Source organism: Gimesia fumaroli (assembly GCF_007754425.1).
Classification (GTDB): Bacteria; Planctomycetota; Planctomycetia; order Planctomycetales; family Planctomycetaceae; genus Gimesia; species Gimesia fumaroli.
In genome coordinates this window covers 2,216,912-2,332,254 of record NZ_CP037452.1, presented here as the reverse complement: position 1 = coordinate 2,332,254, position 115,343 = coordinate 2,216,912, and the positions used below count along the sequence as shown (strand labels likewise).

At 49.0% G+C, this 115,343-nt stretch carries 80 protein-coding genes (1 of these 80 cut by a window edge); 40 read left to right on the top strand and 40 right to left on the bottom strand.

Going from position 1 to position 115,343, the window contains the following annotated elements; translation table 11 throughout:
* Window positions 1–449 precede the first annotated feature (449 nt).
* Window positions 450–1,700: an RNA polymerase sigma factor gene (locus tag Enr17x_RS08925; RefSeq protein WP_145307936.1), complete on the bottom strand. Its 1,251-nt coding sequence runs from the start codon at window positions 1,698–1,700 to the stop codon at window positions 450–452.
* Window positions 1,697–2,056, bottom strand: coding sequence for a YciI family protein (locus tag Enr17x_RS08920; protein ID WP_198001048.1), 360 nt, complete (start codon window positions 2,054–2,056; stop codon window positions 1,697–1,699). The genes Enr17x_RS08925 and Enr17x_RS08920 overlap by 4 nt, the downstream gene beginning before the upstream one ends.
* Before the next feature lie 547 nt (window positions 2,057–2,603).
* On the opposite strand from Enr17x_RS08920, the gene Enr17x_RS08915 reads away from it, so the two are divergent.
* Window positions 2,604–3,809 carry an acyl-CoA dehydrogenase family protein gene (locus Enr17x_RS08915; RefSeq protein ID WP_198001047.1) on the top strand — a complete coding sequence of 402 codons (1,206 nt, stop codon included), beginning with the start codon at window positions 2,604–2,606 and terminating at the stop codon, window positions 3,807–3,809.
* A 790-nt stretch (window positions 3,810–4,599) separates the two neighbouring features.
* Here Enr17x_RS08915 and Enr17x_RS08910 read toward each other — a convergent pair.
* The gene (locus Enr17x_RS08910) at window positions 4,600–5,781 is read right to left on the bottom strand and encodes a hypothetical protein (protein WP_145307932.1); all 1,182 of its coding nucleotides are present in this window, start codon (window positions 5,779–5,781) and stop codon (window positions 4,600–4,602) included.
* Entirely contained in the window at window positions 5,774–6,361 is a 588-nt protein-coding gene (locus Enr17x_RS08905) for a sigma-70 family RNA polymerase sigma factor (RefSeq protein WP_145307930.1), read from the bottom strand. The genes Enr17x_RS08910 and Enr17x_RS08905 overlap by 8 nt, the downstream gene beginning before the upstream one ends.
* Before the next feature lie 338 nt (window positions 6,362–6,699).
* On the opposite strand from Enr17x_RS08905, the gene Enr17x_RS08900 reads away from it, so the two are divergent.
* The 3 genes from Enr17x_RS08900 (at window position 6,700) to Enr17x_RS08890 (ending at window position 9,221) form a co-directional block, all read left to right on the top strand.
* Window positions 6,700–7,671 (top strand): DUF1559 domain-containing protein, encoded by a 972-nt coding sequence (locus tag Enr17x_RS08900; RefSeq protein WP_145307928.1) that lies wholly within the window; start codon window positions 6,700–6,702, stop codon window positions 7,669–7,671.
* A gap of 137 nt (window positions 7,672–7,808) precedes the next feature.
* The gene (locus tag Enr17x_RS08895) at window positions 7,809–8,264 is read left to right on the top strand and encodes a carboxypeptidase-like regulatory domain-containing protein (RefSeq protein ID WP_145307926.1); all 456 of its coding nucleotides are present in this window, start codon (window positions 7,809–7,811) and stop codon (window positions 8,262–8,264) included.
* 198 nt (window positions 8,265–8,462) lie between these two features.
* Window positions 8,463–9,221 (top strand): endonuclease/exonuclease/phosphatase family protein, encoded by a 759-nt coding sequence (locus tag Enr17x_RS08890; protein WP_198001046.1) that lies wholly within the window; start codon window positions 8,463–8,465, stop codon window positions 9,219–9,221.
* Between the two features lie 330 nt (window positions 9,222–9,551).
* Here Enr17x_RS08890 and Enr17x_RS08885 read toward each other — a convergent pair whose 3' ends face one another.
* Entirely contained in the window at window positions 9,552–10,451 is a 900-nt protein-coding gene (locus Enr17x_RS08885; RefSeq protein ID WP_198001045.1) for an integrase core domain-containing protein, read from the bottom strand.
* An 860-nt stretch (window positions 10,452–11,311) separates the two neighbouring features.
* On the opposite strand from Enr17x_RS08885, the gene Enr17x_RS08880 reads away from it, so the two are divergent.
* Window positions 11,312–12,253, top strand: a complete 942-nt coding sequence (locus Enr17x_RS08880; RefSeq protein ID WP_198001044.1) for an SEC-C metal-binding domain-containing protein — start codon at window positions 11,312–11,314, stop codon at window positions 12,251–12,253.
* A 248-nt stretch (window positions 12,254–12,501) separates the two neighbouring features.
* Window positions 12,502–13,212, top strand: a complete 711-nt coding sequence (locus tag Enr17x_RS08875; protein ID WP_145307918.1) for a transposase — start codon at window positions 12,502–12,504, stop codon at window positions 13,210–13,212.
* Between the two features lie 189 nt (window positions 13,213–13,401).
* On the opposite strand, the gene Enr17x_RS08870 is transcribed toward Enr17x_RS08875, so the two are convergent.
* Window positions 13,402–13,758 (bottom strand): twin-arginine translocation signal domain-containing protein, encoded by a 357-nt coding sequence (locus Enr17x_RS08870; protein WP_145307916.1) that lies wholly within the window; start codon window positions 13,756–13,758, stop codon window positions 13,402–13,404.
* Window positions 13,759–14,656: 898 nt separating this feature from the next.
* On the opposite strand from Enr17x_RS08870, the gene Enr17x_RS08865 reads away from it, so the two are divergent.
* The 4 genes from Enr17x_RS08865 (at window position 14,657) to Enr17x_RS08850 (ending at window position 18,582) form a co-directional block, all read left to right on the top strand.
* Window positions 14,657–15,631 (top strand): DUF1559 domain-containing protein, encoded by a 975-nt coding sequence (locus Enr17x_RS08865; RefSeq protein ID WP_145307914.1) that lies wholly within the window; start codon window positions 14,657–14,659, stop codon window positions 15,629–15,631.
* Window positions 15,632–15,809: 178 nt separating this feature from the next.
* The gene (locus tag Enr17x_RS08860; RefSeq protein WP_145307912.1) at window positions 15,810–16,301 is read left to right on the top strand and encodes a DUF4198 domain-containing protein; all 492 of its coding nucleotides are present in this window, start codon (window positions 15,810–15,812) and stop codon (window positions 16,299–16,301) included.
* Between the two features lie 119 nt (window positions 16,302–16,420).
* On the top strand, window positions 16,421–17,728 hold the full coding sequence (locus Enr17x_RS08855; protein ID WP_145307910.1) for a C45 family peptidase: 1,308 nt from the start codon (window positions 16,421–16,423) through the stop codon (window positions 17,726–17,728).
* Window positions 17,729–17,796: 68 nt separating this feature from the next.
* A complete protein-coding gene (locus Enr17x_RS08850) occupies window positions 17,797–18,582 on the top strand; it encodes a BPL-N domain-containing protein (RefSeq protein WP_145307908.1) in 786 nt (261 codons plus the stop codon).
* Window positions 18,583–18,814: 232 nt separating this feature from the next.
* On the opposite strand, the gene Enr17x_RS08845 is transcribed toward Enr17x_RS08850, so the two are convergent.
* Window positions 18,815–19,879, bottom strand: a complete 1,065-nt coding sequence (locus tag Enr17x_RS08845) for a DDE-type integrase/transposase/recombinase (protein ID WP_145307906.1) — start codon at window positions 19,877–19,879, stop codon at window positions 18,815–18,817.
* Window positions 19,880–20,503: 624 nt separating this feature from the next.
* Between Enr17x_RS08845 and Enr17x_RS08840 the strand changes: the two genes are divergently transcribed.
* The 8 genes from Enr17x_RS08840 to Enr17x_RS08805 all read left to right on the top strand — a co-directional run bounded on the left by Enr17x_RS08840 (window position 20,504) and on the right by Enr17x_RS08805 (window position 32,664).
* Window positions 20,504–21,532: an AAA family ATPase gene (locus tag Enr17x_RS08840; protein ID WP_145307904.1), complete on the top strand. Its 1,029-nt coding sequence runs from the start codon at window positions 20,504–20,506 to the stop codon at window positions 21,530–21,532.
* A gap of 99 nt (window positions 21,533–21,631) precedes the next feature.
* A complete protein-coding gene (locus tag Enr17x_RS08835) occupies window positions 21,632–22,507 on the top strand; it encodes a DUF58 domain-containing protein (protein ID WP_145307902.1) in 876 nt (291 codons plus the stop codon).
* Entirely contained in the window at window positions 22,504–23,556 is a 1,053-nt protein-coding gene (locus Enr17x_RS08830) for a hypothetical protein (RefSeq protein ID WP_145307900.1), read from the top strand. Before Enr17x_RS08835 ends, Enr17x_RS08830 begins: the two co-directional genes overlap by 4 nt.
* Window positions 23,556–24,626 (top strand): vWA domain-containing protein, encoded by a 1,071-nt coding sequence (locus Enr17x_RS08825; RefSeq protein ID WP_145307898.1) that lies wholly within the window; start codon window positions 23,556–23,558, stop codon window positions 24,624–24,626. The genes Enr17x_RS08830 and Enr17x_RS08825 overlap by 1 nt, the downstream gene beginning before the upstream one ends.
* 34 nt (window positions 24,627–24,660) lie before the next feature.
* On the top strand, window positions 24,661–26,922 hold the full coding sequence (locus Enr17x_RS08820; protein WP_145307896.1) for a VWA domain-containing protein: 2,262 nt from the start codon (window positions 24,661–24,663) through the stop codon (window positions 26,920–26,922).
* A gap of 26 nt (window positions 26,923–26,948) precedes the next feature.
* Window positions 26,949–29,747 (top strand): BatD family protein, encoded by a 2,799-nt coding sequence (locus Enr17x_RS08815; RefSeq protein ID WP_145307894.1) that lies wholly within the window; start codon window positions 26,949–26,951, stop codon window positions 29,745–29,747.
* A gap of 71 nt (window positions 29,748–29,818) precedes the next feature.
* Window positions 29,819–31,294, top strand: a complete 1,476-nt coding sequence (locus tag Enr17x_RS08810; protein ID WP_145307892.1) for a sensor histidine kinase — start codon at window positions 29,819–29,821, stop codon at window positions 31,292–31,294.
* Window positions 31,291–32,664 (top strand): sigma-54-dependent transcriptional regulator, encoded by a 1,374-nt coding sequence (locus Enr17x_RS08805; RefSeq protein ID WP_145307890.1) that lies wholly within the window; start codon window positions 31,291–31,293, stop codon window positions 32,662–32,664. The genes Enr17x_RS08810 and Enr17x_RS08805 overlap by 4 nt, the downstream gene beginning before the upstream one ends.
* 924 nt (window positions 32,665–33,588) lie before the next feature.
* Here the strand turns inward: Enr17x_RS08805 and Enr17x_RS08800 are convergent.
* From Enr17x_RS08800 to Enr17x_RS08775, 6 genes are all read right to left on the bottom strand, one after another.
* Entirely contained in the window at window positions 33,589–35,067 is a 1,479-nt protein-coding gene (locus Enr17x_RS08800) for an IS4 family transposase (protein WP_145307888.1), read from the bottom strand.
* A gap of 198 nt (window positions 35,068–35,265) precedes the next feature.
* Window positions 35,266–35,613: a DUF3147 family protein gene (locus Enr17x_RS08795; protein ID WP_145307886.1), complete on the bottom strand. Its 348-nt coding sequence runs from the start codon at window positions 35,611–35,613 to the stop codon at window positions 35,266–35,268.
* 128 nt (window positions 35,614–35,741) lie between these two features.
* Complete coding sequence (locus tag Enr17x_RS08790; protein WP_232100992.1) at window positions 35,742–36,239, bottom strand: hypothetical protein; 498 nt, start codon at window positions 36,237–36,239, stop codon at window positions 35,742–35,744.
* Window positions 36,240–36,268: 29 nt separating this feature from the next.
* Window positions 36,269–39,709: an efflux RND transporter permease subunit gene (locus tag Enr17x_RS08785; RefSeq protein WP_145307884.1), complete on the bottom strand. Its 3,441-nt coding sequence runs from the start codon at window positions 39,707–39,709 to the stop codon at window positions 36,269–36,271.
* A 9-nt stretch (window positions 39,710–39,718) separates the two neighbouring features.
* Entirely contained in the window at window positions 39,719–41,158 is a 1,440-nt protein-coding gene (locus Enr17x_RS08780) for an efflux RND transporter periplasmic adaptor subunit (RefSeq protein WP_232100991.1), read from the bottom strand.
* A 231-nt stretch (window positions 41,159–41,389) separates the two neighbouring features.
* A complete protein-coding gene (locus Enr17x_RS08775) occupies window positions 41,390–41,860 on the bottom strand; it encodes a hypothetical protein (RefSeq protein ID WP_145307882.1) in 471 nt (156 codons plus the stop codon).
* Between the two features lie 582 nt (window positions 41,861–42,442).
* On the opposite strand from Enr17x_RS08775, the gene Enr17x_RS08770 reads away from it, so the two are divergent.
* On the top strand, window positions 42,443–43,780 hold the full coding sequence (locus Enr17x_RS08770) for a DUF1501 domain-containing protein (protein ID WP_145307880.1): 1,338 nt from the start codon (window positions 42,443–42,445) through the stop codon (window positions 43,778–43,780).
* A 116-nt stretch (window positions 43,781–43,896) separates the two neighbouring features.
* Here Enr17x_RS08770 and Enr17x_RS08765 read toward each other — a convergent pair whose 3' ends face one another.
* The 4 genes from Enr17x_RS08765 to Enr17x_RS08750 form a co-directional block, all read right to left on the bottom strand.
* Window positions 43,897–48,681, bottom strand: coding sequence for a glycosyl hydrolase family 8 (locus Enr17x_RS08765; RefSeq protein WP_145307879.1), 4,785 nt, complete (start codon window positions 48,679–48,681; stop codon window positions 43,897–43,899).
* A 702-nt stretch (window positions 48,682–49,383) separates the two neighbouring features.
* Window positions 49,384–50,745: a DUF1501 domain-containing protein gene (locus tag Enr17x_RS08760; protein WP_145307876.1), complete on the bottom strand. Its 1,362-nt coding sequence runs from the start codon at window positions 50,743–50,745 to the stop codon at window positions 49,384–49,386.
* 173 nt (window positions 50,746–50,918) lie between these two features.
* Window positions 50,919–52,385, bottom strand: coding sequence for a DUF1501 domain-containing protein (locus Enr17x_RS08755; protein ID WP_145307874.1), 1,467 nt, complete (start codon window positions 52,383–52,385; stop codon window positions 50,919–50,921).
* Between the two features lie 6 nt (window positions 52,386–52,391).
* The gene (locus tag Enr17x_RS08750) at window positions 52,392–55,568 is read right to left on the bottom strand and encodes a DUF1553 domain-containing protein (protein WP_232100990.1); all 3,177 of its coding nucleotides are present in this window, start codon (window positions 55,566–55,568) and stop codon (window positions 52,392–52,394) included.
* 342 nt (window positions 55,569–55,910) lie between these two features.
* Between Enr17x_RS08750 and Enr17x_RS08745 the strand changes: the two genes are divergently transcribed.
* Both Enr17x_RS08745 and Enr17x_RS08740 read left to right on the top strand, forming a co-directional pair.
* Window positions 55,911–58,973, top strand: a complete 3,063-nt coding sequence (locus tag Enr17x_RS08745) for a PSD1 and planctomycete cytochrome C domain-containing protein (protein WP_145307870.1) — start codon at window positions 55,911–55,913, stop codon at window positions 58,971–58,973.
* A gap of 4 nt (window positions 58,974–58,977) precedes the next feature.
* Window positions 58,978–60,438, top strand: coding sequence for a DUF1501 domain-containing protein (locus Enr17x_RS08740; RefSeq protein WP_145307868.1), 1,461 nt, complete (start codon window positions 58,978–58,980; stop codon window positions 60,436–60,438).
* 70 nt (window positions 60,439–60,508) lie between these two features.
* On the opposite strand, the gene Enr17x_RS08735 is transcribed toward Enr17x_RS08740, so the two are convergent.
* The 4 genes from Enr17x_RS08735 to Enr17x_RS08720 all read right to left on the bottom strand — a co-directional run bounded on the left by Enr17x_RS08735 (window position 60,509) and on the right by Enr17x_RS08720 (window position 68,241).
* The gene (locus Enr17x_RS08735; protein WP_145307866.1) at window positions 60,509–61,957 is read right to left on the bottom strand and encodes a DUF1501 domain-containing protein; all 1,449 of its coding nucleotides are present in this window, start codon (window positions 61,955–61,957) and stop codon (window positions 60,509–60,511) included.
* A gap of 65 nt (window positions 61,958–62,022) precedes the next feature.
* A complete protein-coding gene (locus Enr17x_RS08730; protein WP_145307864.1) occupies window positions 62,023–65,220 on the bottom strand; it encodes a DUF1553 domain-containing protein in 3,198 nt (1,065 codons plus the stop codon).
* Window positions 65,221–65,524: 304 nt separating this feature from the next.
* Window positions 65,525–66,886, bottom strand: coding sequence for a sigma-54-dependent transcriptional regulator (locus Enr17x_RS08725; protein WP_145307862.1), 1,362 nt, complete (start codon window positions 66,884–66,886; stop codon window positions 65,525–65,527).
* Between the two features lie 2 nt (window positions 66,887–66,888).
* A complete protein-coding gene (locus Enr17x_RS08720; RefSeq protein WP_145307860.1) occupies window positions 66,889–68,241 on the bottom strand; it encodes a two-component system sensor histidine kinase NtrB in 1,353 nt (450 codons plus the stop codon).
* A gap of 453 nt (window positions 68,242–68,694) precedes the next feature.
* Between Enr17x_RS08720 and Enr17x_RS08715 the strand changes: the two genes are divergently transcribed.
* Together Enr17x_RS08715 and Enr17x_RS08710 are read left to right on the top strand one after the other, a co-directional pair.
* Window positions 68,695–70,203 (top strand): OprO/OprP family phosphate-selective porin, encoded by a 1,509-nt coding sequence (locus Enr17x_RS08715; RefSeq protein WP_145307858.1) that lies wholly within the window; start codon window positions 68,695–68,697, stop codon window positions 70,201–70,203.
* Window positions 70,204–70,333: 130 nt separating this feature from the next.
* Window positions 70,334–70,864 carry a cyclic nucleotide-binding domain-containing protein gene (locus tag Enr17x_RS08710; RefSeq protein WP_145307856.1) on the top strand — a complete coding sequence of 177 codons (531 nt, stop codon included), beginning with the start codon at window positions 70,334–70,336 and terminating at the stop codon, window positions 70,862–70,864.
* Between the two features lie 472 nt (window positions 70,865–71,336).
* On the opposite strand, the gene Enr17x_RS08705 is transcribed toward Enr17x_RS08710, so the two are convergent.
* The 8 genes from Enr17x_RS08705 to Enr17x_RS08670 form a co-directional block, all read right to left on the bottom strand.
* Window positions 71,337–71,648: a P-II family nitrogen regulator gene (locus Enr17x_RS08705; RefSeq protein ID WP_145213748.1), complete on the bottom strand. Its 312-nt coding sequence runs from the start codon at window positions 71,646–71,648 to the stop codon at window positions 71,337–71,339.
* Window positions 71,649–71,871: 223 nt separating this feature from the next.
* Complete coding sequence (locus Enr17x_RS08700) at window positions 71,872–73,170, bottom strand: sodium-dependent bicarbonate transport family permease (protein ID WP_145307854.1); 1,299 nt, start codon at window positions 73,168–73,170, stop codon at window positions 71,872–71,874.
* 340 nt (window positions 73,171–73,510) lie between these two features.
* Complete coding sequence (locus Enr17x_RS08695) at window positions 73,511–74,692, bottom strand: phosphatase PAP2 family protein (RefSeq protein ID WP_145307852.1); 1,182 nt, start codon at window positions 74,690–74,692, stop codon at window positions 73,511–73,513.
* Between the two features lie 230 nt (window positions 74,693–74,922).
* The gene (locus Enr17x_RS08690; RefSeq protein WP_145307850.1) at window positions 74,923–77,019 is read right to left on the bottom strand and encodes an LTA synthase family protein; all 2,097 of its coding nucleotides are present in this window, start codon (window positions 77,017–77,019) and stop codon (window positions 74,923–74,925) included.
* A 195-nt stretch (window positions 77,020–77,214) separates the two neighbouring features.
* Window positions 77,215–78,369: a M56 family metallopeptidase gene (locus tag Enr17x_RS08685; protein WP_145307848.1), complete on the bottom strand. Its 1,155-nt coding sequence runs from the start codon at window positions 78,367–78,369 to the stop codon at window positions 77,215–77,217.
* The gene (locus Enr17x_RS08680) at window positions 78,366–78,740 is read right to left on the bottom strand and encodes a BlaI/MecI/CopY family transcriptional regulator (protein WP_145307846.1); all 375 of its coding nucleotides are present in this window, start codon (window positions 78,738–78,740) and stop codon (window positions 78,366–78,368) included. Before Enr17x_RS08680 ends, Enr17x_RS08685 begins: the two co-directional genes overlap by 4 nt.
* A 98-nt stretch (window positions 78,741–78,838) precedes the next feature.
* Window positions 78,839–79,729 carry a DUF1559 domain-containing protein gene (locus Enr17x_RS08675; RefSeq protein WP_145307844.1) on the bottom strand — a complete coding sequence of 297 codons (891 nt, stop codon included), beginning with the start codon at window positions 79,727–79,729 and terminating at the stop codon, window positions 78,839–78,841.
* Window positions 79,730–79,903: 174 nt separating this feature from the next.
* Window positions 79,904–82,579, bottom strand: coding sequence for a cation-translocating P-type ATPase (locus Enr17x_RS08670; RefSeq protein ID WP_145307841.1), 2,676 nt, complete (start codon window positions 82,577–82,579; stop codon window positions 79,904–79,906).
* A 404-nt stretch (window positions 82,580–82,983) separates the two neighbouring features.
* On the opposite strand from Enr17x_RS08670, the gene Enr17x_RS08665 reads away from it, so the two are divergent.
* The 10 genes from Enr17x_RS08665 (at window position 82,984) to Enr17x_RS08620 (ending at window position 92,588) form a co-directional block, all read left to right on the top strand.
* Window positions 82,984–84,351, top strand: coding sequence for a DUF1501 domain-containing protein (locus Enr17x_RS08665; protein WP_145307839.1), 1,368 nt, complete (start codon window positions 82,984–82,986; stop codon window positions 84,349–84,351).
* Window positions 84,352–84,730: 379 nt separating this feature from the next.
* Complete coding sequence (locus Enr17x_RS08660) at window positions 84,731–85,003, top strand: EsaB/YukD family protein (protein ID WP_145307837.1); 273 nt, start codon at window positions 84,731–84,733, stop codon at window positions 85,001–85,003.
* Window positions 85,004–85,027: 24 nt separating this feature from the next.
* Window positions 85,028–86,221 carry a HesA/MoeB/ThiF family protein gene (locus Enr17x_RS08655; protein WP_145307835.1) on the top strand — a complete coding sequence of 398 codons (1,194 nt, stop codon included), beginning with the start codon at window positions 85,028–85,030 and terminating at the stop codon, window positions 86,219–86,221.
* A complete protein-coding gene (locus Enr17x_RS08650; protein ID WP_145307833.1) occupies window positions 86,221–87,396 on the top strand; it encodes a Mov34/MPN/PAD-1 family protein in 1,176 nt (391 codons plus the stop codon). Before Enr17x_RS08655 ends, Enr17x_RS08650 begins: the two co-directional genes overlap by 1 nt.
* Before the next feature lie 99 nt (window positions 87,397–87,495).
* The gene (locus Enr17x_RS08645) at window positions 87,496–88,548 is read left to right on the top strand and encodes an FHA domain-containing protein (RefSeq protein ID WP_232100989.1); all 1,053 of its coding nucleotides are present in this window, start codon (window positions 87,496–87,498) and stop codon (window positions 88,546–88,548) included.
* 64 nt (window positions 88,549–88,612) lie between these two features.
* The gene (locus Enr17x_RS08640) at window positions 88,613–89,161 is read left to right on the top strand and encodes a hypothetical protein (RefSeq protein WP_145307830.1); all 549 of its coding nucleotides are present in this window, start codon (window positions 88,613–88,615) and stop codon (window positions 89,159–89,161) included.
* A gap of 98 nt (window positions 89,162–89,259) precedes the next feature.
* Complete coding sequence (locus Enr17x_RS08635; protein WP_198001042.1) at window positions 89,260–89,964, top strand: RING finger protein; 705 nt, start codon at window positions 89,260–89,262, stop codon at window positions 89,962–89,964.
* Between the two features lie 77 nt (window positions 89,965–90,041).
* Window positions 90,042–91,352: a trypsin-like peptidase domain-containing protein gene (locus Enr17x_RS08630; protein WP_145307826.1), complete on the top strand. Its 1,311-nt coding sequence runs from the start codon at window positions 90,042–90,044 to the stop codon at window positions 91,350–91,352.
* Window positions 91,353–91,377: 25 nt separating this feature from the next.
* A complete protein-coding gene (locus Enr17x_RS08625) occupies window positions 91,378–92,016 on the top strand; it encodes a ubiquitin-conjugating enzyme E2 (RefSeq protein WP_145307824.1) in 639 nt (212 codons plus the stop codon).
* A gap of 83 nt (window positions 92,017–92,099) precedes the next feature.
* Window positions 92,100–92,588, top strand: coding sequence for a DUF2752 domain-containing protein (locus Enr17x_RS08620; RefSeq protein ID WP_198001041.1), 489 nt, complete (start codon window positions 92,100–92,102; stop codon window positions 92,586–92,588).
* A 41-nt stretch (window positions 92,589–92,629) separates the two neighbouring features.
* On the opposite strand, the gene Enr17x_RS08615 is transcribed toward Enr17x_RS08620, so the two are convergent.
* On the bottom strand, window positions 92,630–94,057 hold the full coding sequence (locus Enr17x_RS08615) for a DUF1501 domain-containing protein (RefSeq protein WP_145307820.1): 1,428 nt from the start codon (window positions 94,055–94,057) through the stop codon (window positions 92,630–92,632).
* A 253-nt stretch (window positions 94,058–94,310) separates the two neighbouring features.
* On the opposite strand from Enr17x_RS08615, the gene Enr17x_RS08610 reads away from it, so the two are divergent.
* Together Enr17x_RS08610 and Enr17x_RS08605 are read left to right on the top strand one after the other, a co-directional pair.
* Window positions 94,311–96,821, top strand: a complete 2,511-nt coding sequence (locus Enr17x_RS08610) for a DUF1549 domain-containing protein (RefSeq protein ID WP_145307818.1) — start codon at window positions 94,311–94,313, stop codon at window positions 96,819–96,821.
* Window positions 96,822–96,841: 20 nt separating this feature from the next.
* The gene (locus Enr17x_RS08605; RefSeq protein ID WP_145307816.1) at window positions 96,842–99,256 is read left to right on the top strand and encodes a hypothetical protein; all 2,415 of its coding nucleotides are present in this window, start codon (window positions 96,842–96,844) and stop codon (window positions 99,254–99,256) included.
* A gap of 56 nt (window positions 99,257–99,312) precedes the next feature.
* Here Enr17x_RS08605 and Enr17x_RS08600 read toward each other — a convergent pair whose 3' ends face one another.
* The 8 genes from Enr17x_RS08600 to Enr17x_RS08565 form a co-directional block, all read right to left on the bottom strand.
* Complete coding sequence (locus tag Enr17x_RS08600; RefSeq protein ID WP_145307814.1) at window positions 99,313–100,728, bottom strand: sulfatase family protein; 1,416 nt, start codon at window positions 100,726–100,728, stop codon at window positions 99,313–99,315.
* A gap of 132 nt (window positions 100,729–100,860) precedes the next feature.
* Window positions 100,861–102,900, bottom strand: coding sequence for an outer membrane protein assembly factor BamB family protein (locus Enr17x_RS08595; RefSeq protein ID WP_145307812.1), 2,040 nt, complete (start codon window positions 102,898–102,900; stop codon window positions 100,861–100,863).
* Between the two features lie 239 nt (window positions 102,901–103,139).
* A complete protein-coding gene (locus Enr17x_RS08590; RefSeq protein WP_145307810.1) occupies window positions 103,140–103,898 on the bottom strand; it encodes a TrkA C-terminal domain-containing protein in 759 nt (252 codons plus the stop codon).
* 50 nt (window positions 103,899–103,948) lie between these two features.
* Window positions 103,949–104,155, bottom strand: coding sequence for a YqaE/Pmp3 family membrane protein (locus Enr17x_RS08585; protein WP_145307808.1), 207 nt, complete (start codon window positions 104,153–104,155; stop codon window positions 103,949–103,951).
* A gap of 311 nt (window positions 104,156–104,466) precedes the next feature.
* Complete coding sequence (locus tag Enr17x_RS08580) at window positions 104,467–107,850, bottom strand: PAS domain S-box protein (RefSeq protein ID WP_145307806.1); 3,384 nt, start codon at window positions 107,848–107,850, stop codon at window positions 104,467–104,469.
* A 255-nt stretch (window positions 107,851–108,105) separates the two neighbouring features.
* Window positions 108,106–108,369 (bottom strand): hypothetical protein, encoded by a 264-nt coding sequence (locus Enr17x_RS08575; protein WP_145307804.1) that lies wholly within the window; start codon window positions 108,367–108,369, stop codon window positions 108,106–108,108.
* A 130-nt stretch (window positions 108,370–108,499) separates the two neighbouring features.
* Window positions 108,500–108,667 (bottom strand): DUF1328 domain-containing protein, encoded by a 168-nt coding sequence (locus Enr17x_RS08570; protein ID WP_145307802.1) that lies wholly within the window; start codon window positions 108,665–108,667, stop codon window positions 108,500–108,502.
* 500 nt (window positions 108,668–109,167) lie between these two features.
* On the bottom strand, window positions 109,168–110,649 hold the full coding sequence (locus tag Enr17x_RS08565) for a sigma-54-dependent transcriptional regulator (protein WP_145307800.1): 1,482 nt from the start codon (window positions 110,647–110,649) through the stop codon (window positions 109,168–109,170).
* Between the two features lie 545 nt (window positions 110,650–111,194).
* Here Enr17x_RS08565 and Enr17x_RS29515 point away from each other — a divergent pair.
* From Enr17x_RS29515 to Enr17x_RS08550, 4 genes are all read left to right on the top strand, one after another.
* On the top strand, window positions 111,195–111,365 hold the full coding sequence (locus tag Enr17x_RS29515; RefSeq protein WP_198001040.1) for a hypothetical protein: 171 nt from the start codon (window positions 111,195–111,197) through the stop codon (window positions 111,363–111,365).
* A gap of 216 nt (window positions 111,366–111,581) precedes the next feature.
* Window positions 111,582–112,025, top strand: a complete 444-nt coding sequence (locus Enr17x_RS08560; protein WP_145307798.1) for a PRC-barrel domain-containing protein — start codon at window positions 111,582–111,584, stop codon at window positions 112,023–112,025.
* A gap of 126 nt (window positions 112,026–112,151) precedes the next feature.
* Window positions 112,152–112,340 carry a hypothetical protein gene (locus tag Enr17x_RS08555; RefSeq protein ID WP_145307796.1) on the top strand — a complete coding sequence of 63 codons (189 nt, stop codon included), beginning with the start codon at window positions 112,152–112,154 and terminating at the stop codon, window positions 112,338–112,340.
* Window positions 112,341–112,447: 107 nt separating this feature from the next.
* Window positions 112,448–112,651, top strand: coding sequence for a CsbD family protein (locus Enr17x_RS08550; RefSeq protein ID WP_145307794.1), 204 nt, complete (start codon window positions 112,448–112,450; stop codon window positions 112,649–112,651).
* A gap of 155 nt (window positions 112,652–112,806) precedes the next feature.
* Here Enr17x_RS08550 and Enr17x_RS08545 read toward each other — a convergent pair whose 3' ends face one another.
* Entirely contained in the window at window positions 112,807–113,403 is a 597-nt protein-coding gene (locus Enr17x_RS08545) for an ANTAR domain-containing response regulator (protein ID WP_198001039.1), read from the bottom strand.
* Window positions 113,404–113,733: 330 nt separating this feature from the next.
* Between Enr17x_RS08545 and Enr17x_RS08540 the strand changes: the two genes are divergently transcribed.
* Window positions 113,734–115,290 (top strand): alkaline phosphatase family protein, encoded by a 1,557-nt coding sequence (locus Enr17x_RS08540; RefSeq protein ID WP_145307790.1) that lies wholly within the window; start codon window positions 113,734–113,736, stop codon window positions 115,288–115,290.
* 2 nt (window positions 115,291–115,292) lie between these two features.
* On the opposite strand, the gene Enr17x_RS08535 is transcribed toward Enr17x_RS08540, so the two are convergent.
* Window positions 115,293–115,343, bottom strand: partial view of an AI-2E family transporter gene (locus Enr17x_RS08535; RefSeq protein ID WP_145307788.1) — the 3' end only. 1,155 nt of this gene lie beyond the right edge of the window; the window shows 51 of its 1,206 coding nt (coding positions 1,156–1,206); the start codon falls outside the window, past its right edge — the gene reads right to left on this strand; it ends in the stop codon at window positions 115,293–115,295.

The window sequence follows — 115,343 nt, the reverse complement described above, 5'->3', positions numbered from 1 at the left end:
AAGTTTTCTACTCTGACTGCCCCATGTCTGATTTTTGGCAATATTATCTGTTTCCAGACATCTGACCTGCAACCCTAAAACTGTTCCACCGCAAGTGAGAAAAACGAGATAAAATCTGGCCACCATTTTCGAGGCGTTAATGGCCATGAAGTATTAATTAGCAGATTGTGCTGAAAGCGGGCTGCCGACATAGAGACGTTTGCAAAAAGGAACTCCGCAACACATGCTTGTTCCCATCCCTTCGGTGAACTGATCAAAAGAGGTTTCCGAGAAAACGTCTGGCTTCTCGGGACACTTGTAGTGTCCGTTTTACCATTGATTTGATCGGACACTCCAGGAGCCGTTCTGACCAAAGTATTTTGGTTTGCTATGAATCCGCGAATACGCATGGCTTCCACGCACACATATTGAGTCCGCAAAATGGGTGGTTTTACGGTATTGTCCCATCTCTAATCTGCAAGTTTACGAATTTTTCTTTCCAGCAACTGCTTCTCATGCGGAGCTACTACTTTGGATAATGCAACCGAGTAGGAGTTGATTGCTTCCTTTGTGTTGCCTTGCAGCTCATGCATTCGGGCAAAAGCACAATCTAGCAGCAAATAGCTCTTCATCACCTTTCGACTGCGTAGCAACTGCAGTTGCGACATGGCCTCGCGCGGGTCGCCCGCCTGCCCCACAGCGACTGCTCGGTTCAATGCATAAATAGGCGAATCACGTAGATGTAGCAACCGATTGTAAAGGCGAGCAATCGTGTGCCAATCCGTCGCTTCGAGACTGGGGGAGACGCAGTGTAGCATCGCGATAGCTGCCTCGATATGAAAAGTCGTCGGCTGATCGCTTTTTGACTGCGCCAGCCAACTTTGAGCGGCACAGATTAAATGGTGATCCCACTTCGCACGGTCCTGATCTTCCAGCAGAATCACGACTCCATTCTCATTGGTTCTCGCGTCAAGTCGAGCGGCATGGAATAACAGCAATGCCAACAAGGCCTTCGTTGCCGGCTGTGAGCACGGACTTTCACAAAGCAGGTGACACAGTCGAACGGCTTCTTCGCAGATGTCGTCGCGGATCGGATTGGTACCGTGTGAAGTACTGTACCCTTCATTAAACATCAAATAGAGGACAATGTGTACGACGTCCAGTCGTTGAGCCAGATGATTATCGCTGGGAAGTTCGATCTGCACATTTGCTGCTGTCAGAGATTTCTTCGCGCGCCAGATGCGCTTCTTCACGGTCTCGTTGGGAAGCAGTAAGCCTCGAGCAATCTCGGGAATACCAAATCCGCAAAGTGAATTCAGCGTCAGCGCGATCTGGGTTTTTCGGTCGAGTGATGGATGGCAACAGACAAACATCATCCGCAGCAGGCTGTCGGGTAAATGTTCTTCCTCCAGCCATTGATTGACAATTGACTCCTGGTTGTCGATTGACTGACCGGACAGCGAAACTGCTTTTTCATATGTCTTCTCGCGGCGTAGCACATCCAGCATGCGGTTCTTTGCCGCACGGTGAATCCAGGCAGCAGGATTTTCTGGAGTGCCGTGCAGTTTCCAAGCATGCATTGCTTCCAGCAACGCAACCTGAACTGCGTCCTCAACCATCTCGATGCGACGAATGCCAAAGGCACGAGTCAGCACGGCTATCAGGTTTGCCGACTCGTGCCGAAAGAAGTGTTCGACCAGTTGGTTTGTCGAACACTTCATTCGTTATCCATTCCCTTGTCAGGCAGTTCACGAACCTCGATGATGTTTCCTCCTTTCACCATCGGAGAGCCTTTGGCAATTTCAATGGCGGCAGCCAGATCAGGCGTTTCAACCACCATGTAACCACCCACGAGCTCCTTCGTCTCTGCAAATGGGCCGTCGATCACAGTCATATCGGGCTTGACGACTGCTCCAGCTCCCAGACGATTACCGGGATCGAGTATCCAACCGGCTTCAGTGCCTTCCTGCATCCAGTCCATATACATTTGCATCATTTGCTGCATCTCTTCGGGTGTCTTTTCGGAGCTGCTTTCACGGATTCCGCCGCTACGTAGTAAGAACATAAACTTAGCCATCGTATGGTCCTTTCTCAAAATCATGAAAATTGCGAATGCAGATGGATCGTACACAATGATGACGAAAGACTGACAGTAGCAGGGACAAGTATTTTCTGAAAATTCTTACGGCATTGATGCGATCTGGAAAATTTGTGCTCAGGCGACTAATATATAGCAGTTAATTCCACAATATTTCGATGAAGAATATTCGTGAAACCGTGGTTTTACGAAATGTCCGGAAAAAGTAGGAGATCGCCGGTCAGGAATCCATTTCGCTTTCAGGGGCCAAATCGCGCATTCAGCGAGGCCGCAAAACTCTTGACGCATTGCTCAAAGCCTGTTGTCAGTTTCAGTTCAACAGGCATGGAAACATGTTTGGGTTGTATCAATCGCCCGATGGTTGATCGTTAATCGGCTTTTGAGTCCTGTGATTGACGGAAACAATCTCTCACGCGAGAATTTAATTGACATCCACGTATCTAATGTTTAGTTATATAAGATTACAATAATTTGCAGGTTACGTTAGGCCGCTCACAGAAGCTTCTTATATTAGTTTTATCGTTAGGTGAGCTTAGGGAGGAAGATGTTGAACCAGCAGTTTCCCGTGGAGCGTGAGGAAAAGCGGAAAGCATTGCTTGCAGCAGTCGAGAGTGTGCGCGAAATCGTTGCCAGCCGAGCAGACGAGGCGGAAGAAAAAGGAACGCTTCCGCAGGCCACGGTTGATGCGCTTATCACGTCAGGGCTCTTTACTTTGAAACTCCCGGCTGTACTTGGCGGAGCCGAGGCTGATCCGGTGACACAGATTGAGGTCATCGAAGTCCTGAGTGCCATTGATCCATCAACGGCTTGGTGCATGTTGAATGGGACAACATCCGTTAGTCTTATGGCGGCGTTTCTGGATGATAAGGCCATCGCAGAGATCTTCGACGGTGGCCACATTCCCACGACAGCCAACGTGGCCATGCCCACTGGCCAGGCCGTCCCTGTAGATGGGGGATATTGCCTGAGCGGAAAGTGGGCGTTTGCGAGCGGAATACGGCATGCGCAATGGGTCACTGCCGGGGTTCAGGTAGTGCGCACAAGCAAGGCCCCACCTGAACTCCGCATGATGGCCGTTCCTGTTGAATCTGTTCAGATCCATGACAATTGGCACGTGGCCGGACTCGAAGCTACAGGGAGTTGTGACGTGTCTATCACAGAGCATTTTATTCCAGAGGAGTTCACCTGGGATTCATTACATGCCAAACCGCAGCGTGGAGGGCCACTCTATCGTCTGGGTCTCCCGGGTTTTGTCGCCAACGAACATGCCGCCTTTGCACTCGGTGTCGGGCGCTGTGCTCTCGATACAGTAATCGGGTTGGCAAATTCGAAACGGCGTAACTATACACTCTCTCCATCCACTTTAGAGATGCGGCCAACGTTCCAGCGCGCCGTTGGCGAGTGTGATCTGAAGCTCCGGGCAGCACGGTCTTTGGTGATGGAGATCTTCACCGAAGTGTGGGCGACGCTTTGTGCCAATCAGATTCCGTCACCGCGATCGCATGCCGAGATGCGGAGCGTTGCCGTTTTTGCTACCGAAGTGGCTGCCGATGTAGTAACCCAAGCCTTTCGCTATGGGGGCGGCAAGGCCGTGTATCGAACGCAGTGCTTGCAGAGGTGCTTACTACGGGACATCAATGTGGCGGCCCAGCACTTAATCGTAAGCGACATTGCTTATGAGACGCATGGGCAGTTTGCCCTGGATCTGCCTGATGCAGATCCAATGCGGTAACTAGACCCTGTTTCCGATTGCTCAAACGGCGTCATAGCGGACAGAAATGAGGTCCCCGCAAATGTTGATTAAAACGTGCATGCCGAAACCCTTCCAGACGGAAATCATCTAATCGAATCAGATTCCGGAATAAGGTATGAGTTCCCCTGGCACGTGGGGAGTCCGCAAATAGGGTCGATATTTGGCACATCCGAGAATTCAAATCAGACTCCTGACGAGCTTATCGGATGGCGACCCGCCAACTATTTACTTCAGTATTTAGCACCAACACAAGTTGGAGATTCTGCATCGCTGTTATAGTTTGCCCAACCTCTGTCGTCTATCGGCTCCGTTAACTTGCATCGGTGACACCACCTCTGACCATTGGTTGAGGGTGAATTCGGGGGGAAGTCCAAGACCAATTCTCGGCCGACTATCACTCATTTTAGTAAAGCTGAGAGCGTACATGTGCAATTTCTATGGAGTCTACGCACCGCGGTTGCAGAAGAAACAGTATGATCAGAATCACTACGCCGCTTTGCGATAGTAATAGTTCAGAAGGCCACCTTTCGTCCAGACTTCCACAGTGGTAAAGTCGATAGCTGCTAATACTTCCCAGTGCGCCTTAATGAAGGTGCTCCATTTTGTCTGGCGTTTCCGATCTGGTGCTGGCTCAATACACTGCTCTTTAAGAATTTTCGCACTGATTCGTCAGAGGTCGTCTCACCCACATTTGCAAAAGGGATAGTGATCCGGGCTCGGTTCAACACCTTCTTACTTCAAAATATTCCATATCCTGTTCAGTACGCTATCACTGAACTGGGGCAACGGATTGGAAACTTCTACCGAATCGAATTTCATCAATATCGGTAGAGTAGCGAGAAATAATCGACAGTTCATCAAAGCGGAAGTCAGGAACGGTAAATTGAAAAGTCGCATCGGTGGCTATTGGTTCTGCGTTGAGTTTGGGATTGATCCACACATCTACTTGTTCGTTTCCAGGACGAAAAATAATTCGTGTGACTAGAAACACAACTTCTCCTGACGGGACATTGCTGGCTCGCAAACTGACTTCAGCGCCATTGAAAAGTCCGACTGCTGCCCAGTTACCAGAAGGGACGGAAGCCAATTTACCAATCCGAAAACCGGCTGTCTTAGTCCCCAGTTGCAGATAAGCAAAACGTCCCTCGCCCGCGCTATCGAATGATTGTCCGAGAAAACTGAACCAGAGAACTGTTCCATCAGTTCCCAATCCCTGTTCGTCTGACATCATCTTCGGGAACATTGTAAGATCGAGTCGCCGAGATGTGCTGCTCGTTGGACCGGCTGCTGTTCTCATCTGTCGACCGATCGATTGAAGCACACTCCCCTCAGAATCAGAGTATCCCAAGGGACCAAACTTGCGCATGTCTGATGGCTTCCAAGCTGGAATTGCAGGATCACCTACGATGATGGCAACCTTAGAGCCTGATTCTTGCCAGGGTTCTTCCCAGCCAATGCCACCGGATAAACCCTGCAGTCCTCCTGTGGTTGGCCAAAAACTCCCGTCTCCAGAAGTGGTATTGGAAGAAGACTGAGGATAGTCGAATCCCTCGTATAGAAATAAGCCAGAAATTGACTCTTCATTTATCGGAAAACTGAAGTAGATGGCACAACATGCGATGGCAAGCCCGCAAAAAAGGATTGACGTAAATTTCAACCAACGTGCTCTAAAGGGGCCTGGCATAGATGCAGAATATGTAGAGACCTGAATTGGTGTGTGAATCCAATCGGTCTTAGTAGACACCTTTAAGTCTGTCTGCGGCATGGAAGGAATTGATCCAGCCTGCAGACGTTGATGAAGATAGGTATGCAAAAATATTCGGTGAAATGCATCATATTCGTGCTCTGGTTTTTCACGCAGCCAGTTTGCTAAAGATATCGCCTGTTCCTGTGAAAGTTTCTGAAGGTCTAAATGCGCATCAATCAGTTCCAGAGCTTCTGCATCATCCATTGGTGACTTGCTTTCTGCTCAGTATATTCTTCACACACTGTGTCAATGCAGACCTGATCCGTGATAAGGAAACCCGCACCGAACCAGGAGTCAGACCAAGTTTTTCACTTATATCCTGAGGTTTCATCTCCTGAGTATATCGTAAATGTAATAGTTCACGGGAACGATCTGTCAATTGACTCAAACAATTTTCCAAAGCCCCTTTTTCTTCATCGAGATTCAGTTGCACGCGGGTACAAACCTCAGCTACTGCATCAATCGATTCACCGACAAATACGACCGGAGTTCGTTTCTTTGATCGATAAAAATCAGCAATTTTCATTTTCGCCACCCACAATGCCCACGGCAGAAACGGTCTGTTCTGATCATATTGATTAAAGCGAAGTGCCACCTCAGCAGCGACTTCATGTAACAAATCTTCTGCATCAGAAAACTGAGGCGTCGAGGAGACGATAAACGCCAGCAGAGACGGTTGCGCCTTCATCCAGTTCCGTGCCAGCAATTCGCGAGATTGAGCCTGTAATAATTCCTGATTAGATTCCCGGCTGGTTTCTTGTTTCAAATTTTGAGAGTTATCCATTTGGAAGTCCAAGTTTCAAGGAAGCAAAAATAACGCAATATTGAATAAATCACTAAAAATAAAATCGTACATAATTTGGCTCATCTTCAATTTATACACAACTGAATTACGACTTACAAAGTTAAGATTCGGTTAACAGCCAAAATTCCATGATAACAATTTGACTGTTCTGCGACATACAGATATTGCGAGGCTGATTGATTTGAAACTGGCTCAGATCTAAAACTTTTGAGAACGCATAACCTAAATATCTGGATTGACTAGGCGCTATAAAAAATAGCATTCACTAAGAAATAAACGGCCTTTTATCTACAAACTTAAATACCCCGAGGAAGAATATGTACACTTCACCCCGATCTCTTGGTCTTAATCGCCGCGCGTTTACATTGATAGAACTATTGGTCGTCATCGCGATTATTGCCGTTTTAGTCGCATTACTGCTTCCCGCTGTACAGCAGGCTCGAGAAGCCGCGCGTCGCAGCAGCTGTCAGAATAATATGAAACAACTTGGTTTGGCGCTGCATAATTACCATGATGTCCATCGAGCTTTCCCTCCGGGAAATTATGGTATGCGATCTTCTGGAGTCTACAATGGTGTCAATTGGCGAGTCATGATTTTGCCCTTTCTTGAACAGAGTTCTCTATACGACAAGCTTGACTTCAATAGCAGATTTGATGGAGATAATCTTACCGGATCCAATGTTGTCCTTTCCGGATTAATTGTTCCTGTCTATCTGTGCCCATCGAGCGCTTTGGATCCCTTTTCCGACCCGCATGGCCGTAATGATGATCGGGCAATGAATGCTAGCTATGTCGGAATCTCAGGCGCAGCTCCTCCCCTTCCGGGACCTGACACCGGGTATTCAGATTGTGGTTATGGATACGTGGCAAATAATGGAATGCTGCTGACCAATCAAATAACAAGAATGCGGGATGTGAGAGATGGTACTTCAAATACCATTATTGTCGCTGAGCAATCCGGGCTCACAGACGGTCGAGAACTTACTGCCAATTACCGTGGAGGCTGGCACGGAGCTACTCTAACCGAAACAGCTGATAATTGCGTAGCAAGTAACAAAATCTGGTTTGCTGGAACTACGACTGTGCGTTACGTCATCAACTCAGATTTCATTGGTTCAGGCAACAGTTACCAATATCGATCAAACACAACTCTTAATTCATTTCATACAGGAGGAATTCAAGCCTTGCTTGCTGATGGTTCCGTTCGCTTTGTCTCTGAAAACATCGACTTCACTAACTTTAAGCGTGTATGTCTCCGTGCCGACGGTGAACCCCTTTCCTCTTGGTGAACCATACGAATTAGTATTTTCATTTCCCCTCAGGTAGTGTTTGGGGAGATGTACTTTTCTCTTTTAGCAACCACTATTTAGCAACCACTATTCAAGTCTTTTGAACTTCCATGAATAGTAAAGTAATGAGTCGACACATGCAGCCTCTCACCTTCCGCTCAAGAATTCCTGTTCCATTGCTGATTCTAACAGCGTTTTTGTTGTCAACTTCCGGATGTGGTTCCTCAGAACCATCGGGAACAGTCATTGGGTTGATCTCTGCCAACCATGCTCCTGTCCCTGGAGGCGTTCGCATTTGTTTAATGAGTCCCCAAACGGGTTACGCAATCGCGACATCGATTACTGAGAATGGGACATTCCAATTTGGCAAGTCCATACCTGTTGGAGGATACGTCGTATTTGTTTCCGAAGAATTTGGAAATGAGGAACCCCCTGATGGTGATTTTATTCCCCGGCAATCCGGAAAAAAAAATCTGGTCGGTTTGAAGAAATTAATTCCCGCAAAATACTGGAACGAAATCACATCCAATTTAAAAATAGACGTCCAGGAAGGGAAAAATGATGTCAACATCGAAATCCCAGCAGCATCCTAACCTGAGACAAACTGGGTAATCGATAGACACCAGTTAGTTTTTTACCATGGTGAATTAGCAACGGATAATCAGAAAGATATTTCCTTGACAAATCATTACTCATTTGGGCTGGGACACGTTTGGCTGTTCCGGTCTTTCTCATTGAAGCGAGCCATCTGGTTGAGCATGATCCTGTTCTGTTTCATGATTTTTAGCATAATGTTTTACCCGTCTGCCCAGGCTACAACCTCGACAACCGAATTACGGGTTCTCTGTTATAATATTCGACACTGCGCCGGTAGCGATGCACAAGTAAACTACCACAGGATCGCTAAGATTATCCTGTCTGTAAAACCGGACATTGTATTGCTTCAAGAGGTAGATCGGAAGACAGAACGGATTCAAGGTGTAGACGGATTGGCCGTACTAAGCCGATTGACTGGCTTGAAATTCGTGTTCGGAAAGAACATTAATTTTCAGGGAGGTCATTATGGTAATGCCGTCCTTTCCCGACTTCCAATTTCCAAATCGATCAATTATCCACTTCCCAGTCCACAGCCTGGAGAACAGCGAGGATTGCTCTGTGCACACTTACAACCACATGCTAACCGGGGAGGTAAAGTAACAGTCTGCTCAACGCATCTGGATCATCGCGCTGATAATGAGAATCGACTGGCCTCAGCAAAGTACATCAATCAATATGCCTCTGACCATCCTGAGACATCGATCATTTTGGCTGGTGATTTGAATGCTAATTTCGACAGTATTGTAGTCAACGAGTTGAGAAAACAATGGAAGTTGACTAACAACACAAAACAAAATTCCTACCCGGCATCCCAACCCAAAAAACAGATTGATTTCATCCTTTTCAATAAGCATTCTCAATGGAAAGTGAAAGAGTTTCGAGTTCTGAACGAACCTTACGCATCAGATCATCGTCCTATTTTCAGCGTCCTTGAAAAGCTTCCGGACTCTTAGTGGAATAGCGGCCCCTCGAGCATATAAACTCTCAATTTAAGAAGCGGCTCTGTGAGCAGCCCACGATGTCAATACACACCGGAATTAAATTTTCAATCGGAGATCATTCTCACTGACCAGGAATGCAGCGTTACAGAAGTAGTCGGCGTATGGTCAATTTACTCAGCCGCGCGATAAACTCTTTCACGATTTAGCTTTCTACTCAGTTGAGACCATCCATTCTCGGCCGATCGCCACCCATTTTGGTAAAGCTCATGGTTTTCAAGTGCAATTTCAATTAAGTATACGTACTATGATCGCAGATAAAATACACCGATATGATCAGAATCATTACGCCACTTTGCAATAGTAATAGTTCAGTAGGCCACCGAGTCGTTCGCAGCACTCAATCTCACCAGCACTTTGACCAACTTCCTCTCCCGGTTCAATCATCTGATGATTGAGTCCCTGGTGGTTCCGCTCTTCGTGATAATGAATCAAGTATTCTTTGACTGCATTTCTCAACGAGTTTTCACCAAAGAAAATCATTCTATCGAGGCACTCTGATTTGAGTGAACGAAAGAATCGCTCAATAAGAGCATTCAGATTAGGAGAGCGTGGTGGCAAAACAATCGGCTTAGTACCTGATTGGTTTAAAATCATTTGAAATGACTCAGAAAAAGTCGTGTCTCGATCCATGATTATTTTTTGCTTCTCACGCAAAAATCCTTCGGCCTCATCTGACAGGTTTCTGGCGATCTGTTTCATCCATATTTCATGTGGATTCATTGTGCAACCAGCGAAATGAACTCTGCGAGTTTTCAGTTCTATCACAAACAGTAAATAGAAGGTAACAAGACCACCTTTCGTCCAGACTTCCACAGTGGTAAAGTCGATTGCTGCTAATACTTCCCAGTGGGCCTTAAGAAAGGTATTCCATGTTGTCTGGCGTTTCCGATCAGGTGCTGGTTCAATACCCTGCTCTATGAGAATTTTGCGGACCGATTCGTCAGAGATCTTGTAGCCCACATTTGCAACAGCGTCAGCGATCCGGTCATATCCCCAAGAAGAGTTTTCTTTTGCGACTCGAATCACGAGTTGCTTAACCTCATCAGGTAATCTGGGTCTACCTGATTTTCTCTTACTTCGATTTGAACAATCCCATTTCTTGGTTACCAACTTTTTATGCCAACGAAGAATGGTATCAGGTGTAAACAGAGTACCAACCTGTTCGAGTCGCTTACGCCCCAAAATCTTTCCTTTAACGGCGAGTCTTCGGCGCTGGTCGTCATTTAGTAAAATGCGTTTCTTACCGTGTTTTTCTTTTAGAACCTGATTCTCAGTTCTCAGGTATTCAATTACTTCCTGTTGCTGCCTGTTAACCTAACCAGCGATTATAGTGAAGAAAAGTTGCCAAGGTTTCAGGATAAAGGTCATAGACAGCCCAACAGTGTAAAACGGATTCTGAAAATTTAATGAGTCAGTCTGATTCTTTGTAAAGTCGACTCTATTTATTAACGCTTATAACAACAAGGTAGAATCAGGAACGAAAATGTGTAAAGGGATGCACTGTGAGAACAACAATTGTAGCCTGCCAAGTCATTTGAAATCCTTTTATTTTAGATCAGAATTACTTAGAATCTGGAAGTTGTTATTTTTGTAATTGCCGTTTCCCCGACAGAAGTACTTCATGGAGGAGAAAGATAATGCGACTACCGGAAGAAAAAATCAAACAAGCTATCCTGCATTCCGAATTACCAGTTCGAATACAAGCACTCCAATACTTCTCTCGACCATTCTGTGAAGACACCACCATAATGCCGCTCGTGATTCAAGTGGTTGAAAAGTATTGCCGTGAGTCTTCCTTACGTTTCATCAATGAAGCTCTGAGTCTTCCACAGACTGAATCCACGATCCAATGGTGTCTGGAAGAACTACAACAGGAGTTTGCATACCAGGACGATAATCAGGCTGATTATCAATATGCTTCTGCTCTTTCAAACCTACTCGCCCAGGCCGATCCATTGCTGATACAAACCAGGAAGTCGGAGATTCTGGGACTTCCTGGCTTCCTGCCAGAATTCGGTTCTGCTCTTTCTGAACGAGTCCACTTGCTTACTGAAAGCCCTGAGGCTCTTTGGAACAAACTGAGAGATTTTTGTGAACAGGAGAACGAGAAACAATATCTCTCTGAAATGGATCTGCCCCACGCAAATCGGATCGTAGAAGCGTTGGGACGTGGCGGTGACATCGTTGCCGGCCAAGTTTTGATGATGCTGAATGAGGACATCGACTATTCGGAAAATAGTCCAAGGGCATTAATACAGGGATTTGTCCTTCGTTTGGCGGGTGAACTTCGACTGACAGCAGCGGTGCCATCATTGATCGAAGCACTCAAGGAAGATGATGACTGGTTCAATGAAGAATGCCAAACAGCTCTCATCAGAATTGGTGGAGATGATGTAGCCAATGCTCTCGCAACTGAGTTTTCCACTGCAGAATGGCATTTTCGACTCCATGGCTCCAGTATACTGGAGCAATTACATACCGACCTTGCCATCCGAAAGTGCATCGATCTTTTCGAAGAGGAAACCGATGAGACAATCGTAACACATCTCGGACAAGCGGCGCTCTCACATTTTTCAACAGAAGCCATTGAGCCGGTGCGACAGTTTATCTGCGCAAGTGAAATTGATCCAGAGATTCTTGATTTGCGAGAGAGCCTCGTTTCAGTTTGTACCGTCTTAGAGATCAAATTTCCCGAATTCGAAGAATGGAAGAAGGACAACGAAGAGGCTGAGGCACTCCGCAAGAAACTTTACCAGGAGAAATACGGAAGTTTTTTTGGTGTGTCAGATGACTCGATTTTGGATCTTATAGCAGACACTGGTGCCTCAGATGCTGATGCATTAACTCAACCAGCGTACGTACCAGATACAATCATAAGGCAAAATGCCCGAATTGGCCGGAATGATCCCTGCACTTGTGGAAGCGGGAAAAAATACAAGAAGTGCTGTCTGAAAAATCCCAATGAATCTTCTCGGCTCAATTGAAAACTCAACCAACTATTTAGTTCCTGCGGCCTATGAATCAACTCGCCTTCTAGGTTAAGAGTAGTGATATCATAAGAAGATATCATAAGAAATATGATTACTTTATTTACAGATCGACTGAATAACCGCAAAGAACATTTACCCCTCATTTCCCAGATGACTCCCCATACTTTGGCACGCAATTTGCGCCATTCTCCTACAAAACAAGGGTATTCTGCCAATTCATGCCATGCTTATAGGGGAACCCGATGGGTGACAGCCAAAACGAGAATTTGCGGGTTGGTTTTGACAGCCGTTTGAAGCTGAAGTTCTGCGGCAGTCAGGTCACCACCGATGCGGGACTGCTGGCTTACCGGGAACTGGATGAAGCGCTCGGTCTGACGGAAATGGGCGGAGATGTGCTGAGCGATTCACGCCAGGGCCGCAACAAGCAGCACCAACTTGTGCCGTCGTTACGTCAGTCGATCTACAGCCGACTGGCAGGCTACGAAGATGTCAACGACGCCGAGCGGATGTGTGTGGCCCCGGCACTACGTCACGTGGTTGGTGGAAGGGCGACATTGCCAGAGAAGCAAGCGGCATCGAGTAGCGAGGTGGGCCGTTTCGAGACGCAGATACTCAGCACGAAGCGCAATCTCACGGCACTGATGAAGCTCTCCTGCCGTACATTCAAAGACAATCAGGCGCGGCTGCAACTGTTCTCCTTAGCTTATAACCTCGGCAACTTCCTGCGGCGACTGGTGTTGCCCAAGCCTATACAGAACTGGTCGCTGACGACGCTGCGGGAGAAGCTGATCAAGGTTGGGGCCAAGGTAACCCGGCATGCCAAGTACGTATTCTTTCAACTGGCCGAAGTGGCTGTGCCACGGAGATTGTTCGCCGCGATTCTTGATCGGATTGCACGACTGGCAATTCCGCCGCCGGTCACGCATGACGTGAAGTGGAAGTATATCAAATAGCGAAAAACGGGGTTCCTCACAGAGAAAGTCTGCGCAGAAACCGTGTTGACTACTGAAAAATGATTCGCTCGGCAGCGATTTCCGGATCTCAACAACAGAGGGACAACAAAAGTGGCGAAAAATCATTTCGTTTTAGACACGGGGGACCGCAGTGGTTACAATTAAAGACAATCCATGCCTGGAGTGGTTTCAGGCTGATCCATATGGGAAATCTCGGTTTATAAATTGGAATGTCATACTTTTTCGCAACGCCGCGAGAGAGATCACGGTCGGTAAACTGATCGCCATAAAAAGAAAGCACATCACACTGCGGGTGCTGGATCTTCCCATTAAACAGATACGGCCCGAGGAAGGGATGCAAAATATGATACGCGTGCGAGCAAAAAAGAACTGTGTATAGATGGCAGCGACCTGCGGCCGCTTCGTTTCCGCGGCACTAGCATTGGGTGACAGCCAGTTCAAACCAGCAGACCCCGCCATCGCAGCGGCTCCCAGTTTCAAAACATCACGACGAGACAGAGAATCCGGTAGGTTCGCATCAGACATCGGGGCAGACTCCTGTGGTGGGGCAAAACAAGGCGAGACTCTGCACTCTATCGCATCAGATTATCTACATGTCTCCACCCGTTTTTGGGAAGGAGGGGACTTCTACGTGAATTTTATTGGAGATGAACAAGCGGTTTCACTTAAAAACCAGACACGATTCTATTTTGAACTCGGCCGATCAAGATCGCTTTTGTTGAAACACCGGGCAGACCAGTTCAATTTATAAGCATCGTTTCTTCTGCTGGGTGTTCTATCGGTCCATTCAGGCATCCTGTCGTAAAAATCGACGATTCCTCTCAGATTGAAATATCTACAAAAAACCCTTTTTTGCTCGGACATCAAATTATTAATGATTACTTAATTATTCTGTATCTCCATACAGGACTTTAGTTGGTACACGAATTGCTGCCGCTATGGGTTTCAATCAACACGTTCATTTGAAGTTTAATACCAAAACAATCTCGACTTTGCATCAGTTATGAAATTACATCACTCAGCGGGTCCACCTGAGCGAATTCGCGTTGCGTTCTTCATTCACAACGAAGGCATTGGGCGCAGACAAGCCTCGAATGCCATCACCGGTGTGACTTCAATTCAAAACCAGTCGGATTTTGAACCTGCTTTTCGTCTGAATCTGGCAGACCGATTCAGAAAATCTCTTGTACGGAATCCTGCACGAAAAAGATCCGTTACACCCACAGCTTTAATCAATCAAACGAAAAACCTCGCATGGGTTCGAGTGATGCACGAACAAACAAATGTCTTTGCAAAATCGGTCAGTGGTTTTGCACGAATGCGAAATATTGATCCGACAGGCATAGAGTCTATTTGAATTTTTTTTGCAGTGAACAGCGCTTACAATTCCTGCCCGGCCAATTTATATTTTTGGAATTCCATAATGACCCAACAAAATTCATCCCGCAAACAGAGACAAGCATTTACGCTCATTGAATTATTAGTCGTGATTGCCATTATTGCGATCTTGATCGCGTTACTCTTGCCAGCCGTACAGCAAGCTCGGGAAGCAGCGCGCAGGTCTTCGTGTAAAAACAATATGAAACAGCTTGGCATTGCGTTGCACAACTATCACGAGATTCACTCCGTTTTCCCCCCTGGTTATTTACGGCGCGATTACTCCATCTCGACGTTCGCAGGCCCCGGATGGGGTTGGGGAACCATGATTCTTCCTCAACTGGAACAAGCGGGTCGCTATAATCAGTTAAGGATCGATGAACAGGATTTGACAGGCGACCCGGCAATTATTGCAATCACTCAACCTAAAATCGATACGTTCCGATGTCCGAGCATGCCTGGCGGCACGATCAATGAAAAATTGAAGTCTGATCCGGCAGATGAAGGACATTCCATCTCAAGCTACAAAGCAATTTTCGGAGACCTGAATACCCAGTACAACTACTCGGGCGATAATTGCTCATTATATGCGGGTAGTTGTATTAGTGGTGGGAACGGCGCTTTCTCGCCCAATAGCAGTGTCAAATTTCGGGACATGACCGATGGAACCGCCAATACTTTACTTATTGGCGAAGTACCCTACGGCCTGAACGGAACAGTTAATTCCAGCGGTACGAAAATCGATTATCGGGGATCTGTCTGGGCAGGAGTTGATCCGGAAGGATCGCGGAGCAATGTGGCAGTAATCCAAACATTCCGTGGCCTGACAGGGTCTGGTACTCCAAGCACCAGCTATCGAATTAATGGGACAAACTCCAATGCCTTCGGCTCACACCACACGGGGGGCGCTCATTTTTTGATGGGAGACGGAAGCGTGCATTTTCTCAGTGAAAACCTGAACAATGCGACCATCAACCGTCTCGCCGCTCGAGATGATGGCGAAGTCGTCGGTGAGTACTGAGTCTACCAAGTTCGATGCCTTAATCTTGAGCAACAGAATTTCGCATGAGAGGCTAGCGGCAAATAAAAGCCGCTCGTCTCTGCGATTTCTCGGCCCAGTCGGTAGATACGAGGTATGTTTCGCGTTGAGCCGACTTAAGTTCGACTGATACTCTTTTGCAACAGAGAAACCGACTTCTATGAATAGATCATTTTGGAATCAGAGAGTCTCCCTTTCGTGTTCTCTCTGTTCGAGTTTATTGACGAAGACCATCTACGCGGGCATTGTAGTACTGATGATGCTCGTCGGCTGTGGTCAGGAACAACCAACCTACGATCTTGTCGCGGTCACCGGCAAAGTGCTACTGGATGGAAAGCCGGTAGAAAATATCCGTGTGGAGTTTGATTCCCCGGTCGGCGCCCGCGCGTTTGGTATGACGGACAAGGATGGCGCTTACCAACTGGAAACGCCTGAGTATGGCGAGGGGGCGCCAGCGGGCGATTATCTGGTTCGCGTGCGAAGATCCAAGCAAACCGCTCCTTCGCTAGTCATTCCGCTGGCATACGATGATAATGGAGTCGAACGGGTGACGGTCAGTAATGATCAAGGTGCCCTGAATGAGTATGTGTTCGATCTGAAAAGTAAACCGGATCAAGCTGATCTGTTAAAGACCAATGAGGGAGAGCAATAATCAAATCGCCGCCTGCTCAGACATTTCTTGTGGGCTTGGTAAATCGTTTTAATATATCAGTCCGGTAACAAAACGGGTTGATGACTACACGAGTTTATAAAACAGGATAAGACTGAAATATGTTTGACAGAAAATACTGCCTGGTGATGATTCCGGCTTTATGGATTGTGGTTGTTTTAATGAGCGCCAATTCTCACTTGAACGCCTGCACGACTGCTGTGATCAGTGGTCGTGCGACCGCGGATGGGCGACCGATTCTCTGGAAGAATCGAGACACCAAATCAGGACGACATAATGAAGTCGTCTTTATGCAGAAGGGAAAATATAAAGCGGTCGCCGTTGTGAATGCCAATAATTATAAAACGGTCTGGATGGGCGTAAACGAAGCTGGTTTTTGCATCGAAAATTCGCTAAGCCGCGATTTGCAGGACTCGGAAAAAAGTAAAGGACCGGGAAATGGCGGCTTGATGAAACGGGCATTGGAAACGTGCGCCACTGTCGCTGACTTCCAGGCATTACTCGATAAAACGAACGCTTCAGGGCGAACGACCGTCGCGAATTTCGGTGTCATAGACGCCGCAGGGGGAGCGGCTCTCTTCGAAACGGGTCCGAAAGAGTACGCCTTCTATGACGCGAACGATCCCAAAGTCGCCCCGCACGGATACATCGTGCGTTCCAACTTTTCAATGACGGCGAATCAGCTGCCGGCAAACCCAGACTTCAAAACGATTCGCAAGATCTATTCATCCGACCGATATTGCCAGGCGTGCTCGCGACTGATATCGCAAGAATCGAAGGGGATCACCATCGACTATGCCGTCCAGAATTTGACCCGGGATCTGTCAAGCATCAACGGCACCCCGTTTCCGGGATCAATCAACGGCGCCGCAAAGAAATTGCCCGCCGTGATCGCCACAGACAAAACCATCAGCCGCACCACAACGGTTTCTGCAGCCGTATTTCATGGCGTCAAACCGGGAGAAGACCCTCTGCTGACAACCATGTGGACGATTCTTGGCGATCCCAAGTTTTCCATTGCCGTCCCCTGTTGGGTGGCGACAGAAGAAATTGCCGATCCACTGACGGACAAAAATGGAGGAGAGCTTGGGGAAATCGCGATCCTGCTTCGTGAATGGAATCTGAACAAGAATGCTTCCGGCGTGATCACAACGCACTTGCCCTCCATCTGGAACGATCTCTGGCCGACAGAAAAACAGATTCTCAAACAGACGGCTCAAGCAATGCAGACCTGGAATCGAGACGGTTTGTCCAAACCTCAAATGAAGGAGTTGCATCGTGAACTGGCTGAGCTGGCCATGAAATCAATGCAGAAGGAACTCCGTGAAATGAAACAGATTGCCCTTTCGATGCCTGCTCCCAAGCCACCAAAATTCAAGCCTGTGACCAAGACGATCGTTGTGCCTTAATTTACTTGAACCACACATTAATCATTATAAAATCATACCTAACCAATATATTCAGAGAGAACGACCTCATGCAGCAATTATCAGTTTCCCGATTCCGTTTCCTGAGTCTTGTTTCTGTCATGGTTTGCCAGTTGGCATGGACCTCCTCTTCTCCTGCCGAACAAACGGCCTCGCCTTTGGTTCGCGTGGCCATCTACAGCCACTCGAAAAAGGCAGGAAAGGGACCGAAAAACCTGATGCGGTTTCTGACTCCTGCCAATGGTTTTCAAAGTGAAAGTGTCAGTCCGGAACAAATTCGTAATGGTGTGTTAAAGGACTATGACGTGTTAATCATGCCAGGCGGCTCAGGTAGTCTGCAATCAAAAAAACTGGAAGCAGCCGGCTTGAAAGCGGTTCGAGAGTTCACCAAAAAGGGAGGGGGATATGTCGGAATTTGCGCCGGTTCTTACCTTGCATCCTCGCATTATCCCTGGTCGTTGGGATTGATTAATGCCAAGGTTTGGGATCGATCACACTGGGCACGAGGGCAGGGCACCGTTCGCATTTGCCTTTCACCGGCCGGCAGCGAAGTCCTGGGCGGAGATCAAAAAGAGTACGACGTTTATTACGGGCAAGGCCCCTTGCTGGTTCCCGATAATCAACCCGATTTACCAGGGTATGAGGTACTGGCCAAATACGGGACCGAGGTCGCGTTAAAGGGCGCCCCCGTCGGTGCCATGAAAGACACCCACGCAATTATCCGCTCCAAATATGGAGCCGGACGCGTGATCTGCTTCAGCCCTCATCCAGAATCAGCCAACGGCCCGAACTCGCTGATCGCTTCCGGTATTTTCTGGGCCGCGGCTCCCGAATAGTCTACCAAGTGTCAGCGACTGTCTTGGATTCTGTCAAGAGGCAAGTAGTGTTTGGCGTTCGGTTCAAAAAGTGTCCGGATATAAAAATCGTTACAGAAAAACACTTTGTGATGAATTCCAATCATCCAAGACTGTCGCTCTTTGTGATTCACTGTCAACAGTCACAAAATATCAGCCAATCGCGCACCACAAAACGTGTGATTGAACAATTGAAATCTCGTCCCTGGCCAATTTAAGCCGCTTTCCGCTCAAACGATTTTACTAATCCACCGATGTGCGGAATTACTAACACTTCTTCAGGTGACAATTTCTCAATCTCGTCTGGTATTTTTTGAATCGGTGGAAGATGGTCCCGCGCTGTGTGCGAGCGACAAGTGTTGTAATACGAAGTGAACTCACAGATCAGATAATCTAGATGCTGTTTGCCGAAAATGATAAACTTCGCCAGGCATTCCAACTTGATCGTTTCAATGAATCGCTCACATCGTCCATTCAGATTCGGAGATGCTATCGGAAGAGGGTTTGGCTTGATGCCTGATTGTTTCAAAGTCTCAGTGAATTCCTTCGTGTATTTTCCATCCCGGTCATGAATAATCATTGATGGTTTAATATCTCGCCCCCTGCTCTGCTCTATGAATTTCAGAGTTTGTTCACAAACCCAAGCTGAGTTGGGATGTTCCGTGGATTCAGTGACGATTGCTTCTCGTGTTTGTAGGCAGAGAAACACCATAACGTAGAGATCACGAACTCCTTTGGTCGTTACAGATTTCACGGAGAAGAAGTCACAACCCCAAAGTGTTTCACCGTGCCGCTTGAGAAATTCATTCCACGAGTCGGAAGTGCGATCTGGGCCGGGTTCAATACCTTCTTCCTTCAAGATATTTCGTACGGTCTGTCGGCTAATCTTCTTGATACCCAACTTTCGAAGCTCTCCAATGATACGGGTATAACCGAAACCGGTTTCAATGGCAATTTTAATGACTAACTCTCGTAGTTCTTGCGGCTTCCGTTTACCCCCTTTAGGATTCTTGGGCTTGGGTCTGCCATTCTTACCGTCTCGGACCCACCGGGCAAATGTCGCTGGACTAACAATTGAAATTAATTCCTCAATCGCTCGTCCCAATACCTTGCCGTATTTCAATAGAATCTGTCGTTCTTCGTAAGTCGTATGGATTTGCTTCGGTAGTCTTGAACGCAGAATCGCATTCTCATGTTTTAGATATTCGACATACTTGGCCAGTTCGTTATCGGTGGCTGAGGCGATTAAAGCGAGTAGTGGGTGGAAAATTCTGCTCATGGGTGTATTGTCAGTATGTGGTAATAATGGAAGCGGTTACACATTCGTTTTACCCCGCTGAGCAGCTGAGAGAAAACAAAAAATCAACCTGAGAATGTGAGATTTGAAACCACTTCCAGATGACCTGTTCAAATACCATAGATTGCCTGATCAGAACTTTGAAGAAGCCTTCGAACCTCGAACCTTTAGTCAGTCTATTTGAGAATTCCCCCCACTTATCCCCCCACTAATACGCATTATCAAAGCATAAGCAAAGTATTGTCAAAGCGTGGTAGAAGTAAATTGCCCTGAAATACAAGCCTTTGTGAAGCGAAAGCAAAGCATGGTTAAAGCTATTACGGTCTTCGGAACCGGGGGGTGCAGTACGGTTATCGGCGGTTACAGCCCCCTTTCATCGGAAGACGTCAATCACAACCTCTCTACATAGGGGCAAAATGTCCCACTGGGGTAGATTGTCGCGACATTGGGAAGGAAAACTGTATTCTCGAATTGAAATTCCTTCTTAAAACCTTGAAAAACCTGAGGCTCAGAAAAACCAAACATTTGGCATGTCAAATGCTATCACTTAAACAGGTACTGACAAGCCGCGACATTTACCTTTTCCGAGACCTGAGGAGTTTAAATATGACAAGTCCATCAACCACTGACAATAATTATTCCGAGCTTAAGGAGCGGATCAAGCACTTGACTGAGGAAATTAAAACCCACAGCGAACCGTTTCAGCGGATTGTGGGACAAGTCAATCACGTGCTTGTAGGGCAGGAAAAGTTAGTACACCGCATGTTGATCGGATTATTGACACGCGGTCATCTCCTGATTGAAGGAGTGCCGGGACTCGCCAAAACAACCGCTGTGGCAAGTCTGGCGAAAGCCATCAATACCGACTTTCAACGTTTACAGTTTACTCCTGATTTACTGCCAGCCGACCTCATTGGTACGCAAGTCTACCGTCCTCAGGATCAATCATTTGTGGTTCAGAAAGGCCCGATCTTTTCTAACCTGATCCTCGCGGATGAAATCAACCGCGCCCCGGCCAAGGTGCAAAGTGCATTGCTGGAGGCGATGCAGGAGCGACAGGTTACCATCGGCGGAGAAACATTTCCTCTCGAAGAGCCGTTTCTGATCCTGGCGACTCAAAATCCCGTCGAACAGGAAGGGACCTACCCCTTGCCGGAAGCGCAAAGTGATCGCTTCATGCTGAAGGTGGTCGTCGACTATCCAAATCGGGATGAAGAGCTGCAGATCCTGCGTCGCATGAGTAAAACCGCTACGAACGTCGAGATCAAACCGGTAACCTCACCTGCTGAAATTATGCATGCTCGCAAATTGATTGATGAGATCTATGTGGACTCGAAAGTCGAAAATTACATCGTTGACCTGGTCATGGTAACACGCAAGCCGGAAGCCTATGGGTTAAACCTGGATGGCTTGATCCAGTTCGGAGGCTCGCCCCGCGCAACGATCAACCTGACACTGGCAGCTAAGGCGAATGCCTTCCTGGCGGGTCGCGGATATGTGAAACCGGAAGACGTCAAAGAGATCGCACTTGATGTCTTACGCCATCGCGTGATGGTCACCTATGAAGCAGAAGCGGAAGACCGTTCCAGTGAATCGATCGTCAATGAAATTCTCGCTCACGTCCCCACTCCCTAGGTTGAACAGCAAAATAGCGCATGTTGTCCGGCAGCGAGCGCAGGTCAGTACCATCAATGGACGACCTGCGCCCTGCCCTGTCCCAGAATGGATATCATCATGATTCCTCGAGAAGTGATTCAGAAAATTCGCCGCGTGCAGATACGTACTTCGCACAAAGTCGATGAAATGCTGGCGGGCACGTGGCACTCTGCATTTAAAGGTCGCGGCATTGAGTTCGAAGAAGTTCGTCCGTATCAAATCGGCGACGATGTCCGCACCATTGACTGGAATGTCACTGCTCGCAGCGGTGAACCTTATGTGAAGTTATTTCGCGAAGAGCGCGAACTGTCGGTGATGTTGCTGATCGATCTAAGCGGGTCGCAAAGCTTCGGAACCAATCAGCAGACCAAGCGAGAGGTTGTGACAGAATTGGGGGCGACGCTCGCGATGTCTGCCATCAAGAATAATGACAAGGTCGGACTCACACTGTTTACGGACCATATTGAAAAGAGCATCCCGGCTCGTAAAGGTTCACGGCATGTGCTGCGCCTGATTCGCGAAATGCTGTACTGTGAACCGATGGGATCCGGGACCGACATCCGACAGACATTGGAACATCTCAACCGCATTTCAAACCGCAAGACCGTCGTTTTCCTGATTAGCGATTTCCAGGACGAGAACTATGAATCCACACTGAAAGTTGCCCGCCGACAACATGATATTATCCCTGTGGTCATTTCCGATCAGCGGGAAGCCAGGATGCCGAATGTCGGCCTGATACGACTTCAAGATGCCGAGAGTGGAGAAATCATTACCCTCGATACTGCCCGCCGCAGCAACCGCGAAGCATATGCCCGCATCTATCGAGAGCGATCAGAAGCGCGCGATGCGATGTTTCGGCGACTGCGATTGGAGCCAATTCATATCGAAACTGGTGTCGACATTGTGGAACCTCTACGACGATATTTTCATAAACGGGAGAGCCGAGTATGAACATCCCTCGAATCATGCGTGGATGCTCAGCCAACGACAGTTGCTGTTCATCACACAGCCATTCAGCCTGGGTACTCAAAATGATCGTATCCGGATTATTACTCTTTCTATTCGCAGGATTTGCACAGGCAAAACCATTTAAAACGTCATCCAGACAACAGGGGATCGAGGTCTCGATCAGCATGTCGACGACCAGCGTTCGCGTCGCGGAACCATTTACTGTGACCTACGAGTTGATCTCACCATCGGAGGAGAAACTGGTCTGGCCTGCAGTTGCGGACCGACTTGGTCCATTCGATGTCATTGATTCGCAAGATTTTTTTGAAATCCCTGTCGATTCCGGACGGATGTGGAAACGGGTACTGACGCTGGAAAGTATTCAATCCGGCGACCTGGAAGTCCCATCGCTGGCGGTGAATATCGTGTCATCAGATTCAAAAGGTGTTCAGGCAGAACCTGTAAAAGCCATCAATATTGCGGCACAACCGGTCACTGTCACCAGCGTTCTCGAAGGACGCGCAGATCCCTCTCAGTTTCGCGACATTCAGTCTGTGGTCGATGTGGAGGTACCTGCTGAGAATACCTCAGCTTGGACCATCTGGGGATTTACCAGTCTCGGCGTCATCTCACTGGCCTGTATTGCGTTTGTGATCGTGGCTGTCCGAAGTCGTTCGATCACACCAGAAAAGTGGGTATTAAAGCAACTTGATGCACTCTCAGAAAGGGTGGCAGAGAATCCTGCTGACACTCACCACCAGCTCACCGAACTGACAGATATGACGAAACACTTTCTGGACCTGCAGTACGACCTCCCCGCCAGTCAGCAGACAACACACGAATTGTTACAGATGCTGGCGGATCGAGACCTCGGTGCTACGCATGTTCGCGACGAATTAAGTAATGTTTTGTCACTCGCAGATGAAGTGAAGTTCGCTGGCCTTGATTTGAGTGTGGACGAACTGCAAACCGCGATTCAAACGGTTCGCCAAATTGTAACTGAGTTATCAAAACCGTTAGTCCCTGCGACAGCGATTCCGGAGGTTTCCTGATGTTTGACTCTCCCTTGTATTTTTTACTGCTGCTCACGCTGCCCTTCCTGGCGTGGCGTTTGTTTGCACCACAACGAAAATCAGCGGTTCGATTCAGTTCGCTGAAAATGGTGAAAGACCTTTCGCCGACAATCCGGCAACGACTCACCTGGTTACCTCGCCTGCTGACGTTGGCTGCCATCTTATTTATCATTCTGGGACTGGCCAGACCACGTGAAGGACGTGAGCAAAAAGTCACGACCAGTGAAGGGATTGCCATCGAAATGGTCGTTGACCGCAGCGGCAGTATGCAGGCCATGGATTTCAAGATCAATGACGAACATGTCGATCGTCTGACTGCGATTAAAAAAGTAGCCGGGGATTTTGTTGAGGGGAAAGAGGAGCTGGATGGTCGATTCAACGATCTCGTGGGGCTGATCACATTCGCAGGCTATGCCGATGGGATCACGCCGCCGACTTTGGACCACGCCCATCTTGTCTCGCAACTCAATCATACCCAGATCGTCACCAGTCGGAACGAAGACGGAACCGCGATCGGCGACGCCATTTCGCTGGCCGTAGAAAAGCTGAACGCACTTGATGCACGCAGCGACGAGAAGGTGAAAAGCAAAGTGATTATCTTACTCACGGACGGCGAAAATAACGCCGGCGTGGTCGAACCAATTCAGGCAGCGGAACTGGCCGAGACGCTGGGAATTAAAGTTTACACCATTGGCGTAGGAACCAAAGGAGAAGCACCGGTACCGGTCACCGACCCATTCAGCGGTAAGAAAGTCGTCCAGTGGATGCCCGTCAACATCGACGAAGCAACACTTCAGAAAGTCGCTGATCTGACTCACGGAAAATATTTTCGAGCGACCGATACCGACTCACTGGAAAAGATTTACGAAGAGATCGATGCCCTGGAAAAGACCAAAGTGGAAGCCCAACACTATACCGATTACCGCGAACTCGCAGTGCAACCATACCGGGCTGGCTCCCTCTATGTGCCCCCGCTGTTGTTGATCGCCTTCGGGCTGTTATTGGTACGGTTTGTGCTTGAACAAACATGGTTACGAGAGTTGAACTGAACATCGCGAAATCGCTCTAGAGAGAAATAATATTATGGATATTCAATTCGGCAATCCGACAAATATCGTTCTGCTGTTTGTGGCAGCAGGCAGCCTGTTACTTGCCGGCTATGCCGCTGTGGCAAAATACCGCGCTGTGAGACAATTTGCCTCTGCGAACATGACTGACAAACTGTTCTTATCGCCTCGTTCGCAAAAACACTGGATCTCTTCGATTCTGATGGTCAGCAGCCTGTGTTTACTGGCAGTTGCTTTGTGCGACATTCGTTGGGGAAAGACCGAACGCGAAGTTCCTCAAAAAGGAATTGAAGTGATGTTTTTACTCGATGTGTCGCGCAGCATGCTTGCGGAAGATGTTTCGCCCAGCCGACTCGATCGAGCGAAACAACAGATCAAAGACATGGTCGATGAGATGTCCGGAGACCGCGTCGGTTTATTTGTCTTCGCCGGTGCGACACGGCACTCGGTACCTTTAACCAGCCACTATGAAGACTTCAAGCAGACCCTGGATGCTGTCGGGCCTCAGAGTGTTCGACGCGGCGGCTCATTACTCGGCGATGCGATCAGGGCGGCGACATCCGGATTCATCAATAAAACGAACGACCACAAAGCCATTGTCGTTTTTACAGATGGAGAAGACCAGGAGAGTAAACCAGTGGAAGCCGCCAAAGAGGCCTTCACAAAACAGGGCATCCGCATTTTCACCGTGGGTCTGGGAGATATGGATCAGGGAGCCCGCATCCCGGAAACAGAACAAGGCAGTCATCAATTTGTTGAATATCAGGGTCAGCAGGTCTGGTCAAAAATGAACGGTACCATCCTCAGACAAATCGCTACCGACAGCAACGGCGCTTACATTCCCGCCGGCACCAAACGGGTCGACATGGCTGCGGTTTATCACAACTACGTGGCGAACATCGAACAGACCGAGTTTGAAACAGCAACCATCAGTTCCTACATACCACGTTTTCAGTGGTTTGCACTGCCGGCCCTCCTGCTCCTGTTACTGGAAGTACTCATTTCAACAGCCCGGGGTAAAGTGAAGTCACCAACGGCAATGCCGACTCCGGATGCGAAGAAGAACGCTACGAAGGAAAAGAACGCCGTCCCCAAAAGTGCGGTGGCTGCCCTCTTGGTCCTGGTCACGCTGTTGATGTCGACAGGCACACTCAGCGCCGCTGAGGCAAACATTCCCGCTGAACGGCTCAGTGCAACGCAGATTAACACGGCGAATCAACTCGTGAGAGAGGGAAAGTTCGACAAGGCGCTCGAGCAATATCAACAGATTGAACCCACTCCTAACGACCAGACAGAATTGAATTATAACGAAGCTGTGACATTGTACCGTCAAGGTAATATGGAACAGGCAGCAGAGAAGTTTACCTCAGTCGCAGGGGATGCTGACACCAGCATCGCAGCCCGCGCGCGGTATAACCTCGGAAACTGTCATTACGCGACTGGCGTGCAACTTGCGGAAAAGGACAAGCCCGCTGCCCTTGAACAATTGAAAACCGCCATTGAGCATTACCGCGGTGCCTTACGAGGTAACCCGGATAACACCGATGCCCGCGCCAACATCGAGCTCGCCGCTCAGTTGATCAAAGATCTGGAGGAACAGCAAAAAGATCAACAGAATAAGGAACAGCAGAAAGACGAACAGAAAGACGAACAGAAAGATCAACAAAAAGATCAACAAAAAGATCAACAAAAAGATCAGCAGAAAAACCAACAGAAGCCAAACGAAAGCCAAGAACAGAAGTCTGGTGAGCAGCAGAAACAGGACCAGCGATCAGAGCAGAATCAAAAACCGTCTGAACAATCCGAGCAACAGAAATCGGAATCCGAACAACAACAACAACAACAACAACAACAACAACAACAACAAGGATCAAAGGAAGAGTCTCAAGAGAAACCCCAAGAGCCGCAATCTGGTGAAGAACAAAACCCATCAGAGAAGCCTGGTTCTGAGAATCAGCAAATGCAGCCCCAGTCACAACAATCCAAAGGGGCACAACAGTCGCCACAGACTCCTGAACCAGGCGAGTCTGAAGACAAAGCAGAACAGGACAAGAAACCGCTCCCCTCGGGAGAACTCACTGCGGATCAGGCTCAGCCACCGAAAGAGAATGAGAAGAGTGGATACGCTATTGCTGATCCCAATCAGAAACCTGGTTTAATGAATAAGGAAGAAGCGCTGAAGTTGCTGCAATCGGTACGCGACCGCAACATGCTGCGTCGATTCCGACAACAGCAACTCGAAAAATCACGACAAATCCACGTTGACCGTAACTGGTAATTTCGACTTTAGATACTGGAAGAATCATGTTTCATTCAAACAATTATCTTCAATCCATTCTGGCCGTCATCATTCTCGGAATTGCAGGCAGTTCTGCGTACGCCGGTGATGTGTCGATGAGTCTCTCTTCTCGCGAAGCCTATGTCGGCTCGCCGATTCAGATGCAGATCTCGATCAACAATGCCAGCGATTACGAACAGCCCGTTTTACCACAAATTGACGGGGTCGAAGTGCGTTCAGCCGGAGCACCATCGCAAAGTTCGCAAGTAACGATCATCAACGGTCGCCGGACCGAAAGTCGGAGTGTGGTTCTGCGTTATCTGATCACGCCGCGTCGCGCAGGTACGTTCGAGATCCCTGCCCTGACATTCAAGGTCGATGGAAACAGCGTAGAGACCAAACCATTCAGGTTTGTCGCCACAAAAAGCGAAACCGGCGATCTGTTGTATGTCGAGCTGGCAGGAAAAAAAGATAAGGTCTTTGTGGGACAACCGCTCGAGATGACACTCAAGATTTATATCAAACCGTATCGCGATCAGAAACACGAGCTCACTCTTTCTGAAGGAGATATGTGGAATATGATTTCAGATCATACCAGGTGGGGTTCTTTTCAGAAACGCATTGAAGAAATAGCAAACAACCGTCAACGTCCCAGCGGAAAAGAAGTTTTGCGCAAAGACGATCAAGGTGGAGAACGGGCCTATTACATGTACGAGATTGACGCTCAGGTCTACCCCACGAAAGCTGGCAAAATTTCCGGGGATGATATCCAGATCGTTGTCAACTATCCCACGGCCCTGGGACGCTCGCGCGATCCGTTCGATAGTTTCTTTGAAGACAGTCCGTTCGGTGGAAGTTTTATGTCATCTCCCTTCAGCAATCGGTTAACAGTCACGGCTTCGAGGCCTGTGGTTGCAGAGGCCGCCGTAGATACCACCGAAGTGTTACCGGTACCTGCACAAGGCCGCCCTCTGGATTATCGAGGAGCGGTCGGGCAGTATCAGATTGTTGCCCAGGCATCACCCGTCGATGTGAATGCAGGCGATCCGATTACGCTCAATCTTGGTATCATTGGCACGGGCCCCATGGAACTGGTACAGGCTCCGCCTTTGTCAGAGTTGCCGGAGTTAAAACAGTTCAAGGTCTCGAATCAGCCACTGGCAGGCTACGTCAAAGATGACAGTAAGGTCTTCTCGACAACAATTCGTCCTCGCCAGGCAGGCATTACCATGATCCCCGCGATCCCATTCAGTTTCTTTAATCCCGAAACCGAACAGTTTGAAACCGTACACTCAGACCCCATTGCGATCACCGTGGAAAAAGCCGAGTCGTTGGCACTGGACGCCATTGTGGGAGCGAAAGGCACTCACTCGAAAGTACAGAACAAAACGCAAAGTACAGCTGCACTTGAGCCAAGTTTTATCAATATTGATACCTTGAGCGCACTCACTTCTCAAGAACCACAAACTGCCTGGAGCTGGTGGTGGTTGTCTGTGGTTCTGCCTCCGGTGCTCTGGGTCATTACCCTGGCAACCCGATACCGTCGTTGGTTTGCCGAACGTATGCCATCTCTGCGATCTCCCCGGAATCGTTGTTTCAATCAGATCTCATCTGCGGGGGATCAAGCTGCAATCGCTGATGCTTTACTGAGATACATGCGAAAATTGTTTCCTGCGAGAGAGTCATCAGGAACCGCAGACAGTTCAAACGAGTCTGCTCCCACCATCGGGGCGATGCGTGCTGCGGGATTCTACGAACTGGCAGCGGAAGCAGAATTATTGATGGAGCAACTCAGCCACAGCCAGGATTCGTATGGATCCAGGGTTGACATCGAAGAGCAAAGAGCAGCGGCAATAGAGCTGGTAAACCGACTTACCACCCGCATGCAGTCACAGTCAAAACGACAGATCCGTCGTTCCCCTGCGACCCGAGGCAGAAATTCGAAACGCACGAAAATTGCTCAATCTTTCGTTTTGCTGTTGGGGTTGGCATCGATGTCAACGACAGTGATGGCGAACGAAACCACTGCGACAGCACCAGTGTCCGCGTCACAAGTTTTGCTCAGTCAGGAACAGCGCGAGATGATTTTGAAAGATGCAAATGAGTCATATCGCGAAGGACTTGCTCTTGCCAAAACAGATGTGGTCGATGCGAAAGATCTGTTCCTACAAGCTGCGAATCAGTATCAGATGCTGGTTAACGCCGGAATCTCGAATGCCAGTCTGTACTTTAATCTTGGCAATGCGTACCTGCAATCCGATCAACTCGGTCGCGCGATTGCGAATTACGAACGTGCACTGAAATTAGAGCCGGATAATCGGCAGTTCCAGGCAAACCTTAACGCAGCCCAAGCAATGGTCCAAACTGCAAATACGCCTCAGGAAGTTACTGGTCCCGACAGGAATCTGCTGCTAAAATTAGAAAACGCGAATTCGATCCTGGTCAAAACAGTTGGTTCACAGGTCATTATCATGGTACTTGTGTTTTCATCATTTGCATTTTGGGGACTTGTGATCTGGCGAACAATGGGCTACAAGCTGTCTTTATGGAAATGCGCCACATTGCCCGGATTGCTGTTAATGATCAGCCTGGTTTCAATTTACTTACATGCAGAAAATACCGTTCAGCAGGGAAATGCGGTCATTGTTGAACAACATTTACAATTACATGCGGGAGACGGAGAACAATTCACGGAAGTCGCCGTATTGGATTCCGCTGAAGGTCATCGAGTACAAACCCTGGCCCACCGAGGATCGTGGACACAGATCCAAACCGGGCGAGGTCAGATCGGCTGGGTTCCCGATCGTGTACTCGAACTGCTTTGATGCTTGTAGAAATGAGAATTCGTAGACCTTTCAGCCCATTCCATGAACGCCTCCCATCAGGAATCACATGAATGAAACTGGCAGCCAAACTGATTCTGATATTCATGGTGGGGGTCCTGGGGATCGTCGCGCTGTTCTCCTGGCAAATCGTAAGACAGCAGCGTGAGTGGTCTCAGCAATCAAATGCAGAGAGTGCCGTCGATCTGGTGAATGCCCTGAAACCTACAATTGAACAGGCTTATCGAGACGGCGGTACGGTGCAGATTCAGCAGGCGATTGAAGTCACTAAACGAACGACTTCCGGTTCTGCGATGCGTTGGATCGACCCGGAGAAACCTGACGCTGTTCAACAGATCCCCGATGCGGGCGCCGTAGATACGGAAACACGTTCTCGCAGCATTTCGCGTATTTCGATTTCAGACAAAGACGGAGAAACAAAGCAGTTCACGTATGTGCCACTCACTCTTCCCGGAGACGTTACTGGAGCAGTCGAAGTTGCCAAACCGCTGCTGAATTCTGAGGCGAATATTCGCCGCTCATTTCAAGCCTCGGCGTTGTTATTGATCGGAGTCACACTTCTTTCCGGTTTTGTGATCTACTGGGGCGGCCTGAAGCTCATTGCCAGTCCGCTACGAAAGTTGATCAAACAAGTCGAACAGATCGGTGAGGGAGAATTCGGTCATCCTCCCGCGATCACTTCTAATGACGAGTTTGGTCAACTTGCATTCGCAATCAGTCAGATGAGTAGTCGTTTGCAGCAACAGCGAGAGACGATTGAAGCAGAGACCAAAACGAGGCTGCAAACACAACAGCAACTTCGTCATATCGATCGGCTGGGAACAGTCGGTACTCTGGCTGCCGGTGTAGCCCATGAGTTGGGCACACCACTGAATGTGGTTTCAGGGCGTGCCGGTCTGATTTCCAGCGGTCAACTCTCCGCAGCAGATGTCAGTTCAAGTGCGCAGACGATTCAAAAAGAAGCCGAGCGTATGACCGCCATCATTCGCCAACTGCTCGACTTTGCTCGCCGCACAGGAACAGAGCATGCGTCGATTAATCTCATCCAACTTGCTCGTCAAACGTGCGAACTGATGCAACCACTGGCAAAGAAAGCGCATGTGAATTTAACCGTAAACGCTGATGAGAACTTATCAGTGACAACGGTAGGAGATACCGGTCAACTCCAGCAGGTAATCACCAACCTCATCAGTAACGCAATCCAATCGATTCCTGACGGCGGCAAGATTATGATTAAAGTGCATTCAGAGCAAATTCAACCACCGGCGATTATTGAATCACAGCATAAACACTTTGCCTGTCTGGAAGTGATCGATACCGGAATCGGTATGACCGATACCGAAACGGAGCATGTATTTGAACCATTCTATACGACGAAAGATGTGGGCGAAGGAACTGGCCTGGGGCTTTCGATTGCGTACGGGATTGTGCGTGAACATGGCGGGTGGATTGATGTCGCAAGCGAGAAAAATCAAGGTTCGACATTTCGTGTGTGGTTGCCGATAGACGATCAGAAAGATCTGCAATGAACGAAAACTCTGACATTCCGCGAATTCTGGTGATTGACGATGAGCAGTCAATGTGCGAACTCATCGAGACCGATTTGCGACTACGGGGCATGCATGTCGACTGGTTCACCGATGCCAGGCAGGCCATTACTGCGATCGATCAAAATAACTACGATGTTGTATTGACCGACATTCGTATGCCGGGGACGACGGGACTACAGCTCTGTCAACAACTGACCGAATTTCGGCCGGACATACCTGTGGTTCTGATGACGGCCTTTGGGAGTCTGGAAACCGCGGTCTCCGCCATGCGGGCGGGAGCTTATGATTTCATCACCAAGCCGATTGAAATGGATCTCCTGGCGATCACGGTCCGCCGAGCCATCGATCACCACCGGCTCACAGAACAGGTACGGTTGTTAAAAGAGTCCACTCAACCTGTCCGTTCTTTCGGAGACATGATCGGTAATAGCCCTGCGATGCAGGCTTTGTACGACCAACTCGAACGCATTGCCGCTTCTGACGCAGGTGTGTTGATCATCGGAGAAAGTGGCACTGGCAAGGAACTGGTCTCGAGATGCATCCATGCACATTCGCGCCGGGCAAACAATCCTTTTGTAGCAATCAACTGTGCTGCTCTCTCCGAATCCCTGTTAGAGAGTGAATTGTTCGGGCATGTCAAAGGCGCATTCACGGATGCCCGAAGTGAACGCCGCGGTTTATTCCTGGAAGCTAACGACGGCACCCTGCTGCTCGATGAAATGGGCGAAATGCCAATGTCGATGCAGGTCAAACTGTTGCGAACGTTAGAAGAACGCGTAGTCCGACCGGTCGGATCAGACAAGGAAACACCGTTCGATGTGCGTGTCATCTGTGCTACCAATCGCGATCTTGAAGCGGCGGTTGCCGACGAAAAATTCCGGGAAGACTTGTACTACCGCATTAACGTGATCGGATTGCACTTACCGCCACTGCGCTCGCGCGGGACCGACATTTTACGCCTGGCAGAGTACTTTCTGAAACAGTTTTCGACAGCCGAAAACAAACAGGTAACTGAGCTGGCAGAGGGCGTGGCAGAGAAGTTGCTCAAGTACCACTGGCCCGGTAACATTCGCGAGTTACGAAACGTGATGGAACGCGCAGTCGCATTAACACGTCACGATAAAATTACCGCCGCCGACTTGCCTGAAAAGATCACGACCTATCAGAGCAATCAAATCCTGATCGATGGCCTTGATCCTGACGAACTCGTCTCGCTGGAAGAGCTCGAACGCCGCTACATCACCCATGTACTGGAAGCCACCGGCGGCAACCAGACCCAGGCTGCCCGCATCCTCGGCCTCGACCGAAAAACCATCTATCGCAAACTCAAGCAAACTGATTTCGAATAAGGTAACTCTCCTTTCGTTAAGACCCGGTCGGTTCCAAAAGTGTCCCGATATCAAATTCGGCCCAGAAAAAAATGGAGTGATGAACTCCAATCATCTAATACTGTCGCAGGTTGTGATTCACTCTCAGTAGTACAGTAGTCGTCACAAATTTTGACCGAAAAGAAGTCACATCCCCAAAGTATTTCACCTTGTCGATAGACAGACTTCAAGACAGTCACTGCCTCTCTTAATGTCCTGTTAATTTTCGACTTGACCGAATCGCGCAGATCATGATCATCATGCGGAGATAAAGTCGGGCGCGCGAGTGAGCACTACTGGTTCAGTTGAGATTCCTGTCCCACTGAGAAAATCAGCATGATTAAAACCGCTCGTTTCAGCACGATTTTCCAAACCACTGCTCCGATGCACCTCAGTTTTCAAACGACATCGCAACGCTTCATTTAGCATTCCTGGAACATGACAAGACCATCCTGGGGGATCACATGACATTCCCGGAGAAAATACGCAACGCCCCCTTGACTCCCCCACGCTGTTCGCAAAAATCCATTTCACAACCATGATACTCTCTCCTGATGGAGGGGCGAGTCGATGTGCTCACCCGCCTCGCGACACTCAATCCCAAATCACCGCCTCAATGGAACCCAAACGGTCCCCAAAAGTTGAGCGGATCGGCGCTAGCTGCCGTTTGAACTTCCAGCAGCAAGCCGAAGCCCCCCCGGCAAACTAATCTTACCCGATATCACCAGTACCAGCTCAGATGAACATTCTGCAGGAATCCCGATACTCCCACATCAGTCCTTTTTTTACGAGATGAAGCCTGCCGCAAGGACAAATGGGTGCTTTCCAGGGAGCGCCGGATAGCGTGTGAGAAAGTAAAGGGTCAGGATTGAATGGCACTGCCTGTTGTAGCGTAACAGTTTGCGTTCATACGATTGCCTTCCGTTGTTGATGGTAATGGTATCTTGGTTGCTTCAGCAAAGCCAGCACTTTGGTGCGGCGTTTATTGGCTCTGGGTTCTGTTCGACCAGTGCGATGCCCCACACGTTCGCTGCTGGGGACCTGTTGTCCGAGTGCAACCAACTCATCCGTGAGCTTCGTGACGGCTCCCAACAACCAACTGGCAGCCAGCATCTGTTGCGTGGTGGCAAACGAGAGGGAACGCGGATCACGGTCTGTTGAGAGACTGCTTTGCAGCATTTTGAACCGAATCAGATTGTACGCCAGCAGGCACGACCAGAGTTCGGTGAGCACCATGTCCGGAGACTTCGCACGCAGAATATCCATACCCAGCGAACACTTGATGCTGCGAATATCCAGTTCGATCAGCCAGCGGCTTTGATACATGGCGGCGATCCAGCGCGCCGGGGATGCTTTCCGATCTGTGATGCTGGTGGCAATCGTAAACGTTTTGGCGCGATACCCCGGCTGATTGGTCTGCACATCGACCAGACGCAGAGTGAGCGTCAGCGGTTGTTGCCAGAATTCCTGACGGGGCATCCAGTCAGGACGTTGCAATGGTCGTGACCAGGTCACCAGTCGCTCCCGTTTGCTCAGCCGCCGTGCGTTCTGGGGATGATCGTCACGCAGGTGATGATTCTTCATCAAAACCTGCACGCCCCGCGCACGGCACGCACTCACCAGCCAGTACGTGCAGTAATACGAGTCTGCCACCAGGGTATCTCCCGGTCGGAGTGCATCCAGCATTTGCCAGAACAGGGCCGTTTCGCCACTGCCTTTTCCGCTGTAAGGCCCGCTCACTAGATCCACCAGCAGTCCGGTTGTCATCGAGATCAGAGAAACGCAGCGTAGAACGGGGAACCCGAGCCCCGGTTTCTGAGTCGGGTTCTGTGGATAGGCACGCTGATTCTTGGGAGTATCGGCGGCCGTGAGGGTGAAGCCATCAACCAGCAGAATGCGACCGCCGGTGCTCCGTGATTTCATATCAGCGATGCTGGAAGGACTGAGGCGTGCCGCCGACTGCTCTCTGGTCTGGACACGATTCTGATCACAGGCCGCTTCCGCATCAGCGGCAATTTGTTGGACAATGTCTCGAATGACGATAAACGGGATTTTGAGTCGCGCACGACAATAAGCACTGGTATTCGTACTGCAAACCCGTCGGCCCAGCGCGGCACACAGGTTGGCAACACGGATCACGGCCGCTTTACAGCTGCGTTGCTCGCCGGAAAAGAAGACCTGAGAAATTAAGGCCCAGAGCGTGATTGCGGGAGAGTAAACGTCATCCTCGCCGGAACCAAAATTGATTTCGTGTTCATCAAAGACCTGCTGCCAGCGCTGATCGTTGATTACATCAGATAGCGGAAGCGAAGCATTTTGCATCATCGAGCGGTTGAAAAGAGAAAATGATGCTGCATTCGAATGGGAAGCTGGTATAAATGGCATAGAACCTTCCTTGGTCAAATGTCTTCATACACCACCCAAGGAAGGCCTTGCCAGAACGCAGCATAATGCCAGGAGAGGTTTTGCCAAACACAATTTCCAGCGAACTGGCAAAAAATCAGAAAATTAAAACCGTGACTGCGTCACGCCGAAAGCGTTGCGCAAACACAAACTCAAAAAACAGCGGCAGTGCCATTCGGGTCAGGATTGGATTCCTAGTTTCTTTAAACAGAAAATCATTCCCAGATAGAGCCCAATCATCACCACAGTCGAAATTCCGAAGCTGGCAGTGAAGCCGACTCCCTTTTTCAACAAAAATGGCAGGAGTAGAAAGAAGGAGAGTGACGGCAGTACCAGCCAGAAGATGCTTCGGGACAGCTCAGAAACTTTTTCGGCGCTTCCTGTGTCGATATAGAGCCAGATCAATCCCAGGAAGGAGACGAGCGGTAGAGAGGCAAGTACACCACCTAACAGAGAGCTACGTTTGGAGATTTCGGAGACCGCCACTACCAGCACTGCTGTCAGAGCCACTTTCAAGAAATAATACATTCTTCGTCCCCATCCTCACTGTAGATGATTCGAATTAGATCATGTATGTCTCTGTCCCTTTTGGTCACCGCTTGAGTGAATCCTCAAAGCGATGACCACTAGGGAGACTCGTTAAACAGGCGGATGAATTATTCCTGGAATTCACCCTGAGATGGTTTACCATCAATTTCGCCCAGTACGGTTCCGGCGAAGTCAGCAACGTTTCCGATGCCGGGATCGGTCCCGACAAATTTGGCTGCTTTTCCGTCTGCCTCGTCCTGAGGGAGCATCTTGACGGTCATGGGAGGCACGACTTTGCCTTCTGCCGTCTTCGTTTCTTTGATTGACAGTGTCAGTTCTTTCGCGGCAACCGGTCCAGGCGATTTCTCATCTGCTCCCAGAAACAGAATCGTGCACTCATGCTTTGGGTGATCCACTGTGAATTCCGCATGGTACTTACCCAGATCAAAGACAACCCCGCCATTCGGGCCTGTCCCATGCGAATGAGCATCTCCATGACTCTCTTCTGTCTGTGCTGCTGGCGGTGGAGTTGTCTCCTTCGGAGCAGAGTCTGTGCTGCCTTTATCTGCACAGCCTGTCACAATCAGAGCAGCGAACAGTAAGCCAGAGATTTTCAAGTTCATCATTTTGTTTTCCTTTTCTTTAGAGAAATCAATCAAGAGTGTTGTTGTGTGACAGCCCGCAGCAGTTCTTCGTCAGAACTTTCACTACGAACCAGGCGTTTGGCATCCTTGCCTGAGAATTTCCAGAACAATCCGGGGTGAATAAAAAATTCACAGAAGGTGGATGTCACCAGCCCTCCCAGTATGACGGTCGCTACGGGATAGAGAATTTCCAGTCCCGGTTTATTTCCGCCCACCACCAGCGGAATCAAGGCGATCCCGGCGGTCAATGCGGTCATCAGCACCGGAGCCAGCCGTTCCAAGCTGCCCCGCAGTACCATCTGGGGAGAGAATGCTTCTCCCTCTTCTTCCATTAGATGGAAATAGTGCGTTACCAGCAAAATTCCATTACGGACGGCAATCCCCCCCAGGGATACAAAGCCCACCATGCTGGCGACCGTCAGGGTCTGGTTGGTTAAAACCAGTGCGAAGACACCTCCGATGAACGCTGTAGGAATGGCGTTTAAGATCTGAAACGTAATCCGGGCAGACGGATAGAGCATCATCAGCACGATAAAGATACCGGCAACAGAGACGGCAGCTAGAATCGTGATCAGGAATGTTGCAGAGCGTTGCGCTTCAAACTGCCCCCCGAACTCCACAAAATAGCCGGTAGGCAGGGTGACCTGTTCGCGGACCTGTTTTTCGATCTCAACCACGGTACTGGCCAGATCTCGTCCCGACACATTGCAACGAATCGTCTGTCGTCTGCGGACATTTTCCCGGTTGATCAGGTTCGGCCCACTGGCGGAGCCGGGGAAGTCAGCCAGTTCCCGCAAACGGATCTGTCCTCTGCCATCGGGGAGTTCCAGCCGCAGTTCCCCCAGATTGTATGGATCGGAACGATATTGTTCGTTAAGTTTGATGATCAAGTCAAACCGACGCTGGCCTTCCAGGACCTGAGAAACCGCTTCCCCCTTCAGGGCTGTTTCCACAAACCGGGCGACATATTCACGGCTCAATCCGAAATATGCCAGTTCGTCTGGCTTCAGAACGACATGCAGTTCATCGACCCGTTCCTGTGGATCGATAATGGGCGGTGTTACACCGGGAATATCGGTGATCGCATCACGGACATCTCCCGCCAGTTCGCGGAGTTTATCGAGATCATCTCCATACAGTTTGATACCGACCTGGGCCTTGACCCCGGACAGCATATGACTGATGAGATGAGACAGCGGCTGCTCCGCCTCGATCCCGACTCCGGGAACATTCGTTTCCAGATTAGAGAGTAACGTCTCCAGAAACTCATCACGATCGTAGTTCGCCTCCGGATTCATTGTCAGAATATACTCTCCCACATTTACCGGTTGAGCATGTTCATCCAGTTCGGCCCGTCCGGTCCGGCGGAAAAAGTGTAAAATCGGCTCCTGAGGCTTGTCTTCGGATTTCTGCATTTTGACCAACTGGGCATCGATCAGTGAAGAGGCTTCATTCGAAGCTTTCAAAGAAGACCCTCCCGGCAGGGTAACGTTGATCTGTACGCTCCCTTCATCGAATTTCGGCAGGAAGTCAGCTCCCAGTTTGGAAAGTTCCCAGACACTGACGCCGACCAGTGCCCAGGTCAGCAACAGCAGGACAGCAGCATGCCGCATGCTAAACCGGATCAGATATCCGGCACCCCACTTCAGAACCCGCAGCAAACGCCCATCCTGATGCTCGTGGGTCGCCTTGGCCTGGGGCAGCAGATAGAAAGACAATACGGGGGTCACCGTCAGCGAGACCAGCAGCGAGGCCAGAATCGAAACAATATAAGCCACTCCCAGGGGAACGAACAGACGCCCTTCGACTCCCGACAGGGCAAACAGGGGCATGAAGGCCAGCACCACAACGGCGGTACCAAAGATAATCGCAGAACGAATTTCCCGGCTGGCCTCATACACGACGACAATGGCGGGCTTCGGATCAGGGCTCAGGTTATTTTCTCCCAAGCGACGGAAAATATTTTCCACATCCACAATCGCATCGTCAACGAGTTCACCAATCGCAACTGCAATCCCTCCCAGGGTCATCACATTGATCGAGAGTTCGGTGCCCGTGAGTATTCCGACAATCCGAAAAACAAGGGTTGTGATCACCAGTGATAACGGAATTGCGGTGAGTGTAATGAACGTCGTCCGCAGATTCAGCAGAAACAGAAACAGCACGATTACCACGAGTACTGCACCAATCACCAGGGCTTCTTCTACATAGTAAATCCCCCGGTCAATAAAGCTTTTGAGCTTGAACAGCTTCGTGTTGATCACGATGTCGGCAGGCAGTGATGTTTCCGCATCATGTAGAGCCGCCATCACATCATCAGTCAGCTTTCTGGTATCGGCATGCGGCTGTTTGACGATCGTAATCACCACGCCCGCGTGTCCATCGATACTGGCATCTCCCCGCTTTGGCGCAGGGCCTTCGACGATTTCTGCCACGTTCTCAAGTAGGACAGCACGATCACCGTTCATTTTAATCGGAGCTTTACGAAGTTCATCCAGTACTTCATTCGTAATTGCCCCCAGCCGACCAATGATCCGCACAGAACGTTCGGTCTGGCCACTGAGGATAAATCCGCCGCTGGCATTCAGGTTATTTGATTGAACGGCCTCCTCGACATCCTGCAGCGAAACATTGTATTCCTGTAATTTAATGGGGTCGACCAGAACCTGGTACTGCTTTTTATCGCCTCCCATGACAATGACTTCTGCGATGCCGGTTAATTTGAGCAAACGCGGCCTGATCAACCAGTCGGCCGTGGTACGCAGGTCCATTCGTTCTTCGAGGGGAGTCGGAAAAACGACGTCATAGGAACGTTTATTCCAGACAAAAGAAACATTTCGTCCGAGATCTTTCGGTTTCCAATTGGAATTCCGGACCTCTATTTTCTGCCACAGACCGGGATCGTTGCGCTCTACCGGATTCCACACCGTCAGTACAGGTTTTCCCTCTTGTTCGGTACGTTCCGCCAGTAGGCCAGTCTGTCCAATCGGGGTCAGCGTTCCCCCTTGTGGTCCTTTGCGGCGATGGATTCCCACATGCAGAATTTGCCCCATGATCGAAGCCTGCGGTGTCATAATCGGGCGGATGCCAGGCGGCATGGGCACATTCGCCAGGCGTTCCGAGACAATCTGACGGGCGTAGCGAGGTTCGGTCTGCCAGCTGAATTCAATGTAGATCACGTTCATGCCCTGGCTGGACTGGCTGCGAACATCTTCGACCCCGTTCGCTCCCAGAATCGCTGTTTCAATGGGATAAGTGACCAGAGTTTCAACCTCTTCAGACGACATGCCAGGGCACTCCGTCAGAATCACTACGCGCGGGCGATCGAGGTCGGGAAAAACGTCGATCGGCAATGTGGTGGTCAGGTAACCGCCGTAAGCCAGGATGACAACACAGGCAGCCAGCACCAGTGTGCGATGAGTCAACGAAAGTCGGATAATGGAATTGAGCACAGCGTTCCCCTATTTCCCTTCATCTTCGTTTTTGTGGAGACTGCCGTCTGCATGAATGTGGTAGCCTTCTGGCAAATCATCCCCGGAAGACGACTTCAGCATGCGGTTCAATTGTTCGGCAGATCCCTGGACCACAAATGAACCGGGCGTGAGCGAGCCATCGTTGGCAATAACCGTATGACGCCGATCCCGCTCCAGGACACGCACCGGTTTACGGTAGAAGGTATTCACATTCTGGATGAAGACGTAAGCCTCCGCACCTTCACGGGCAACGGCATCAGCCGGAAGCACGAACACGTTGTCCAGTTTTTCCACCCGGATCAACAGCCGCACTTTCTGGCCGGGACGAAAACGCCAGAGTACCTGAATCTGTCCATTCTGCTTTAAAAGACGGGACTGATTTTCCAATGGCAGACGAAAGGCGAAAGTACGGTTCACGGGATCGATGACATTCATCAGCTTGTGAATCAGAAAAACCTGATTGTGAGCGGGCCAGTCACTCGCTGCGTGTTCCTGAAAATCGACTTCGACCGGCCAGCCCTCTCTCACGTTGCGCTCCAGCAGTTGTGTTTCGTTCCGAAAGGCGCGTCCTTCAATCGCCAGCAGACGATGGTTTGCCAGCAGGCACAACGTCTGCCCCGTTTTCACCTGCTGTCCCAGATCGACCTCACATTCCTGGACCTCGAATGTAGGAGGTGTTTTCAGTTTGACTTCTTTACCTGATGTTTTCATGACAACGGACGCATCCAGTGGCTTGGATTTTGACATGCGATCGGGAACCAGGATATCCAGATCCTGAATAAAATTACCGCTGGCAATTTCCTGCAACTGCTGCTGGCTGAACCCCCGACTGCGCAGTTCCTGCTGGTAGCCCTTGATGGCCACCTTCAAGCGGGTAATATCATTGGCCGCCTCGATGATCCGGGATTCAGGAATCGCGCCCCTGGAGGATTCCAGGCGTTTTCTCTTTCTCTCCGCCAGCACGAGATTCTGGGTATCTTTGAACAGATTGGTCTGAGTCTGCAGCAAAGTTTCACTGAGAATACGAATCGTGTAGAGCACATCACCCGGTCGAACCGTATCGCCCGGAAAGTAGTTCATTTTCTCTACGACCCCATTGACGGGTGAAATCACACTCTGGTCACTGCGTCCTGGACGATCCACGATCATTCCCGGGACCTGGAGCGTTTTCCAATAGGTCTCGGGAAAAATTGATTTCACTTTCAACTCCAGATTGGCAATTGCCTGGTCTGAGAGGACGATCTTTTGCTGATCCGAACTTTTTTTGCCCTCTGCTTTTTTCGATGCAGCGCCCACATTTTTCGATTGACCAGCCTGATTTGGATCCAGTAGCGGCAACCAGTGATCGCGCAAGATAAAACTGGCAGCAATCAAAACAAAGATTGTGATTCCCAGAACAGGCTTCAACGATTGAAGAAGTACCTTCATAACGGTCCCTTTAAATACCGAAAATCGGGATTTTGAAAATCCAACTCATCAGCTCCGCCGTGATCAGAAAAAACGCATTCTGACCATCCCATGGACACAAAGCTTGATGAACGATTCGCAGCTTCGCTGGAAAATCAGTACCAGCATGCAATAAAAATTTCTTCGACGCCAATAGAGACAGCAGGGCAGCAGCATGTCAGTTCAGAGACTGCCTGCAAGAAAAGCGCACGCTTAGTTCAGAAAAGCGTGATGGCGGAGAAAGAGCGGGGATTCGGCCCCGGGAGGTGCGCAATCCTGCCTGCTCAATTCAGGAGTAGCCGCCGATAATGAGCAGGCCAGCGCATCGACTTCGATCGCATTCCAGTGAAAGGACAACACCAGTTCTGTTCCCAGCAATGAACGCGAACTCGATGTCAGGTCCGTACTGTTGAGGTAGATGGCAGAAGATTCATGGTCAAAGGGAAAGTCGACCTGAGAAGAATCAGGCTTGTCATGATCCGTATGCGAGTGCCCCTCATGTTTATGAGAGTGAGTCCCATGTGAATGCGAATGCTGTTCGTCAGCCTCAGGTGAGCTGACATGAATATGAACGCGCAAATCATGCCCTGCAGGCTGGTTACTTGCATGCAAATGCCCGAATGAGACTGACTGGGTCAGTAACACAAAGGGGATCAGTAATAGGGACAGGATTCTTCTTAGCATATCCACTGTTTCGGTAGAAAGTCACAGATTGTTGAGGTTATTCTAACGCTCGATTGGTTAATGTCCAGACACCAAATATTAAAACCACACAGACAACATATACATACAGTCCCTACCCTGCTTCTATCATTTCTAACAAAATCATCATTTTTTAAAACCTCCTGTTAGACAAAGACTAGACCCCAAAAACGTTCTGACAGGTCTTCTTATGCTGACGCGCCCCTGAATGATTCGTTTCACAAGCGAGCAGCCTCAATCTTCTAGTGAGATCGTTATGACTACCACGAAGCGTCAAATTTCTCGTTTCCTTGCAGCAAATTTGAAGATCTGGCGGTTGTGTCTCTGATAACTCAATGCTGTGTGATTATGCCCCGGATTCCAATAACATTTTAAGCACTTAGAGCCCTCTATAATGGAACCGCCTTGTATCAAGTCCTGAAATCAGGTCTTTAATGGTCGATGTAGACAAATCAGAAAACGAGAGGTAGAATTATATCAATCAATGATCTCTATCTACACAAAATCTATCTCCCACCAAATCGAGCGTCATTGGACGTTGTGAGATCCTCCCTGGAGTTGTTAATGCTTAACATTTTTGATGCTTCTTCCAACAAGTTCTGCAATCAGGTGTCGCGGCGGAATTTCATTAAAATCGGAGCGTTTGGTCTGGGTGGGCTGAGCTTACCGAATCTACTCAAAGCCGAACAACAATCAAGTAAAGCCAATTCTCATAAATCGATCATCATGATCTATCTGCCGGGCGGACCGCCGCATCAGGACATGTATGATCTTAAGTTAGACGCGCCCACTGAAATCCGCGGCGAATTCAATCCCATCTCAACCAATGTTCCTGACATTCACATTTGCGAACACCTCCCCAGACTGGCACGGATTTCCGATAAATGTATTTTTGTGAATTCGCTCGTCGGTTCGATCGGCCAACACGCCTCATTTCAATGTATGACCGGACACAGTGACCGAAACCAGCCAGCCGGCGGTTGGCCCGAGTTGGGTTCTGCTCTGTCACACTTAAAAGGCAATCCACGGGCAACCTCACCCGCTTATGTGAATCTTTCGCCTAAAATGCAGCACACCCCCTATAACTTTGGGAAAAACAGCTTTCTGGGAATGTCGCATACTCCTTTCAATCCGAATGGCGAAATGAAGGGCGATATGACGCTCAATGGCATTACCTTAGATCGCCTGCAGGATCGCAAAAGTCTGCTGCGTAGTTTTGATCAATTCAGGCGTGATGCCGATGCCAGTGGTGCGATGCAAGGGCTCGATTCCTTCAACGAACAGGCCTTTGGTGTTCTGACCTCGGGGCGATTGGTAGAGGCGCTTGATGTTTCAAAAGAAGATCCCGCGATTCGCGAACGCTACGGCAAAGGAACAACAAGAAAACAGGGTGACGCTGCTCCGCGACTGAACGAGCAATTTCTTCTCGCGCGGCGTCTTGTCGAAGCCGGAGCCCGCGTTGTCACTCTGAGTTACAGCTTCTGGGACTGGCATGGTAGCAATTTCAAACTTGCCAAGGAAAACTTCCCCGATTTCGACCAGGCCGTCACCGCGCTGATTGAGGATCTGCACCAACGTGGTATGGCGGAAGATACAACGGTCATCGCCTGGGGTGAATTTGGACGTACGCCGATGATCAACAAAAATGGAGGTCGCGATCACTGGCCACGCGTTTGTAATGCCTTACTCGCCTGTGGCGGCATGAAAACAGGTCAGGTCATCGGAACCACAGACCGGCTGGGTGGTGAGGCGGAAAATCGCCCGGTCCATTTCCAGGAAATGTTTGCCACGCTCTATCACAACATGGGGATCGACGTGCAGCAGATTACCCTTCCCGATCACGCCGGTCGACCTCAGTACCTCGTGGATAGCGGTTACCTCCCTCTGCCTGAAGTCATCTAAAATTTCTTCCTCAAAAGTGAACTACCATCTAACAAACAGGCCTTCGTCATCTGACGAAGGCCTGTTTTCTTTCTGCTAACGTAAGTATTTGAGGGTATCAAAAATACCCTTCGGTATTAAATGAGCCCCCCATTCAGAATGAAATCCGTCAAGGGATCATCCAGACCGCCCGGAGTCGCGATGAAACCAAAGGAAATCGTTCCACCAGCGGGGACGTCCCGATTCCATGATGCACCGCGAATGACGTAGGTATTTCCGACGTGAGACACAATCTCGGCATTCCAGATATCCGTGATGTCACCATCGAAAGTGAACTGCAGTATCCACCCTTCCCAGGCTTCGTCACTTTCATTGCTGATCTCGATTGCTCCCTGGAACCCACTGCTCCAGTCATTCACGACAGCAAAGTCCACGCCCCCCACGGGAGCCGGCGCATCGTTGTCCTGAATCGTACCGGACCCAATAGACGATGCCAGTGTGACACCGACTGCCTGATCGAGCACAACCTGGAAGCCCTCATTCGATTCGATCACAGTATCACCCAGAATCGGCACCGAAATGGTTTTCGTCGTCTCCCCTGGTTGAAAGACCAGTTGACCGCTGAGAGCCTGATAGTCTTGACCAGCAATCGCAGCCCCGTCCTGGGTATGGTATTGCACTGACACCGGTTCGGTGGCCGGCTGATCCAGCGTGACGGTAAACACAGCCAGGGAACTGCCGCTATCACCTTCGGTCACAGTGACATCATTGATGGAAACCTCGGGAACGATGACCACGAAAGGCTCAACAGTGACAAGCACCGTTGTGGTGGTGATGCTACCGGATTCGGCGACAGTCGTATAAGTAAAGCTGTCATCGCCAGAGAAATCAGCAGCCGGCGTGTAAGTCAGCGTGCCGTCCTGATTGTCAACGACCTGCCCGTGAGCGGGCTGAGTGAACGACTCCAGGGTCGCACTCCCCCCTATCGAAGACGTCGGGCTGATATAGTTTCCTGACATCACCAGCATGCTCAGCATGGAGACCGAATCCGCATAGTAATTCGAGTGAGTCGTCGCGACACTGTCGAACACCGAGTTAAGCCAGGCCTGATCCGCGGCATCTGAACCGGTCATGGCTGAGACCCCCACCGCTGCCCGGAAGAAAGGATCGCTCCAGTTATTCAACGGCGTTCCATCGAGCGCGTAGCCGCCCAGAATCTGTGACGGATTCCCCCCTGAAGACTGCTGAAAGAACTCAGACAACATCTGTGCCTGCGCCAACGAAACGGCATCGCCACTCAAAACCGCGTCCGTGCCAATTCTCCAGGGAACACGTCCCGCATTATACCAGTAATGCTGATCGTTGACTTCCAGGAATCCCGAAGGAGCGGGGGAAACATTGCCGGTCACCGGATCCACGATCACAAAGTCCGGCACCAGCCCTGTCCCTGATTGCTGCTGCAGTTTCGTCGACACATTCTGCGTGGCAGCAATAACTTCGTCCCAGGCTCCGGTCTGAGTGGCAGCTTCAAACGCTCTGAAGTGACCATACATAAAGTCGCTGGTACGGGTAGTCCACTGGTTATGCTGACCGCCATTCGGATTGACCCAGTCCCCCAGCATCGGGAGATGACTGTCCGGTCCAATCGTCGATTCGTACATGGCATTGATGATGGTAATCGCTTCCTGGCGATAGTTGACCGCGCCATCACTGCCCCACTGCGCATCGGCGACTAACAGAGCATAGGCAATATCCGCATCTCCATCAAAGGCACTGTTATTCCCGTAGGCATCCGGTTGCGCCCAGTCCATCAGATCCGGATTCCCCTGACTGGGGTTCGCCCGCGAATATTGGAACAGACCATCAAAGATTGCCTGAGCATTCGGATCATAGCCATCCAGGTGTGCCAGGATCAGCATCCCGTAGCCTTGTGCTTCCGATGTCGTCCGTCCTGACGAGTCCATGATCACCCGATAGCCGTTTCCACCAGGATCGACACGCAACCAGTCTGACTTCCATTGGTTATAGTAATCACTCACCACAGCATCAAGTTGCTCCTGGCTGTATTGACTGGGGAATAGAGTCCCGTTCACATACTGCTGCACATGGCTGGCGAAGTCCGGGTCTCCTGCAGACGTACCAATCGAAATCGTGACAGGTGTTTCGAAGGGTGTCGTGACCGTTACGTCTGTTTCGCTGGCAACGTCGTCATTGAGAATCGTATTGGCAGCAGACGAAAGGTTTTCATCCAGAGTAGCGCCGCTGGGACTACTGAGGGTCACATAAAACTGCTCATTCGATTCGACCTGTGTATCCCCAAAGACACGAACCGTAATCGTCTTTGCACTTTCACCAACGGCGAACGTAACCTGACCGCTGGCAGCTTCATAATCATCACCAGCGGTGGCTGTTCCATTGGACGTCTGGTAGTTGACTGTAACTGCTTCAGTCGCAGGTGCAGAAAGCGAAACCGTTAACGTCGCCAGAACAGATCCACTGCCCCCTTCAGTGACCGTGGCACCGCTGATGCTTACCACCGGCTCTACCTCATCAGGAGGATCGACGACAACATCCAATGGAACCGGATTCTGATAGTACTCCTGCACCTTGGTAATCCACCAGTAATCGTCGGTAGGCTCACTGCCAATCGAATCCGTGCTGATGCCGACACCAGCTCCAAAGAGGATCTGCCGGACACCGGCGGCCCGTGCCTCTTCGATGTGCGACCCCCAGGTGACGGTATTGCCGGAAACGGTCAACTTATCATCCCCGAATTCATTGGTCGAAAAGTAATCCAGACGATCTCCGCTTGCCGTAAAGGTATCGCCCAGGAAGAACGTGGGAGCAGAGTCCTCATACTGGCGTGTCGTATTTGTCAGTGGGTCAAAGGTGCCATTCTCGTCATACGGATTCGTGGCGAGACTGTCATTAATATGACCAACGGGAATCTGCCAGAGCACCATTTCACGGTCCGTCGTTTCCGTGAGTGTCTGAACAATCAACAAATAATTATTCCAGTGATCGTTGTTCCAGAACCAGGTACTGGCTTCCGGGTTACTTGCTGCTCCATTTTGGGCACCGGCATCCAGACCGTATTTATCGAGCGAAATAAACCCGGCACCGTAACTCAGAATTCCTGCCTCCATATAATATTCTGCGATCAATTCCGCTTCGCGGGCAATCGCAGCACGCCCTGCTTCCACTCCCAACGTATCCGTCAGATGCACGATTCCCGTACCGGGGATCGGCGTTTCGATACCAGGTGAAGCCCAGAGGTTGAACTGCCAGCCGAATTCCACATTCGGAGCATAAGTGCTGATCGTATAATTGATCGCCTGAATCAGGCCCGTCACCGAGTTATCGAACTGCGGATCGACGCCCTGCTGTAACACGCCGCTGCTATAGGCTGCACTCGTCATCGCTGAAATCGCACTGGCTGAAGCGCCGGCATTTTGCATCATGTAACCGATGAAGTCAGGTTCCAAAATCATCTGCACCAGCTCGTCACCGGCTTCAGTGCGAATCGTATCGAGTGCATATTTCAGGTCGCGGAAATAGTTTTCCATATACGACAGGCTATTGATGTGCTCCAGATCGGTCGTATAGCTTTCCCCGCCATCCGGAATGTTGTAGTAAACGAACTGCGGAATCATTCCCAGCTTCATGCTTTCGCGAACATAACTGCTCACACGATCCGGGTCCCAACTGCGCCAGCCGCTGATTGGCCCGCCATTCAGATAAATATACCGAGAGTCAACATATTTGTTTGTCAGCGGATCGCTGCTGTCAAAATCCTGCCAGAACGCCAGATCGCCGGTGGTATCTTCGCTCACCGAACCGATGGTGACGTAATCGGGTAGACCCGGCAGCTGCGCGTCCTCGGTGCGGACGCGCACCCCGATATAGCGATCTTCGCCAGTTTCTGCATCGGTGATCCGCAAAGATGCCCGTCCTGCTTCCAGACCGGTAATTCGTAACGTATTACCATTTACGATCTCAGCATTGATGACCCGTGAATTACTGGTCACGACACTAAACTGTGCCGACTCACTTGAGGAAGCAAGGGTGTATTCGACCGTCGTCTGGTCGATCGTCGTCTGCAGGGCTTGTCCTGTCACGTCGACTTCTTCGATGCTGATTAGGCTGGCGTCACCAGCCACGTAGACGATTTCGTCACTTAGTGTTACGCCGCTCGCATTGCTGACTTCGACCTGATATCGAAAAATACCGTAGGCTCTGTTCGTGATGTGCAGGCTATCTGTTTGAGGAGTCGTATTCCCCGACAAAGACGACTCGTAGATCAATTCGCCGTTCTCGTATAATTTCCACTGCTCCGCAGGTGCCCCTGCATAAAGGTTGAGGGTCACATGATAGCCACCCGCAGTGAAGTCTTTCAGGACACTCACGCTGGGCTTGTTAGGAACGCCCACCACAGGATCGGGATCCGGATCGGGGTCAGGATCAACCGGATCTCCCGGGCTACCACTGCCTAGAAAAGCGAATCCCGAAGGTTCGCTATGATTTCCCACGGCAACGAATCCGACCGACAAAGACTCACCCACATCAAGTGTGTTATCCCAATTCGGAGGCGTAATTCGATACCGGCCGCCGCCGAGATTCTCCACCTCGGCATTCCAAAGTGATTGAATTTCGCCACTATAATCGAACTCCAACTGCCAATCCGTAAAGGCACTTGCTTCGTCGTTCGTCAGAATCAAGCTGGCCGTCCTTCCAGAGCCCCAGTCTTCTTCGATCTGGAATTGAATGTCGGGTGCATCGGCCAGTGGATGGGCCGCAAGCATTGTTCGCACTTCAAGTGACTCAAGCGAATCGAATCGCCGTGTTTTTTGGGCGCGAGACCGGCGTGGTGTGATGTGCTGCTGCATGAACCATTGCAGAAGATTAACATAAAGTCGTTTCATCTCATCAACTCTGCGAACGCAGAGTCCTTTCAGTCTGTGCCAAGACAGTGATCATCTCTGATGCAGAGATTCCGCATCAAACGACAATGGACTTGGCACGAGTTCAGGATTCTGATGATTCTGAAACGTGCTTTGGTCATCGTAACACTGCTTATACCCGGGTGTGAGCAGAAAACCGCGAGGTAGACAGGCGGCCGCTGACTGCTAACGTGCCCAGAATTAACTTGGCGCGGAAGCTGTTTCGGCCCAGATCAAACAGCAATGTCCGAGATTTCAGATGTGATTTGAGCCTGGAACCAATCCAGGCTCGGAATACTCTGATTTAACCATGCCCCCTACCCTGTGTCCAGATTTGCTTCAAAAACATTTAGAGATTCATGTACAGGCAGGTAATCTTCGGCAAGCACTAAGCAAAATGATTATGATTCGTAGCAATTATCACAACACGACTAAATGATATAACCGGGAGATCGATTGCTCCAATACTCTGGCACTAAACTGGGGCGATCCCAAAAGCAGCATACATCCCCACCGCATCATTTGAGTAATTGGACCTGAAAAACAGACCGTGATGAAGTCCTGCCGGCCTTGGGCTCAATCGAAAGCTGATCATCGATGATCCAGGGAGGAGCCTATCTATCTCGTTGCATCTACTTTTTCAAACCTAAGACAGGCTAAGTCTCACATCGACAGATACCAATATCAGCCAAACAATTCGGAAACCGCTTCGCCGGTATCGAGAAGAGGCATCGGGCGGTCCAGTCGATCACGCAAAATCACGCGCTGTGGATCAATTCCCAGATGTCGGTAAATTGTCGCAGCGACGTCTTGTGGACCGATAGGACGTTCCACCACATCTTCACCGCGGCTACTGGAACGACCAACAACCTGCCCCATATTCAAACCGCCACAGCCCATTAATACGCTGAATACTCTGCCCCAGTGATCACGGCCAGCATGTTTATTAATGCGTGGCGTTCGACCAAACTCGCCCATCGCTACAACCAGCGTTTTCTCATACAAGCCGCGATCCATCAAATCGCGAACGAGACCTGCAATCGCGGCATCAAGCGGGGGGATCAGTTTGCGTGCCCCCTCTTCGGTTTTATATCGACCTGCAGAACCGTGATGGTCCCACGGCACACAGTTGACGGTCACAAATGTCGCGCCATGCTCAATCAGTCGACGCGCCAGTAAAGCACTTTGTCCGAAGGTATGCCGACCGTAACTGTCACGCAGAAAGTCGGGCTCTGCCGTTATGTCGAACGCGGATCGAACACCTTTTGAGGCGAGTAACTCAAATGCTTTCTGTTGATGTTCATCCAGATCGCGGAATGATTTTTCATGATCGCGCGGCAGCACATCGAGTGAACCCAGAAGTTCCCGACGATTGTTCAATCTGTCTAACGTCAAGTTTTTTGCTAACGTGAGATTTTTGACATTGAAGCCATTGGTATTCGGATCAGAATTGACAATGAACGGATTGCTGCCCCCTCCGATGTAGGATGAATAGTGAAACAGATTATCGGTTCCGCCCCGTAAATGCGGTACACCTACATAAGATGGCATCCCGGCCTGATTCGCACCCCGCAAAAAGGAAGCCGCGGAACCCATTGAGGGTCGTCTTTGCACGCGGTTATCAGGGGCATTGAATGCAGGGCCTTCGAAGCCCGTCAGCATCCAGTGATTCCCTTTCGTATGATCGCCGGAACCGTGATTGACCGTTCGCAAGACAGCGAGGTGCTCAGCCAGCTTTGCCTGCTCCGGCATCAATTCACTGAATTGCACGCCATCCAGACTCGTCGCGATGGATTGAAAAGGCCCCCGATAATCTGCAGGTGCTTCTGACTTGGGGTCCCAGGTCTCCATATGGCCGGGTCCGCCACTTAACCAGAAGAGAATAACGCTGGTATCCTGCTGTTTTGGGTGAATCGCCCCCTCAGCTTTGAGCTTCAGGAGATCAGCCAGCCCCAGACCGCCGGCGCCCAGTAAGCCAGCCTGCACAAAATTACGACGTGAAACTCCTTCGCAATTTGTCAGTTCTTGGGATATTTGTTTTTTCATCGAACGATTTCTTCAGGCAGTAAAGCAATGAGCGATGCTGGCTTGCCATTACATCAGTAACAATTGATTTGTCGATTATCATCAAAATCAGCCTCTAGGTCAAGTAGTGCACTCAGAAGGAAGAACTAGAAATCTGTCCGCTCTCTCCTTTGTCCCCCTGAGATCTATTTTGCCTAAGACAGTAGCCCCTTGACGACTTGTGCTCCATCGACGCCTGTGAGTTTGAGATCGAGCCCCTGATATTTCACCGTAAAGCGATTGTGGTCGATGCCCAGGCAATGCAGAACGCTGGCGTTTAAATCGTTAATATGCACGGGATCTCTGACGATGTTATAGCAATGATCGTCGGTCTCGCCGTAATCGATGCCTGGCTTAAATCCGCCACCGGCAACCCAGGTTGAGAAACAGCGACCGTGGTGATCTCGGCCGTGGTTGTCTTTCGTTAATGTTCCCTGGCTATAAATTGTGCGGCCGAATTCACCACCGAAGATGACAACGGTATCGTCCAATAAACCCCGTTGTTTCAAATCTTTCACCAGGGCGGCTGCGGGCTGATCCACCTTATCACAATTATTGCGAATTGCTTTGGGCAAGTTGCCATGCTGATCCCAGCCACGCTGGAAAAGTTGAATGAAGGGGACGCCGCGTTCGGCCATCCGACGAGCTAAAATACAGTTTGCAGCGAATGTTCCTTTTTTCTCTGAATCGGGTCCGTACATCTCAAACGTCGCTTTTGTTTCTCCGCTCAGATCCATTAAACCCGGCACCGAGGTTTGCATCCGATACGCCATTTCGTATTGCGCGATGCGGGCTTCAATTTCCGGGTCTCCTGAAAGTTGTGATTTTTCCGCATTGATTTTCGCCAGTCCATCCAGCATTTTACGACGCAGACCTCTGTCCAATCCTTTGGGATCGGACAGAAACAAAACGGGATCTCCGGCACTACGAAACTGCACGCCCTGATGGCGTGAAGGCAAGTTGCCACTGCTCCAAAGCCGCGAATAGAGTGCTTGCCCTGGTGCATTACCGACAGAAATCATCACCACATAAGCGGGCAAATCTTTGTTTGGACTGCCTAATCCATAACTCAGCCACGCGCCAAAACTGGGACGTCCCAACTGCTGTGTCCCCGTATTAATATACGTAATCGCGGGATCATGGTTGATGGCTTCCGTATTCATAGTCCTGATAATCGCAATGTCATCCGCAATCGATGCGGTATGCGGCAGGATGTCTCCATTGATCCAGGTTCCCCGTTCGCCATAACGTTTGAAATTGAACATGGGCGCCACACAGGGAAACGATTTCTGACCGCTGGTCATTCCCGTGAGTCGTTGTCCCTTGCGAACCGACTCAGGCAGCTCTTTCCCGTGAATCTTCTTCAGTTCCGGTTTGTAGTCAAACAGGTCGATATGACTGGGACCACCGGCCATAAAGAGATAAATCACCCGTTTCGCTTTGGGGGCAAAATGAGGCAGTCCCGGCAAACCTCGTTGATCCGGGTTTGTTGGGCCGGCAGCAGATAGTTTAGGAACGTCTCCCAATAATGTAGCAAGCGCTGTTGCGCCCAGGCATCCACGAGAGCGTGATAACAATTGTCGACGCGTTAACTGTCGCTGGTATTCTTCCAGAGGATTCATTGCGATTTACTCACGAGTTAAAGTTTCGTCTAAATTTAAAATCATGTTGGCGACCACAGTCCAGGCTGCCAGTTGCGCGACATTCAAATTTTTATTGCGGGGTGATTCACCAACTTGAAGCAGTTCTTCTGCCGCTTTTAAATTGGTCTGATAGTGCTTCAGACTTTCATCATAAACATCCAGTAGTACTTCTCTTTCTGTTGATCGAGGCTCTCTGGCCGTTGCCAGTAGAAAGGCATAACCAACCTGTTCGGCATTGGTTGCTCCCCCTTCTTTCAACATTCGTTCTGCAAGGTGACGGGCCGCTTCGACATACTGGACATCATTCATTGTGACTAATGCCTGCAGAGGTGTATTTGTGCGTGGTCGTCTGATCGTACACTTTTCCCGTGTTGGTGCATCAAAGATCTGCATCGACGGAGGAGGCGCGGATCGTTTCCAGTAGGTATATAAGCTGCGGCGATACAGTTTCTCGCCGTGATCCTGCACGAATTTGGGATTTCCCCCCAATCCCACTTCTTTCCAGAGCCCGGGCGGCTGATACGGTTTTACTCCCGGACCTCCCATTTGGGGATTGAGTAATCCACTGATATCGAGCGCGCTATCGCGGATCATTTCTCCCTGTAAGCGAAAACGCGCACCGCGGGCCAGAAGTCTGTTTGCAGGATCCCGCAAATAGTCTGCCCGCGAGACATCTGATGTTTGCCGATAGGTCGCCGACATCACAATTTGTTTGAGCATTCGTTTCACATCCCAACCCGATTCTCTGAAGTCGACTGCCAACCAGTCCAGCAATTGCGGATGACTGGGGAACGCGCCCTGTGAACCGAAATCTTCGGGCGTCGTAACCAGCCCAGTCCCAAATAACATCTGCCAATACCGATTTACGGCGACGCGAGCGGTGAGAGGATGATTGTCTGCAAACAGCCATTGTGCTAAACCCAGACGATTTTGAGGTGCATCTTTGGGCATGGGAGGCAGAACCGCCGGCGTACCCGGTTCGACTTTCTGCTTGGTGGGAGAATCATAAGCACCGCGGGCGAGGATAAATGTGTCGCGAGGCTTGGGCATGTCCCCCATGATCATGACCGTCGTTAACGGCTTGAGAAGTTCTGTCTCCTCTGCTTTCAATTCCTGCTTTTTCTTGAGCAAGGCGATATATTCTGCGTCTTCCCGTTCCAGATAGTAATTACGCAACTGCTGCTGTTGCTCTGCCGTTCGTTTCTCAGGAGACACAGCCAGGATGGTCGTAATCGGAAGTTGCTTTGTGAGTGTCTCCACTTCGGATTGACTGAGCACACGATTAAAGACAGAGACTTCATCGATAGTCCCCTTTAAACGAGAACTAGGATGCCGGCTGCCAATCAGTAACGTTTTGGGCGTACGAATGGATTCCGTTAAGCGGTCCTGCTCGATCTTCCAGTCCCACAACTGACCATCGACATAGATTTTCACGCCCTTCGCTTTGGATGAACCATCATAGGTTACAAACACATGCTGCCAGGTTGAAGGTTTGAGTTTTTTCTTCGTGGTCACCTTTATGGCATTCGTGGGCCACGTATTGATGATATGTACCGAGATTTGTTCGCCGGAGATGAGGATATCGTACCCGCGATAACTATTGGCGTCGTCCATTTTTGCCAAAAGTGCGCCGGAACCTTTCGGGTCGAGATTGATCCAGCCACCGTAGGAAAATGAATCGGTCCGTTCAAAATCACACACATTCCCCAGATCCACATAGGTTTTGCCATCAAAATGCAGACCCTGATCGTAAGGAGACTTCACCCAGTCAGCCTTACCATGAATGGTTCCTTTGCGATTCTGATCCACTTGATCGACAACCTGGGTTCCTTTGCCTTCATCGAGCCTGAACTGCAGAATCTGACCCTCAATGTGCGAAGGCGCTGCATGTTGTTCTTTTTCTTTCGCTGCCAACCAGGCTGCAAACTGAGGCTCAGCTGACTTTTGACGAGCGGCGATCTGCTGCTGGTTTTCTTTGATTCTCTCTCGTGTCCCCGGCAGTTTTTTTTGTTTTTCCGGATCGACCAGCGCCACCGTCGGTTTGGCATTTCCTTTTCGTGTCTGACTACCGGCGTCGGCGCTGATGTTGAAAAAACCGAAGAAGCGGTAATAGTCCTCGTGTGAAATAGGATCGTATTTATGCTCATGGCATTGAGCACATTCCATGCTGAGCCCCAACCAGACCGTGGACGTCGTTTTCACCCGGTCGACGGCGTACTCAACGCGGTACTCTTCCGGAATCAGGCCTCCTTCATCGGTGGTCCCGTTATTCCGATTAAATCCGGAAGACACCATTTGCAGTGGCGTTGCGTTGGGAAGCAAATCTCCCGCCAGTTGTTCCGTTGAAAACTGGTCAAAGGGAATATTTTCGTTATACATTTGCACGATGCGATCACGCCAGGCCCACATATCGCGTGGCCCATCTGCATGATACACACTCGTATCACCATAACGGGCCGCATCCAGCCACATCAGAGCCATTCGCTCGCCGTACTGTTTTGAACTTAGCAGACGGTCAACCAGTTTTTCATAGGCGTTAGGAGAGTTATCATTCAGAAATTGATTGATCTCGGGAATGGTGGGCGGCAGCCCCGTCAAATCAAACGTCAGTCGGCGAATCAAAGTACGACGGCTGGCTTCTCTTGAAGGCTGTAACTGTTGAGATTCTATTTGTGCCAGAACAAACTGATCGATGGAATTACGCACCCACTTGTTGTTTTTGACTGCTGGTAATGATGATTTTTCTGGAGCGCGAAACGCCCAGTGACTGGTCCATTCAGCTCCCTCATCAATCCAGCGTTTGAGCAATTCTCTCTTCTCCGCAGTCAATTTTTTATTCGAATCAGTGGGAGGCATTTGAAGATCAGGATCAGTGCTGCTGATCCGTTTATAAAATTCACTTTGATCCGAATGTCCGGGAACAATCGAATCTGCTTTCGCCGCTTCTTCCAGGTCCAGCCGAAGATCACCTTCGCGATGTTTCGTGTCGGGACCATGGCAATGAAAGCAGTTTTCAGAAAGAATTGGTCGAATATCACGGCTGAAATCAATTTTCGTTTTCGATGCAGCGTCTTGTTTAACCTGATCATTCTCAGCCAGACAGACATTGATCGTTAGAGCGAGAAAACTCGACCACAACAAGAAAACGGAGCGAGGAAGCATGCGCATACTCAATCATGTCCTTAAAATCTGAACATAATTAACGATCCTGGTGCGTCTCAAGAAATACCGAAACTGCGACATCGCAGCACGAGGAGAACAGGTGGGTCCCAAATGAATGATCGTTACTTAGATGGTAAGTTTGCATGAAGACAATTGTCAAGGCTTTTCAAGTCAAAGATGAATGCAGACTGCTGAATGGTCCCATGCTGCATTTCTCAGGTTCAGTGAAAGCATTCGACTTTCGCTACCATCTTCCCAAAATCCCTGATATATTAGGATTAAGAGTTCCGATTCATAGATCAAACCAATTTTGGTTTTCAAGCTGCTCAAAGGGTATCTATCGTGAACGCAATCAAGATGATTTTGATCACTTTGCCAGCAACGCTATTGACTTGCGTTGCTGCAGCAGAAGAAACAATCGAATTCAATCGCGATGTCCTGCCGATTCTCTCAAATCATTGTTTTACGTGTCACGGCCCCGACTCGGCAACGCGTGCAGCGGGTTTGCGATTGGACCAGCGAGAATCAGCAATCGGCAAGGCAGACTCGGGCAAGAGGGCCATCACACCCGGTAAAGTGCAATCGAGCGAACTCATTCATCGCATCACGACACAAGATGAAAATGAGCGTATGCCTCCGGTGGAGGGACCGAAGCCACTTAATCAAAAACAGATTGCCATTCTCAAAACGTGGATTGAGCATGGTGCGGAATATGAACCACACTGGGCCTTCGTCGCTCCAAAACAACCGGCGATCCCCAAAACACAAAACACCACCTGGCCGAAGAACAACATAGACCACTTTGTACTTGCACGGTTGGAACGTGAAGGATTACAACCCGCACACGAAGCAAACCGGGAAACCTTAATTCGACGTGTGGCCTTTGATTTGACCGGCTTGCCTCCCACGCTCAAAGAAATCGACAAGTTTCTTTCCGATCAATCTCCGAACGCGTATGCAACGATGGTCGATTACTATCTTGCCTCTCCTGCCTACGGCGAACACATGGCGCGGCACTGGCTTGATCTGGCCCGCTATGCCGACAGCAACGGTTATCAATATGACACCGAACGAGAACAATGGATCTGGCGAGACTGGGTCATCAATGCGTATAACGAAAATAAACCGTTCAACGAATTCACAATCGAACAGCTTGCCGGCGACTTGTTGCCAGCCGCCACCGATCAGCAACGGCTGGCAACCGGTTTCAATCGAAACCACGGCATCACGATTGAAGGTGGTATTATTGATGAAGAGTATCGGACCGAGTATGTCATGGATCGACTGGTTACGACAGGTGAGGTCTGGCTCGCACTCACGATCGGCTGTGCCCGCTGCCACGAACATAAATTCGATCCCCTCTCTCAAAAAGAGTTCTATCAGCTGTATGCGTTTTTCAATCAGGTACCAGAACGAGGCATGCGAGGATTTGCTCCCAAACAACGTATTCCTTCACCGCTTGCGACAGCATCACAGCAAAAATTTGAAGTCGAACTGGCGCGACTGAAGGCTGAGCTGAAGAAACCTGTCAACATTGCCCAGCATTTGAATTCATGGTCAGAGCGTATCTCCACACAGCCGGAACAAGGCTGGACAGTGGTTGAACCACTGACTATGAAATCATCCGGGGGAACGACTCTTACGAAGCTCGCCGACAAGTCTATTCTGACCAGCGGCGCGAATCCTCAAAAAGATGTCTACGAGATCACAGCGAAAACTGACGCAACCAATCTGACCGCAGTCCGACTGGAAGCGCTCACGCATGAGTCACTTCCCGGCGGTGGCCCAGGTCGTCACAGCAATTCTAATTTTGTTCTGAGCGAATTTGAACTAACGGCGGTTTCCCACGCAGATCCTTCTCAGCAGCAAACCGTGAAATTTACCCGCGCAATCGCCGACTATTCACAGGCCAATTATGAAATCGCCAAAGCCATTGATGGGAGTGTGGCCGGCAACAACGGTTGGGCAGTAGACGGACCGACGCGCAAACTTCCCGCGACGGCCATGTTCATCGCGGCCTCCCCCTTCGGCTTTGAGGGTGGCACCGAATTGCAGTTTCGTCTGCGTCACGACGCCGGTTTTGCGACACACGGCGTGGGGCGTCCCCGCTTATCCATCACGGGCGACGCTCCCCAAAATCTGCAGTTGCACGGGATTCCTGCTGAGATTCGACAGATTGCTGCGAAAAAACAAAATCTCCGCACCGCCAACGAACAAAAACAACTGCGTGAGTATTTCCTCGCGCATCACAACCCCAGGCAGGAACTCCAGCAACAGATCGCGAAACTCGAAAAACAGAAAATGACAGCGATCCCTGAGACCATGATCATGCATGACATGGCTCAGCCACGCGCCACGTATCTTCTCGACCGCGGGCAATATAATGAACCCCGCGATCAAGTCAGCCCCAATGTTCCCGCGATTTTCCCGCCGATGCCCAAAACGGCAGCAAAGAATCGTCTGGGCTTCGCCGAGTGGCTGGTTGATCCCGGTCATCCTCTTACGGCGCGTGTTGCCGTCAATCGCTACTGGCAACGCATCTTTGGATTGGGATTAGTCAAAACGTCTGAAGATTTCGGAGTACAAGGTGAATTACCCAGCCATCCGGAATTACTGGATTGGTTAGCCCTGGAATTTATTCGCAGTGGCTGGGACATCAAACAGATGCAGCGGTTGATTTTGAATTCCGCCACCTATCAGCAAACCTCTCACGTCGGTGCAGCTGCCTACACTCAAGACCCGGAAAATCGACTTCTCGCTCGCGGCCCCAGAATGCGACTGTCTGCCGAAGAAATTCGCGATGCCACGTTAGTCACCAGTGGATTACTTGTCGAACGGTTGGGCGGAAAAAGTGTCTACCCGTATCAGCCGAAAGGCCTTTGGCTCGAATTGAATAACCGTCCGAATTACTCCAAAGCATATCCACAAGGAACCGGGGATGATCTCTATCGACGGAGTCTCTACACATTCTGGAAGCGGACGGTACCTTCTCCCATGCTGAAAACACTCGATGCCCCGGAACGGGAATTCTGTACGATTCGTCGGTCACGAACCAATACGCCGCTACAAGCATTACTGCTGTTGAATGGCCCCCAATTCGTCGAAGCAGCCCGAAAGCTGGCCGAGCGGATGCTGTCTGAAGGTGGCGCGACGGTTGATGAACAGATCGAATATGGATTTCGACTGGTCACGGCGCGACAACCCAGTGATTCTGAACTGGCTCTTTTCCGCGAAGCTTATGAAACCGATATGAAGTTTTACGCCAATGATCAGGCAGCCGCACTTCGTCTGCTACAGGTCGGTGATTCAGCCTCTGATGCAAAATTCAATCCAGCAAAGCTGGCGGCTTTCACCAGTCTGACTCGCGTGTTTCTGAATCTGGACGAAGCGATTACGAAGGAATAAAACGATGCTCGACCCCTTGTCTGAAATGCAATTACAGGTTAACCGGCGCCAATTTTTTGGACGCTCGAGCACCGGCATTGGTGTAGCAGCGCTGGCGTCGTTGCTCAATCGTGACCTGTTTTCGAAAGAAACAACCAGCGATGCATCACGCGTCGGCGGTCTGCCAGGCATTCCGCATTTTGCTCCCAAAGCCAAGCGGGTCATCTATCTGCTCCAGTCAGGCGCGCCTTCCCAGGTCGACCTGCTCGCTCACAAACCGTCTCTCGACAAACTGCACATGAGCGAATTGCCCGACAGCATTCGTAAAGGACAGCGACTGACAGGCATGACTGCAGGACAGAAGAAATTCCCTGTTGTCAAATCGCCCTGGAAATTTCGGCAGCACGGTGAATCGGGCACGTGGCTGAGTGATCTGTTACCGCATATGGGAAACGTAGCCGATGACATTTGCGTGATTAATTCCATGCACACCGAAGCCATCAATCATGATCCCGCTATTACGTTCTTTCAATCAGGACATCAGCAACCGGGTCGTCCCAGTATCGGGGCCTGGCTCAGTTACGGATTGGGAAGCGAGACAGAAAACCTCCCGTCGTTTGTCGTACTGCTCAGTAAAAATTCGTTTCATCAGGCCCAACCCCTGTATGACCGGTTGTGGGGCAGTGGTTTTTTATCGTCGAAGTATCAAGGTGTCAAATTCCGTAGTCAGGGTGATCCGGTTCTCTACCTGAGCGATCCGGCCGGCGGAAATGATTCTCAGCGCCGGATGATGCTGGACCGTCTGGCGAAGCTCAATCAGATCCGAGAGCAGGAAGTTGGGGACCCGGAGATCGCCGCACGAATCGCGCAATATGAAATGGCATACCGCATGCAGACCTCGGTTCCCGAACTCGCCGATATCTCCAATGAGTCGGCCAGCACACTCAAACTGTATGGCGACGACGTGAAGGAGCCGGGAACCCACGCGGCCAATTGTCTGCTTGCAAGAAGACTGGCCGAACGGGGCGTCCGCTTTATTCAAGTGTTTCACCGTGGCTGGGATCACCATAGCAATGTCCAAAAGTACCTGCCGACTCTGGCCAAGCAGACCGATCAGGGATCTGCCGCCTTGATTGCTGATTTAAAACAGCGGGGCATGCTTGATGAAACACTGGTAATCTGGGGGGGCGAGTTTGGCCGGACGGTCTATTCGCAAGGTAATCCGCAATCGTTTGGCCGAGATCATCACCCGCGCTGTTTTTCAATCTGGATGGCGGGGGGCGGCATCAAACCCGGCCTTACCTACGGGCAAACAGACGACTACTGCTATAACATCACCGAAAATCCGGTTCACGTGCACGATTTTCATGCCACGATCCTGCATTGCCTCGGCATCAACCACGAGCGTCTGACTTACCGTTTCCAGGGTCGCGATTACCGTCTTACTGACGTCCATGGAACTGTCGTCAAGGATATTCTGACATGACTCGATTTTGAATTGAGAGGCTGCATTCAGTGTATCATGCTCTCAGATTTTCAAATGTCCTACGTATTCCTTACGAAATGAGTTCTTTCACCACGTGAGCAGGTTCGACGCCTGTCAGTCTTTGATCGAGTCCCTGGAACTTATACGTGAATTTCTCATGATCAAAGCCGAGCAGATTGAGCACGGTCGCATGGAAGTCATGAATGTGCAATGGATCTTTCACGATGTTATATGAGAAATCGTCGGTCTCTCCATAGATGGCACCGCCCTTAGCGCCCCCGCCTGCCATCCACATACTGAAGCAACGGGGATGATGATCGCGGCCATAATTCTGTTTGGACAGACTTCCCTGTGAATAGATCGTGCGTCCGAATTCGCCGCCCCAGATCACCAGGGTGTCGTCCAGCATGCCGCGTTGCTTGAGGTCTTCCAGCAGTGCAAAACAGGGCTGATCAACGTCTTTGCATTGAGATGGCATGCGTCCTCCCACGTTGGAATGATGATCCCAGTTATTGTGGTAAACCTGAATGAACCGCACGCCTCGCTCTGCCAGCCGCCTTGTCATTAAAGCGGTGTTAGCAAAGGTACCTGGTTTTTTGGCGGCTTCACCGTAGAGTTTAAATGTATTTTCGGTTTCACTGCTGAGGTCGGTCAATTCCGGAACACTCGCCTGCATCCGGAATGCCATTTCATACTGGCGAATCCGCGTGTGCGTTTCCGGATCACCTAATGCCTGATAATTCAGTTCGTTAAGTGCGTTGAGCCCATCAATCGTTTTCTTTCTGATGGCATCGGGAACACCAGGAGGATTATTGATATAGAGAATCGGATCCCCCTTACTGCGAAACGAGACTCCGGAATGGACGCCGGGCAGGTAACCGGCACTCCACAGTCGAGATGAAATCGCCTGTTCCTGTTCGCGGTTGGAGGGAGTCGCCACCAGAACTACAAATGCAGGCAGATTTTCGTTATCGGATCCCAGTCCATAGGAAGCCCATGCCCCCAGACAGGGGCGTCCGGGGACTTGATTCCCCGTCTGCATCGCTGCGATGGCAGGTTCGTGATTGATGGCTTCGGTATGCAGGCTGCGCATCCAGCAGATTTCATCGGCCTTCTTCGCAAGGTTGGGCAGCAGCTCGGTATTCATCCACATGCCGGACTCACCAGCCGGGCTGAATTTGTATTTTGAGGGTGCAATCGGAAATCGTTTCTGGCCGCTGGTCATCGTTGTCAGACGCTGCCCCATACGAACTGAGTCGGGAAGATCTTTGTCGTAGAATTTCTGCATGACCGGCTTGTAATCGAACAGATCCATCTGCGAAGGTCCTCCCACCATGTGCAGATAAATCACCCGTTTTGCTTTGGCGGGAAAATGACTTCCCACGGGCTGGCTTTCAGTCGCCGCTTTTGTTGAATTCCCGAGCAATGAAGCCAGAGCCGCCCCACCTAGCAGATGCCGCCCGCGAGAAAAAAAATGACGGCGTGTTTCCAGTTGGTGAAAGTCTTCCAAGATGTTCATAATCAGAACTCCGAAATTAGCCACTACAGTCAACCTGCACCTCAAATGAGAGTGCGTCAGACTGGTTATTTATTTAATGTTTCATCCAGATTCATTAGTTCGTTGACCAGCATCGTCCAGGCAGCGAGTGTCGCCACATCAACCTGCTCAGCTGGTTTTGAATCGCCTACTGCAATTAGTTTTTTTCCGTCTTCAATATGTGACGTATAATAGGCGGCTAGATCATCAAATGACGAACGGGCTATTGCTTGCTCTTCTGTTCGCAGTTTTCGAGCCAACAAACGCTGTGCCACAAATTGCAGTCGGTCTTCAAACTGATCCCCTCCGTTGAGAATCGCTTTCTGTGCCAGATTTCGGGCCGCTTCGACAAATTGCGGATCGTTTAATGTGACCAATGCCTGAAGCGGCGTATTCGTTCTTTCGCGGCGAACGGTACAAACTTCCCGACTGGGTGCGTTAAACGTTTCCAGATTCGGAGGAGGTGCCATACGCTTCCAGAAATTGTAAATCGATCGGCGGTAGAGGTTCTCGCCTTTGTCTTGTACATAGATCCGTGTATTGCCCTCGGGCAACCCGACAATATCCCAAATCCCTTGGGGTTGATACGGTTTTGTTCCGGGACCATACATCTTTTTCGACAACAATTCGCTCGCCGCTAGAGAACAGTCACGAATCATTTCGGCATCCATACGGAAACGGGGGCCCCGAGACAACAGAATGTTGTCTCGATCCTTTTCTAACTTTTCGGGCGTTGTGATTGCCGCCTGTCGATAGGTTGCGCTCATCAACATCAGTTTAAATAACCGTTTCACGTCCCAACCATTTTCCTGAAACTCAACCGCGAGCCAGTCCAACAGTTCCGGGTGACTGGGAGGCGCCCCCATGATTCCAAAGTCTTCTGCCGTCAAGACAATTCCCTGTCCGAAGACTTCCTGCCAGAAACGATTCACAGTTACACGTGCCGTCAGCGGATTTTGGGAATCGACCACCCATTGCGCCAACCCCAGTCGATTGGGAGCCGCTCCTGCTGGCATGGCGTGTAGTGATGCAGGGGGCGCGGCGGAGACCTGATCTCCTGGTTTATCATAGGCACCACGCATCAATATGTGAGCCATCGCAGGTGAGTTCGGTTTTCCTTTCTGAATATGCGTCACCGGGCTGCGAGAACGAATCGCGGCCTGTTCTGCTTCCAGTCTCTCTACCGATGCAGCTAACTCAGGATAAGCGGCATCGTGATTTGCAAGGTAATATTGGTACAACTTCGCTGCCTGCTGAGGCGTTCGTTTCTCTGCAGCGATCGAAAGCAGTTTCTGCATCGAAGAATTCTCAGCAATCGCGCTGACTTCATTGCCGCTAAGTTGCCGATCATAAAGGCGGACATCCTGAACAGCGCCCCCTTCAAAGATGGCCCCTTCACTCCTCTGGCCAACACGTAAGGGGGTAGGCGTGCGAATCGAAGCATCTGCTTTAAGAGACTGCTGTTCGACACGAATCGGTTCTTCACGTCCATCAACAAAAATCTTCACGCCGGCAGGTTTACCAGAACCATTATAGGTCACGAAGACATGCTGCCATTTTCCCGGTTTCACCACTCTGTTGCGCGTAACAACTTTCAGAGCGTTTCCGGGCCAGGCATCAATGATGTGAGTACCGAATGACTGGCCGTTCTGCCACAGGTCCCAGCCACGATAAGAGGACTTCACATCCATTTTCGCGAGGATACCTGCCTGGGCATCCTTGCGCGCCGTCTTCACCCAGGCACCATAACTGAAAGCGTGATTTCGTTCGAAATCACCAACATTCCCCACTTCCAATGTCGCACCTGATTTAATCACAGGGGTCGGACCTGACTGGCCATTCTGATCCCAATTCAGTTTTCCCACCTGAATGAGTGATTCTTTCAGACCGATCGCTTGCAGTTCCTTCCCCTGCCCTTCATTGAGTGGCAGGTGCAATACGAGCTTATCATTGGGAATGTCCTGACCGATCGAATCGGGCGTCACTGAGTCCAACCACTTCTTGAAATCGGAGCGCGCGTCTTTTTTGCGTGCATCCCGTTTCTGTTTTGCTGATGCAATTTCATCGGGCAGCGCATTCCAGCGTGGCTGATCCTCGGCGGAAGGGACCATTATAGAAGGGCCGCGGCCATCGGCCACGTTTCCATCTTTGGGACCTTGTGTTGTATTTCGGAAGAAGGCAGCCAGCGAGTAATAGTCTTTCATCGTGAGCGGGTCAAACTTGTGATCATGACACTGAGCACAGTTGGTTGTTAAACCAAGGTAGACCCAGCCAAATGTCTGAACACGGTCAGAGGCATAATTTGCCAGATTCTCTTCATCGATCGTGCCCCCTTCGTTTGTGGTGATGTTGCAACGTTGAAACCCGGTGGCTATCAGCTGGTCCGTCGTCGGGTCGGGCAGCAGGTCTCCTGCCAGTTGTTCCACTGTGAATTGGTCAAAAGGCAGATTCCTGTTAAAGGCGCGAATGACCCAGTCACGATAAATCCACATCTCACGATAGTTATCAAAGTGCAAACCATGAGTGTCGCCATAACGCGCCGCATCCAGCCAGTAACGAGCCCGATGTTCTCCCCAGGCAGTCGTTGACATCAATCGGTCAATCCATTCCGAGAGAGCAGCATCTTTTCGCTGACGATAATCGGCAACAAACTGAATGACTTCATTAGGAACTGGTGGAAGCCCCGTGATGTCGAGATACAACCGACGAAATAAAGTGGACGCGTTGGCCTCTGGTGCCGGCGACAATCCGTTGGCTTCCAGTCGAGCCAGTACAAACCGATCAATGGCATTCTTACTCCAGGCAGTGTTCTTGACGGCTGGCTGGCTGGGCCGCTGCGGTGCAATAAAGGACCAGTGAGGTTGATAATTCGCCCCGGCTGCGACCCACTGTTTTAAGGCTTCTTTCTGTGCCTCGGTGAGGGGATTTTTAGATGCGTGTGGAGGCATCACGAGATCGGGATCATCACTTAGAATACGTGCGATCAGTTCGCTTTCATCAGGTTTCCCCTCAATGATCGCACCAAATTCAATTGCCGCTTCACGCTGATCAAGTCGCAAATCCGCTTTACGGGCCGCACTGTCCGCGCCATGACAGGCAAAGCAATGGTCAGCCAGAATGGGGCGAATATCCCGATTATATTCCAGTGGCTCAGCCGCACGAGAAATCTCCGGATGCATCAGTGCCACGAACAGCAAAAATACTGTCATGTTCCGCGCTGACAGATAATACGACGATGTCATCATAGTTTTTACTTGCACTTTCCTACGTTCTCCGCAGCTCAAGTTGCTCGATTCATCAACACTAATTGAAACACATACATTAATTTATAACACGCCCCAGAAGCGGAAGCAATGCCACGAATGAACGCTTGTTATTCAGTGTAGACAAACATTTCCCGGATCAGAGAGAGAGTCGCCCACAATCAACCTGTTCAATAGGAATCAGGTTACATTGGCTTTATCTTAACCCAACCAGCAATGTACGTGCGAGCTAAACTTCGGGCTGAGAGGAAGTTGTCTGGGCACAGATTCAAAGAATTCTGTGTGCCTAATGGAGCCCGTAACGACTCATTTTGTAGTGCAGTGTGCGGACACTGACTCCGAGCATTTTTGCGGTTTTTTCACGATGATAATCGCAAACAACCAGGGCAGCCGAGATCGCTGCTTTCTCTGCGTCTTCTGTGACTTCGGCTAAGGTTTTTAAGGGTTCACTTGAAGATGAAACTGTGGGATTCAGGTCGTCGGGTAAATCCGTAGCATGTATCACATCGCCCGGCAGCGTCACAACCAATCTTTCGATCACATTACGAAGTTGGCGAACATTACCGGGCCAACGCGCACTGACCAGCTTCTGCATTGCTTCAGGGGAGATTTTCTTATGAGGTCGATTGTGACGCTGACAGAAATGGGTCAGAAAATGTTCGACCAGCAAAGGGATGTCATCCCGGCGTTCGCGTAATGCCGGAACATGAATTGGAATGACATTCAGTCGATAGAACAAATCCTCGCGAAAGGTTCCTTCTTCGATTAATGGCTCTACTGATTTATTAGTCGCAGAAATGATGCGTGCATCACTCTTCATCACCTCTTCACCACCCACGCGCATAAACTGTTGCGTCTCCAGAACCCGCAACAGATCGACCTGACTTTTGGCCGGCATCTCTGTGACTTCATCCAGAAACAGAGAACCACCCTGGGCCTGTTCGAAGCAGCCGGGCTTTTGTCGTGTGGCACCGCTGAAAGATCCTTTCTCGTGGCCGAATAATTCACTTTCGAGAAGTGTCTCGGGCATCGCTCCCAGATTGACGGCGACAAACGGGCCACTGCTCCGATTACTCAGGTCATGTAGCGCCCGAGCAATAAGCTCTTTTCCTGTCCCGCTCTCTCCCTGAATCAGAACCGTGGCATCGGTCGCCGCGACCTGACGAATCTGCTGAAATACATCGTGCATGGCAGCGCAGTTGCCAATGATATTCGAAACCTCGCCTGCATTCACAAGACGATTACGCAGCTCACGATTTTCAATCTGCAGACGGTGATGCTCTCGCGCTTTGCGAACCTGGTGCCGAATCAGATTCAAATCTAAGGGCTTGGTAATGAAATCGAAAGCCCCCAGCCTCATCGCTTTGACAGCCGTTTCAACTGTTCCATGCGCTGTGATAATAATCGCTGTCGTTTGCGGACGGCTACGCAGTATCTGCTGAATCAGCTCCAACCCATCCATTTCACCCGGCAGGCGAACATCTGCAATCACCAATTGAAAAAAACCTTCCTGGAACCGAGCCAGCCCCTCTTCTCCATCACTGGCTGTTTCCACTACATCCGCTTCCCTGGCTAACCCTTTGGCAAGGCCAGAGCGAATGTTTGGCTCGTCATCGATAATCAAAATCCCAAAGCCGTCTGATTGCATAACTACTCGCTTAGAGGTAATAAAACAGTGAAAGTCGTTCCACTCGATCCGGTGGATAGTTCAATTGTACCATCATGTTGACGCACAATCTTTTCACATAGAGCAAGTCCCATGCCGGTTCCTTCATTACGCGTCGTAAAATACGGATCAAAGATTCGCTCACGAAACTCGATCGGAATCCCTTTTCCGGTATCGCTGACATCGATTCGATACCATTCTCCCTCTCGGCTCAGACTGATTGACAATGTACCAGAGTCAGGCATAGCCTGTAACGCATTCAATGCAAGATTGAGCAGCACTTGATCAATGTGAACGGAATCTGCCTGCATGTCAGGAAGCTTTTCTTCGGGTAGATGGACTTCAATCTTCACCTGCTGCTGTTCAGCCTGTGGTCCAATGAACCGCACAAGTTTCTTGATCAAGGCAGACAGATCAACGGCAGAGCGTCCCGGCTCCGACATGGAAGCATAATCACGAAAGCCTTCCAACACGGCAGCCAATCGGTTGATTTCAGTTCGAATGACTCCCAGCATTTCATCAATTTCTTTCGTAGAAGACTGTTCCACAAGCGCTTCGTCAAGCAGTTGGACGTGGAGTGACAAGGCACTGAGTGGGTTCTTGATCTCGTGCTGAAGCCCCGTCGCCAGCGAACCCAGCCCCGCATAACGTTCCATCCGCCGCAGCCTTTGTTCCATGAGTGCCCGCTCGGTGACATCGCGTACATGGAGTACAGTTCCCAGTTCTTCCTGTCGCTCATTTCGCAGTAAGCTGCAACCTGCGCGAAACGTTTGTTCGTGCCCCTGACTCGAAATCGTGTAATCACAGTCTCTCACGGGAGAATGATGTGCATTCACATGGCTGCAAATCACGCATAATAGGGTGTGTTCCGTTCCGACATCAGACAATGGACGACCAATCACAGTCCCCTCCAATCCAAGCAGTTGGCGGCCCCGTGGGTTGATACTGGTGATGATCTCATTGCGATCCGTGGTCAGCACTCCCTGATCCATACTGGCGAGAACATCACTCGCCATGACTTTGACTTCGCGGAGGGAGCGTTCGCTGTTCAGATAAGCACGCACCAGTAATACGACTGCAATTCCGGTCGCGATAATATTCAGGACAAGCAAAATCGATAACTGAGATTGGAAACGGAGTTCACCGGCGAGCTCTCGTGCGACGGCCAGATCACTGTCGGGCAGATCTCGAATGATCTTCGCCACGATTTCCTGCTCGCGCTGAAAGTCGGCCAGAATCCAAAACGTAACAACCAGTGCAGTAAGGCTTAATAACGCCAAACCTCCGATGGCCAGTTGAAATCCGCGACTGACTCGTGTTTCGTAGACATGAAACATCTGCTGTCTCCCGCCCCTGATCTATTTCAGCCCATCCCGGCATCATAGACACATCGTTTTGTGTAAGGGAGGCAGGGGTTTGCTTGAGAGGTATGAAAGGCCGATCACTTGATCTGTAATAAGGCCTCTATAGATACAACAATTCTATGCCTCAATTCAAATTTTCTCAATCGACTAAAATCAAACCGGCTCACATGGCTAATATCCCTGCAGCTTTTTGCAGAGTGTGTGCAGATCATTGCACGATTCTTTAACCCAAATCCTGTTTTTTAAAATCTTAAATGATTTTATCACGTTGGGCATGCTCTCATCCGATACAGACCACTGAGTCTCCGTATTCCGTAAACTCGTGAGGTGGAACACGCGTGACAACCAATCTCCCGCCAGTTGGTACCTGAGTTGCTTTGCTTGAAAGCATTGACCAATTAAAGGATTTTGAGGGAAACAAAAGTAATGAACCAAGAAACGGATTTTCAAGAGACCCCATATTTCTCAGCCTCACCCAACAAGCGCAATGACATCGAATTACCGTCTCTGCGAACGATTTCTATCTGGTTTCTGACCCTGTTATTCGTGTTGACACTATCCGTTTTAGAGGGCCAGGCACAACCACCTGCTCCAGAACCAAACGAAAACGGAGTCCATTCCCACCTTCAATCTCTACAGAGGCAGATTGATGAATTGAAGTCACAACAGACACTGATGAATCAATACCCGAATGGGCCCATTACATCCGAAGAAGATGAATACGATTCAGATTTGCCTTCGCTCCTCAGCAACGATCCTGCAAACGGAAACAAATATCCGACCGCACGCCTGACGGGATTCTTTCAAGCCGATGCGGTCTGGTTTCATCAAGATGCCGGCAATATCCAGGCGGTAGGTGATTTACAGGACGGTGCCGATTTTCGTCGCGCCCGGCTGGCAGCCACCGGTGATGCCTGGGAGAACGTAGGGTATATGCTTGAAATGGATTTCGCGTTCCCCGGACGCCCCAGCTTCATGGATGTGTGGTTGGAAGTACGCGAAGCGATGGGAACGAATACCGTGAGGATCGGGCAATATCGACAGCCTTTTGGAATGGATGGACTCACCAGCGTCAAAGAGCTCACATTTCTTGAACGAGCACTCCCGTTTGCGTTTCTGCCATTCCGACAAATCGGTGCGATGACCTTTGGCCACTCGGAAGACGAACAATCAACCTGGGCACTCTCCGGATTTCGATTTCCCACAGACACCTACGGTGGAAACGTGGGCGACAGTGGCGGTTATGGCCTAGCCACACGTTTGACACATTTGTTAATCGACAACGGAGACGGTAACGGACTCTTACACATCGGCGGAGGTTACAGCTTTGGCAATCCGGCTAACAATCTGCTTCAGTATCGTAATCAACCAGAAATCTTCGTCTCAGAAACGGGTGGAGCCGCTCAAGTCCCGGTAGGTGTCCCCACGTTTGTGCCCCCCTTTGTGAACACAGGCCTGATTCCCACACAAAATTTTAATCTTTTCAATGCCGAACTGGCTTACGCCATTGGTTCCTTCTATGCCCAGTCGGAAGTACTTTATTCTCATGTAAGACAGCGGAATGGTCAAACGAATTCGTTTTCCGGGGCTTATGCCCACTTTGGCTATTTTTTAACAGGAGAGTCTCGTGCCTATAACCGTAAGGGAGGCGTATTTGGTCGTGTTGTGCCCCTGGATCCTTATAATCGAGACGGGGGATGTGGTGCCTGGGAAGTGGCTGGTCGCTGGTCCTATATTGATCTGAATGATAAGAGTATTCAGGGTGGTCGTTTGACGGATCTCACCTTCGGTCTCAACTGGTATCTCAATCAATACACCAAATTTCAATTCAACTACATTCACGCATTTCTTAACAGCAGCCCTGCAGTGAACGGCCCTGTTGTCAACAACAGCAATGCCGATATCCTTGCAGTTCGCGCACAAGTTGACTTCTAATCCTCAATCTCAGTATCTGGCATTCTAATCCCAACACTTGTAACATAAGTTGTCTGGCTTGAATTAATGCCAGCTTAACAAGCGCCTATTAAGAACGACTCTACAATTACTTCTTAGATGGGATTGACGAATGCAGTCGGCCATTTTATCCATTATGTCACGAAGCGATCTCTTTCGAGGATGTACAACACAATGTCATCAATTGATTGCAGATCGTCTGCAATTCCACAGCTTTAAACCCGAAGCAACCATACTTCAAGCCGGTCATTCTGATCGTGCTTTATGGATTGTATTATCGGGACAATGCCGGGTGATTGGTCTCACACAAGATGCCGGCGAAATTGAACTGGCTCAGCTTGACCCTTCCAGTATCTTTGGTGAATTATCTTTCTTTGCTCCCGCCGCGCATCGCGTTTCGGTCCTTGCCAAGACGGAGGTCCAAGTTGCCCAATTCACTCGCGATGATTTTGACCGTCTCGCCCAATCCGAAGTAGCGCTCGCCCATCAACTTACTTGTAATGCAGCGACCATTCTTGCCAGACGATTGCAACGTATGGACGAATTAATCTGCCGTACGGTAGCCGAAGCCAGAATGGCCCATCACAGTGAGTGGCAGGAGTTTTGCCAGCTGATGCATACCACTCCAGATCGAACGCGTTAGGCACGAATTGCCTGGAGAGGCCGTTTTATGATTGCGACTTCTGCCAAAGATCGCTCACTAATAGCCTTATTTTATCCTAAACGATAGACACCAGTGCTCTCTGACAGAGTATCGTGCTTCAGTATTCACGAGACGGCTGAGGGATCGATTTCTATCAAAGATGAGAACTCAGGCTCGCTGAACAAAACCTGATTTCGAACATAACGACTCGGTGATAAAAAGAAAAGTGCCCGCCGGTTCGCTCGGGCTATTGACCGGGAGTCACGAAGTTGCCAGTCACCTGTCATGCTAGCTACCCGCCAAAGTAAGCACATGAAGGTGACTGGCAAACTACGTTCACAATAAAGGATCAATAACTTGAGCCCCCGCTCAAGGGACACGGGATACGCGTAACAAACAGCCTCAGGAATCCCGCGCGACGGACACTTCTCTGCCTCATATTGAAACGCATCTCAATTGAAAAGAAACTAATTTAAGCGATGAATTTATTAGCATCTCGCACACGAACTGATTCCAGATATGCGGTCACAGCATGAGCTTCGTAACGCGGTTGACGGCAGTAATCGACAATCGCATCTGCGATCGGTTCTGTCGTAATGATTTCTATCCGGGTCTGAGAGTGACCGATAAATGGCTCATCATAGACCTGATGATGCCCTTGCCCCCAGCAGTTCATGCAAGTAAACCCTTTAATACCCAATTCGCGAAAATGATTTAACATTTCCGCTTCAAAATGGGTCTCCGTAATGACGATGACCTTGGTTAATTCTGTTGTTGCAGACATGAAAGGATATTCCTATGAAAGTTATTTTCTAATGACCAGCAAAATTGAAAACGAATGAGTGGGTTGTCAAAAAGAACGCAATGGAGAGCTATCCCAATCCAACCCACTCATCCACTGGTGAAGTCGTAATGAGTTTATAAAAGCGGAGTGGGTAACACTCATCAATTTGATGAAAATGACTCTGGCTGGTAAAAGGGCGTCATCCAACCCGAGTCTGGCCCGATTATGTGACAGGAAAGGCTGTCATGATTGATTGTGCAATCAACATATAAACGGGAATTCCTATCGTCACATTGTAGGTAAATGTCAGCCCCAGCGAAGCTGCCAGAGGCAGCGTGGGACTGGCTTCGGGAATCGCCAGTCTTTGTACCGCCGGCACCGCGATATAGGAAGCGGCACCACACAATACGGCAAACAATGCATACGTTCCCAAGTCAAAGGGTTGTCCTAATACAATGCTGTAGCCATGAGCGACGAGAATACCTACGAACGCAAACACGTTGGGAGCCAGTACACCGAAGAGAATAAATCTCCAACCAGCTGTTTTCAGATCTTTTAAACGGCGGCATGCAGTAATTCCCATTTCCAATAGGAACAGGCATAACATACCATGGAAAATATTCACAAACAGAGTGTCATCCGCCCTGGTCACTGCTTCCCCTTGAAGTCGTCCGAGAAACCCGATAATGATCCCCCCAAACAACAGGTAGAGCCCCGGGTTTAGAAAGACCTCATGAAGTAGTTCTTTACTGAAAATTGGTTCTTTCTTGGATGCTTCTTCTTCATCTGATTCAATCTCTAAATCATCTGCAACTTCGAGTTCTGCAGCCAGTTGTCGCTTTGTCCCTGTCTGTGGTGGGTCCACAACAGCTGTTGTAGCGCGACCCTGTGAGGGATGATTATTATGCTGGCTAAGAGACTCTCCTTGTCCCCCTTCTGAATATTCAATTTCTGCTCCGCCCGTCGTTTCCAATGCTGGCTGAGTTGCTGGTTGAAAGCCAGGCTCGTAAGGCATATTTCCATGCGGGTCCATGCCCTTTTTGCGTAAGCGAGAAACAAGATAAAGGGCCACCAGACAGCCAGGAATTTCCATCACAGCCAGCATCACGGGCATATAAGCGGCATAAGCAATATTCGCAGCCGCAATCACTCCCAGACAGGTTACAAAAGTTCCTGCCGAATCCGAACCGTAGAAACCGGCAACGGTCGCCGCATCGACCTGCCGCAATTTGGTTGTCTTTCGAAGGATAAAATAAGCAAACAGTCCGATACAGAGATTCGTCACAAACCCGATTGCCATGAATCCCAAAGCCTGACCAAATTCTGCCAATGAGAGCGAAGCCAGTTCCTCACCGCCGTGCCAACCAATGGCCACGAGCAGGTACAGGGTCAACCCCTGGTAGACTGCTTTCGGAAATTCAAATGGGACCTTGAGAATCGGAATCAGAAATCCCATATAGAAAAATAACAGCAGAGGTTTGAATAGATTATGAGCGAAATTATGTAAGAAATCGGCTAGCATCGTTTAGTTTCCTCTGGTAGGTCATTAAGACGGTTTCAATACCGGAATGAGGGAGGCTTGCAGAAAGGATCTTCCCGCTGAATTGATAAAATGGAACGCACGGAATATCACCATGCAAGCGGTATGCCATGTCGGATATTTTTCTGATTCTTTTTTCGCCAATGCGAAATGAATCCTTAGAAAATGGGATAAATCACTTAAGAAAAAAACTTTTCCCATTCGATGGAGCGACATTGACAAAGTAAATTCAAAGCAGCAGGACCTCAGCCTGCATGCAATAACCTGCAGATCTCACGCAAGATTATGCAGCCCATAGCACTTTCCCTGATGAACACTCTTTTTACCAGCGATATTCAACTGCCATCCCTGTTGCATCGGGATACGCAATCGGAAACACAGACCAGTTTCGATCTGCATTTTGTGTGGCATCGACAGCGTTCGTAGCGATCCAGGCCATCCACCAGCCGAGCAAGACTTGTGATGGGTAGTGTCGATTGTCATTGACACGGGACAACGGTGCCAGGGTGGAACCAGCATAGAAAACCAGCTTGAGAAGCGGTTTATCGGTCACTTTGGCTGCTGCTAAAAACGGGATCGCCCCCATAAAACTATGGCCGCTCACACCGTTATTGTCCTGAAATGGTTTCCATTTCGCATTCGAGGTCGTCTCTCCGGGTCGTGAGGCACCGGTGACATACTGCATTGCCAGCATCGGTGGCGTACCAACAATAATGGCCCGAATCGAACGTTCGCCCCATTCTCCTGTGGCATTCACCAGTGGGATCTTATCAAACATCGCTCCTGCTACCCAGGCAGCTGCGAACAGCGGCAGCGTGTAGCGACCATTCCCCAGTTCTTTTTGCGCATGCAATCCATGCAGCCACTCATCCGAGCTGGCACTGTGCACACTGGACTGAAAATGATTCTGAATTCCTCCATCGAGCGATGTATTCGCCATGATGGCTCCCACACCAAAGCCCCCCGCCAACCAGGTGAGTGACTTTCTTGAATAATAGTTAGCATGATCTGTCTTTATCTGGCTCCAGAGGGTCAATTGTTTCTCTGGCGGTTCGTCATCAAACGCACGATTAAAATCATTAAAATCGTCCAGAGAGTTGTTTGATAAAAAGCCTTCGATCGTGATCAATGCCGGCGGTTCGTTGCTTTGCGAGACTTGATCGTCCCCGATTTGATCTGCCTGATGCAGCGGTGGATAATGTATTCCCTCAGGCGGCATGTTAAGCCAATCTGGGTAGGACGAACTGTTATGCACTTCATCGACTGTTTCAAACTCCGTGCTACCCTCAATCGGATCACTGACTCTCAGGTAACCTGATGGGGGATCGGAATTGATGCTGGTACCGCTTGTGACAAATGATTCGATATGGGTTGTCTTTTTACTGGTAATACAACCTGTCAATAAAAAGAACGTGACCATACAAAGGGTAATGAGAATTGAGTATCCTCGTAACCGGCATAACACATACCATGTATACAATGTCAGCGCTCTATATCGGAACATAATTCCAATCTAAAATGGCGTAAGGGATAAGCTGAAGGGGTGTTGAGAAGAGAAATAGCAGAGAAGAGTATCGGCTCAACCAGAAGGCTAAACACCGATTAACATGTAAACATCCTTGTGCAAACAACCAGCCGGCATGTTCAATACCAGCTTATCGGGAGCACTCGTGAGAACCTTTCTGTAGCTTTAATTAACTTGAATCGTCATCAACTCTAGAATGAATTCCAGCTCTAATTTGTAGATATTTGACCGTGATCCATAATTCGTTTCACCGTTTGAGTATCCTTGATTTCTAAATTGAAATCTGGAAACCACCGATCTGAGTAATAAAGTTCAAACGCGGATTGAAAATAAGAAACCGTACTCTTCAGCATGTTCTGGTCGGGAACCAGTTGCTGCTCCAACTGGTAACTGGTTTGATCAAGCGTAAAGCTTTCCGCTGACTTACCAAACCCAAGAACGACCATTTGATTCTGTGAATCCAATAATGCGACATCATGATTGTGCTGCATGATAGCCCGGCCTTTCGCTGGGTTTACCTTCAGAGCGTCGTAGCCAAAAAACACGGATCGATAGTCACCACCAAGCCTGCCCATAATAGTAGGAGTGATATCCAATGAGCAGGCTAATGTACTACAACGCGTTCCCTGTCCTGTTCCCTGCGGCTGAATCATCAGCACGGGCACTCGATAAGAGCTCATAGGGAAAAGCTGGCTGCCGGAAACACGAGCTCCATGATCTCCCATCACAATGAAGATCGTATTCTGATAAAAATCGTGTGACTGTGCTTCACGGAAGAAATAGCCCAGCGCCCAGTCAGCATATTTTACGGCGTTTTCACGCGTCTGTTCATCTTCTGAGATTCGACCTTCCGGATACGTATAAGGTCGATGGTTGGAAACAGTCAGGATCGTTGCAAAAAACGGGCGGCCTGAAGCATGCAAGCTATCAAGTTCACCGAGTGCCTTGCGAAACAGGTCTTCATCGCTGACTCCCCAGGCATTAGCAAAAACCGGATCCTGAAAGTCTGACTGCTCAACGAACCGGTTGAACCCATTTGACTTCATGAATGATCGCACTCCGTCAAACAAGCCGCGGCCACCGGTCATAAAGAGACGTTCGTAACCACGTTTGGCAAGTACACTTGCCAGCGTATAAACACGGTCTGAGTGATCTCGCTTGAGAATTGATTCTGTAGGGATCGGCGGCATTGAGGTCAATACAGCCTCTAATGCACGCGCGGTTCGATTTCCTGTGGCATAGAAGTTATCAAACAAGGTCCCCTTTCTGGTTAGTGCATCGAAATGAGGAGTGAGCTTGCGACCATCGCCTAGTACTCCAATAAAATCAGAACCCAGACTCTCTTCCAAAATCAGGACTACATTCAAATCCTGCTGTGGCTTCCCCGTATTCACAATACGATCAACGGGGTTATTCGAGTCTGTTTGCAGTTCATCTCGCTCTTCGACAATCTGTTGCCTTAACTGCTGGTTTACTTCAGAGCTTTCCAGGGTGATATAATTTTTATTGAAGTCAAAACGACATGTCCACGCGTAATATACAAAGCTGTATAATCCATTCCACGTGCATTCATTGGCAACACGGTCGCGAGTAACCTGTCGGCTTTCCGCACTGGTATTTGTCCACAAGAACATAATGCCCATGAGAACGGTCAACAGGAACCCATAGCGCCTCGTCCAAGGCATGGGTGCTGCCATTTTTTTGTGGAACTGCTTCCGTAACAGAAACCAGAGAATTCCACCACACAGGCTAACAACAGCCAGAAGTTCAACCAGGGGATACGACTGCCAGATGTTGCAGCAGACCTCAGTCGGATAGACAATATATTCAAACGCAATGTAATTCAGACGCGATTGAAACTCATCGAAGAAAATATATTCGGCAATACACAGGAACGGCAAAAACAGAAATGCAATCACCCATGTCGCATCCAGTAACCAGCGGCTGGTTCGCCCTGTAATTCTCTGGTTTGACACCAGGGTGATGTGTAATAATTGTGGTACAACAAAGCACAGCGCAACCAGCACATCAAACTGAAATCCGACGAAGAACAGTCTGAGCCCCTGCCAGAAAGTAAGTTTTACCAGATCGACATAGGTCACCACCATCACAGTTCGCAGCAGGATCAGATAGGACACCGTGATCGCAAAAATGATGGCGATCACGCTATACCGCCCCGACCATTCTGAGAATGCAGATAACCAGCTCCGTTGATTCCACGCCCCGTTTTGAAGCCCCGATGATGCAGCGATGTCGGATTCTGACTGATTTCGTTCGGAACCGGATGCGGGCAATTTTTTTAACATGTCTCGAAAATCCTTCTTCGAAAATCATCTCAGGGATATATGTATTGCTAGTTCATAGTCAGAGGAGGCAAGTTAAAGAGCCCCGATCCAACTCCGAATCATTTAGTAGTTCTTTATAAAAAAAGGCAGCATCCACTCTCTATTTTGCAACCACTCGTACTCCTAATTTATTAGTAGTACGAGATAAAAAAAGAGTCACAGACGATTATCTTGCTGTGCTTCCTGATCGAGTTTTTCTGGCTCCTGATGCTCTAACAATTCATGCAATTCGATTCGACCATTGTAGGCATCAAAATCATGTACTGAATAACCAAAGTCATGCAGCGCGCCTGCAGTCCAGGTCGGCCAGGGAGACCAGTTTGCACGCGGCGAGGCAAGCACATCGACAGGCACCCATACACATCCAATGAAAACGGCTATCGTGCAAAGACAGGCAGAAGCAGTAAATCCTGAAAGCGGTTTTCGACTGGTCACACCTTGATTTTTCGCGATTTGTGTCAAACGCCTTGCGCGCTTCGCGGTGAGACTATTGCCTCGCCCAAACGCCAGTGGTGTCGGAGTTTTATCTGTCTGTGATGTGCTGTATTCAATGATAGTTAACAAAGTGCGCAAGTACATGGCGATCTCCGTTGGTGAGTCGATAGCCGCTTCATCACAGGCAAATTCCCGGCTCAAAGCAGACTGCTGTGATGCCCACCAGACCATCGGATGAAACCAGAAGACTGCCTCCACTAAACGCTGAAGAAATAGCTGCAGAGGATGTCCTGTTTTGAGGTGCTCCAATTCATGCCGAATAATAAAATTCAGTTGTTGTTGGTCAAACCCAAGTAAATACTCGGGCAATACAATATAAGGATGATGAAATTGTGAGCAGAATGGAGTCATCAGCCTGGTACTTGTCAACAATCGAAGTCTTTGCTTCAACGCAGTGCCTGATGTCTCAGGTACCTGGTTCTGATTCTTATCGGAAATAATTTGACTGGGTTCAATCAGCTGACATGTTTTGAGAAATTGATTTACTTGCACAGCACGGATCAAAAACACCAATAGAGAGATAACAGCTCCTGTTGACCAGATCAAAAACAATGCACGTCCTACTTGAAACTCGAGACTTACCAGTGTTGTTGCGCTCTCCGAATTGATTAAAGACCAGGGTTGAAACAATCTGGGATGAGGGAACAGCAAACCAACAACCACTAATACCAATAAGACTGCATAACAAATTGTCCACAGTCGGCACTGCACACGTTCGCTGCTTACCAGTCGCCCTAACCAATGGGCCACGATAATCACAATTGCGGCCTGCACAGAGACTGAAACGACCATCTCAAGAAATTGAGTTGAAGTCATGCATCTTTCTCCAGAGACTGAATTGCCTGTTTTAATTCCTCAATATCCGATTGTGACATGGAATCGCTCCCGACCAGACTAAGCAAGAGTGACTTAACTGAACCACCAAACAGACGCTGTGTCAGGTCGTCTGCCATACTGCGACTGACCTTCTCCCGCGAAACTGCTGGCTCATAGACAAACGCGCGGCCTTCTTTCTTTTTATTAACAACATTTCGTGTTTCATCGAGTATTTTCAATGTCGTCATCACAGTCGTATAGGCCAACGGACGTTCCAGGGAATCGACGACTTCCTGGACTGTTGCACGACCTTTTTTCCAGACAATATCCATTACTTCGAGTTCACATTTGGTTAAATGAAGTTTTGTCATCAATCAATTCCTTTCACTCGAATGGACATTCACTCTATTCTTATAGCTCAATGTTTACATCAAAAACACTGCCAAACAGACCACATTAAATGCCCAGCTCAAAGCGAATTTATCCTGCGAGCCAGTTGCTGATAGGTCGAAGTATCCAGCGATTCGGAGAGAATTCGAACTCTGCCATCTCCCCACAAAAAAAGCGAACCACCGGGATGTCGACTGGAAAATTCACACTCATCACAGAGTTGACAGTTTGGCGAGGTCATTGCACTGCCCACAATGCGGCATGCGGCATCCTCTCCCGAATAGTCTACTCCCATCCAGGTTGAAGGCACCTGTGCCATTGTTCGTTCACCAACAATGATTGTATTGCTTAAACCACGCACTAACTGGGCAAAACGAACCGGGATTGATTCACGAAAAGTGCCATCTCCCGGAGGTGCTGGTATACCATCGTCTGCCTCGACTGTTCCATAAACGCCTACATAACTAGCTGTTGGAAGCTCAATGAGCGGAACCATCGTCGCGCTGACTACATTTTCTTTATAAAGCATAAACGTGGGATCAACGATATCTGATGGACACCGAAAGTTTGCAATCGAAACACTTCGAGCCAGCTGATTGGAGGGGTGACCGATCACCAGATTTCGATCGATTTGATCATAAATGGCCCGTTGTTCCAGATAGGGTAACAAGGGAACTGCCCAGCCATAGATGGATTTTTTCGAGCTCTCCCACTGCCAGCCAGCAGGTAAACATCCACTGGTATCGTGATAAGAGTGCAGCGCCAGGCCGATTTGTTTGAGTTGATTTTTACACTGCAACTGGCGTGCTGCTTCACGAGCTGAGCCAACAGCCGGAAGAATCAGACTGACTAGAGTGGTGATCACTCCAAACGTTACCAACAATTCCAGCACTGTAAAACCACGGCATCGAGAACCTTTCCACTGCGGGAACGACAAGCTGCCTTTCATCTGATTCGATCCATGAGTCATGAGTTTTACTTCTATTTTCAGTCTCCATTCCATTGCGAAGCTGGTTTTTACTAATCCTTTAGTACTTTGTCAAGTGTTTCTTTTCAGCAGAGCTACACCGCAATTCGACACCGACTGTGCTGGAATTTAAGGTTGAAAGTTCCTGGAGAAAGCCCCCCAGGCGACCCACGCTAATCAATTATTCTTCCTGGAACGCTTGATTATTTTTTCTATTTCTACTGCCAGGAAAACGAGCGTCGAGAGAGCCAGCGTGATTGCAAGTTCCCCGGCCGAGAGTGGCATGGTTTTGAAAATGGGGTTGAGAAAGGGCACATAAATCGTGAGCATCTGAAGTATGAACGTCAGTAAGACGGCCCCAAGGAGCGGCATGTTCGAGAGTGCCCCTTGAGCAAAGAATGACTCCTCTTCGGAACGAATGGCCAAGACGTGCCCCATTTGACTCAAACAGAGAACAGTGAAAACCATTGTCTGCCAGTGGGTTTGTTTAGCGTCGATGAACCAAGCCTGAGTCATGATGGAAATAGCGCCCATCAGAAGCCCTACCCAGATAATATGCGTTCCCAGACCTCGTGCAAAAATACTCTCCTGCGGGTCTCGGGGAGGACGACTCATGATATTTCTCTCACCCGGCTCGGCGGCTAATGCTAGACCAGGAACACCATCGGTGACCAGATTGATCCACAGAATATGAATGGGCAACAGAGGAATCGGTAACCCTAGAAGCGGCGCCAGAAAGATCGTCCAAATCTCTCCTAAATTGCTGGTCATCGTGTATTTGATAAACTTGCGAATATTATCAAAAATTCGCCGGCCCTCTTTGACTGTTTTCACGATGGTGGCAAAGTTATCATCCAGTAGTAGCATGTGAGATGCTTCCTTGGAGACATCGGTGCCAGTGATGCCCATCGCCACACCAATATCGGCCCGTTTTAAAGCCGGCGCATCATTGACGCCGTCTCCCGTCATTGCCACAAAGTGCCCTTTATCCTGCAGTGCTTTGATAATTTTCAATTTTTGTTTTGGGGCCACTCGTGCATAGACTCGAATCTTTTCCACCTTATTTTCGAATTCATCCAGCGAAAGCTGTCCCAGTTCCTGTCCAGTCATAACAGACTCCCCTTGCCCACGGAGAATTCCGACTCGCCTGGCGATCACTTCGGCTGTTAACGGGTGGTCCCCTGTAATCATCACCGGATGGATGCCTGCGGAACGACATTGCGCCACTGATTCTTCTGCTTCGGGCCGGGGTGGGTCCAACATACCAACGATTCCAATCAGGACCAGATTGGATTCAACCAGTTCGGAAGTCAGCGTTTCAGGTAGTGCATCCCAGATACGCAGCCCCAACCCCAAGGTCCTCAGTCCGTTACCGGCAATCTGCTCTGACACTTCCAAAACCTCAGAGTGATTGATCTCTGACTGACCTTCAGAAGCCAGGCTCTGTTCCGAGCGTTCTATGATTTTCTCAGCTGCCCCTTTAGTGAAAGAAATGACCTGACCGTTTTCCCACGGATGGAATGTCGTCATTAACTTGCGTTCCGAGTCAAAGGGGATCTCGGCTAATCTGGGATATTTTTCGTCAAGCCTCTCTCGAGTGAAGCCCTTTTGTTGCGCCAGTTCAAACAGCGCAATTTCAGTAGGATCACCGATAATTTCATCTGAACCATCAAGCTGCGCATCATTACAAAGCGCTAATGCTATCAGTAATTTATCGGATGGGTTCTTTTCTACAGACGTACCTTCTGAAGTTGGGGCTGAATGAAAAGATGCCAGATTATCAATTTCACAAACTTGCCCAGCGACATAAACCTGCTCCACAGTCATCCGATTCAAAGTCAATGTCCCTGTCTTGTCAGAGCAGATATAGGTCACTGATCCGAGTGTCTCCACAGCCGGTAGTTTTCGAATCAGTGCGTGTTGTTTGACCAGTTTCCTGGCTCCGAGTGCCAGTGAAATCGTAATCACTGCAGGTAACGCTTCGGGAATGGCTGCGACCGCCAGAGAAATCGCCGTCAGCAGCATGAGCAAAGGGGGTTCGCCGCGCATCAGGCCGGCTAGAAAAACAATGGCACAAATCGCCAGCACCGCATACGCCAGCTTTTGACTAAACAGACTCAGTCGCTTCTGAAGTGGTGTCCGCCCTTCTTCCTGATCCTGCAGTAAAACAGCGATCTGCCCAAGTTCCGTCTGCATGCCTGTGCCGACGACCAGACCACGCCCGCGACCGAAGGTAACCAACGTCCCTTTATAAGACATATTTTTTCGGTCGCCGAGAGCAAGATCTTCTTTTTTGAGTGACTCAGTCTGCTTCTCGACGGGCAGAGATTCTCCGGTTAAAGCAGCTTCATCGACCTGAAGCTGGACTGCTTCCGTCAATCGCAAATCAGCCGGCACTACATTACCTGCTTCCAGTACGACCAGATCTCCGGGAACCAGCTGCTCTGCAGTGATAGATTCAATCTGCCCATCCCGTATCACGGTCGTCGAAGGGGCTGCCATTTTTTTCAAAGCAGCCATCGCCTTTTCAGCGCGATATTCCTGAACGAACCCGAGGACGGCATTCAACAAAACAATCACCGCAATCGTGATCGTATCGGCCGGTTCCCCAATGACTCCCGCAATGACCGCTGCGGCAATCAACACCAGGATCATGAAATCCTTAAACTGATCCAGAAACATCATCCCTAAAGATTTACGCTCTTTTTCGATCAGTAGATTTGGCCCGTAATGTTCCAGACGAAGCTGGGCTTCCTGAGAACTCAATCCCTGGTCGGACGTTTCTAATTTCTCCACAACATCTGGCAAATCAAACTGGTGCCAGTTAATTGATTTTGTATCTTCTGCGCTCATCACATACCTCTAGCAAACCGAATGAAGCATGAGGTGTATTGAGACCAAACAACTCCCCTCGATTGGGATTCCTTATATCTGATTTTGATACGCATCATCATCACTGCTCAAATAGTTATTCCAGGATTCGTGCAGCAGAACGTTCTGTGATTTTATCGAATTCTCCCCGATTCAGCTATGGTCATCCGAATTCGGCAATGAGAGAAGAATTCAAAATTGAATCCGTAAAAATAATTTGAACTGATTACGCAATAGACGTGATGGCACATGTCTTGTTAGAATGAAAAATCAGCAAGTCAGGGACAATCTGAAAACAATTTTAACGATTCCGGGATCAATCAGTATCAGACGGGATTGACCACAGCTTGTTCTATTGACGCCTTTCGAGGAACAGGAGATTCACAATGAATGACCATGTGCCAGGAAACCGATTCTCGCGTCGTGAACTACTGCGTGTTGGCGGTTTGGGCACGCTGGGCATTTCGTTGCCTCAACTGCTGGCAGCACAGACCTCGGGTGCGGAAAAAAGGAATCAGCAAGCTTCAAAAGCAGATGCTTGTATTGTCATTTTTCTGAATGGCGGTCCCAGTCATCTCGATATGTGGGACATGAAACCAGCAGGACCAATTGAGATTCGCGGTGAGTTCGACCCGATTCCCACATCTCTTTCTGGAGTCAACGTGTGCGAGCACCTACCGCATCTGGCCAGACAAATGCATCGCGTGACTTTAATTCGGTCGATGAATCACAGTGTGAATAATTCACACGCAGCAGCCGTTTATGCTGCTCTCACTGGACACGACCGGGGTGAACAGGGAGGTGGGGCCAAACCTGACGACCACCCTTCGCCAGGCGCAGTCCTCGCAAAACTGCGTCCTGCTCCCACGGGGGCACTCCCCTACATCACACTCCCTTACAAAACAAAAGAGGGAGCGGCTGGCCCCCTGCAACCCGGCTTTTTAGCCGGTTTTATGGGCGCGGCTTACGATCCGTTTTGGGTTCTCGATGATCCCAACAAGCCCGATTTTCACGTCCGTAATCTATCGTTACCGGACGGTCTGGCGCTGGAGCGGATGAATGCCCGTCGTGGACTGCTTTCATCGCTGGACCGAGGTTTGGGTGCAGAGTCCAACCAGACCCTGGCGTCCATGGATGATTTTCAAAGGCAGGCATTTGAACTGTTAACGTCGAATCAGGCACAACGGGCTTTCAGGCTGGATGATGAACCTGCAAGTGTCCGCGACCGTTATGGCAGAAATATCTATGGACAAAGCGTCCTGCTGGCACGCCGATTGATTGAAGCGAAGACGCGCGTCGTAACGATGTCGTGGGCGCCACATGCCAATGCTACCTGGGACACCCATGGGCAGAATTTCAAAAGTCTGAAAACAAGATTATTACCACAGTTTGATGCCGCCTGTAGCAGTTTAATTGAAGACCTCGCCCAGCGCGGCCTGCTGGAACGAACCCTGGTGGCGGTATTAGGCGACTTTGGCCGGACCCCGAAAATTAATAATAACGCCGGACGCGACCACTGGAACTCATGTTACTCGATTATGCTGGCGGGTGGCGGCGTTAAAGCTGGTCTGGTCTACGGTGCCAGTGATCGCTCGGGCGCCACGCCCATACAGAGCCCGGTTACACCTGGAGATATCGTAGCGACAATCTACCGCTTACTGGGAATAGACCATCATCACATTCTGTATGATACGTTGAACCGTCCCCACACTGTCGTCCCCCAGGCGCGGATCATTCACGACCTGATTGCCTGACCAAAACGAACTCTACTGATTTTCCAAATCGGTCTTCCAAGCCACTTTCTCGCTGCATTTTACCAGACCAGATCAATCAAAGTTTGAAATTCAGATTCTGACTCTCTAAACTGCTTGATATAAATCAAAATCGTCTCATATTCTTCGCTCTTTATCAGACTTTTACCCAAACTGAATTCCCTGCGGTTCTCGTTCGCTCACACACCGAAGGTATCACACTCCGGCTGCTAGTTGGAATCACAAATAATAAGACGCTTCAACATGAATTTTCATGATACCAGAGATGGAATCCGTTGAATCCTTGACTCTGCGAATCGCACCGGTTCTAATCACTCGTTCACGCAGTTTCTTATCTGGAATGTGGGGAAAATGAGTTCTAATGAGCGATATTAAAATTGAAGTATGGGACGCCACCGGAAATAAAAGACAAGTTGTTGAAGTTCCGAGTGATGCCGAAATTGATCGTCTCATCTCCGTTCTGATTGGAAGGATGAATCTTCCGAGTCATAGCCCGGACGGACAGCTGATGAGCTATAAATTTCATCACAAAAGTTCGGGACGCCAGCTCTTACACTCTGATACGTTAGAGTCTGCTCAGGTTCAAGATGGTGATATTCTCCGCCTGCAACCCGAAATCACTGCAGGATCTTGAACAAACAGGGTGAAAGTGAATCTTATGAATGATGTTCTGAATTTGACTGATATCGACCAGCCCGATGATCGGTTTTCGCGATTTAATTTGATCGGTTGGTGGGATCAGGAGAAACTGTCTTCCTCGAATGCTCTGGTCATTGGTGCGGGAGCAATTGGAAATGAGTTGATTAAAAATCTTGCTCTGTTAGGTATCGGTAACCTGATGGTTGCCGATCTGGATAACATTGAGAACTCCAATCTGTCACGATCCATTCTCTATCGTGAAGCCGATTGCGGGCGCAGCAAGGCTGAAGTTGCTGCGGAGCGGGCACGTTCAATCTACCCGGAAATGAAATCGCACTTCTTTCACGGCAATGTTGTCTATGATTTGGGGTTGGGTGTCTATCGATGGGCCGATGTCATCCTCGGTGGACTCGATAATCGCGAAGCACGTGTTTCGATAAATCAATCTGCTTCACGTGTTGGTAAGCCTTGGATTGACGGCGCAATAGAACGGCTTGATGGGGTGGCCAGGGTTTTCAACCCTCAGACGGGGCCATGCTACGAATGCACGATGAACGAAATCGACTGGAAAATGCTTGAGTCTCGAAGAAGCTGTGCCCTGTTGACTCGTGACGAAATGGAACAGGGAAAAGTCCCGACAACTCCGACAACCTCATCCGTCATTGCAGGGATTCAGGTTCAGGAAGCGGTAAAGATGATTCATGGACTCGAAACGCTTGAAGGACAAGGGTTTGTTTTCGATGGTACGAATCATCAGAGTTACCTTGTGAAATACTCTCGCCTGGAAGATTGTCCAACACATGAAATATTTGAACCAGTCATTGAACTTTCGCAGAACAGTCAGATCCAGGCTGGTACGTTTCTTGAGCTCATTTTATCTGATCTCGGTCCGGAAGCCGTTGCAGAGTTTAATCAGGATTTAATCGAATCATTCACGTGTCATTCCTGTCAGGAAACTGAAATTCACCACTCTTCCCTGGGCCAAGTCACTGAGAGCAATGCCATTTGCCCCGATTGTGGGGAACAACGGGCGCCTCAGTTTTTTCACTCTCTCAATTCTAAGTCGAAATTCCTTGATCTGACACTAAATGAATTGGGAGTCCCCTTGTGGGATATTCTTACGGGGCGAGTGGGGATGGAACAGAAATTTTATGAATTATCTGGAGACCGCCAACAGGTGTTGGGGTCTCTCGAAGCAGGGAAAACAAAATAATGGCCGGCCCCGATATACATCAGTTAAAAAAAGAGAAGTTCCCGGAAGCAGAATTCCCGATCAAGCCACACTCTGATTTTCGACTTTTAATCTCCCCGACTGTCCACCAGGGCATCCAGGATCACGCTTCAAACGATACCAGCGTCGAAATTTGCGGTGTTCTTGTCGGAGAATGGCAACAAGATGAGAATGGCCCTTTTGCTAGTGTCACTCAATACATTCGTTGTAATCAGGCAGCCAGTAAATTTGCCGAAGTCACATTTACACATGAATCATGGTCTCAGATCAATAGTGAAATGGATTCTAAATATTCGGACTTGAGAATTATTGGCTGGTATCACTCTCATCCTGATTTTGGAATTTTTCTTTCTGATCGTGATGTATTCATACAGGAGAATTTTTTTTCCGGCCCCGGTCAAGTTGCTTATGTCGTCGACCCTGTTCGCAAGCTGGAAGGCGTGTTTGAATGGCGAAACGGAAAACCGGTTCTCATGAGTCATTATTGGGTGGGGGAAAAAGTCTGGAGCCTTGAAGCCAGCCAGACACCTTTAACTCAGACCGGCAGTATCTCGCAACATTCCTCACCGGATCCGCGAGCGGCTGCGACACAACAGCATGAAGAGCACCCTCTGATGCGAGGATCCATTCAACTTATGATGGGGCTCTGTCTGTTTCTGATTGGTTACCTGCTCGCTGGAACAAAATCAAGATGGGAGCAGGAAATGATTGTGACCGGTGTTGTCGAACACTATGGCACAAATAAATTGATCAAGCCTGGATTCGAGGATAAACTCAGAGAAGTGAATCAGCGCCTACAGGAAGTCAATCACCTGTTTGGAACTCTTTCAACAACAATGCCAGAGGACGCAACCAAAGAGCAGATTGAACTTGAAAACAAGAAGCGAACAGCGATTTCACAAACACTTACTCTTTGTTCGCAAGCGTTGAGCATGATTCAAACACAATATGGGCTGACAGATCAGGAACGCAAAGCACTGACGAAGTATATTCAGCGAAAGCAAAGAGAGCTCCAAAATGGCTCGAAAACGAATTCCAAATCGGCTGATGCTTCACATGAAAAACAATCCGAAAAGCAAGAGGATTCCGAGAAGAAACCAAATGCCAAAAATAAAGTATCTCAAGAATCTGAGATATTGAAATCAGAGAGTCAATAGGGATACACTATTTTATCGCCATTTTATTTATCTGTGATGAGACGATAAGTAAACGAAGGACGAATTCATCAATTTAAGGATCACATGATGTCAGATTCCATGAAGATCACGTCAGATGAGCTCTATGCACCTGATGTTGATGAATATGTCGAACTGCAGTCCTTTCTCCGGAGAGATGCAGGCCCGATCAATGATCGCCCCTGGATCGTTCGTGTCATCTATGCCAACTGGTTCTATATGGCATTTTGCGGTGGTGTGGGCGCATTTCTGGGGTGGCTGATACTGGAACCATTCTTTGATGACAATGAAATCGGCGAGGAATTCAATCTTGCGGCACTGCTTCTGTTTCCCGTAACGGCTGCTTTTATTGGTCTTTTTCTGGGAGCCGCAGAAGGCCTGATTTGTAGAAACAGCCTGCGGGCACTGAAATCGAGTGTTGTCGGCCTGGGTGTGGGATTTCTTGGGGGACTCATTGCATTATTTCCCACGGGAATCGTATTTGGCATCATGTCTGCCATCGCTCTTGGCTTAATGGAAGACCCTCTCCCTGGAGAAATGCCGACGGGCATGGCCCTGCTGGTCCTGATGATGGGACGGGCCGCGGCATGGAGTATCGTTTCGATTCCTGCAGGCATCGGACAGGGAATTGCCTTGAAGGAAAAAAAAGTCATTATCAATGGCCTGGTGGGAGCCGTTCTAGGAGGTCTTATCGGAGGACTTTTGTTCGATCCGCTCAGTCTGGTCCTCACCAGTGAAGATGGCCAGGCAACCTACTCCAGAGCAGTTGGACTCACAACCATTGGGATCTTTGTGGGACTGTTTATCGGGCTAGTTGAGGGTTGGACGAAAACAGCCTGGGTCTTGATGCAGAAAGGACCACTCGCCGGGAAACAATTTATCATTTATAAAGACACAACCGTTTTGGGAAGTTCACCCAAAGCCGATATCTATCTATTCAAAGACGATGCGATTGAACCGCGACATGCATTAATTATCAATCGAGGGGGGCGTTTTGAAATTGAAGATTGCAGTACCCCTGATGGGACCTATGTCAACGGGATCCCCATCACCGCCAGCACATTACATGATAAAGACCAAATTGTACTTGGAAAAACAGTACTGGAGTTTTCTTTGAAAGAGAACTCCAGTTGAGACGCCTTTTTCCTGATCCCTTTTAATCCATCTCATTCAATCTTAGACCAAGAAAAATTGCACTATGACTATTCGTGTAACATGTAGTTTTTGTGGAAAGCAAATTAAAGCCAAGGACTCCGCTGCCGGAAAAAAAGGGAAGTGTCCAGATTGCGGCGGAGTCATCAAAATCCCGAATCCTGATGAAGAAGAAATTTATGATGCCGAGTCAACAGGTGAGGATGATCCATTTGGCTTTGACGATTTTGACCCCAATGAAGGAGAATCCGTTCCCTCCGCACAGAGAAAGGCTTGCCCCAGTTGCGGCGAAGACATCGCCAAGTCAGCATCCAAATGCCGATTTTGTGGAGAAATATTTGATCCGGCACTGAAAGCGAAAGCCAAAAGAGAGGCTAAGAAAAACCGGAAGAAAGACAATGCAGACGTCGATGAGGATATGACAACAGGCGACTGGGTGGTTGCCGCTATTTGTTCAGGCATTGGGTGTATTGCAGGAATTGTCTGGATGATTCAAGGGAAACCCAAAGGGGGAAAAATGGTTCTGGTATCAATCGGTTTTGCCGTCCTCTGGAATGTCATTTCTGCTGTAATCAGAGCTCTGAATCAGAATTAACCGTTTTTCACAGTTCAGTAAATTCATGGAAGTCTTAGAACCCGTTTACCCGATACAAAGACCTCCCCTATTGATGCTTCTTTTAAGAAATTCCTGACGTGGCTGAAAATATCGTAACTTGTGAATGTGGCGTGAAGGTTCGACTTCCGGATTCAGAGCGAAACCGTTCATTTCAATGCCCTAAATGCAAGAAGCAGATCGCATTAACGACGGACTTGAAAGTTCTATTCAGTGCTCCTCTGGATGTTGGCCAGACGGCGGTCTGTCCGATCTGTCAAAGCGATATCCAGGCGAATGAAAGCTGTGTTCAATGTCCCGATTGTGATCAAACCCATCATCGTGAATGCTGGAGTGAAATTGGTGGCTGCGGGACCTACGGTTGTCAACAGGCGCCAGCTCCAGTCGACTCTGACAAAACTTCGCAAGTACCATTAACCGCATGGGGGGATACCAAGGAGTGTCCCGCCTGCGGCGAAGTGATCAAATCAATCGCCCTTAAATGCAGATACTGTAGTACAACGTTTGATTCCACCGATCCAATGTCTCTCAATGATTTAAAAAATCAATACGATCGAGGAGAACGTGTTGATTCCATGAGGAACAGTGTGATCGGTCTGTTTGTTTTTTCGATGATCGGCATTTTGGCCCCACTCGCACTGCTGGTCAGTTTGATTTATGTACTACCGCGAAGGAAACAACTTTCACAATCAGGACCGATTACATCTATTCTTGCCTGGGTTTCGGTCGCTTTAAACATTTTTTATACCCTTTTGATGTTTCTGTTCTTTATACTGAGTAATTGAGGAAGCCTTGACTTCCTTTAATGACAATCAGCAAGATCGGCTTCCGGTTTTGTTAATTTTAATCTGGATGAGCCCTTATGGATCAGAGCAGAAGCAGTTCAAAAGAGAGCCCGTATATCCGCGTTGCAGGAGAGCGGGAAGCGGGAGTTAAATGTGCGCGGTGCAATAAAGAAATCGAACAGGGAGAATTGACCGCCAGTTGTATGCAATGTGGGGGAATTCATCACCAGACGTGTTGGACGGAATACCAGCAATGCGGGTCCTATCAATGCTCTCAAGGAACTATGAGCAAAGCCTCCACATCGGCACTCGTCATTTCACGAGACGATCTAAACCATGCAGAGCCACTTCCTGTCATCCCAAGTTACACGGACAACGCGCTGACCATTTCTGAAAAACCAAAACAGATATGGAATAAGCTTGCAATCTGGGCATTTGTCATCGCGCTTCTGGGCATCCCCTTGTTTGGGATCATCACGGGGCTCTTCGCCATGATCCTGGCCTGCATAGCATTAGTTTCTCATCCGACTCACAAAAAAGGATTCGCTTTAGCTGTTGCAGGGTTAATGATCGGCTTTTTCGAAATTATCGGCTGGTCTGCAGGATTGTATTTTTACATGGACACGCCCCGCACCAATTCGATTGCATTCAGTGAATATGCCTTTGACCCTACATCCCTGGACAATTTACCAGCCGACTTAAAGAGAGCAATGAAGTCAAATGTCCTGATCGAAGTCAACAACGGCCTGTTCGGCCGAGGAATGGGTAGTGGAGTCATTTTAACATCAGTCAATGGAAAGTCTTTGATTGTGACAAATCGTCATGTGATTGACTCTGAGTATAATGACGACTCTCGGGACGTAGTAGCTGACGACTTTGACAAATCGGATCCGGTCACAGTCCAGGCCATTGGTCAAATTCCTGTCCAAGGCCAGATTGAATGGATTGCGCCACATGGAATCGATCTGGCCTTGATCTCGGCACCGCTCGACAAAGAAGTCATAAGTGATGCATTCTGGAACAAGAAAAAAGCCCCGCTGATTGGTTCAAAAGTCTTTGCCATTGGTAATCCGCATGCCCTTGGCTGGACGCACTCCACTGGCAATCTTTCTCAGTATCGGAAACAGACCAAGGGCGCGTTTACCTACCAGATCATTCAAACAACCACCCCGCTGAATCCCGGAAATTCAGGTGGCGGGTTATATGATGAGAACGGATTTCTCATTGGCATCAACACGATGACGGGAGATAAAAGAGTCGCAGAAGGTCTCGGCTTTGCCATCTCAATAAATACGCTGTTCGACTTGATACCAGGCACTTTTCAAATCCCGGCTCAGCAGGGTAAAATAGAAAGCGATGATGCCAATGTATCCGAAACAAATAACTAATCGTAATAATCAAGGTTCCATTTAGATGAGCAATGTTCGACTGCGGAGGCTCGCTGCTGACTATGCCAAACTGAAAGAATATGTTCGCCTGCATCCGCGTGTTTCTCTTTTGCAAGTCACCGGAGATCCACCTGAAAAATTTCAGTTGCAATACGTCATCAAAAGCGTCCGCATGCAAAACCAGGAAGTGGTTCCGGTCAAAACCCATACTGTAGAAATTTCTCTACCCCGGAACTACCCACGAACACCACCACAGTGCCGCATGCTCAGCCCGGTCTTCCATCCCAATATCGCGCCACATGCAATTTGTGTCGGCGATCATTGGAGCGCCGGTGAGTCATTGCAGTCAATCATCATCCGTATTGGTGAAATCCTGGCGTATCAGAGTTACAACCTCAAAAGCCCGCTCAATGGAGAAGCCGCCCGCTGGGCCGAACAAAACAGTGAGGAGTTTCCCACAGATACCGTAAGCCTTCTCCCGGAAGAAAAGAGTAAGAAAAAACAACCTGTATCCAGGACAGAAGAATCGAACGAGAAGACTCAGAGTCAAAGAATACTCGTTTGCCCTTCATGTCAGGCTAAATACCGATTACCAGCAGAATTTCAGAAACGCAAAGTCCGCTGTAAAAAATGTGAAGCAATCATCGAAATCCCTGTTGTATAAAAATCATGGATATCCATATCAATCAACATCACCGTCCCCTCACTGGAAGTTCTTCTCAAATTCGGGATGAGGGAGAGAGCGAGGTGACTCAAAAAAATCAACTTCCTGATGAGCTTGATGAGACTCACGAAGAGATTGATGAGGAATACTTACAGGCGCGAATCAGAGTGTTCCGGAAACGGCAACGTGTTATGCTGGGATTCTCTATTTTTGTCATCTTGGCGGCGTTCAGCATGAGCACACTGGACACCGGGAAGGTGGAAGTCAGTTGGTTTCCTCAACTGCCTATCCCCGAACTGTGTGGCTCTCGTGCCATCTTTGGCGTCAGCTGCCCGGGCTGTGGTCTCACCAGAAGCTTTATCGCTCTGGCAGATGGAAACCTGGCAGCATCTTTTCAACAGAACCGAATCGGCTGGATCATGGCTTTGACGTTGATTGCTCAAATCCCGTATCGCATTTATATGATGTGCCAACCACCCCTGTCGGTAATGGACCTCCGCTGGCCGAAATGGTTCGGCACACTCCTGATTGCCATTCTCATCGGGAACTGGTTGTCCAAGGCCCTGATATAACTCTCCAGGTGACAGCAGCCCCGCTGACGAAAGAAAAAGAATCAGGCCGAGGTTGGCAGAAGTTCGCGAATTGGCTTACCAAACGGCAAAATTGGCACGGGGCGCCCCTGGAGATCATGTAATACAAATTCATGATCAATTCCCAGATGCCGGTACACAGTTGCCCAAAGATCATTGGGAGTCAAACGACGTTCAACCGGATATTCTCCCTTGGGATTTGTCGCACCAATCACTTGACCGGTTCGCATTCCGCCACCGGAAACCAGAACCGACATTGCTTTTGGCCAGTGGTCGCGACCGGGCTGCATGACTCCGGTCTGCGTTCCTCGTTGAACCGAAATTTTGGGAGTCCGACCAAATTCCCCAGTGACGACCAACAACACTCTGCGATTCAGGCCACGTTGATAGAGATCTTCAATCAAAGCTGAGACAGCCTGATCGTAAGGAGGCAAACGCCAGTCACAGTCTTTAAACAGATGCGCATTGACGGCGTGCGAATCCCAGTTATAGGCAGCCGTCTTGGGTGTTGGTTTGCCGGGAAATGGGTGCTCCCAGACCATCGTGACGAATCTCACGCCTGATTCAACCAGACGTCGGCCCAGAATGGCCCGCTGACCATACGCATTCCAGCCATAGCGATCGCGGATTTCTTTGGGCTCTTTGGAAAGATCGAATGCGTTGCGTACTTTTTCACTGGTCAGCATATCGATGGCTTGACGGTTAAAGCTGTCCATGGCTTCCATTGAGCCACTCTTATCGACGTCACGCCGGAATTTATCAATTCCTTTCAGCATGGCAATCCGGTCATCCAGCCGCGTTTCCATCGAAGCTTTGACGCCAATGTTCTGTACTTTGAAATCGGGATTACTGGGATCGCCGGCCACCATGAACGGTGTCGAGGAAGGTCCGAGATAAGCCGGTCCCATCGCAAATGTATCAATGTTCGCCCGAGAAGAATCGACTTCAGAGACACAGACCGGCATTTCGCTGCCATTTTTCTCCAGCATTTTTTTCACAATGCTGCTGACAGCGGGAGCGTCATTAATGGTTCCCACGGGCGTTGCAGGAATGCGACCTGTCATCAATCGTTTATGTCCGCCACCATGATCCGCAAATTCATGATGAATAGAGCGGATCAGTGTGAACTTATCTGCGATCTTCGCGTGCTGGGGAAGCATTTCACACACATCAAGACCAGGCACGTTCGTCCGGATCGGATCCAGTTCGCCCCGATACTCTGCCGGAGCCCCTGGTTTCATGTCATAGGTTTCCATATGAGGCGGACCGCCGGGAAGCCAGACAAAAATCACCGAAGTGTCTTCCGTTGAATCCCCGATCGCTTTCGCCAAAGCCTGTTGACGAAGTAAATCGCACATCCCCAGACCAAGCATGCTCGATCCACCAATTTCCAGGAACGTACGGCGTTTCATGGGGCCAGCGCAGCGACCTTTTGAAGATCTCACACTCATTATTATCTTCCCAATCGAAAAAATCTCGTTTCATACTTCTCAACAAGAACACATCAACGTATTGTAATGTATATTGCATCGTTTAGAATAGAAATTCAAGTTCAATTTATTTCAGAATCTCCTGGAATTAAAATTGAAATCAGTCAAATTGTCGTTAAATACGGTTTTGTAGCCAATTTAGGCCTTTTTAATCAGGCTGGTCCCAGTACTGATGAGAAGCAAATCCGCTGGTTTGAAGACTGTGGGAAGATTTATGAAATTCAAATCCATACTCCTGATGATCGCTGCCTGCCTGGTAATTCTGTCTGGAGGGGCTCCTTCTCTGTCTTATGCAGGCCAACTTACAGGGTATATTCCGAACCAGGCACAGGCGATTGAGTTAAGTGATCCGGACGCCCGGCAACAATTGCTCGTGACGCTGGAAGAAAAACCGGGGTCAGTGCGTGATGTCACGCGAGAAGTGACCTACCAGGCTCAACCAGAGGGAATTGTTCAGGTCAGTGATACGGGCTACGTCACCCCTCTTGCCAATGGTACAGCGACGATCACCGCACAGTTCACATCCGCAACACCACTCAACATCCCTGTGCGTGTCTCATCGTTTGAAAAGCGCCGTCCCGTCAGTTTTTATAATGACGTCATCCCACAATTGACCCGGGGTGGCTGTAACAGCGGCGCCTGTCACGGAACTCCCTCCGGAAAAAACAATTTCCATCTTTCGCTGCTCGGTTTTGAACCAGTGAATGACTTTGAATATATCACGAAAGAATCTGTGGGACGCCGCATCAATCCGGGAGCCCCGGAATTGAGTTTATTGCTGCGCAAAGCAACCGGTGATCTCCCACATGGCGGAGGCAGTCGATTCAAAGCAGATGGTGCAGAAGTCAAACTGATCAGCCGTTGGATTCAAGAAGGAATGCAGTACAACCCGGCAACGGAACCGACGGTGGAACGGATCGAAATCTTTCCCCAGGTCCGCGTTCTTCCAGTCCATGCAACGCAACAGCTTGTCGTAACGGCTTATTTCTCTGATGGCACAACGCGGGACATTACCCGCATGGCAGAGTATAAGCCGAACCAACCCAAAATGTCCGAAGTGGATCACCACGGCGTGGTCCAGCTCAAAGATCTCACCGGAACGACATCGGTGATGGTTCGCTTTCAAGAACATGTTGCCGTTTTTATGACTACAATTCCGCTAGGAAAACCAACGCCGAACCTGCCACAGCCTGAAAACTTTATCGACGAACATATTTTCGCGAAACTGGCTGTGTTAGGCTTACCTCCCTCCCCCCTGTGCGATGATTCCACGTTTCTGCGACGAGTGACGTTAGACATCACCGGCAGAATTCCGAGATTAGAACAAACACAGGAATTTCTGGCAGATCAGAGGCCTGATAAACGGGCGCGAAAAATTGATGAGCTACTGGACAGCCCGGGCTATGCCGATCTGTTTGCTTCTAAATGGGCAGGTATCCTGCGGAATAAGGCGGGCGGCAATCTGGAACAGATTGCTCGAGAAACATTCGGCTTTCATTCCTGGATTCGCACCAGCCTTTCAACCAATAAACCGTACAATGAATTTGTCACGGAATTAATCACCGCGCGGGGTAAAGCGGGCACCAACCCGGCGGTTTCCTGGTATCGTGCAGTCAAAGACCCAAAAGACCAGATGTCAGACATCGCCCAAGTATTTCTGGGAGTTCGAATTCAGTGTGCTCAGTGTCATCACCATCCCTATGAAAAGTGGAGCCAGGATGATTTCTACGGGTTTCAGGCATTCTTCACCACATTGGGTCGCAAAGAAGTTTACAAGCTGCCGGAAGATGACATCGTCTACCATAAGCGTATCGTAGCGGTTGCCAAAAACCCGAACACCAACCAGGAACTCAAACCGACGCCCCTTGATGGAGACGCATTAGAGATCCCGGCTCAACGTGATCCGCGCATTGATCTGGCCAACTGGGTCTGTGCACCGGAGAATCCGTTTTTCGCCAAGATCCTGGTAAATCGCTACTGGAAGCACTTTTTAGGTAGAGGGCTTGTTGAACCGGAAGATGATATTCGCGTTACGAATCCCGCGACACACCCAGAGTTGCTGAACCAGTTGGCGGAATCCTTTGTCAAATCGAATTATGATTTGAAAGAGGTCTGCCGTGCGATCTGCAACAGCCGAACTTACCAGCTCAGTTCGTTCCCGAATGAATATAACAGGGATGATGATCAAAACTACGCACGCTATTACCCGCGTCGCCTCTCTGCTGAAATCATGCTGGATGCGATGAATGACGCTGCGGGAGCAAAGAATAATTTCAATCACCAACCGGTGGGAGTGCGGGCGGTCGCATTGCCGGACGACTCGGCGAATGTCGAATCGTTCTTTCTGCGTGTCTTTGGACGTCCCCAAATGGATACCGCCTGTGAGTGCGAACGGACTGCCAATGCTGACCTGGCTCAGAGTCTGCATCTGATCAACTCCGATACGATGCAGAAAATTTTGACAGCCTCCGATGGACGTGCCCTTCAACTGGCACGCGACAAAAAGAAGGATGACCACACTCACATCACTGAACTGTATCAACACACGTTATCACGGCAACCGACTCAAAACGAGCTTGAGACGGGACTGGCGCATCTGGCCAAGAAGCGAAACCAGTCAAAAGCCGATCCTCAGAAATTATCACTGGAGCAGGCTGAGAGAGAAGCCTACGAAGATATTATCTGGGTGGTCATCAATACCAAAGAGTTTTTATTCAATCATTAAGCTCAACGAGTGAATTTCCCATGAAGACAATCAAACAGATCCAGCCGCGCGCCATTTATCTTCTGATGATGTTGCTGATAGTGCTGATAGTATCGTACCAGCAGACTGCATTCGCGCAGCTCCCGACAGCAGATCTGCGGCGGATTCAGCCCTTTGCTGCACCCGCAGGGAAAACTGTCGAACTGAAGATTTCAGGCTCAAATTTGGATAATGCTTCGGAACTACGATTCACGCATCCGGGGATTACAGCGAAACCCGTCATGTTGCCGACCGATGAATTTCATCTCCAGCCGCGAATTCAAGGCTCCCAGTTCACGGTTACGGTCTCTCCCGATGTCCCGCCAGGAATCTACGAGGCACGCGCCGTTTCTTATTTCGGCTTGTCCACGGCACGACCTTTCGTCGTTGCAGCTTCGGACAGCCGTGAAGTTCCTGAGACGGGAAATCATGCAACACGCGAAACAGCAATGACTGTGGAGCTCAATTCGGTGATCACTGGTGATGTCCCTGCGCGGGGAATTGACTGGTATCAATTTAACGCGAAAGCAGGCCAACGCGTTCTCGTTGAACTGATCGCAGAGCGAATCGATTCTCGACTGGATGGGCAGATCGTGGCGTACAATTCCCAGGGGCGCGAAATTGCCCGCAATCGGGACTGGTATGGCCGCGATCCGTTTCTTGAAATTCAGCCGAAACAGGACGAGACATTTTTTCTGGCAATTTCAGATATTCTCTATCGCGGGGGATCAGAGCATTTTTATCGCTTGAGTGTTTCTAACAAACCGCACATCGATTTTGTATTCCCCCCCGCCGGCGAACCGGGGTCAAGAAACACCTATACGATTTATGGACGCAATTTGCCTGGCGGCAGCTTCGGAAAAACGGTTTATCGGAATGGTCAAAAACTGGAGTCCGTAGAAGTAGAAATCCAGCTACCCGATGTTCCGACTCCCCCCGGCAGTTTCCAACCCGGCACTCCTCGCCAGGGTTCATTAAATGGTTTTGACTATCAACTCGAAAATTCAAATACAGTCAAAATCGGTTTTGCGACAGCGCCCGTCACACTGGAAAAGCCGGAGTTGGATCAACAAACGGTTTCGATTCCCACGGAAATTGCCGGACGATTTGACGAGCCCAATGATGAAGATGTCTTTCATTTTCAAGCGAAAAAAGGCAAGACGTACTGTATTGAAGTCATCGCCGATCGAATGACATCCAAAGTCGATCCGTATCTGGAAATTCACCAGATCACTCGATCCAAAACCGGAGAAAAGACCTTCAAAAAAATCACGGAAAATGATGACCCGCCCTCATTTTTTAGTGTCCATAGAAAGAATGCCATCAATCTCGACACCAATGACGCTTCGGCAACATTTGTTGCTGAACAGGATGGCGAGTATGCAGTCACTATTATTAACCAGTTTGGTAGTGGAGGCTCGGCAGACCTGTATCGTCTGGCGATTCGCGAACCAAAGCACGACTTTCAGTTGATCGCCACAACAGAACGCACATTACCGACAGGGAGGACAGGCTATTCAGTCACCCCGCTCTTACGACGGGGTGCGAACTGGGGAGTGCGGATTGTCGCTCCACGCCAGGATGGATTTACCGGCGACATCGTGATCACCGCGGAAAATTTACCCCAGGGTGTGTCAGCGAAGCCATTGACGTTGAGTGGTAAAACAGATCATGGAATCCTGGTTCTTTCAGCTGATGAAACGGCCAAATCCTGGGCGGGTGAAATCCGCATTGTCGGCAAAGCTCAGATCAACAACCAGCCGGTGGTCCGAGAAGCAAAATTTGCTTCCCTGATCTGGGGGCATATTTTTGCCGATGCGATCCGCGTGCGTTCGAGACTCACAATGCGGATGCCACTGGGAGTCAATGGGCAGGAATCTGTCCCCGTCATTCTGTCACCAGTAGAAGATAAAGAATGGACTGTTGAACTCAACCAGAAACTGGAAATTCCTATTAAACTTACAGGGAGCGGCTCCCGAACCGGAAATCTCACCATAGAACCGCACGAACTGTTTAGCATGTTGCGCAGCCCTCCCACCGTGAATATTGGTGAGAAAGAGACCGAGGGAACGCTGGTCATCAATTTTAAACCGACGGGTAACTTCAAAGTTGAGCCGGGACGCTATCAATTCGCCCTGCTGGGGGTCGGTGTGACGCAATATCAACATAATCGGCCTGCCAGTCTCGCAGCCGCTGCGGAAGTCAAACGCATCGAAAAACTGGTGAAGCAAATCAAGACAGAGGTTGAGCAGAAGAAAGCGAAACCCGATCAGCTCAGCCGCGCAGAACAGGCTTTGGCTAAAGCAACCGCAACGGCGAAATCCACAGAAAAGAAAGCAGCTCCCACCAATACCAAATTTGCCGTCTGGTCAAAATTGATCACCGTCAATGTCACAAAGCCAGCAGATAAAAAGTGAGCCGTTTAGCTGGCGGAGCATATTTTACCATCATGGTATCAACTGAGACTTGGTTGTTACTTCTTTCTGTCTTTTTTTCTGAAGCGTTTCATCGCTTGTTCGCGCGTCAATCCTTTGAACTTGCCTTGACGTAAAATAGCATCGAGCTCAGTTTCAATACCTTGATCCCCCTGCTCCTGCATCCATATTTTAAGTCGTTTATTTAAGCGCTGCATTTCTGCTTTGTACTTTGAATCTTCCGCCAGATTCTTCATTTCCAGTGGATCAATTTCACAATCATAGAGCTCATATTCCGGACGTTTTTTATATTTCTTCACCAGTGATCTGGCTTTTGCATCACCGGCATTTCCCGCTTCAACCATCGACTGAAAGTAATCAGTATTCATACAGATATTGGAAAATTCGGCATCGTAATTCAGATTCCAGATCAAACGATACTTTTTATCACGTACGCTACGGATGGCATATTGATCACTGCCGTTGATAATTCCTCTTGTAGTCATAATCCCATAAGTAAAATCTTTGTGATGATTTGTCTTTCCAGTCAGAACCGGGAGGAAACTGGTTCCCTCTAAAACAGGATTCTGCTCGCCTCCAGCAGCGTTGATGAACGTAGGCGTGATATCGACATATTCGACCATCGCATCAGTAATCGATCCCGGTTTTACTTTACCCGGCCAGCGAACGATTATGGCCGACTGTAAACCGTTTCCATAACAAGTCCACTTGGCAAAAGGGAATCCGTTGCCCTGTTCGCTCACCACCATCACCATCGTGTTATCATGCAAATTGTGCTTTTCGAGTGATTTCAAGATCTGCCCGACCTGATGATCAAAATACGTGATCTCTGCCAGATAATGACTGAAATAGTCTCGCACGAGAGGCGTATCAACAAGGTACGGCGGTAATTTTATTTTCTTGGGGGGATATTGGGACGCATCCCCTTTATTCCAAGGGGAATGTGGTTCATTCGAGCAGGCAAATAAACAAAAAGGAGACTTGGAACTGCTTGAATCCGCAAACAATTCGTCGATAACATCCATGTCCGGGTTATTTTTTTTACCACTATATTCGAACGGAAAAACCCGCTTCGGACTGATGTGTTTTTTCCCGGATAAAGCAACCCGATACCCTAGAGGTCTCAGATAGTGCACAATGCTTTTGGTGTCAGGTTTGGCAAATGTATGATTGGGATACGCTCCCGATTTGACCGGATACAGGCCGGTATAAATGTTGTGCCTGGTGGGCGAGCACATCGGCGCAGCCTGGAAACAGTGAGTAAACTTCATCCCCTCCGTCGCTAACTGATCAATATGAGGTGTGTGTGCCTGCCCGCCGTAACAGCCGATGTCACGAAACGTCAAATCATCGGCAATGATGAACACAAAATTGGGCCGTTCTTCCGCGTTCGCAAATGGTGCCCAGCAAAGAAGAAACAATAAACTGATTTGAACCTGAACTCGTTTTAACATCTGACTCTCATTTTCTATCAAGCTTCTGCTTCGAACAGGATCAGAGCAACAATGGCTCTCAACAAAATATTGAAACTCAAACAGAGAAACAAGCATATAAGCAGACGAATCACTGATTGATTTCTTCACACTCTAATACTTGAGCCATAAGACAAGTACACCACTACCATAGGCACAGCTGAATGTCACCAATTTTAAGAATACAAAAAACAAGAATTTGACGGTAGTGTTCCTGCTTACGCGCCATTCCCACCAACCAACGGGAAGTGCCCCGAGGGGTGCCGCAAGAAATGCCCACTCGAAGACAAGACTCAAACGACGGCAGAGTAAAAAATAGAGGACAAAGACGAACAAAAACCAGACTACCGGCAAACGATCTCGCCAGAAGGATGTTTTCTTCACATTGCGAAACTGGACACTCGCCAAAACCGGTTCCAGTGCAATAAACAGACAGAGAGGCCAAGTGAAAACAAACTCCTGTGTCCAGTAACTGATCCAGGTCGTTCCCAGTGCACCGGAAATAAAAGCGAGTGTTCGATAGCCAATCGTCCAGACTCCCATCCTGCGTTTTGCCGCTACAAAACAAGCAGGAACGGCAGCAACAATCAAACTGGCTATCAGCAACCCCAGGCACCAGTAGAACCAGCTGGCTAACCAGGCTGGTGATGGGATATCAAACGCATATTCCGGCTCCACGGTGAGAATTTGCCCCGCCCAGTCGTAGTATTTTTCTTGAGGAATATCGGCCAGGCTGAGTGTAGACTGATTCCTGGAAAGTAAAGCGGGGTCCCCAACAAAGATACAAGCGGCCCGTGAATGATTACGGACAAATACACTACCTCGGTGTAGAATGGGAGGAGTCCAGGTCAACTCACCTGTCAATACCTTACATCGCGCAAGAATTTCGCATCGCTCCGGATTGGCACGCAGTAGAATTAATTCGCCACGCTCATTGAACAAAATCAGTTTCCCATCCGCGGCAATGATTCCTGCTTGACCTAATTCGTCTGACGTATCATTATTGGATCGTTCCGGCCGTCCCGATCCCTGTTCCCATAACTCTTTGCCGGTCATGAAGTCGATGCAACGAAATTTCCCGCGCGAGGGGCGTTGAGTTTTTGACTGTTGATCGAAAATATCAAATCCATAAATCTGCTCACCCACCAGAACACTGGAAAGCACGTCGTTCGATAACGTACGCGATCGCCAGATATTCTTGAGAGGGACCTGCGGACTCAATTCTTCAGGCAACTCAAATAACTGTGAACCAGACTTAAACGGCGCTGCGATCCACAGATAAGGTTCACGATAGATCGGCCAGGCAGAATGTTCGTCGTAGCCTTGTGACAATTCGTGTTCGAGTAACACTTCCCCGGACTTGAAATCATGAATGACCACTGCATTTTCCAGGTACCCCAGGATCAACTGTCGTCCATTTCGCACAATCGGCATCGCAGGGTTATAACTGGCAGGTTCATCACCGGAGGCCCAGACAGTCTTACCATCAGATAATTTCAGGGCAACCATGCTTGCCCCTGGTCCACCGACCGGCATAAATACCAGATCATCTACAACGGTCGGAGAGCAGGAGTAACCAAAGCCCGTCCCCCCCTTACCTTGAAACTCTTCAACCACATTGCGCGACCAGATCAGTTTCCCTGAATCAGCATTCAGGCACCCGATCAATCCACTTGTTCCCGCAAATAAGAGACGTCCCCGAGCCAGAGTAGGTGTTGCACGTGGTCCGGGATAAACGCCTGCAAGCTCGTAAGGCCAGTCGTAGCGATACTCCCAGATCGTTTTCCCCGTGCGTGCATCCAGACAATAAACATACTGCCCCTGCAGAGTCTGAGCTTGTGTATAAACCCGGTTACCTTGGGCAACAAACGCTGAATACCCCTGCCCTAAATCCTTGACCCACAGAACAGGTGGTCCCTCCTCTGGCCAGTTATTTGCCAGATGAATTTCCGGAGAATGCGCATCGTAATGGACTCCGCGTACCGCAGGCCATCCTTCATCTGGCACTCCGACTGGTAAAAATGGATTTTGATCTTCTGCCTGCAAATTGACAGTGATCAGCAAGATAAACAGCGCCAATCGCGACAGAAAGCTTAACCCCTGACGGAATTTTTGCCCTTGCCCTGGCCTATTCAATCGTAAAGAGAATGCCACAAAAACCGATCGTTACTGATAGAAGGGACTGTAGAGTGTCAGCTATGAAGAAATGCACTGCTGCCTGACATCAATGACAGGCTGAACCAAATAACACTACGAATAACTATTGTGTGTGAATCGCTCTGTCAGGTCAAATAAATAATCATTGCGAAAAGATAAAACCTTGTTGGCGCGATGTGTGAGGTGTCGCGTCTTCAACGGAGTTCCGACTTAAACAGCGATGCCTGAAATATTTTTCAATCCTGACTGACCGGCTTCTGCTCATTTCGTTTTTGATCATCGACGGCTTTATGGTGTTCCCAGTTTCCGGCAGCGCCGGTTCTTCGTTCGTCCAGATTTTTCAGAACACTGGCTTTCCCATAAAGCAGAACCGTGTCATCGGCTTCCAGTTTCGTATCTCCGCGCGGTGCTCCAATGTAGGAGGCATCCGGCTTCTCAATCCCGAGTACCAGCACACCTTCGTCGGCCAGTTTCAAATGATTCAAACTGGTGTTTGCCAGCCAGTCACCTGCTTTCACATTCAGTTCAACAACGATGTAATCACCAGTCAGATGCAGTAATCCAGCGTAATCACGTATTTCCAGATCACTCCAGCGCTGCAATGCGCGCTGGATGATCTTCGAAATGCGACGATCCACCCATTCACTGTATGCAATCATCCACAGTAATGATAAACAGAGCGCAAGAACTCCGATACGCAGCCACAACCCTTCATTCGATTCGGCCCCCATGAAAGATAAAATCAGAGAAGAAATTGCCGTAACGAACCCGGCGTTACCAAATACCATGAGGATCATGATGATTCGACGACGAACCGGATGCCGCATGACTTTTTCAGTTTCGGTTGTCGTAAAACCTGTACTGGTAAATGCGGACCGTGCCTGGAAACGCGCCAGCGGGGTTGAGAGTCCCGTCAATGTGAGTGCGATGGTCGCCACGCGCACCACGATCATGGAAATGACGATAATGACAACAAGCGATACAATTGCTAACATAATGGCTCAGATCAGATCTATTTTCATCTTAGAATTTGTCACAGGAGTCACTATTTCTTCGCAATGACCCAGACAGCATGAACCAGTCCTGGAATGTATCCGCATAATGTAAGCACGATATTTAACCAGAAGTGCATACCCAGACCGACTTGTAACAGAACCCCGACTGGAGGCAAAATAATTGCCAGAATGATTCGAAGAACATCTGCAAAGGTTGATGACTTTGGCTGTGAGTGAGTCTGTAAATTTGCCGACATGGTTTTAAACCTTTCTGAATGAAGGGAGCATTTTCAGTATTGGTTTCATAGCACGTGTGCAATTTCTCCTCTGCCTGTGAATGAAACCATTGCCAAGATCACTTAAAGCAGATCCCGTACCAATTCAGAATAATTGCGAATTTTGACGACCAGCGCAAGAAAACCGCTGATTTTCAAAGACCTTAGGTCAAAACGACGCAAACCCATGATTGATTTGCGATCAGAATGAGCGGAAACCGATCATCCGTCAAAGCCTCTTGAGAGTGATGACACGACTCGAAATGAGAGAAAGTGAGAGTCACGTAAGGACTTTATTGATTTTCAGCTTGCCACTGGTGGAGCCCCTCGGTGAGAATCGTGAGCTCTATCTGGAGAGTTGTCAGCGCTTCTGAAACGTGATTCAGATCCCCCGAAAGACCGATGTCTTCAACCACTTTTGCTGCTTCTGTCGCCGAGTGTGCATTAAAGTTCGCGCAAAGACCTTTTAAACTGTGAGCAGCACGAGCTGTCTCTGCAGCATCTCCTTTTTCTGCGCATTCGAGTGCTTCCTGCATCAGATTCGAAGTATCTTCAAAAAAGTAATTCACCATATCATTCAGAATTTCGACATCATCTCCCGTACGTTTCAGTGCTGCCTGCATGTCAATTACGGGGCGTTGTGGTCCAGAGGCGTTTTGAGTTTTACTCTTCTGTTCTCGAGAAGAAATGGATTGCGTTTGGGAAGCAGAGCGTTGTTGTTTCGTTTCCTCAGAGCCTGTTCGCTTTCGCTTGGCTTCCTTGGCATATCGTTCCAACAGACGAAGCAGTTTTTTGGCATCGATCGGTTTAGAAATGTAGTTATCCATTCCGGCTGCGATACATTTATCGCGATCCCCACGCATGGCGTAAGCTGTCATCGCAATAATCGGAATATGGTCGCCAGATTCTTCTTCCTGCTCTCGAATCATGGCCGTTGCCTGTAAACCATCCATTGTTGGCATCTGGACGTCCATCAACACAATATCGAATGATTCATTGCGCAGACACTCGACAGCTTCACGTCCGTTATTAGCGATAATACAGTGGTGTCCTCTTTTATTTAATATTGCCGTAATCACCTTTTGATTGGCTGGGGTATCTTCGGCAATCAAAACCTTAAATGACTGACTGGCTTCATTGATTTGACTCACACTCTCCCGTTCAAGTTGGGGGCCCCTAAGAGCCGTCATAATTGCATCGAGTAAATCAGATTGGGAAACCGGCTTTTCCAGAAAGGCTGATATATCCAGGCCCTGGCAACGTTCGCTAAAAATCTGATGATCTGCAGACGACAACATCAGAATCGTTGCCGAATCCAGCAGTCCTTCTTCTTTCGCCTGCTCCAGCAACATAAACCCATCGGTCTCCGGCATTAAAGCATCGACAATCACCAGTGGAAATGTTTTTTGTTTCTGAATGGCTTCAGAGAGTTGTTCTATCGCATGCTGGGCTGATGGCACCGGGATCGGAGACATTGACCAGTTGCTCAACATTTCTTCCAGGATGAATCGATTCGTACGATTATCATCCACGACAAGCACAGGCAGGTCGCGCAATTCATCGACCGTCGCTTTATCACGTATCACAACTGTTTCATCGGCTTCTGCGACAGGTAATTCAATAACGAATGAAAACTTGCTCCCCTTGCCCAATTCGCTCTCCAGTTGCATTTCTCCTTCCATTAACCCAATCAGCTCGTGACAAATTGCCAGGCCCAAACCTGTTCCCGAGTACTGTCGTGTCGTGGAAGCATCAGCCTGAGCAAATGGTGAAAAGATCCGTTCCTGGTCCTCGGCAGCGATACCGATGCCTGTGTCTGACACACTGAATTCCAGAGAGACTTTTTCGCCGGGGAAAATATCCTGAGTTACCTCAGACGACTCAACCAGCTTGAGGGCAACCACGACTTCCCCCTGCTCGGTAAATTTAATGGCGTTGCCTGCCAGATTCGTCAAAATCTGACGCAGTCTGACTGGGTCACCAACAACACGTTTCGGAACTTCGTTCTTGATATGACATACGATCTCTAGACCTTTCTCATAACCTCTCAAAGAGAGCGTTTTAACAACATCGTCCAGTAAATCACGCAGGTTGAATACTGTGGGTTCCAGTTCAAACCGCCCTGCTTCGAGACGCGAAAAGTCCAGAATATCATTCACAAGTAACAGAAGTTGTTCTGCAGAATCTTTTGCTGTTTCGAGATAATCGCGTTTTACGGGTGTCAAATTCTCCTGCAGTGTGAGTTCCAGCATCCCCAGTATCGCATTCATGGGCGTGCGGAGTTCATGACTCACGTTTGCAAGAAATTCACCTTGGGCTCGGCTGGCCTGTTCTGCCTCATCACGAGCACTCCGCAATTCTTCTTCACGACGACGTCGGGCGGTAATATCACGCTCGATAATTGACGAGCCGATAATCTGCATGTCCTGACCTCGAATTGGTGAAACGGTAATGGAAACATCAATAATGGTTCCATCTTTCCGCATGCGCCGGGTCTGAAACTGCTCCAGTCGCCGCCCTGTTTTCATCGCTTCGAGAATCTCAGATTCTTCACGTGCCATCCCAGGGGGCAGAATGATGGAAATTGTTTCGCCGATGACTTCATCGGCTTTCCAGCCGTATGTCACTTCAGCCCCGTTATTCCAGGAAGTGATTGTCCCATCAGGCGCTTTGCCGATGATCGCATCCCCTGAATTATCAACAATTGCCGCCAGACGCGTTCGTTCTTCCTGCCATTGCATGCGTTCCATCATCTGTCTGATTTTATTTTTCACCCCGCGCGCTAGAGACAACAAATTCTGGTCGGGTGAAACAAGTTTCGTATTGAAAAATTCGACAACGGCAATCACTTCATCGTCCACTTTGATCGGAAATGCAAACGCAGCTCTGACTCCAAGACGTGACTTATTACGTCTACGAACGATCGTTTCATCCTGTTCAATATCAGTAATCCAGACTGCCTTACCAGTCTGCCAGACCTGCCCTGGAAGATCCTCGCCTGGAGAGAGCTTCACTTTTTCTGAAACCGCTTGCAGATCACGAAAATTGGTGTTATCTGCGAGGTACCAGATGCGGGAAGAAACCAATTTATTTCCTGCCTGATTTCGGATAAAGGCATGTCCTACTGGCCAGCCTGAGATCTCTCCCAGATTGGAAACACAGATGCGCAAGGCATCTTCCAGTGCATCATGAGTTGATGAAGAATAACTCGCCTGCTGGAGTAAGGCTGTTTCCAGTTTCTCACGTGCAATCAGTTGTTCTGCCTCTTTCCTCTCTGAGACATCACGCACAAATGCATTGAAAATAATCTGATCATTCCATTCGAGTTGCGTCACCATCAATTCAATCGGAAACTCTTGACCATCTCTGCGCAAGGCCGTTAATTCCAGTCTCTGATCAATCACACGTCCTTTACCTGTGGACTTGAATAGACGAAGACCATCCAAATGTTGCGCAATATACTGCTGCGGCATAATCAGCTCTGCAACCGGTTTTCCCACTGCTTCTTCGCGTGACCAGCCAAAGACTTCTTCAGCCCGTCGATTCCAGTCCATCACACAGCCATCAAGATCCATGGTGATGACTGCATCCAATGCAGAATCTATGATGGCTTGTAGCCGTGCATCAGAAGCCCACAGTGCAGAATCTGGAGTATTAGAATTTGAGGAGTGAGTCATGCTCTCGCGGTTTCCAATTAAATGAAATGACGTTGAGTTTTCTGAAGCTTTCTTAGAACCAGGAATTGGAACACGGCTTCTATTTCGTATGAAATTAACAGAATTGAATGAGTTTTTCTACATGAACACAACAAGCAGAACCAGACCTCCAGGGGAAAGATATGACCCCACTCTGATTTGGGGCTCCTGCTGGAAGATGAGGGTTTATCATCATGGAATGCAAGCTTCAGATTTCTTGCCTCAAGGATGTCTCAACTATTGTTCCTTCAGTGAATCAGTCGCTGGCTTATCTGTTTTCGAATCTTTCGTTTGACCAATAAGGTCACGGCTCTGTTGAGTCGCATCATCCAACAGCGATTCGCCTTTTTCAAGAGCAGATTCGGTATCTTTTTTGACCTCATCTTTGTGAATCGTGATAGTCGAACTCTCATCCAGGTCAGCAAAGGAAACCCAACCACCGAGCACCATTGCCACTACGGCAACAATGATTAAAATTATGACAATTAAGTTTTGCATCATTCTACTCCTGATTAAAAAACCATTGATCCCAGTCTTATAAACCAAACCGACGGCACACAAACAGTATGCCGTCGGTTGGTTAATTCAGCAGTTCATAAGACAGAATGAATCTAGCCTTTGATCGTTCCTACTATTCAGTAGGAACTCGCTTACCGGTCAGCAGACTGATAACAGCCAGAACCAGGAAGATGAAGAAACAGATCTTGGCGGCACCATAGGCCATTCCACCAACCAGACCAAAACCAAATAGACCTGCGATTAAAGCAATTACCAAAAACATCAATGCCCAGCTTAACATAGTTCCACCCTTTCAATATGTGGGGTTGTCTTGTTCGAAATCGGGTTCTCATTTCCGATCCGGTCAGGCCAACGAAAACGTCAGCGAAAACCAACCGACCGAGTTTTCATCTCGGCTCATTTAATATTTCTTTTTTCATTTTTGATCGCGTTGCGGCGATAAAAGTAAGTATCGCAAGTGGTGTGCCAAAGAAGTCACCCAAGCGAAACAATCAACGTAAGACATTTCTAAAACGTGAGTTAGAAATATATCCCGAACTATTGTTTTTAAAGAAAGCGTGAGGGAGAAAAGAAAATCGGTTGCTCACCGATCGGGGGAGAAGATATTTTGGTCGGTTAACAACCGAAACAAGAATGAAAAGATTCAAGAGTGATTGACAGCGCATTTTTCGCGTAGTTGTACTGATGCTGCAGATCCTACTGAGCACCAGAAAGCCAGACTGCGTGAAAGCAGGACCGGCAGACCGTCTCCCATCACTTCAGACGGGCAACTGGACTATGCTATGTCACATCGTCATCAATGCTGACCGTTTTCTCTAGAGAAATGCCGAACTGGGCAATTCGATCACGAATTTTCCCTCGCGTGATCCCCAGAATCTCCGCGGCACGAGTCTGGTTGCCACCCGTCTCATTTAAGATCCGCGTGAGGAGGTAGCGTTCCATCGTTTCGAGAGTTTCGCTGTAGAGATCTGTTGAATTCGCGACCAATCGCTCATCCACAAAGAGACGCAAGTCAGAAAGAGGAAGCGTATCACCCGTTTCTGAGATTTCCGGGTCTGCGGATGACACAATTGTGACATCTGCAGCAGTCTCGCCCAAGAGTTCTCCTGGCAGAAACGAGGGGATAATGATCGGACTGGTGCTGTTCAAGAGGGACTGTCGGATCACACTTTGTAATTCACGCACATTTCCAGGCCACCGATATTGCATCATCAAGTCGAGCGCTTCGGAAGAGACCCCCTCGGTTTCCGTACGCCCCATCTCATAGCATGCCGCATTCAGATAATGCTCAACCAGTAAAGCAATATCTTTACCACGTTCGCGTAATGGTGGTAATGAAATAGTCATGCCATTCAGTCGATAAAACAGGTCTTCGCGAAACGAACCGTCTTTCACCATCTCTTCCAGGTTACGGTTTGTCGCCGCTATGATCCGTACGTCTGTTTCTATGGTTTTGTTTCCGCCAACGCGTTCGAATTTCTGCTCCTGTAACAGACGCAGTACTTTCCCTTGGGTCAATTGTGACATATCGCCGACTTCATCGAGAAACAACGTACCTCCGTTACATTGTTCGAATTTTCCGATTCTTTGTTTATCGGCTCCAGTGAAAGCCCCCTTTTCGTAGCCAAACAGTTCGCTTTCCAGCAGTGTCTCGGTCAGTGCAGCACAATTGACCGCCATGAAACATTCGTTCGATCGGGGACTATGTTGATAGATGGCTCGCGCGACAAGTTCCTTGCCTGTTCCACTTTCTCCCCGAATCAGAACGTTCACATTTTGTGCTGCGACGCGTCCGATTGACTTGAATACTTCCAGCATCTGTGGACTGCGTCCCACAAACTGATCCCCGTTTTCAGGCTTTACATCGCCCACAGGCAATGCAACGGGAATGTTCATCAACCTGCGGGTTTCGATTGCTTTTTGCGTTAAAGCATTGAGCTTCGGAAGATCCAGTGGCTTGGCCAGATAGTCAAATGCCCCTAACTGCATGGCTTCGATAGCCACATTACTTTCACTTGACGAGGTAATGAAAACAACCGGCAATCGACGGTCAAGATTCTGAATTTCACGAAAGACATCCAGTCCTGAAACCGTTGGCAACATGATGTCAAGCAGAACCACTTCGGGCGATTCGCTTCGGATTGCCTCTAGCCCTTCGTCAGCTGCTCCTGCAGAGATGACATCCACATTTACTTTTTCAAGCGATCGCCGCACCATTTCGCGGATTGTACGATCGTCATCAATTACCAATGCTTTGGGCATGTTTCAGAAGTTCCCAGTTTCTTTTAGATTTTCATTTCGTCTGCTGCCTCGCGAGCAGGCACATTTTATCACCGGATTCTCTCGTTGAACAGAATCAAGGTGCGCATCTTTTGCTTATTATACACCAGTCACCCCTGTTTCAAACTCTTTAATCCGATCCACGTCAGTTGATCTTTTTGAGGAATTTGCCTGACTCTTAAAATAAATCTGTCCCGGCGCTGATGGAATTAACTTTTAAATTCCATGACTTAATGGATTGACTGTATATCCGTCTGCGTTAAACTGAATGATAGATTCCAAGCTCTCGATTCGTGAAGAAAAGGGAGATAACAGGCCTATGAAAGCCCTGTGGAGCACGTTTTTGTGCGCCACAGGGCTTTTTTTATACCCGGACAAAACTCCTGTTTCTGCTGGGTGATCGTCAATCAGTCCGGTTTATCAGCCGTCGATCATCTAACAGCCTGACGACAGATGAGGATGTCGGTAATCAATTTTGAAAAATTATCTGGAACAAGCAAATCATTATATTACAACGAGAAAACTGCATGGGAACGCATAAATCCAGTGACCCTCAACAGGCTGCGACTGCGAATGGCACACGATCTGCATTTCGTCTTCAGACAGAAAAAGGAAAGGAGACATTTATGTTTCGCAGTACAAAAGAACTTAACGGTTATAAGATTCTTGCCACTGATGGAGAATGTGGAACCGTATAAGATATTCTATTCGACGATGAATCAACTATCGCACGTTACATTGTCGTCAACACAGGCGGATGGCTGACCGGGAGACAGGTTTTAATTTCTCCCGTAGCCATCGATCAGCCAGATTTTGATTCCCAAAAGCTTCCTACTGTTCTCACTAAGGCAAATATTGAAGAATCGCCGGCCATTGAAGCCGATTATCCGGTATCTCGACAATATGAATCAGCGTTGGCGTCATTTTATAATTGGCCCATGTATTGGGGGTCTGCGGCTTCCTCTGTTCTCAGACGCCAGACAACATCAGCGGAAGTGGCGACGCAAGTCAAGGAGAATGCAGGCGACCTCCACTTACGTAGTGCCCGAGAAGTGACTGGATATCAGATTCAGTGCATGGAAGGTCCCCTGGGGCATATCGAAGACTTAATTGTTGACACAGAGAGTTGGTCTTTACGGTATCTCATTATCGACACAAAAGACTGGTTGCCTACAAGCAAAAAAGTCATTATTGCGTTCGACTGGATTACCCATTTCACATGGGAAGACCGAAAAGCCCACGTCGATTTGCCCCAGGAACAGGTGAAAAATGCGCCCCATTATGATTCTCGGTTACCCGTGAATCGTGCTTATGAAACACAGCTTTACGACTTTTATGGTCGTCCCTCTTATTGGTAAGAGAGCTCCAAAGTTGTCTACCAGCACCTAAGCTTCAAGAGTCAACACAACTACAGGTGTTATCGCATCGGACTCTCCATGCGCTGACATAAAATCCGACTCGTAAAATAGAAAAGGAACAACCCCATGAAAAAATATATTGAAATGCTGTCAATTCCATTTGTCGCATTGGCCTTGCTGCTGACAGCATCATTCACACTCACTGGATGCGATAACAAGGAAAAAGTGCTGGATGTCGAAACGCCCGGCGGAGAGATTGAAATTGAACGTGATAAAGATTCTGGCGCAGTCGGAGTCGAAGTAGACAAAAAATAAGTTCAAACAGGTTTCATGTCTAAACCTGATAACAAGTCGGTTGTTTCTAGAACTGACGTATAAATGTGATCGAACTTACTATCAATTTAATATGAAGGAGAACGAAAATGAACAGTGATCAATTTGAAGGAAAATGGAAACAGATTAAAGGTCAAGCAAAACAGAAATGGGGTGAATTGACCGATGACGAACTTGATCAGATCGATGGAAAGCGTGAAGAACTGATCGGCAAGATCCAGGAACGATATGGGATCGAAAAAGAGGAAGCCTCTAAGCAGGTTTCTCAGTTTGAAGAGACCTGTCATTGCTAATATTTATACAGCTGAAATGCTGTAGTATGAAGCAGATCATCTCTGAAAACACGATCTACATAGCAGCCAGCTCGACAGAGTGAGGCTCTGGCGCTGTGGGCTGTATTTGATACAGTTCACAGCGTTTTTGACATTAATTCGAGAAATTCGACCAACTACTCGCCCTCAACTATTTCAAAAGCTCCTTCTGCATTAATGATCGATTGTGCGATCTCAATTAACCTCATGCGTTTGCTACTCGCCAGTTTTTGAAGCTGTTTGAACGTGTCTCCTTCATTCAGACCAGTGGCTTTCATCAAAATCCCTTTAGCACGTTCGATGATTTTTCGATCCGTCAGGGCGGCACGTAGATCCTGATTCTCCTTGCGGAGTTCGGAAAATTCTTGACCACGACGATACACCAGAAGAATCGTTGGGCCGAGATCAACCATCCGAATCGGTTCGACAAGCCAGGCCATGATGTGATCGAGGGCCGCTGTTTCCACGAGTTCCAGATCTGTTTTCGGAGTTACAATAATTCCTGGGACAGGTCGGTCTTTACTAACCAGTGTAAGTGCCCGGATCCCATCCACATCCGGCATGTGCACCCCACTAATGACGATATCAGGCTGTTTTTTCTGACAGGCATCAACAATGCCTTCTCCGGAAGAAATAGACCCCAGAATTTGATGCCCCAGTTTTTGAACACCGTTCTCAATTGTAACACGTGTGTCAGGATCGCTATGTGCGATCAGAACCTCCAGGGATTCCATTACCATCTTCGCTCAATCTCACTTTGTATTGTGTAGTACTTTTTAGAACATTTATAGTTACTATTAGACCAAATCATTTTTGAGTGCACCATATCTGAATAAACAATATTTGACGAAATATACTATCTAAAACGATGGATATCGGTTTGCTTGACGAGCAGTAAACATAAAAATAAAACAATACGATCTCTGAATTGCTGTCAGAGTTGAAACAAGTCAATTAAGATTGTTCTTGAACCGGTTTACTGGTCTTCCTGCCTAAGGAATCCTGAATTACAGGTTAGTGAGCCCCTTCCGACCTGAACCTCATATCAGAGAGTGAATTCTTCAATGAAAAAAGTCCTATTGATCATCATTGATGCATTGGCGACACGCGTTGTTTCACCAGCATTACAAAATGGAATGTTGCCGAATATTCAAAAGCTGGTTGACCAGGGCATCCTGTGCCCGGAATGTACGTCGATATTCCCCTCGATTACTCCCGCTGCCACGTGCTCGATTGTGACAGGCGGGTATCCGTTCGAACATGGAATTTCCGGTGCTTACTGGTATGATACCGAAAAAGACGAAGTCGCTTATTTTGGGTCTGATTTACCTGCAATCATGAACGAAGGAATGGAGCACTACATCAATGATTTTCAAATCAGACTAAATATGGAACGGTTGCGAATTCCCACAATTTTCGAACGAATTGAACAGCACGGGGCACTGTCTGACGCAGTCGTTAATTTCATGTGGTACCGGGGTACTGTAGAGCATGAGATCACCACTCCTACCCTGTTGAATTTAACTCCCGGCATTTCCCTGGTGCCAAGCATGCGCGGCCCGCACACCATGTTTCTCGGTGACTTTGTTTCAACGCCGCTTTACGGAACTAAGCCCTCTGCACGAGGAGGCTTACCGAGACGATTTGGTTTTCATGATGAAGCTACTGCCGACTACCTGCTGGCGATGGCAGAACAAAATTGCCTGCCGGACTTTACACTGGCTTATTTTCCCAATAACGATTTTGACAGCCATGCAGAAGGACCAGAGAACGCCGTTTCTACTCTGCAAGAAGTAGACGCCCACCTGGGGCGAGTCTTTGAAATGCAAGGAGGAATTGAGAAGTTTCTGGATGAGTTTGCCATTTTAATCACAGGAGATCATTCACAATCTGACCTGGATGAAAATCCCCGAATCGATTTGAATCAAGTCCTTGAGCGATTCCCAGTTGTCGAAGCTGGAAAACCCTGGCAGGGTAACGAAGACATGAAGGTTTGCCCGAACATGCGATCGGCTCAGATTTATATGAAACCGGAACTCTGGGATCGTCGCAGTGAAGTCATTGAATGCCTGATGGAATGCCCTGATATCGACCAGATCATCTGGTGTGATGATGAGAATGGTTTAAATGGAACCGGTGAATCTTCTTTTCACGTTCAGACAGCCGACCGGGGCCGGCTCGACTTTAAGCCGGGAGTGAATCAGAAGGAGAACGCTGTTGATTGCTACAACGCCTGCTGGAACTGGAAGGGAGATCTAACCGCCATTGATGCGAAAGTTACTCCTGATGGTAAACTCGAATATGGTGATTACCCGAACGCTTTCGAGCGAATTGCTACAAGCTTCTCTGAAATCACAGGCAACATCTGGGTCACAGCACGGCTAGGTAAAGAATTCTGCCTGCCTGACCTCAAGTGCAATCCCGCGGGATCACATGGTTCATTACATCAACTCGATTCAACGGCCCCACTGATTGCGGCCGGCTTGCCCGCTGATTTCGAACTTCCGGATTCACCCAGAATTGTCGATATTACTCCGATTTGTATGCAGCTTCTCGACCTCGCACCACCACGCCTGCCTGGATCAAGCGCGATATTAAATCCTTTGAACGAGGATTTGTAAACTTAGCCAGAAAGAAGCCGTGCTACCGGCTGGAGAAATTTGAAATGGTCGCA

Coding starts and splice junctions, on each gene's coding strand:
- Enr17x_RS08900 (WP_145307928.1), top strand. CDS start 6,700: ATGTACACTTCACCCCGATCTCTTGGTCTTAATCGCCGCGCGTTTACA.
- Enr17x_RS08910 (WP_145307932.1), bottom strand. CDS start 5,781: ATGGATGATGCAGAAGCTCTGGAACTGATTGATGCGCATTTAGACCTT.
- Enr17x_RS08615 (WP_145307820.1), bottom strand. CDS start 94,057: ATGAGTGTGAGATCTTCAAAAGGTCGCTGCGCTGGCCCCATGAAACGC.
- Enr17x_RS08780 (WP_232100991.1), bottom strand. CDS start 41,158: ATGAAGGTACTTCTTCAATCGTTGAAGCCTGTTCTGGGAATCACAATC.
- Enr17x_RS08600 (WP_145307814.1), bottom strand. CDS start 100,728: ATGTTAAAACGAGTTCAGGTTCAAATCAGTTTATTGTTTCTTCTTTGC.
- Enr17x_RS08675 (WP_145307844.1), bottom strand. CDS start 79,729: ATGACTCATGGATCGAATCAGATGAAAGGCAGCTTGTCGTTCCCGCAG.
- Enr17x_RS29515 (WP_198001040.1), top strand. CDS start 111,195: ATGGGAACGCATAAATCCAGTGACCCTCAACAGGCTGCGACTGCGAAT.
- Enr17x_RS08730 (WP_145307864.1), bottom strand. CDS start 65,220: ATGATGACATCGTCGTATTATCTGTCAGCGCGGAACATGACAGTATTT.
- Enr17x_RS08865 (WP_145307914.1), top strand. CDS start 14,657: ATGACCCAACAAAATTCATCCCGCAAACAGAGACAAGCATTTACGCTC.
- Enr17x_RS08805 (WP_145307890.1), top strand. CDS start 31,291: ATGAACGAAAACTCTGACATTCCGCGAATTCTGGTGATTGACGATGAG.
- Enr17x_RS08590 (WP_145307810.1), bottom strand. CDS start 103,898: ATGTTAGCAATTGTATCGCTTGTTGTCATTATCGTCATTTCCATGATC.
- Enr17x_RS08820 (WP_145307896.1), top strand. CDS start 24,661: ATGGATATTCAATTCGGCAATCCGACAAATATCGTTCTGCTGTTTGTG.
- Enr17x_RS08925 (WP_145307936.1), bottom strand. CDS start 1,700: ATGAAGTGTTCGACAAACCAACTGGTCGAACACTTCTTTCGGCACGAG.
- Enr17x_RS08825 (WP_145307898.1), top strand. CDS start 23,556: ATGTTTGACTCTCCCTTGTATTTTTTACTGCTGCTCACGCTGCCCTTC.
- Enr17x_RS08905 (WP_145307930.1), bottom strand. CDS start 6,361: ATGGATAACTCTCAAAATTTGAAACAAGAAACCAGCCGGGAATCTAAT.
- Enr17x_RS08705 (WP_145213748.1), bottom strand. CDS start 71,648: ATGTCTGCAACAACAGAATTAACCAAGGTCATCGTCATTACGGAGACC.
- Enr17x_RS08795 (WP_145307886.1), bottom strand. CDS start 35,613: ATGTATTATTTCTTGAAAGTGGCTCTGACAGCAGTGCTGGTAGTGGCG.
- Enr17x_RS08670 (WP_145307841.1), bottom strand. CDS start 82,579: ATGAGCGCAGAAGATACAAAATCAATTAACTGGCACCAGTTTGATTTG.
- Enr17x_RS08570 (WP_145307802.1), bottom strand. CDS start 108,667: ATGTTAAGCTGGGCATTGATGTTTTTGGTAATTGCTTTAATCGCAGGT.
- Enr17x_RS08860 (WP_145307912.1), top strand. CDS start 15,810: ATGAATAGATCATTTTGGAATCAGAGAGTCTCCCTTTCGTGTTCTCTC.
- Enr17x_RS08545 (WP_198001039.1), bottom strand. CDS start 113,403: ATGGAATCCCTGGAGGTTCTGATCGCACATAGCGATCCTGACACACGT.
- Enr17x_RS08725 (WP_145307862.1), bottom strand. CDS start 66,886: ATGCAATCAGACGGCTTTGGGATTTTGATTATCGATGACGAGCCAAAC.
- Enr17x_RS08690 (WP_145307850.1), bottom strand. CDS start 77,019: ATGTTAAAAAAATTGCCCGCATCCGGTTCCGAACGAAATCAGTCAGAA.
- Enr17x_RS08680 (WP_145307846.1), bottom strand. CDS start 78,740: ATGACAAAACTTCATTTAACCAAATGTGAACTCGAAGTAATGGATATT.
- Enr17x_RS08610 (WP_145307818.1), top strand. CDS start 94,311: ATGAAATTCAAATCCATACTCCTGATGATCGCTGCCTGCCTGGTAATT.
- Enr17x_RS08815 (WP_145307894.1), top strand. CDS start 26,949: ATGTTTCATTCAAACAATTATCTTCAATCCATTCTGGCCGTCATCATT.
- Enr17x_RS08775 (WP_145307882.1), bottom strand. CDS start 41,860: ATGCTAAGAAGAATCCTGTCCCTATTACTGATCCCCTTTGTGTTACTG.
- Enr17x_RS08565 (WP_145307800.1), bottom strand. CDS start 110,649: ATGCCCAAAGCATTGGTAATTGATGACGATCGTACAATCCGCGAAATG.
- Enr17x_RS08710 (WP_145307856.1), top strand. CDS start 70,334: ATGCAGTCGGCCATTTTATCCATTATGTCACGAAGCGATCTCTTTCGA.
- Enr17x_RS08755 (WP_145307874.1), bottom strand. CDS start 52,385: ATGAATCCTCTGGAAGAATACCAGCGACAGTTAACGCGTCGACAATTG.
- Enr17x_RS08625 (WP_145307824.1), top strand. CDS start 91,378: ATGAGCAATGTTCGACTGCGGAGGCTCGCTGCTGACTATGCCAAACTG.
- Enr17x_RS08630 (WP_145307826.1), top strand. CDS start 90,042: ATGGATCAGAGCAGAAGCAGTTCAAAAGAGAGCCCGTATATCCGCGTT.
- Enr17x_RS08605 (WP_145307816.1), top strand. CDS start 96,842: ATGAAGACAATCAAACAGATCCAGCCGCGCGCCATTTATCTTCTGATG.
- Enr17x_RS08640 (WP_145307830.1), top strand. CDS start 88,613: ATGACTATTCGTGTAACATGTAGTTTTTGTGGAAAGCAAATTAAAGCC.
- Enr17x_RS08765 (WP_145307879.1), bottom strand. CDS start 48,681: ATGAAACGACTTTATGTTAATCTTCTGCAATGGTTCATGCAGCAGCAC.
- Enr17x_RS08555 (WP_145307796.1), top strand. CDS start 112,152: ATGAAAAAATATATTGAAATGCTGTCAATTCCATTTGTCGCATTGGCC.
- Enr17x_RS08645 (WP_232100989.1), top strand. CDS start 87,496: ATGAAGATCACGTCAGATGAGCTCTATGCACCTGATGTTGATGAATAT.
- Enr17x_RS08770 (WP_145307880.1), top strand. CDS start 42,443: ATGCTTAACATTTTTGATGCTTCTTCCAACAAGTTCTGCAATCAGGTG.
- Enr17x_RS08715 (WP_145307858.1), top strand. CDS start 68,695: ATGAACCAAGAAACGGATTTTCAAGAGACCCCATATTTCTCAGCCTCA.
- Enr17x_RS08890 (WP_198001046.1), top strand. CDS start 8,463: ATGTTTTACCCGTCTGCCCAGGCTACAACCTCGACAACCGAATTACGG.
- Enr17x_RS08790 (WP_232100992.1), bottom strand. CDS start 36,239: ATGATGAACTTGAAAATCTCTGGCTTACTGTTCGCTGCTCTGATTGTG.
- Enr17x_RS08810 (WP_145307892.1), top strand. CDS start 29,819: ATGAAACTGGCAGCCAAACTGATTCTGATATTCATGGTGGGGGTCCTG.
- Enr17x_RS08835 (WP_145307902.1), top strand. CDS start 21,632: ATGATTCCTCGAGAAGTGATTCAGAAAATTCGCCGCGTGCAGATACGT.
- Enr17x_RS08735 (WP_145307866.1), bottom strand. CDS start 61,957: ATGAACATCTTGGAAGACTTTCACCAACTGGAAACACGCCGTCATTTT.
- Enr17x_RS08585 (WP_145307808.1), bottom strand. CDS start 104,155: ATGTCGGCAAATTTACAGACTCACTCACAGCCAAAGTCATCAACCTTT.
- Enr17x_RS08720 (WP_145307860.1), bottom strand. CDS start 68,241: ATGTTTCATGTCTACGAAACACGAGTCAGTCGCGGATTTCAACTGGCC.
- Enr17x_RS08750 (WP_232100990.1), bottom strand. CDS start 55,568: ATGCTTCCTCGCTCCGTTTTCTTGTTGTGGTCGAGTTTTCTCGCTCTA.
- Enr17x_RS08540 (WP_145307790.1), top strand. CDS start 113,734: ATGAAAAAAGTCCTATTGATCATCATTGATGCATTGGCGACACGCGTT.
- Enr17x_RS08920 (WP_198001048.1), bottom strand. CDS start 2,056: ATGGCTAAGTTTATGTTCTTACTACGTAGCGGCGGAATCCGTGAAAGC.
- Enr17x_RS08740 (WP_145307868.1), top strand. CDS start 58,978: ATGCTCGACCCCTTGTCTGAAATGCAATTACAGGTTAACCGGCGCCAA.
- Enr17x_RS08650 (WP_145307833.1), top strand. CDS start 86,221: ATGGCCGGCCCCGATATACATCAGTTAAAAAAAGAGAAGTTCCCGGAA.
- Enr17x_RS08700 (WP_145307854.1), bottom strand. CDS start 73,170: ATGCTAGCCGATTTCTTACATAATTTCGCTCATAATCTATTCAAACCT.
- Enr17x_RS08830 (WP_145307900.1), top strand. CDS start 22,504: ATGAACATCCCTCGAATCATGCGTGGATGCTCAGCCAACGACAGTTGC.
- Enr17x_RS08855 (WP_145307910.1), top strand. CDS start 16,421: ATGTTTGACAGAAAATACTGCCTGGTGATGATTCCGGCTTTATGGATT.
- Enr17x_RS08895 (WP_145307926.1), top strand. CDS start 7,809: ATGCAGCCTCTCACCTTCCGCTCAAGAATTCCTGTTCCATTGCTGATT.
- Enr17x_RS08840 (WP_145307904.1), top strand. CDS start 20,504: ATGACAAGTCCATCAACCACTGACAATAATTATTCCGAGCTTAAGGAG.
- Enr17x_RS08760 (WP_145307876.1), bottom strand. CDS start 50,745: ATGAAAAAACAAATATCCCAAGAACTGACAAATTGCGAAGGAGTTTCA.
- Enr17x_RS08695 (WP_145307852.1), bottom strand. CDS start 74,692: ATGTTCCGATATAGAGCGCTGACATTGTATACATGGTATGTGTTATGC.
- Enr17x_RS08800 (WP_145307888.1), bottom strand. CDS start 35,067: ATGCCATTTATACCAGCTTCCCATTCGAATGCAGCATCATTTTCTCTT.
- Enr17x_RS08850 (WP_145307908.1), top strand. CDS start 17,797: ATGCAGCAATTATCAGTTTCCCGATTCCGTTTCCTGAGTCTTGTTTCT.
- Enr17x_RS08870 (WP_145307916.1), bottom strand. CDS start 13,758: ATGTCTGATGCGAACCTACCGGATTCTCTGTCTCGTCGTGATGTTTTG.
- Enr17x_RS08665 (WP_145307839.1), top strand. CDS start 82,984: ATGAATGACCATGTGCCAGGAAACCGATTCTCGCGTCGTGAACTACTG.
- Enr17x_RS08655 (WP_145307835.1), top strand. CDS start 85,028: ATGAATGATGTTCTGAATTTGACTGATATCGACCAGCCCGATGATCGG.
- Enr17x_RS08575 (WP_145307804.1), bottom strand. CDS start 108,369: ATGATGCAAAACTTAATTGTCATAATTTTAATCATTGTTGCCGTAGTG.
- Enr17x_RS08550 (WP_145307794.1), top strand. CDS start 112,448: ATGAACAGTGATCAATTTGAAGGAAAATGGAAACAGATTAAAGGTCAA.
- Enr17x_RS08685 (WP_145307848.1), bottom strand. CDS start 78,369: ATGACTTCAACTCAATTTCTTGAGATGGTCGTTTCAGTCTCTGTGCAG.
- Enr17x_RS08580 (WP_145307806.1), bottom strand. CDS start 107,850: ATGACTCACTCCTCAAATTCTAATACTCCAGATTCTGCACTGTGGGCT.
- Enr17x_RS08845 (WP_145307906.1), bottom strand. CDS start 19,879: ATGAGCAGAATTTTCCACCCACTACTCGCTTTAATCGCCTCAGCCACC.
- Enr17x_RS08875 (WP_145307918.1), top strand. CDS start 12,502: ATGGGTGACAGCCAAAACGAGAATTTGCGGGTTGGTTTTGACAGCCGT.
- Enr17x_RS08660 (WP_145307837.1), top strand. CDS start 84,731: ATGAGCGATATTAAAATTGAAGTATGGGACGCCACCGGAAATAAAAGA.